The following is a 114437-nucleotide window of genomic DNA, read 5'->3' as shown; positions in this document are numbered from 1 at the left end:
TGTTTGGCCGCGCTTCCTTCTCCCTGTGCGCCGGAACAGCCGGCGATCACAAAGGCGGTGACCAAGAGCGCCGCCCAGACGGCAGTGATCTTCTTCATTCTTTTAACTCCCCCTGATTATGGTAAACGATTGTCTCTTTGACATTCGTATCCTTTTTTCGCAGTAATTATACTATAAGTCTTTAAGGCTTGTATATCCGCCCTTTTTGCATGAAAGCAAATTGTTCGTACACACTAAAATTCATCATGTATACTGTTACACAATGGTGTAAAAAGGAGGATTATCATGGAATTACAGCTTGAACGAAAGCTCGTGTTGATTACAGGATCAACTTCAGGGATCGGAAAAGCCGCGGCAAAAAGCTTTTTAGCCGAAGGCGCCGAGGTGATTGTAAACGGAAGAAAAAAAGAAACTGTGGAACGGACGGTTGAGGAGCTTTCCGCTTACGGAACGGTTCACGGCATCGCTGCGGATTTATCGCGTCAGGATGAGGCGGATGACTTGATCAAGCGCGCCGGCGGAATCGGGGAAGTCGATGTTCTCGTCAATAATCTCGGTTTTTTTGAAGTAAAGGACTTCGCTGAGGTGTCTGATGACGAATGGACTCGGTATTTTGAAGTGAATGTTATGAGCGCCGTGCGCCTGTGCCGGCGTTTTCTGCCGCAAATGCTTGAAAGAAACAGCGGACGGATTTTGAACATCTCCAGTGAAGCCGGTGTCAAACCGCTTGCGCAAATGATTCCGTATTCAATGACGAAAACGGCGTTAATCAGCTTGTCCCGGGGAATGGCGGAAATGACGAAAGGCACAAATGTCACGGTCAACTCCGTGCTGCCGGGACCGACATGGACCGAAGGCGTCGCTTCTTACATGGAAGGAGCCGCAAAGGCTGCCGGAGAAGACACGGACAGCTTCGTCCGGGATTATTTTAAAGTGAATGAACCGACATCTTTGATTCAGCGCTATGCAACCCCGGAAGAAGTCGCCAATACGATTGTATTTCTCGCTTCATCAGCTGCTTCTGCCATTAACGGCACCGCACAGCGGGTTGAAGGCGGCATCATCCGCTCCATTTAACACAAAAAAGCCCGGCACAATGGGAACTTCCCCATATGCCAGGGCTTTTTTTCACATCATGCCTGCAAACGGAACCGGCTCCCAGCCGCCCGTCTCAAGCTCTGCTGAAAACAGGCCGCCCGCATGCGGCTGCTCAAGTCTTTCGGCTTCCGTCAATTTTTCCGTCGCGGTCGTAATGTATAACGTGTTCAATTCTCTGCCTCCGAACGCGCAGCAGGTGACGTATTTCGCCGGAACTTCGATAGATGCAATTTCCTTATGCAAGAACGGGTCAATCCGGACGGCGCGGCCGCCTCCGAACAGAGCCACCCACAGCATTCCGTCACGGTCAATGGTCATTCCGTCGGGAGATCCTTGCGACTCCGGAAAGCGGTAGACCGTTTTCGGATCTGATACGGCTCCGGTTTCAGGATCGTATGCATAACAGACGATTTCCTGCGTCGGAGTATCAATATAGTACATCAGGTTTCGGTCCCGATCCCAATCCAAACCGTTCGAGGTGGAGACCTGGTCTTTTATTTTGGCAAGGCTGCCGTCCGTATTCAGACGGTACAGCGAAGCCTCCTCTTCTTTGCCTTCCATGCTCGTCGTTCCCGCCCATAATCTGCCGGACGGGTCGCATTTTGCGTCATTGAAACGGATATCTTCCCGCATGTCTTTCGGCTGCTTCATCTTCGTCAATGTGTCTTCCCGCAGATTGTACAGGTAAAACCCGTCTTTCATCGTCATCACCAGCTCTTCCTTTGAATACAAGGCCAGAGCCGTGACAAATGATTTGAATTTAACGGAACGGTTGATTCCGTCAGCCGGAGTGAAGATATGGAGCTGGCTGCCCAGTATATCCACCCAGTACAGGCATTCCTTATCCTTGTCCCATAAAGGGCCTTCTCCGATAACTGCTCTCGTATCTGCTCGTAATGCTGCTTCCATGTGTGAACACCTCTTTTGCTTGTCAGTCTTCTATTGTTATTCCCGACAAAGCGGCGTCCAAACTCAATCTTTTTTAAAAAGAATCGTAATCACCGTTCCGGCGCTGATTCTGCTGTTGACATGGATGGTTCCGTTATGAAGGTGAACCAGCTCTTTGGCAATGGCGAGCCCGAGTCCAGTTCCTTCTGACGGCCCCTTCGTATTCGTTCCCCGGTAATAACGGTTAAACAGCTGGTGAATCGTTTCATCGTCCATTCCTCTTCCGTTATCTTTCACCTTCAGAATGAGCTGTTCGGCTGATTCCTCAAGCACGACCCGAATGGCGGTCCCTTTCTTATTATGCTTAACCGCGTTTGCCAGCAGATTCTCCAGAATACGGCGGAACCACGCTTCATCAATGGCGAAAAGAATGTCTTCCTTTTTGGTTTCAAAGGCGATGTCATAGCCTTCCGAGAACGTGTTTTTCGTGAAATCGTTCGTGACGTTTCTGATAAACGGCACGACGTTGATCAGCCGCCGTTCGATCGGGAGGGCCGCGTTTTTGAGGCGGTATGTTAAGTTTAAGTCCTCAATCAGCTTCGACATATATTCTGATTTTTCCCGGACGATCTGCCCCATTTCTTTGACTTCTTCCGGTGTCCAGTCGTATTGCTTCGATTCAAGCATCATGCTGTAGCCGTAAATCGTGCTCAGCGGGGTTTTTAAGTCATGGCTCAGCCCGGCGATCCATTCTTCCCTTGTCGCCTGGATTTTTTCTCTGTTTTTCTTATCCCGCTTCAGCGTGTCGGTCAGCTGATCCATCGATTCGAAAATCTCGGCGAAAAAGCGGAACGGCTGTTTTGTTTTGCCTTTTTTGTTTTTGCTGACCGGCTGTCCTTTGCGGTTCTTCGGCTCTTCAAGCCGGCCCTTTGATAAATTGACAAGCCATTTGATGGTATGAAACAGCGGCCAGCCGAAACGGAAAGAGTACCAAATGGTCAGGATGCAGATCATAAATACCAGGATTCCGATCAAGAGGAAGAGGGTTTTCATCACATTTCTCAAAAATGATTTGTTAAACTCGTGATCGGGGATGTACACGGGGTTCGGCACCGACGCGACCATCCATTTCGTTTTATCGAGTCTTTTAAAAGAAATTTCCCGTTTGTAATTCCACGGCTTGGAACTGTATTTCAGCAATTCAAGCTCATTGACGGTGTTCCGTTCTTTTTTCGTGCTGTTGATATCCCCGAGCAGTCTGCCGCTGTCTTCGAGAAGGTAGATCGCCCCTTTTTCCCGTTTAATATAATCAACCGTGCTTTTTTTATATTGAGAAAGGGAAGCGAGGGATGGTTCCTGTGATTCGATGTAAGTGAGAAGCTGCTCACTGGCGGATTTCCAGCCGAACAGAATCAAATAGGTCTCATCATTTATCGTGACCGTCCAGTAATTCAGCTTGTAGTTGTCAAAATTCCGGTACTGGTAAATGGATAAGAGGTCTTTTCTGCTGTAATGGCTCGGGACGTCTTTCGGCACTCTGTACGCGTAGTCCGTTTTTTCTTTGTCATTAATGATCTGCAGCCAGCCCTTCTGCTTTCTGACCGACATCTTTAAAAATTCATCGACATCCCATGTGCCGTCTTCGTTTTTATCAAGCCACGCTTCAAACGAGTCTGCCGTCGCTTTGGTCAGTCCCGCATTGGCTTCCGCTTCGCTGAAACGCCAATCCAAATAGAAGAAAGAAGCGACGGCCAAAACGGACATCAGCAGGATGACAAGCAGAAGCTGTCCGAAAAAGTGGAGCAGAAATTTTCCGCGCATTCTCATGAGCGGGTTCCTTTTTCTCCTTGATCGGGAATAAACCGATAGCCGAGGCCGCGCACCGTTACAATATAAGACGGATTGCTGGGGTCTTTTTCAATCTTTTCTCTGAGCTTGCGGATATGCACCATGACGGTGTTGTTATCGCCGTAAGACGGATATCCCCACACTTTTTCATAGATCTGATCTTTTGAGAGCACCACATCAGGGTGTTCACAGAAATATTGAAGCAATTGCAGAAGCTGTGCGGAGCAGCTGACGGGCTCGCCCCCGACGATCAGCTCGGCGTTTTGCGGCGAATAGGAAAAATGGCTGTATGAATACGTTTTTACCGCCGCTTTCTCTTCGCGCTTATAGGTTCTCTTTAACGTCGCTCTGATCCGCGCCGCCAATTCGAGCGGATTAAACGGCTTTGTTATATAATCGTCAGCTCCCAATGCAAATCCTGACAGCTTATCCGCATCAGAAGAACGGGCAGTCAGAAAAAAGATCGGAGCGTCGGTATAGTTCCGGATTTCGGTGCATGCTTCAAAACCGGACATGCCTTCCATCATCACATCCAGCACGAGCAGATCCGCGGATTCATGTTTAACAAACTCAATCGCTTCCTCAGCGCTTCCGGCTGTCTTAATGTTGTGATAGCCTTCTTTGACGAGAACGCGTTTGACCATATCAACGATCGCCTTCTCATCGTCTACAATTAAAATTGACGCATTTTCCACCTTGGACGTTCCTTTCTCTTTGTTTTTTTCATCATATCATTATATGGATAAGATTTGGTACTTTTTTAGTGCGGAGGTCTTGCGGGGAAACAGAAAAGAAAAACGAGACCGGACATCTCTTCTCGTTTTTCTCACGTTGTCAGAGCGGAATATCCATCATTCCGCCGCTTTTGTCAGGAGCTTTCATTTATAAGATGAAGTATAAATTCCCAAAAACCCGGCACTTCCTGGCATAACAGCATGTCCGCTTTTTCAACTATTTTAATCTTCAATTCTTGTTCAAGGTCTTCTCTTTCCTGGTATGATGTATTGCTCAGTTTTTTTTTTATCATTGGCGAAAAACGCGAAATCAAAAGTTCCATTTCGTCGGTATCTGTGTTCTCTTTGTTGAAGTCAAATGGCCCGTTCACTGCTTATTTTCCCCCTTTTTTTGCTTGTCCAGCTGCTTTCTGAGATTGTCGAGCCCTTTTTTATGAATATTGGAAATGTTCTGCCGTGATTCACCCAGCGACTCGGCAATCTCTTTCATCGTCGCTCCGTGAAGATAAATATTCGTCAGCACGCTTTTTTGTTTATCGGTTAACGTCTGAAGCGCTTCATATAAATCACGGTTTTGGACATGCTGGCTCAAATCCCCCTGCTTCCGCAGAAACTCTTCATACGCGTCTTTTCCCATTTCATAGGGAAACGCTTCACCTCCCTCCGGCTGATCCACCGTCAGCGGATAGCGCTTCTGATTTTTACGGATGCGCTTGTCAAAATCGATGGAGAAAATCCGGATCATAGAGTTCATATATTTGATGATCCGGATTTCCTTATAAAACTGTTTAAAATGATCGTCCAGTGATTTTGCATCCTTCTCGTCTGAATGTTCCAGCACATTTTTAAATTTCTCGTAATGCTTTGGGTCACTTAAAAAATGTTTAACGATCGGATGTTTCATAATTTCCTTGCATTTTGACCGTAAAAGAACTTGATAGTCCATAAAACCGCCCCCTATTTAAATTAAATGAAAGAAAGCAAAAAAAAGTAAACTACTCCTTTCCGACTAAGATTCCGCACTCCTTATGTCCCGGATTTGCCGGAACAAAAAAAGACCCTCAACCGGGATATCAGGTTTACAGGAGCCGCTCTTTCTTTCACTTATATACATGACTGCAGGTCAAGTCAGGAGGTGGCTGACAATGGATCAGGTTTTTATAGAAGAAGCGGTCAGACAGATCGGCAATCTCGGCTTTCCGGCTCTGATTGCCATGTATCTTCTCACACGGTTTGAGAAGAAGTTTGACGCCCTGATCAAACTGATGACGGAACTGAAAGAGCAGAAAATGAAAAATTAATTTTCACACGAAGTTGACTTTTCATCGGAACGCATCACTTAACAAAGCAGAAGGGAAAACGAAAGGCCTTTCACATTCTCTTTCTGAAAAAACAAAGCTTGAGAGGAGACGATTTACATGTCAAAAGAAAACAACTGCAATATCCCGCAGCCGATCAGAGGAGACAAAGGGGCGACCGTCACGATTCCGCGCAATCTTGAAAGAGACCGCCAAAATCCGGATATGCTGACGCCGCCGGAAACGGATCACGGCACAGTGGATAATATGAAATTCTCTTTCTCAGATGTGCACAACCGGCTGGAAAAGGGCGGGTACGCGCGTGAGGTGACCGTTCGCGAGCTGCCGATTTCTGAAAATCTGGCATCTGTCAACATGCGTTTAAAACCGGGCGCCATCCGTGAGCTGCACTGGCATAAAGAAGCGGAATGGGCATATATGCTGACGGGCAAAGCGCGGGTCACGATCGTTGATGAACAGGGACGCAGTTTTATCGATGACGTGAAGGAAGGAGATCTGTGGTACTTCCCGTCAGGCCTGCCGCACTCCATTCAGGCGCTGAAAGAAGGCTGTGAATTCCTCTTGGTTTTTGATGACGGTTCCTTCTCAGAAAACAGCACATTCCAAGTGACTGACTGGCTTGCCCACACGCCGCTTGATGTCATCGCCAACAATTTCGGGGTTTCAGAAAAAGACCTCGCCGGCCTGCCCGGGAAAGAAAAATACATCTTTGAAGAGCCGGTTCCCGGGAAGCTGAAAGACGACATTGTGGAAGGCCCGAACGGCGAAGTGCCTTATCCGTTCACTTACCGCCTGCTCGATGAAGGTCCGACTGCTGAGACGGACGGCGGCAAAGTATATATCGCGGATTCCACAAACTTCAAAGTGTCCAAAACGATCGCTTCAGCGCTTGTCGTAGTCGAACCGGGCGCAATGAGAGAGCTGCACTGGCATCCGAATACGCATGAATGGCAGTATTATATTTCCGGTAAAGGGCGGATGACGGTTTTTGCATCGGACGGCCATGCAAGAACATTTAACTATCAGGCCGGGGATGTCGGTTACGTTCCGTTCGCAATGGGCCACTATGTGGAGAATTTGGGGGATGAGCCGCTCGTCTTCCTGGAAATCTTCAAGGATGACCACTATGCCGATGTGTCCCTGAACCAATGGCTTGCCATGCTTCCTGAGAAATTCGTCCAGCAGCATCTGGATCTGGGCAAAGACTTTACGGATATTCTTTCGAAAGAGAAACACCCTGTCGTCAAAAAGAAATGCTGAAGATACACACCCGACTTGCAGAGTTCCGTCTCTGCAAGTCTCCTCTGTGTGAAAAGGAGCTGAACAGATGATCAATCAAAACGGGACGAAAATGTTATTTCTTCAGGTGCTCCGGTATGCCCTGGCAGCCGCTGCCGTATTATTCGGGTATTTCATCGTGATGATGGCCGTATTTTCATTAGCCGGGACGAGCTACGGATCGATGGCGTACGTCCTGCTTTTTTCCGTGCTTTTTATTCTTCTCGGTTTATGTTTTGAACCGCTTGAACGGCTGATGATACATAGCTTTACCTTTTTTGGGACGGGCAGGCTGCCTTTTCTCCTTTTAGCCAGCACCGTTCAGCTGCTGTTCCTCTGGATGACCGCGTATACGACGGATAAACTGATTGAAAAGATTTGGCTGTCAACGACGGAGGAGCTGATTGTGGCGGGGGTTTTTTTCGTTTTGGATAAATGCGTCTCCGGACAAAAGCAGCCCCGGACGCAATAAAAAAACGCAGGCCGGAATGGCTCTGCGTTTTTTTTCATCTTACCGTTGCGTTTTCATGCCGGATTAAATCGTAGGTTAAGCAGACAGGTTTGTTCGTGCGCGGATCTTTTACAATCTGTGCGTCAATTTGAAACACGTCTTCCAATATGCCGGGAGTCATGACTTCCTCCGCCGTTCCTTCCTTGATGACGCGCCCTTTTTTCAGGGCGATCATGTAATGGGAAAAACGGGCGGCATGATTCAGATCGTGAATGACCATTAAAATGGTGCGGCCCTGCTCCTTGTTTAATTTGTCCAGCAGCTGCAAAATTTCAAGCTGATGGGCGAGATCTAAATAAGTGGTCGGTTCATCAAGAAGCAGCAGCTCCGTTTCTTGAGCGAGCGCCATGGCGATCCACACACGCTGCCGCTGGCCCCCGGAAAGCGCTTCGATCGGCCGGTCGTAAAATTCGGCCATCCCCGTCTCTTCAAGCGCCCATTTGATCATGTCACGGTCTTTATCACTCAAGCGGCCCATTCCGGACTGATGCGGAAACCTGCCGTAAGAAACAAGTTCGTACACCGTCAGCCCGCTCGGCGCTTCAGGCGTCTGCGGAAGAATTGCCATTTCCTTGGCGATGTCCTTCGTGGATTTTTGCATGATCGCCTGTCCGTTTAAATAGACGGCGCCGGATTTCGGTTTCATGATTCTTGACATCGTTTTGAGAACCGTCGATTTTCCGCAGCCGTTCGGACCGATCAGCGTTGTGATTTTTCCTTTCGGGATGGCGATATCCAATTCTTTCGCTATCAAACGGTCGCCATAACCGACAGTAAGCTGTTCCGCCGATAATGAGTTCATCGCGGCAGTCTCCTTCCTCTATTTCGTTTTCATCAGCAAATATACAAAATACGGCGCTCCGAGCACGGAAATCACCAGGCCGACGGGAACTTCGGACGGTGCAAGCACATTTCTCGCCAGCGTATCGGCAAGCAGAAATAAAAATGCTCCGATCAAAGCTGAAACCGGGATAAGCGTCTGGTGGCGCGGCCCGGTAAGCCTTCTGGCCAAATGCGGCGCAATGAGTCCGAGAAAAGCGATTCCGCCGGCTGCCGCAACACATGACGCGGTCAGGGCAACGGCGGACATCAGCAGAACGCGCCGCTCCTTTTCAACCCGGGTGCCAAGCCCCGCCGCCAGCTGATCACCGAGCTGGAGCACATTTAAATACCTGGCTTTATAGAGGCTGAACGGTAAAAGAACCAGCAGCCACGGCAAAATGGACAGCACCATTTTCCAATTGGCGTTCCAAATCGAACCGGAAATCCATACAAGCGCCTGCATGAAATCCCGCGGGTCCATTTTCAGCTGAAAAATCAAGAGAAGCGCATTAAACCCCGCATTGACGCCGATTCCGACCAAAACGAGCCGGACAGGTGAAACGCCTTTTTTCCAAGCCAGCACATAGATGAGCAGCGCAGCCAGAAAAGCTCCCGCCAAAGCGCTCACTGGAAGCAGCCATGTACTGGCCATGCTTAGATCAACAGCTGACCCTTGGAAAAAGAAGATAAACAGAACGACCGCCAAAGACGCCCCGGCGTTAATGCCGAGAATGCCCGGCTCCGCCAAGTCATTTTGAGACACGCTTTGAAAAATCGCGCCTGAAACCGCGATTCCTGCGCCGACAAGCAATGACAGCACCATGCGCGGCAGTCTGAATTCAAATAAAACGAGCTGATCCCGGGCATCCCCCTGTCCGAAAAAGACACGCATCGTATCAAGTGGCGCAATCCGGATCACACCCATGTTTAAGCTGATAAAAAAGACGATGCATATGAGCACAAACGTAACGGCCATGACCGCCAGCGGTTTTTTCGATTTTACATTCATTACAGCCCTCTCCTTTCCCTGCGCGCCAAATAAAAGAAAAAGGGAACGCCGATAAGGGCGGTTAAAGCGCCGACCGGTGTTTCAAACGGCGCATTGACGAGTCTTGCGGCAATATCACTGAAGACTAACAGAACGGCGCCGAATACCGCCGAACAGGGAATGATCCACCTGTAATCTACCCCGACTAAAAATCGGGTGATATGCGGAATCACCAAGCCGATAAAAGAAATGGCTCCGGCGACTGAGACTGAAGCCCCCGTCAAGAGGACAACGACAAACATTCCGATTACTTTCACAAGCGATGTGTACTGCCCGAGCCCTTTGGCCAGTTCCTCACCCAAGCTCAGCACCGTCACTGAGCGCGCAATCAGAAATGCCAGCAATAGTCCGATAACACCGGCCGCCAACAGCAGCTGCACGCCTTCCCATTTCACGGAAGCAACTCCTCCGGCATACCAGAACTTCACATCCTGGGCGACATCAAAACGGATCGCAATCGCGCTTGAAAGCCCCGTTAAGAAATAGCCGACTGCCGTACCGGCCAGCGCGAGCTTCACCGGTGTCAGCCCGCCTTTTGAAAACAGGCCGATGCCAAACACAATAAGCGCTCCGATTCCCGCTCCCGCAAAGGACCACAAAACAAGTCCCGCCGCAGACAGACCCGGAAAAAAAGCAAATGCCAATGCGATCGCAAACCCTGACCCCGACGTCACGCCCATAATGGAAGGCTCAGCAAGCGGGTTCCGCGTCAGCCCCTGCATAATCGCTCCGGACACAGCTAAAAAAGCCCCGACGAGCGCGGCGGCGGCGGTTCTCGGCAGCCTCAGATCGCGTATGATTTGATGAGATGTATTTTGCGGCTGAAAGTGAAAGAGAGCATCCCACACCGTCCGCAGATGAATATCGGCAGCTCCGATGGAAACAGACAGAGCCGCGCCGATCAATAAAACCGCAATACCGGCACACAGCAGCACAGCCGCTCTGAATGAACGCGCCGTCCACTGGATTTCACTCCCTGATGCCCCTTGAGCCGTCATTGTCTGTTTCTTTTTCAATAGACCCAACACTCGTTCTTCCTTTCTCAAAACAAGAATGGTAATGATAATGATTATCAATGACTTGTTTCAGTATAGCACTTTTATCTTCTCTTTTAATAGACCTAATTTCATATAAAAAAAGAAAGTTTTTCTTAAAAAAGAGCGTGCTTCTCTATGAAAGCAGTGATATAATCACACTGATAATGATTCTCTTTATCACTAATTTTTATGAAAGAAGGAATGTCAGATGTTCCATACATACAAGAAAATCGGCGCAGCGCTGATTGCCATGCTGCTCATCACCGCTTTGGCCGCATGCGGCAATTCTTCAGACACGAAAGGTTCTTCTGAAAAAGAAGAAACCATCACGTATAAAGCCGAAAACGGCAATATTAAAATTCCGAAGCACCCGAAACGGGTCGTCGTCATGGCTGACGGCTACTACGGCGACTTCAAACAGCTCGGCATCAATGTTGTCGGCGCGCCGCAAAACGTATTTAAAAACCCTTATTACAAAGGGAAAACAAAAGGTGTGACAAACATCGGTGACGGCACGTCCGTTGAAAAAATCATTGATTTAAAGCCGGATTTAATCGTTGTCTGGACGACACAAGGCGCCGACATTGAAAAACTGGAAAAAATCGCGCCGACAATCGCCATTAAATATGACAAGCGCAGCAACATTGATCAATTCAAAGAGTTTGCGAAAATGACAGGCACTGAAGATAAAGCAGAAAAATGGCTGGCTGAATGGGATAAGAAAACCGCTGCCGCTAAAACAAAGGTTCAAAAAGCGGTCGGCTCAAAAACCATCTCCATCATGCAGACAAACGGAAAAGACATCTATGTATTCGGTAAAGACTTCGGCCGCGGCGGAAGCATTATTTATGACAAACTCGGGCTGAAGGCCACAAAACTGACGCAGGAAAAAGCCATTAATCAAGGGCCGGGCTACGCCAGCATTTCACTTGAAAAACTGCCTGACTTCGCGGGAGACTATATCTTTATGGGGCCATGGCAGGCCGGCGGTGACGACAAAGGCGTGCTTGACAGCTCAATCTGGAAGAACCTCGATGCCGTCAAACAAAACCATGTCTACCGCATTGATCCGATCGGCTTCTATTTCTCAGACCCGATCTCACTTGAAGGCCAGCTCGACTACATCACAAAAAGCTTAACGAAGTAACCCCGAAGCCGCTGTCACAGCGGCTTTTTATTACGCTTAAAGCTTGACAAAAAAATTTATTTATGCTATAATTTACATTTTTGGATTAAAATGTATAATAAGATTCTCCCGGCCGGAGATTGATGTAAATAACGGAGGATCTTTATATGAAAGAAAACAAGGCGAGTATGACTTCCCTGCTGTCCGCTTTCGGAAGGGCGTACCATAGTAAATACGACACCCCGGTGATATTTGATGATTTTTTGGCACAAGATCTGATTTCTGAAAAAGAGCATTCGGACATCCGCGATCATCTCATTCAAGGTATATCATTTTTCAGCAAAGACATGGCACAGAGGCTTCAAGGCCAACCGGATGACATCTTAAAATGGATGACTCAAGTACAGCTGTCTCCTACACCGTTAGCCCGTGCCGCATATTGTGAAGAAGTGCTTTTGAATGAAGTGAAGCTCGGGGCCAAACAGTATGTCATCCTTGGCGCGGGACTGGATACTTTCTGTTTCAGACATCCTGAGGTGACAAACGCCTTAGACATATTTGAAATCGATCATCCCGCTTCACAGGAAGACAAAATAAACAGATTGAAACATCTGAATCTCGACATTTCCCATCATCTTCATTTTGTACCGATGGACTTCGCCGCTTCGCTTTCTTTCAGCCGTCTGTATCAGGAAGGTTTTTCACGCCAAAAAACCTTTTTCAGCCTGCTCGGTGTGTCATACTACCTTACGAAAGAGCATCTCGCACGCCTGCTCACACAATTATTTGCCGAAGTCCCGCCGGGAAGCTCTATCGTGTTTGATTATGCAGATGAGTCGCTCTTTGAAGAAAGAGGACTGTCAAACAGAGTGGAAAACATGGTGAAAATGGCTGCAGCAGGCGGAGAACCGATGTTATCGTGTTTCAGTTATAAAGAAATCGAAAAAATATTAGAATCATCAGGTCTGCTTATTTATGAACATGTATCTCCGGCGGACGTCAATGACCGTTTTTTCAGCGGACGCACTGACCATTTAACCGCATTTGAGACCATTCATTATATACACGCCGTCAAAAAGTAATCCGCTGCCGCAAACAAAAAAAGACATCTCACAGACGTGAGATGTCTTTTTGTCATACCGATGGTCTGTTGTTTGCAAATTTCTTTGAGACGAAAGGATATAACAGCAAACCGACGAAAAACAGCCCGATACCGAGAATAAAGGTCGTTAAATCGGCCGTTCCGGTAATAATGACGTAAAAAGAATAAATGCAGGCAAGGATGGCGATAATACCGTCTCTTACTCTTGAGCCCTTTATCTCGTCATACGTTTCACCCGTGAAAATGAGCTTCAGGCTGTAAAACGCTGACACGAGATACGGAATCAGATAAGCGAGCGTCGCCGCCGTCGTTAAAAACGTAAACGCGTCACTGATCGTCCGGGAAATAACCGAAAAGATAAAGATCTGTGACATTACGTTCGTTACGATTAACGACACAACCGGGCTTCCCTGTTTATTCGTTTTTGCAAAAGCAGCGGGAAAGTCTCCTGATTTCGCCGCTTGATACGGAACTTCAGAACCGAGAAGAATCCAGCCGAGCATCGTTCCGAACAGACACAAAATCGCCAGAATCGCCATAATGACGCTTCCCGCGCTGCCGACGATCGCGTACAATACGTCAACAAACGGTTTTTCCGAGCCGACAAGCTTACCATGCGGAAGCACGCCCATCGTAATCAATGTCACGATGATATAGATGCCAAGCGCGATCAATAATCCGGTAATGGTGGCGCGTTTCACGTCGCGCTGCGAACGGGCGCGCCCGGATAAAATGACTGCCGATTCAATTCCGACGAACGCCCATAATGTTGAAATCGCCGCATTGTGGATCTGTCCGCCGATTCCCTCAACCGTGTGAGGGCCTGTTTGAACAGGAAAATAAAAATGATCGAAAAACGACGTTTGAAATACAAACAAACCTGCAATGATAAAGAAGATAAATCCTAATACTTTTGAAAACGTCGTGACGAAATTTAATTTACTCGCACCGTTAATGCTGGTGACGAGGATCGTGTGAGTGCCCCATAATAAAACCGTACATACGGCAAACGTCAGCAGCTGGCCGAGCGTAACCGCCTGACCGCCGATCGAAAACATTTCACGCTTATCCGTTAAAATCGGGAAAAATGATGTTAAATATCCGGCAAGGCTCGTGATGATCGCCACGTTGCTGATCCAGCTCGCCACCCAGTAGCCCCACACCATCGTGAAGCCCGCTGCATTCCCTTTTTTCCGATCGCTGAACAGCGCACGCGCATAGCTTTGCGGCCCCGCCGTCAGCTCAGGCTTGCGGATGGATAAGTGGCCGAAGACCAGCGCGATCATTAACACACCGGCTCCCGTTAAAAGCCATGCCGATGTGGCGCCGAACGGGCTCGCGATTTTTGCGAGCGTACTCGGGAGCGAAAAGATGCCCGAGCCTACCATATTTCCTACGACAAACGCCGTTAATAACCAAAAACCCCATTTTTTCGTCTGTTCCATTCCTGTACCTCCTGGTTGTTCATTCGTACGGACCAGACCCCGAGACCATATTTACACGCAAAAAAAGCCTGAACAAAAGTCCATGCTTAAAGAAACACACACACCCTTGATCTCCGGATAGCCCTCCGCGAAAAAGCACGCGGCAGTCCTGCACTTATTCAGATACAGTCCCAGCATAAAGAAGGATCGGCTTTCTTTACACTTCGGCGCTGATGCCTTTAACACATGTTTTGCGGCCCCTTATCAGCCTGGCATGTGCGACTCATCATCAAGCGCAACCTCTACCTCACCGAGAAAGAGTGAGGATTTTTATCATTCAATTCTACTCAGAGGTTATCAGAGATAAAAAGATCTGTCAAAGGGAAATATTAGATGGAAAACGGATAGAGCGTTCGCCCTACCCGTCTTATATGGTCAGCGGTTGTTTTTTTTCTTTTGAACAGCTTCTTGAAGCGGATCGTCTTTCAGAGCTGCACTGGCGTCGTCAAGCGCGCCTTGAATGACGTTTTTGTTTTTATCGCTGTTTTTTCCTTTTTCTTTGTTAAAGAAAGCCATCTGTATCACCTCTTTATCAAATATAGGTACACCTATAATGTGTCTTTTTCCGCGGCAGAATATGCGGAATCCGCGTCTCCTTCCTTTTGGCGGAACAGGTAAAGTTTGTTGATCAAACATGCATTCTCTTGATATATTTGTAATTCAGGGGATTTTGGCAAAAATAAAAAGGAGAAGCGAAAAATGACAGGAAAAACACACATCATGGGAGGCATCGCTTCTTGTTCCGCAATTGCGTATTATTACGGGTATGATCCGGTCCTTATGACCTCAGCGGGTGCCCTCGGGGCGCTGATTCCCGACATATGCCATACGAAAAGCAAAATCGGCAGGACGCTGCCCGTTCTGTCCAAAGTCGTAAGCACGGTGTTCGGGCACAGAACGTTTACACACAGCCTGCTGTTTATGCTTATTATGTTTTTCATTACGGCCTCGTATATTCCGAATCCGAGCATTTCCGCCGGACTGATGATCGGAATGGCAAGCCATCTTGTACTTGACGCATGGACCGTCAACGGCATTAAACTGCTGTTTCCGTCCGCCATCCGCTTCCGTCTTCCCCTTTATATGAGAACGGGGAGCTTTTCGGAGCAGCTTGTGCTGGCCGGCTTAACGATTGTATCCTGCTATTATTTATACGAACTGGTTCACGGCCGCATCTCTTAAACAAAAAGCGTCTTTTCGCTTTTAGGGTGAGGAGTCATACATATGAAGAAAACCTTTTTCAGCAATCATCGGTTTTTATGCCTGTCCATCCTGTTCATGTGGATGAAAACCTATGCCGTGTATAAGCTCGGTTTCGGTCTGCAGAACAATTCGGTTCTTGAGGAATGTCTGCTTCTCATTAATCCGCTGAGCTTCATTGTGCCGCTGTTCGGCATCGCCCTCTTGCTAACGGAAAAAAAACAGCGGATCTTTCTGCTTTCGGCAAATGTGATGCTGACGGGAATTTTAATCGCGAATACGGTGTTTTACGGGTTTTATATTGATTTTATCACCATACCGGTTTTGTTTCAGGCAAGCAATATGGGTGATATGGGAAGTAGCGTCCAAGAGCTGTTTCACCCGCTTTATATCGCTTTATTTTTGGATATTGCGGTTTTGTTTTATCTTGGTAAAAGGCATAAAGCCGATCAAGGAAAAGCGGGCGCCCGTACCGTTAAAGCGTATGCGTGGGCATCAGCCGGCCTCATGCTGTGCAACCTTGCGCTGTCTGAGGCCGAGCAGCCGAAGCTGTTCAAGCACCCTTTTGATCGTGAAGCGCTCGTAAAAGGAATCGGCCTGTTCCACTTTCATTTGTATGACACCATTTCGCAGACGCTGAATGCAGGGGCTAAAGCGTTTGCCGATGAAGACAGCCTTGCGGCGGTCGCGAATTACACTCAAGCCGGCTACAGCAGGCCGTCCGATTCAAAATTCGGGCTTGCAAAGGGGCGCAATGTGATTTTTGTTACGCTCGAATCAACACAGCGTTTTGTAATGGATGAGCGGGTCAACGGACGGGAGATTACCCCGTTTTTAAACAAACTGCGAAAAAAAAGTTATGACTTCACTCATTTTTATCAGCAGACTGAACAGGGAAAAACCTCAGATTCAGAATTCATTACTGCGAATTCGCTGTATCCGTCTTCAAGCGGCGCCGTTTTTTTTACAAAAAGCGGCCACCGGTTCAATACGATGTACCATATGTTAAAAGATCATCAATACTATTCAGCCGTTCTGCATGCCAATCATAAAGCCTTTTGGAACCGGGATGAGATGTACGGGGCATTCGGAATCGACCGTTTTTTCGACGCGGATGAATTTAAGGTGACACAGGAAAATTCAACAGGCTGGGGCCTGAAGGATAAGGAGTTTCTCGAACAGTCAGCGGAAAAATTAAAGAAGCTTCCGCAGCCGTTTTACGCAAGCCTGCTGACTTTGACCAACCATTTTCCTTTTGAAATTGATCAACAGGATCAGCTCATTGAGGAACCGGACACAAGCAGCGAGTTATTAAACCGCTATGTGACGACGGTCCGCTATGAAGATGAGGCTCTGAAACACTTTTTCAAGAAGCTGAAAAAAGAAGGGCTGTATGACAACGCGATGATCGTCCTGATGGGAGATCATTACGGTATATCCGAAGCCCATAATCAAGGACTTGCCGAATTCTTAGGGAAAGAGGAAATCACTCCGTTTGATACGGTTCAGCTTCAACGCGTGCCGTTTATCATTCATATTCCCGGGGTGACCGACCGTGCGCCGGAAACGATTGCTTCCGCCGCGGGACAGGTTGATGTAAGGCCGACGCTGCTTCACCTGCTCGGCATTGAAACGAAAGGCAGCATTCAGTTCGGCAATGATCTGTTTTCCGGAGAGCGGACTCCGTTTGCGGTGCTGAGAAACGGCAGCTTTATCACGGACGATCATATTTATACGAAAAATACGTGTTACAGCCGTAAAACGGGTGAACCGCTTTCTGACCTGAGCGCGTGCAGCGATGAGAAAGAAAAAGCGGAACAAGAGCTGATGCTTTCCGATAAAATATTAAACGGCGACCTGCTGCGGTTTTATAAGCAATAAAAAAATCCCTCCGTTATATGGAGGGATTTTTCATGTTTCATATATGAGCCGTCCTGTCATTTTCGTATCATATCCGGATAATTGAGAAAGCTGAGACTTGAATTCCTCAGAATTAAGAATGTCCCGCACGCTTTGAACAAGCTCCCGGTTTTGTTTTAACACAACCACATCGTACTGCTCACTGATCACCGGGATAAAGTCCGTGCCTGCCATATACGCCGCATGCTGCGACCCGACTCCGATATCCGCCTTGCCGCTTGATACTTGTGAAGCCGCTGACAGATGATCCGTGACAATGTCATGATATCCGGCGACATCAGACGGCGTGATGCCGAATGATCTGAGCTGTTCATCCAGCAGCACCCTCGCGCCTGATCCTTTTTCGCGATTGACGATGCGGACATCCTTTCGGCTCAAGTCCTGAAAGCCCTGAATGTTCAGCGGATTGCCCTTTTTCACATATAATCCGGCCTGACGAAGCACGACATGAAAAAGCGCAAACGGCTCCCCTGAAAGAATGCGCTTCACATACGGGATGTTATACTGCCCCGTCTCCCCATCGTATAAATGCAGACTGACGATGTCACAAGCCCCGCGGTACATCTCGATCAGGCTGTTCAAACTGCCGCTGTACTTGCGGAGCGGAGCCGCCTGTATTGTTTGTTCCAGCTGTTTGCTGAGGAGGTCCATCGACACATCCTGCCCGCTGATGATAACAGACTGCCTTTTTTCCGGCTCCCGCCCGCGTGACGGGTCAGGCGCTTCTGCTGCGGATGGCTTTTTTGACATTCTCATGTTTGCTTTATATTGTTTTAAGTCCTCTTCATCGACCCTCATCTGTCTTCCGACCCTGTACGCCGGAATGAGTCCTTTTTTTATCAAATCATATACTGTCAGTTTGGAGACCTTCAAAAGGCCCGCAACTTCTTCTATTGTATAGGAAGTGGCTTCTGTCATATTATCACGCTCCGTTTTTATTATAACTGTTCAGATATTGAAAAAAAACCGCACCATCACGTACAATTGCGTTATAATTAGTTTGATCTAATGATATTTAGCTATAAGGGGTGCACAATGTTGAAAAAGAAAGCGACACTACTCACAACTGCGGCTATGGCCGTTTTCCTCGCAACTGCGGGCTGCTCATCCGGACAATCGTCCAAAGGCGGACAAAACGAAAAAGTCACGCTGACCGTTTCTGCAGCAGCCAGCGCTCAGGATGCACTTGAAGAAATCCAGACCAACTACGAAAAATCACATTCAAACGTAACCATTCAAGACAACTTCGGATCATCAGGCACATTGCAAAAACAAATTTCACAAGGCGCGGGAGCTGATTTATTCTTCTCGGCAGCCGAAGATAAATTCGAAAAGCTCGTTCATGACGGAGATATCGACAAAAAGGACAGCACGGATCTTTTGAAAAATGATCTCGTCATGATCGTGCCTGAGAAAAACAGCGCACACCTGACACATCTGAATGACCTGAAAAAAGACAGCACGGAAAAAATCGCGCTCGGCACGCCTGAATCCGTTCCGGCCGGACAATACGCCAAACAGTCACTGACGGCATTATCCCTGTGGGACAAGGTAAAAGATAAAGTCGTCTATGCAAAAGACGTCCGCCAGGTGCTTTCTTATGTTGAAACCGGAAATGTCGATGCCGGGCTTGTCTATAAAACAGACGCACTGATTTCGAAAAAGGTGAAAATCACCGATGAAGCACCGGCGAAAACGCACGATCCGATCGTGTATCCTGTCGGCATCGTCAAGGATACAAAGCACCGTAAAGAAGCAGAAGCGTTTTATCAGTATCTGCAGTCAGATGAAGCGATGAAAGTGTTTAAGAAATATGGATTTACTGCCAAGTAACATTACGGCTTCGGAGTTTTTCACTCCCGTCGTACTGTCATTTGAGGTGGCTTTGGCATCGGGCATCGCCGTCATCATTCTCGGAACGCTTGCCGGCGCCTGGATGGCGAAAGCGCGATTTCCCGGAAAAACGGCTGTGGAGACTCTGTTTATGCTCCCGCTCGTTCTTCCGCCTACCGTTGTCGGCTTCATTCTCATTATCATTTTCGGGAAACACAGCTTTATCGGCCGGGCGATTGAGCGGATTTTTCACCAGCCCGTCATTTTCACGTGGTCGGCCGCGGTGATCGCTTCGGCCATTGTCGCCTTCCCGCTTATGTATCAGTCCGCTAAAACCGGCTTCGCCGCGGTTGATGCTGACATCGAGGGAGCGGCGAAAGTAGACGGAGCCGGCAGGTGGCAGGTGTTCACCCGTATTTCCGTCCCGCTTGCCTTTCCCTCCCTCTTGACCGGAAGCATTCTCAGTATTGCAAGGGCGCTAGGTGAATTCGGAGCGACTTTAATGTTTGCGGGAAATATTCCCGGCGTCACCCAAACGCTGCCGACAGCGATTTACGTCGCGATGGACTCCGGCAATGAAACACTCGCCTGGGTGTGGGTGATCTGTATTGTGATCATTTCTTTTCTGATGCTGTTTTTCATCCAATTGAAAAAACCCGCTTGACCGATCCGCCTTCCGCGCACCTTTCGCCGGGAGGCTTTTTGATTTAAAATCGGATGGTATATAATGAAACAAAAACACACAAAGGGTGCGGCTATGAAGATTAATGTCATTATCGCGGATGATAATTCTTTCATCAGAGAAGGAATGAAAATCATTTTGCATACATATGAGGAATTTACTGTATCGGCAACGTTGGAAAACGGACTCGAGGCGGCAGAGTATTGTAAACACACCCCCGTCGATATCGCCTTGCTGGACGTCCGCATGCCGGTGATGAACGGCGTCGAAGCCGCAAAACGGATCGCTGAGGAAACGGATACGAAGCCGATGATCCTGACGACATTTGACGACGATGAGTATATTTTAGAAGCAATTAAAAACGGCGCGAAAGGATATTTATTAAAAAACACCGAACCGGAACGGATCCGCGATGCGATCAAAAGCGTTTTCAACGGGCACAGCATCCTTCAGGACACCGTGCTGGACAAAATAAAAGACAGCCTTTTCCGGCCGGCGGAAGCCGCGCATCAGATTGATGAAAGCCAGTTTACTGAAAGAGAGCTCAGCATCATGTCGCTTATTGCGAAAGGACTGTCGAACAGGGAAATTTCAAAACAGCTTTTCATTTCTGAAGGGACGACGGCCAATTATATTTCATCTATTTTAGGGAAAACGGGGCTTGAGCACAGAACGCAGATCGCCATTTTTTATATCACCGGGAAGGTGGATAACGGGCGTTGAACGGTATGGATTTTTGGATGCTGATGAGCAGACTGATCGCCATTTTTTATACGGCTTTTTTGTTCGTATCGGCTGACCGCCCTTACACGCCGTACGCCGTCTTGTTTCTGCTGCTTTATCTGTCTTTGGGCATCGCGGTCTGCATGATCAGGCCGCCCGTTTGGAGGCGCGGGATCACCCTCATGGCGCTGGCATTGACCGCTTGGCTTTCCGCCTTAGGCCATCCGGCGTTTCTGTTTCTTTTGCCGCCCGCCATTTTTGCGGTTCTTGCCGAATATCCGGTTCACCGCTATGTGTTCTGCCTGCTCGTGTTTTTGCCGTTTTTATTTATCCCGTACGGCGACCTTCCGACTTATATCGTCATGACCTTGTTCTGTCTGGCGATATTCGTTTTGGCCGCCCGGTCCGGCAATCGGCTGAAGAAATATGAAGAACAGTCGGACATCATGCGCTCAAGCATTGAAAAACTGACGAAACAGCTGCACAGCAGCACGGAATATATCAAACAATCGGAGTACACCGGCAAACTCGAGGAAAGAAACAGATTATCCCAAGCCATCCATGATAAAATCGGCCATTCCATGACCGGCGCGCTCATTCAGATGGAAGCGGCGAAGCGGATGCTCGGCTCTCATCCGGACAAAGCGGCTGAACTGCTCCAAAACGCCATTACCATTTCCAAAGAGGGCATAGAGGATATCCGCATAACGCTGAAAAATATGAAACCGCCCGCTGAACAAATGGGCATTCACAGATTAAGAACGTTTATTGATGAATTTTCGGCCAAAAACGGGATGCCGGTTCCGTTTACGCATCAAGGCGATTTGGACAGGCTGACGCAAATGCATTGGAGAGTCATTCAGGAAAACGTAACCGAAGCTTTGACCAATGCGATGAAATACGCCGATGCCACGCAGATTTTCATTGATATCCATGTACTGAATAAAGCCGTGAAAGCGGAAGTGAAAGATAACGGAAACGGCGCCGTCCGCTTTAAAAAAGGCCTCGGCATGCTCGGTATGGAAGAACGGGCGGCCGTCCTGCACGGAACCGTTATTTTTGACGGCACGGCCGGTTTTTCCGTCACGACATTGCTTCCGGTTGAATAAGTGAATGTTTTCATGTGAAAAATATGAAGATTCTCATGTCAAAAGAATGAACAGCTGCACTAACGGCCGTTCATTCTTTTTTTTATAATAAGAGCATCATAAGACATAGAGGTGGAAACATGAACATTTTGGAGCTCAAACAGCTGAGTAAGAAATTCGGTGATTATGCCGCCGTTGACCAGATGTCGCTTGCCGTAAAAGAAGGTGAGATTTTCGGGTTTCTCGGCGCAAACGGAGCCGGAAAAAGCACGACGATCAATATGATCTCAGGTCTTTTAAAACCTTCAGGCGGAGACATTCTGTTTCTCGGAAAAGATATTTTCAAATATAGCAAAGCAACGAAAATGAATATCGGTATCGTCCCTCAGGACCTCGCGATTTACGAAGAATTAAACGCCTATGAAAATGTGAAGTTCTTCGCAGGTCTGTACGGCCTGAGAGGTGCGGCTCTGAAAGAACGGGTCGAGGAAGCCCTGACATTCGTCGGCTTGAGCGATAAACACAAATATCTGCCGAAGCATTTTTCCGGCGGAATGAAGCGCAGGCTTAATATCGCCTGCGCCCTTGCCCACCGGCCGAAACTGATCATCATGGATGAACCGACGGTCGGCATTGACCCGCAATCAAGAAATTATATTCTGCAATCAGTGAAAAAGCTCAATGAAATGGGATGCACGATCATCTACACGAGCCACTACATGGAGGAAGTGGAAGAAATATGCACGCGCATCGCCATCATCGACCACGGAAAAGTCATCGCCGAAGGCACAAAAGAACAGCTGACCTCCATCATTACCGACACGAAGGACGTCGTGATTGAGCTGTCGTCCGGAAACGGCATCAGCCTCGGCGATATTCAGGAGCTGCCCGGCGTCAGAGCCGCCGCACTGGAAGAAAACAGCGTGAAAATCAGCTCTGACACAGGGGTCAACAATTTAAACCGCCTGATCCGGTACTTCATGGACAAAGGCATTGAAATCCGCTCCTTGCAGGAACAGGCCCCTGACTTAGAAACGGTATTTCTCACGCTGACAGGCAGAAGCCTGCGCGACTGACCTAACTGAAAGGAGGATTGCAAATGAATATTCTGCACATCGCCGGGAAAGAAATCAAAATCAGTTTCCGCGACAGACGGACTTTTATTTTCATGCTTGCTTTTCCGATTGTCTTCATGCTGATTTTCACCGCGGCATTATCTAACGCCTTTGATTCAGAGGTGACGGTCGGAAACATCAAGGTGGTATATACGGACCAGTCAAACGGCCCTCTTTCTCATGATTTTACTGAGTTTATGAAAGCCGCCAAAAAAGAGCATGTCTATTTTCAAAAAGCGGACACCGAGGCAAAAGGCAAAAACGAGGTTCGAGAAAATCAGGCGGATGCTTTCGTCACTGTAAAAAACACCGGTTTCCAAGTCTATACAAATGACCGGAGCGGCATCAACGGCACGATCGTCCAAGGCATGCTGACCGCTTTTACCAATCAATACAAAGCAGGCGCCGCCGCTTACAAGGCGCATAAGGCACCTTCCGCCGGACAAATCAAAAGCGATTATATAAAGCAGACGTCTTTACACAAAGCGAAAGAACCGAAGGCGAAAGATTTTTACGCGATATCCATGACGACGATGATCGGGCTGTACGCCTCGATTTTTGCCAGCTCCTTATTCCGCGGGGAAAGAATACGGCACACCGCGGATCGCCTGATCGCCGCCCCGCTCCGGAAAAGCGATATCTTTCTCGGAAAGATGCTCGGCATTTTGGCTGTGAATGTTCTGACGATTCTTGCCGTTGTCGCCTTCAGCAAATTTATCTTGAAAGCGAACTGGGGCAGCCACATGGGACTTGTGCTGTTGATTCTCGTTTCTGAAATTCTTTTGGCCGTCAGCTTCGGGCTCAGCCTGAGCTATTTGACCAGAAAACCCGAAAGCGCCAGATTAATCACCGTCATCATCGTGCAGGTGATGTCCATTATCGGCGGCGCCTATTACAAATATGAAGGAGGGGGGATTTCCGCCCTGTCGCCCTTATCCTGGATCAATAAGGCGATTAACAACATCATTTACGCAAATGATGTATCAGCGGCATGGCCTGCACTCGGATTAAATACAGCATTGGCGGCACTCTTTTTGCTGATCGCCGCATTTACGTTTCAAAGACGGGAGGGACTGTAATATGAAAAACTTCTGGTGGCTGTTTGCACACACTCTCAAAGGAATTACAAAAAGCAAAAAACAGCTCATTCTTTATATCGGGGCTCCGCTGATCGGCGTCTTCCTCTCCTTCATGACCAATGCCAACGGCGGAGCCGAAACGCTCAATATCGGCATTCTCAATCAAGACGGCGGAGAAGTGGCACAGGATACGGTCACGTTTTTAAAAGGACTGGATCATGTGAAGATTTCGGAGGAAACGGCTGCATCCGCCTCATCAAAGATCGCTTCAGGAAAAATGGAGGCGCTCATTACGTTTGAAAAAGGCTTCTCCCAAAGCGTAAAAGACGGGAAACCGTCTCACATCGGCATGACCTCGCTGAAAGGCGCCCAGGTCACCGGATATGTCAGCTCTTATTTGTACAATTATATGAACAGCGCCGCCTCAATCGGCAAATCTTCCGGCGGAGACGCGAAGGCCTTTCAGGCGATGTACGCCGATTTCAAGCATTCTCCGATTCAAACGGAGTCCGCTGTTTTACAAGATACATCGAACCATAAAGAAATGACTTACTCAGTCATCGGGTATCTCATTATCATTATGCTTTATTCCGCCGGCAACCTGACGGAACTGATGATTAAAGAAAGAGAAAACAGGACGTACTACAGGCTTCTGTCAACGCCGATCACGTCAAAGCAGTATGTATTGGCGAACGCGGCGGTGAATATGATCATCATGGCCGTCCAAATTATATTCGCCGTTCTCTTTATGGGCGCCGCTTTTCATATTCATCCGTCATTCCCGCTGTGGCAGCTGTTCGTCCTGATGATGCTGTTTGCATTAAGCGCAATCGGGATCGCCTTTATTGCCGTCGGTTTTTCCAACAGCAGCTCTTCGGCATCGGCGCTTTTGAACTTGATCGTCGTGCCGACAAGCTTGCTCGCCGGCTGCTTTTTTCCGGGCAATATTATGCCGAAAACAGTGCAGACAATCGCCGAATTTTTGCCTCAGCGCTGGGTGCTTGATACGGTCGATCAATTGCAGCACGGCCGCACGCTCCAAAGCCTGACGCTGAACATCATCATTTTGGGAGCCTTCGCCGCCGCCCTGTTATTAATAGCCGCATACAGGTTCAGCGTAAAACGTCAGACACAGACATTTATGTAAAGAAAAACAGCCCCGTAAAGGGCTGTTTTTTCTTAGAACAGAAGCTCGTCCGGATTCGGTCCGACACGCTCGTCTTTGTTCAATGCGCTGATCTTTTCCATTTCTTCCTGTGACAGTTCGAAATCAAAAATATCGGCATTTTCTATGATGCGATGCTCTTTAATCGATTTCGGAATGGTAACGACTTCGTTCTGAAGATCCCAGCGCAAAATCACTTGAGCAACCGATTTGTTATGTTTTTCCGCAATTTGTGACAGCACTTCGTTATCGAGGAGCTGTCCCTGCATCAATGGAGACCACGCTTCCACTTGAATGCCCTGCGCTTTGCAGAAATCTCTTACTTCTTTTTGAGTCAGGCGCGGGTGGAATTCAATCTGGTTGACCATCGGCTTGATTTCAGCATCTTTCAGCAGTTCTTCTAAATGATGCACTTGGAAGTTGCTGACGCCGATGGCGCGGATTTTTCCGTCTTTGTACAGCTTTTCAAGAGCGCGCCATGTGTCTTTATATTTATCCTTGCCCGGCCAGTGAATCAGGTAAAGGTCGAGGTAATCGAGGCCGAGGCGCTCAAGGCTTTTCTCAAACGCGTCAAGTGTCGTTTCGTATCCTTGATCTTCATTCCACACTTTTGACGTGATGAACAGCTCTTCTCTGGCAACGCCCGCAGCTCTGATGCCTTCGCCGACACCCTCTTCATTTTTATAAATAGCCGCCGTATCAATGCTGCGGTAGCCGTTTCTGATTGCCGCTTCGACGGAGTCCGCCGCTACGCTTCCGTTTTCCACCTTGAAGACGCCAAGGCCGAACCACGGCATTTCAACGCCATTATGAAGCTTTACAGTATCTTTTAAGCTTTTTGCCACGTTGAACCATCCTTTCTAGTCATTATGTAAACGGTTATTATTATCTCACATTTCCGCCGTAAGAAACCAATTATACGCTCATCGTTATAACAAAAACCATCTTTAGTGCCCAAGTACCACCAACGTTATTATTTTCCTATTTTTCAAAATTTACGGTTAATCGTGTAACTGTCCGGGTAAATCGCTACTGTAGCCACCACACAATTGAAGGAGGAAATCATATGAAACGTATGCGTATCCCGATGTCCGTTGCCCTTGGCGCCGCTTTGTCTCTGACTCCTCTGTCCTTTGTATCCGCAAAAGAAAACCCGGCCCCTCAAAACTTGGCTCAGCAATCATCAGATGTCTCAGCAAAAGATGTCGGATTAAACATTGACGTTGACCTGCTCGGCATCGGCAATTCGATTGCTGACGCGATTAAGTCGGCGCAAAACCGTGACGGCTTCGTCAAAAACTTAATGGAATCTTCATTCTACGCTTCCGGACAAAAATATAATGTCATGGTGTTTAATTTAAGCCAGGAATATGAAGATCATTTTAACGGCGTTCAGTTTTACGGTTCCGCCGTTTATGACGGCATCACGTACGGCATTTGGGTGTTTGAAGACGGAAGCTTCACCAACAAAGGAGATGGCGGCTGGATCAACTGGGCCTTCAGAGGCTGGTTTGACCGCGACGGCGATCACGTCGAATTCCATCGTCCGTAATCTAAAAAAGTCCGGCGAACAGATGCCGGACTTTTTTTATTCATCTCCGTCAAGCATGGCCGCTTCCACATCATTGATGTATTGGCGAAGCTCATGCGACATGTCGCGGGAAATTTCCCGCTCTTCGAATAATGTTTGGATTTCGTTGCGGATGGCCTGTACGGCCCTCAGTTTGATTTCGAGTTTTTGATTTTCAAAACGGCGGCTCGGATTCTGTTCGTGATACGAGTGCCCCAGCCTGAAAATCAAGTGATTGTAAAAGGAAATGACGGCAAGCGTCACATCTTTATTTTCTTCAGTCATGTGTTTTTTCAGGCTTTCAATGGCCGCTTTTGCCGTTTTAACCCTTGTGGAGCGAATGAGACCTTCTTCATTTAAAATCGACATTTCCGGCTTTTTATGTTCACCGAAAAAGATCCAGTACATCAGGCGTTTCAGCTTTTTCTTAGATAAGCCGACTTTAAACGGATTCGTATACAGCACTTCCAGTTCATCAAACCGTTCCTGAAGGCTGTCAGCCGTTTCTTCCGGTATGTCGCCCCGCTCAATCAGCCGCAGCAATTCTTCCTGTTCTGCCTGTATCCCTTGGGCGCGGACTTTCCGCTCATCTTTTTTCGTGCGGTTTTTGACGGTGAACTGCTGAAACCTGAGATTTTTCATTTTCTCATTGTATTCGGCAATGACCGCAAAAGAAGCCGTTTTGTTTGTCTCATTCATATTTTCTTTAATGGCGGTTAAGGCAGCTTTTATCAGCTTCCGTCTCGCTGTCAGCAATTTGACTTTCTTCTCTTTCACATTGTCTTCCGGCTTATCTGTCAAAATCGGCAGTACGATTGTCGCCAGCACCAATGTGCACAAAATAACGCCCGCGGCTAAAAAGAGAATCAAATTCCGTTCAGGAAACGGTGAGCCGTCAGAGAGCACGTAAGGAATGGAAAAGGAACCCGCAAGCGTGACCGCTCCCCTGACGCCTGAAACCGAAATCAGCAGGGTCGAGCGCAGGCCGGGTTTATAAATGCTCTGATCCTTGTTAAAAAACCACTTGCCGTTCCAAAAAAACAGCACCCACAAAAACCTGAGAATCATTAACGTCAGCGTAATGACGATAATATACCCGATGACCATCATATTGTTAAACGCGGTATCATTAAAGATGACGGAAACCACGTCCGGTATTTGCGCACCTAAAATAACGAAAACAAGACCGTTCAGAATGAACAAAATAATATTCCACGTACTTGAAGAGACGATTTGCAGTTTGACCATCGTTGATTCAAGACGGTCCTGCTCCACCGCATGCGTGATGCCGCCGGCCACAACCGCTAAAATGCCGGAAACGCCGATTTCTTCAGCCGCGAGATAGATGACGAACGGCGTCAGAATTTGAATCAGCATATGCATCGTGACATCCTGCATGCCGAGGCGCCGCATAAACAGCCGGAAACGGATAATCAAAAAAGAAATGACGACACCGCTGAGTAAACCGCCGGCTGAAATCAGAACGAAACTGAAGGCGGCCTGCGCCAGCGAAAATGCGCCCGTCACGGCCGCCGCAATCGCAAATTTAAAAGCGACCAGGCCGGATGCGTCATTCATCAGTCCTTCTCCTTCAAGGAGACGCAGAATGCCTTTTGGCATCTTCACACGCCCTGACAGCGCGCTGACCGCGACGACGTCAGTCGGTGACAGGATCGCCGCCAGCCCGAACGCGGCGGCCAGCGGAATGCTCGGAATCATCCAATGAATCGTGTAACCGCCGACAATCACCGTGGCAAACACGAGCCCGAGCGCAAGCAGCAGAATCGGCGCTCTTAAATTCCAAAGTTCCGCACGCGGCGTCCGTTTTCCATCGTTAAAAAGCAGCGGCGCGATAAACAAAACAAAAAACAATTCAGTATTCAGTTCAAAATGAAGCCCCTGCGGAAATGACGCCGCAATGATACCGAGCGCCACCTGAATCAAAGGCACCGGGATAAAGGGGACAAACCGATTTACGATATTTGAGATCGCGATAATGGTTAAAAGTACGAGTACGACTAAAAATATGTCCAAAGCTGACCTCCTTCATCTGCTGCATCATATCATTATTGTCTGTTCTCTGCCCTTGTCAAAGGCCGGAGCCGATGATCGGGCAGATTCAATATATTTTCCGCACGCAACCATTCTTCTTTTATTTTACCCGTTTTTATTTAAAATTTCTCATAACGCGCTCACGGCGAACTTTTTTTGCCTTCGGCTACATTTTTTCCGGAAAAAGAAAAAGCCTGTTTTCTCTGAAAACAGGCTTTTTCGCAAGCTGCGTCATCTGTTTCATGACGCGGTGCAGCGTTTATGCTGCTTAGCAAAGGATAGAGAACCACCGCCAGTGTGTCTCTATCCTTGGTTTTAAGAGCTCATCTTATTCGTGAAAATTCGTGCCGTCTGTCGTCGCTTTAATGATGCCGGCGCGGATGACGAAATCGCCGAAGTGTTCGCCTTCCTCACGCTCTTTCGCGTAGCGCGGGAGAATAGTGCGAAGCTCACTCAGAATTTCCTCTTCACCGATATTTTCCCGGTACATTTTGCTCAAACGGCTGCCGTCAAACGCCGCTCCTAAATACATATTATATTTTCCGGGCGCCTTTCCGATAAATCCGATTTCGCCGAGTGCATGGCGGGCGCAGCCATTCGGGCACCCGGTCATACGGATGGTGATTTCTTCATCCCGCAGCCCGTTTTCGTCAATAATGTCTTCAATCTTATCAATCAATTTCGGCAGATACCGCTCGGCTTCGGCCATGGCGAGCCCGCATGTCGGAAGCGCGACGCAAGCCATTGAACTGCGGCGGAGGGCGGAATGCTGCCGGCCGTCTGTCAGACCGTATTGTTCGATTAATGCGCTGATTTGTTTCTTTTTCTGGCTCGAGACATTGCCGATAATCAGGTTTTGATTAGAAGTGAGACGGAAATCCCCTGTATGGACTTTGGCGATTTCACGCAATCCCGTCATCAGCTTATAATTCTCATAGTCCGTGACGCGGCCGCCTTCGATAAACATCGTAAAGTGCCATTTCCCTTTTACGCCCTTCACCCATCCGTAACGGTCGCCGTTATGGTCAAAATGATAAGGTTTCGCTTCATCCAGCTGCCAGCCGAGGCGGTTTTCCAGCTCGGCTTTTACGTTTTCCAGCCCGAGACGGTCAACGGTGTACTTGAATCGGGCATTCTTTCTGACGGAACGGTTTCCGTAATCGCGCTGAATTGTAATGGTTTTTTCCGCTACATCATACAGCTGCTCCGGTTTGCAGAAGCCGATGACTTTTGAAAGCTGCGGATAAGTGGCCGTATCGCCGTGCGTCATTCCCATACCGCCGCCGATTGCCACGTTGAATCCGATAAGACGGCCTTCCTCCACGATGGCAATGAAGCCGAGATCTTGAGAAAAGACATCGATATCATTGGACGGAGGCACGGCGATTCCGATTTTGAATTTCCGCGGCAAATACAGCGGCCCGTACATCGGTTCCGTTTCCGTGTCAGGAGTTCCCGCCACACGTTCCTCATCAAGCCAGATTTCATGATAGGCTCTCGTGCGCGGAAGAAGGTCATCGCTCAATTTCTTCGACCATTCGTATACTTCCGCATGAATTTCAGACTGGTGCGGATTTGAAGCGCACATGACGTTTCGGTTGACATCTCCGCAGGCCGCAATGGTATCAAGCAGCGCCGCATTGATTTTCTGAATCGTTTTTTTCATGTTCCATTTTAAAATTCCGTGCATTTGGAACGTTTCACGCGTTGTCAGCTTCAATGTATTGTTTCCGTATTTTTGCGCCAGTTCATCCATGACAAGCCATTGTTCCGGAGTTGACACGCCGCCTGGCATCCGGACGCGCAGCATGAACTGATAAGCCGGTTCAAGCTTTTGTTTTTGACGTTCATTACGGAGATCGCGGTCATCCTGCAAGTAGCTTCCGTGATGCTTCATCAGCCGGTTGTCATCGTCCGGGATGCCGGCTGAAATCCGGTCGAGCATGACTTCTTTCAATGTGCCGCGCAAATAATCACTTTTTTCTTTAATTTCCTCAACATCACTTGGAGGGCCTTCCGGCGCTTTTAAAATGTTGTTCACCATGCTGAATAAGCTCCTTTCAAACCAAAATCAATATACGTCACGCTGATAGCGTTTTTTCTGCTGCATGTCTGCCAGGAAGCTTTCCGCTTTTTCACGGCTCATGCCGCCTTCTTCCTGAATGATATCGAGAAGCGCCTGGTGCACGTCATGCGCCATATGCTGTTCATCACCGCAGATGTATACGGCGGCTCCCTGCTGCAGCCATTCATACAGCTCTTTGCTTTGTTCTTTCATGCGGTGCTGCACATATACTTTTTCCTCCGAATCCCGGGAAAAAGCGACGTCCATTTTTGTGAGAACACCGTTTTGCAGCCATTTTTGCCATTCCGTCTGGTACAGAAAATCAGTGACAAAGTGCTGATCCCCGAAAAACAGCCATGTTTTCCCTTCAGCTCCGGTTTCTTCACGCTCCTGCATAAAGGAACGGAACGGTGCGATGCCTGTCCCCGGCCCGACCATAATGATCGGTGTATCCGGGTTTTCCGGCAGCTTGAAGTTTTGGTTGTGCTGAATGTAAATCGGAAGCGTATCTCCCGGCTGGAGTCTTTCCGCACACAAAATGCTGCACACGCCTTTGCGTTCTCTGCCGTGCGCGTCATATCTGACCGCTCCGATTGTCAGATGCACCTCTTCCGGATTCGCTTCTAAACTGCTTGCGATCGAATAGAGCCGGGCCGGCATTTTACGTAGGATGGAAAGAAAGTCTTCCGCGGAAGCTTCCCACGGACCGAAATCCCGGACGAGATCAAGCAGATCACGGCCGTTGGTGTATGCTTTCAGCTGCTCTTCGTTTCCTTCGGCCAGAAGTTCACTCAGCTTTTGATCAGCCGTAAACTGTGCGGCCTTTTGCAAAAGCGGCTTTGTTAAGACGGTAATTTCAAAATGAGAAGTAAGCGCGTCTTTCAGCGGACGGCGCTCTCCTTGTTTATTCACCGCCACTTCCTGTTCCGGATTCCATTTCAGCTCATTGATCAGCTCATCAACGAGCGCCGGATCATTTTCCGGATAGATGCCGAGGCTGTCTCCGGGCTGATACGCGAGGCCCGATCCTTCAAGCGAAAGCTCAAGATGACGTGTTTCTTTATTCGAACCGCGTCCGTTCAGATTGATGTTCTCAAGAACCTCCGCCCGAAACGGGTTCGTTCTGGAATATACGGATTCACCGAGAGCGGGCGTCTCGGCAGGCGCTTCGGCTGTTTGATTTCCCGCTCCTTCGTTCAAACCGCCGATAACCGCGTCAAGCCATTCCGAAAACGGCTCATCATAATCAAGATCGCAATCAACCCGCGGCGCAAGCTGGGTGCCGCCGAGCTCTTGAAGACGCTCGTCAAACTCTTTGCCGGTCTGGCAGAAAAATTCATACGAGCTGTCCCCGAGCGCCAAAACGGAGTAACGGAGCGCTTCAAGCTTCGGCGCGCGTCTGCCGTGAAGAAATTCATGAAAGGCCAGCGCGTTATCCGGCGGATCGCCTTCTCCGTGCGTGCTCACCACGATCAGTAAATTGTTTACTTTTTTCAGATTATTCGGCTTAAAATCGTTCATCGACGCGACGGTGACCTGGAATCCCCGTTCCTCAAGCGTCTTTACCGTCTGTTTCGCAAGACCTTCCGCATTTCCCGTTTGCGATCCGTATAATACGGTCACTTCTTTCGAGACTGCCGGGCTTTCTGCAGGAGCCGGAGCAGCGGGCGCGGCTGTTTCACCGGATTCGGACCGGGCCGCAGCCAAATAACCGCTCAGCCAGATTTTCTGTGATTCTGTCAAGGTCGGCAGAAGGCGGTTAAGGAGCTCTGCCTGCTCCTGATTAAACGGACTGTTCATGACCTGAAGTTGCAACGATATCCACCTCACAAGGAATTAAACGTAACGTACGTTATTTCTATAGGAATTGTCAAAATAATATTCTAATTGAAACTTTACCGAAAGTTTGTATGTAAGTAAAATATATAATCATGATGACAACGATTAAGATTACTAATGATAAAAAGCCCTTTGCACTCGGCAAAGGGCTTATACGAATAAGCCGGCGGGCACTTCTTTTATAAAAGGAGAGGGTTCTCCCGGAGACAATACGGTCAAATGATGCATCGCCCGCGTACAGGCCGTATATAACAGCTTACGGTCATGTTCGCTATTGTACTGGGCAGCAGAGGCGTCAGCGGCAATGACGGCGTCAAACTCAATGCCTTTTGCCAAATAAACGGGAATGACGCATACCCCTTTTTGAAAAGGCTGGTTTTCTTTATTGATCAAGCGGACACCGCTCTCGGCGCTGACTGCCTGAAACACTTTTTTGGCTTCCGCGGCCGTTTTGCAGATGACGGCGACCGTCTCCCAGCCTTTTTGTCTGAGCTCCCGGATTGTATCCGCCAATTGTTCCCGCCGCGCATTTTCTGTATCCGTCCGCAAAACACGCGGTTTTTCCCCGTTCCGGTTAAAAGGCTCAATGTCATCGCCGTCAGCCAGCAGCGCTTTCGTAAATTCAACAATCTGCCGCGTCGATCTGTAAGTCCGCTTCAGGCTGACATACTTTTCTGCACCATTGCGAAAGCAGCCGGCGAGGGAAGAAGGGCCCGTAATGGTGTGGGCATAAATCGACTGGCTGACATCACCGAGCACCGTCATCTTTGCCGCCGGGAAGATGCTTTGAATATATGTGAGCTGAAATGGGGAATAATCCTGCGCTTCATCAATGAAGACGTGCTTCATTTGTGTGTTTTTTCTTTTTCCTTCTAACAGATCCTGCAAATACAGATACGGAGCGGCATCTTCATACGGAAGCGACCGTTCTGCAAATGCGTTTCTGGTCAAAGCGCCGATGCTCTCCCAATGATCGGGCTTTTCATCAGCTCCCCAGTCTGAAAACAGCCGGAGATACATCCGTTTTATATCGAGAAAGCCGAGCCGTCTGACGGCCTGCTTAATCGGTTTAAAGGCTTTGCCGACAATAATGGCGCCAAGCAGGCGCTGTTCGCGCTGATGGTCGTCAAATGCAGGTTCATCATCTGCCGCCTGCTTCTTGAGTGTTTGATAAACCTCAGCATAGTCTTCCTTATCAAGCAGCTCGCTCTCCTGCAAGACCCATTCCTTCTTACGCTCCTTTTTTTCGAGAGCGCTGATTTCCGCGAGAAGCCATTCCGCCGTCAGCTCCGCTCTGTTCGGAATCGGCAGCTGCTGATCAAGCGAATAAAAATAGGCTTCAATCCGCTCTTTTGAAATCAGGATGTCTCCCCGGAAGCTGATCTGTTTACATATCAGGCCCGAGCCGGAAAGCGAGCCGGCATAGCGGTCAATCAGGGCCTGGAAAGCTGGTGACGCTTTGTAAGCAATGGCTGCGAGCCTTACGGAAAGTGCGTCCTGATTTTGTTCAGTCAGGCAATATTCAAGCTGCTCGTACGGGCTTTCACAATCAAACTTTCGTCCGAGACGGCGGATGATATATTCCTGAAAGGTGGCCTGCTCCATATTCTCTTCTCCCAATTCCGGCAATACGGCGGAAACATAACTGTTAAACAAAATGTTCGGGGAAAACAATACAATCTGACGGGCATCAAGCACCCCGCGCCCGCGGTACAGCAAGTAAGCGGCCCGCTGAAGCGCCGCGGATGTTTTCCCGCTCCCGGCGGCTCCCTGAACGATGAGATATTTGCTTTTTTCATCCCGGATGATTTCGTTCTGTTCTTTTTGGATGGTCGACACGATGTTTTTCATATGCTGTCCGGAATGGCCGCTCAGCACCTCTTGCAGCATTTCGTCACCAATCGTCATATCCGTGTTAAACATCGCTTTAAGCGTCCCGTTTTTAATGATAAACTGCCGCTTCAGTGTGATGTCTCCCTCTATCGTTTCTTCCGGAACTTCATAGCGGGCTTTTCCCGGGGAATATTGATAGTAAAGAGATGAGATGGGCGCGCGCCAATCATAAATGAGAAATTGCTCGTTGTTTTCATCCATCAAAGAAGTCAGCCCGATATAAATCCGCTCGGAAGAGGACTCCCCTTTTTCCGTAAAATCGACACGGCCGAAGTAAGGAGAGGTTTTCAGCTTTTGGATTTTTTGAAGCTGCCGGTATTGAAGCCGATGCGTCCGTTCACGTTCTGAAAGCATTTCCGCCTGCTGTTTAATGCTTGAAAATGTCTCAGCCGCTTCATGGGCGTCATCCATATTCACGGTGACATCATCCCAAAACGTTTTTCTCAGGCCGACAATATCCTGCTTCAATCCGCCCGATGAGGCTTCAAGATGAGTTTGTTTCTGTTCCAGTTCCTTCATGACAAAATTGATTCTTTCCTGCTCTTCTTTCCATTCTTTATCACGTTTTGCCATCAGCGGCACCTCCGACATCAAGCTGACAAATCCGGCTTTCATCATACAAACATATATGCAACATATTATTCAGCATTATGGTCAAATACCCTTTTTCTTATCATATCGGGCGTCTTTTTTTATCAGAAGCCGTTATGCAAAAAAACCGATTTCGTTTGTGAAATCGGTTTTTTTACTGATCTATATGATAGGAACGAATCGGCAGGCGCCACCTGAACACATAACTGCAGATGCGGCATGCCACAAGCACAAGAAACAGCACATACAAACCGGCGGCATCCCCGGCCCAGCCGAGGCCCACGATTAACCCTCCGAGCGCGGCCCAGACTGCATAAATTTCCGCCTTGAGCACAAGCGGCTTTCTGCCCGCGAGCAGATCCCGTATGATGCCGCCCCCGCTGCCGGTCAGGACCGCTGCCGCAATCACCGCACTGAGCGGATGGCCCATTTTCACGGCATATAAAGCGCCTTGGATGGCAAACGCCGATAGCCCGATGGCATCGGATAGGTTGCCCCATTTACTCCAATGTCTTAACAGCAGCTTCGGAAACAAAAAGACAATCGTAACTGATGCGAGAGCGATTTGAAAAAACGCGCCTTGCTCCCACAAGGCGGAGACCGGAACACCGATCAGCAGATTTCGGATGGCTCCTCCGCCGAACGCCGTTACAATCCCCAAGATATACACGCCTAAAATATCATACTCCTCTTCCATCGCAACAATCGCTCCGCTGACCGCAAACGCAATGATGCCGATTACACTAAGCAGCTCCCAGGCCATTCCATATGCTCCTTTTTATTTGTTAAATTTTCTGACGACCATTAGATTTTATAATCGCTTTCTCTTAAAATCAACCTTATTTTTGAAAGATTCTGATTCCTAATCCGGGACAACCTCACCCGCAACCGCTGAGAGCGAGAATATTTTCCTATTTTATACTTTAATGGAAGGTTTATTGGAAGTTTCATTGAATACTTTCTCTAACAAAAAGGGGGTTATGAGATGAAAATCAGTTCACTTGTTTTTCCTGTTTTATTGGCCGCCGGATTAATTCCCGGCCTGCCGTCAGCCGAAAGCCATACGCATTCGCACACTCATGCGGAGCCGGCGAAAACGGTATATACGGACCCGCTTCCGAAAGCCGATCATTTTAAAGATCTGAAGGGCCCGGTCCAAGTTGAACAGACGGTTGACACAAAAATTCTGGATGAGAACGGCAAGCAGGTCGGCACGAAACGATTCAATGCCAATGTCAGTCAGGATAAAGCCTCAACTAAAGCCAGCACGGGCTCCCAGAAGGTCAGAGTGCTGGCGGTGGCGGACGCTGAATACCGCGCCAAATACAGCGACTGGCAAACGCGAATCGTCCAGATCGTGGAGCAGGCGGATGTCGCTTTTAACCGTGATCATAACATTGATTTCGTCGTACAGGCCGTGCAGGCTTGGAATTCTTCCGGCTCAAACAGTTCTCAGATTTTATCGAATCTCCAAAGCAGCTTCAGAAATCAAAATTATCATTTTGTCGTCGGTTTTACCGCAAAATCGAGTTTTGACGCCGGCGGTATCGCGTATGTATATAACGGCAAACCGAGCGGCCCGGCTTTCAGCGTGAACCTTGATCAAGGAACGGCCAACACGGCGAAAGCGGCACAGCACGAGTTTTCCCATAACTTCGGACTTCAGCATGACGCCCAAGGCAGCGGCATCCGCTGCGTCATGAATTATGATTATGCCTATTCCGTGGATATTTGGGACAGCTCCCATAACAGACAGATTGCGACAAACAAAGCTTGGTACAAATAATAGAAAAAGAGCCGCTCCCCATGGAGCAGGCTCTTTATTTTGCCGTGCGTTCCGTTTTGACAAAACACATGCAGATCATAATGAGAATAAATGCCGTCAATGCCAAGAAAGGAATGGTAATGAAACCGAACCAGTTAATATATTCAGATGAGCAAGGCACGCCGTACACACACGGCTTGATGCCGCTGAAACCGGGCACCTTCTGCTCAAGGTAATGCATGATCGATATAAACGCGCCGATGACGGCCATCGGCAGCACATATTTTTTCACGCGCGTGTCACCCTGGAAGGTGGCGATTCCTAAAATCAGGACAAGCGGATACATGAGAATTCTTTGATACCAGCACAGCTCGCACGGTATGAATTTTCTGATCTCGCTGAAATAAAGGCTGCCGAGCATGGCAGCAAGAGCTATCACCCAAGAAGCATATAAAAATACGATTCTATTTTTCATTTTTCAGCTCTTTCTTAATCGTTTTTGAAATTTCCTCATAATTAGAGAATTCTTTAATCACTTTGTCATTTACGTAAATCGTCGGTGTCGCCGTAATGTTTAATTTATCATTCAGGTCAGTGTCAGCTTTCAGCTCTTTTGCGAAGGTTTCTTTATCAAGGTTTTCCTTCAGCTTGTCATGATCAACCTTTTTCGCGGTGCTTTTGACCGTTTTTTCAAGCAATGCAGGCGTGACCCATTCCTGTTCGCTTGACGGCTGCTCTTCAAACAGCTTTTCATGGAAAGCCCAGAATGATGCCGGGTCTTCCTTCCACACCTCTTCTGAAGCAAGTGCCGCCAGACGCGAGCCGCTTCCGTGGTACATGACGTTCACAAATGAAAATTTCACGTCGCCTTTATCGATAAAATCTTTTTTGATTTTCGGAAAGATATCGCTGTTAAATACTTTGCATGACGGACATTTGTAATCTCCGAATTCAACTACCGTAACAGGCGCGCTGTCTTTGCCGAGCACGGGCTGTCCTTTAATGGAAGGCTGTTCGGCGACTGTTTCGCCCGCTTTTTCCGTTTGGTTGTTAATAATTACGATGGCCGCAAATAAAACGACAACGATTAACGTCAGAATCACCGCAAATTTCGCAGACGATTGTTTCTTTTTCACTCAGACACCTCATTGTTTTTAAAATAAAAAAGAAGCGGATGCCGGATGGCCCGCTTCTCTATTTTACCAAGACAACCTTGTTTAAGAAAACCCTGAAAAACGAATTATCTTTGACAATTATTCCGCTTTCACTCTCATGACGCGCATCGCGTTGGCAACGGCGATCAGCGTGACGCCTACATCTGAAAAGACCGCTTCCCACATGGTGGCGAATCCGAATGCGCCAAGCAAGAGAAAAATGATTTTTACGCCTAAAGCAAATCCGATGTTCTGCCAGACGATCCGGCGTGTGCGGCGTGCAATCCGGATGGCTTCGGCTGCTTTTGACGGCTGGTCTGTCATCAGGACGACATCGGCCGCTTCGACGGCGGCATCAGAACCGAGAGCCCCCATGGCAGCTCCGATGTCAGCTCTGGCAAGCACAGGCGTATCATTAATCCCGTCGCCGACAAACATCAGTTTTTCATTCGGTGAAAGCGCGGCTTCAAGTTCTTCGACGCGGTCTACCTTGTCACCAGGCAAAAGCTCTGTGTACACGTCATCAATACCGAGCTCTCGGCCGACAGCTTCTCCGGTCTGCTTTGAATCACCCGTCAGCATCACTGTCCGCTTCACGCCGAGCGCTTTTAACTTGGCAATGGCCTGTTTGGCGTCCTCTTTGATTTCATCTGCGATCACGATCGCCCCCGCATACTGCTGATCAACGGCGACATAAACGACGGTTCCGTTATTTTCAGCTGTGCCGGAAGCGATTTGTTCTTTTGCCATCAATTTTTGATTTCCGGCCAAAATCGTTGATCCGCCGGTTTTCACCCGAATGCCGTGTCCGGGTATTTCTTCATATTCTTCAATCTCCTCAGCCGCTAACGGTTGATTGTAAGCTTCACGGATGGAAGAAGCAATCGGATGATTGGAATGGACTTCTGCAAGCGCGGCTGCATGAAGCAGGCTGTCATTCGTAAATCCTGCCGCCGGTTTGATATCAGTAACGGCGAAATTGCCTTTCGTTAAGGTTCCCGTTTTATCAAACACGGCGTATGCCACCTGATTGAGCGCTTCTAAATAGTTGCTGCCTTTCACGAGCACCCCTGCTTTAGACGCAGCCCCGATACCGCCGAAAAACCCGAGCGGAATGGAGACGACGAGTGCGCACGGACAAGAAATCACAAGGAAAATCAGCGCGCGGTACACCCAGTCGGATAGCGCGGCTGAAGGCACGAGAAGCGGCGGTAAAAAGGCGAGAAGCACCGCAACAATGACAACGGCCGGTGTATAGTACTTGGCAAACTTCGTAATAAAGTTTTCCGTTTTCGCTTTGCGTCCGGCCGCATTTTCGACCAGATTCAATATTTTTGACACGGCAGAGTCTTCATACCCTTTAGAGGTTTCAATATGAAGCACGCCGTTCTGATTCATAAATCCGGCCATCACCTCTTGCCCCGGCTCCGCTTTTCTCGGCACGGATTCGCCCGTTAAAGCGGATGTATCCACCATCGAGGAACCGCTCAGCACCTTTCCGTCCAGCGGAATCCGTTCTCCGGGATTCACGACGATGACCTGTCCGACTTTGACGTCCTGCGGGGGAACGGCAGCCATGCCGTTTTCCGTTTTCACATTGGCGTACTCAGGACGGATGTCCAATAACGCGCTGATCGATTTTCTGGATCGGCTGACGGCCGCTCCCTGAAACAATTCACCGATCTGGTAGAACAGCATGACCGCGACGCCTTCCGGATATTGATGAATGATAAATGCGCCGATTGTGGCAAGCGCCATCAGAAAATGCTCATCAAATACCTGGCCGCGGACAATATTTTTTCCCGCTCTGGCTACGATATCGCCGCCGATGATCAAATATGAAGCAAAAAAGAGCAGAAACTCAAGGACGGCGCCCGTGTGCGCGAAGTAAGCGATGACGGCCAAAACGGCGCCCGCCGCCAATCTCACTAACATCAGCTGCAGCTTTTTGCGGTATTCATCCCCGCCGGGTTTGTCTTCGTGCTTCGAACGAACGGTCACATGAGGATCAATGGACTTTACTTTTTTCGCGACTTCGTCTTTCATCCATTGCTCGTTTTTCCCGCCGGCTGAGACCGTGATGGTGCTTGCCGCAAAATTGACAGCACAGCCGTCTATGCCGTCAATGGCTTTTACGCCGTTTTCTATTTTTTTTGCACAGTTGCTGCAATCAAGTCCGTCTAATACAAATTCACCTTTGGCTGCTTTCATTTTCGACTCACCCTACTTTCCGTAATAGGATTCCCATAACATCAATACAGGTAAACGAATTTATATATATGAACATATACTCATATATGTGTTTTCTCTATTATATGCAGGCTTTGAATAAAGTGTCAATAAAAAAGACAAAACCGGCATCAGCCGATTTTGTCTTTTTTCACCTTCTGTAAACGCAAAGCATTAAGCACGACCGATACTGAGCTGAATGCCATGGCGGCGCCTGCCACCCACGGAGCCAGAAAGCCGGCTGCCGCAATCGGAATGCCGATGCTGTTGTAGCCCAATGCCCAGCCTAAATTCTGCTTGATGTTTCTCATGGTCAGCCTGCTCATGCCGATGGCGTCGGCAATGCCGTTCAGGTCTCCGCGGATCAGCGTAATGTCCGCTGCTTCCATTGCGATATCGGTGCCGGTACCGATGGCCATCCCGATATCGGCCACAGCCAGAGCCGGAGCATCATTGATGCCGTCGCCGACCATTGCCACGCGCCGGCCTTCTTTTTGCAGCCGGGAAATCTCCGCTGCCTTTTGTTCGGGAAGCACTTCGGCAATCACGCGGCTGATGCCCGCGGCTTTAGCAATGGCTTCCGCCGTCTTTTGGTTGTCACCGGTCATCATGATGACGTCAAGGCCCATATCATTCAGGCGTTTCACCGCGGCCGGAGATGTTTCTTTGATGGTATCGGCGACTGCGATAAGCCCCGCCGCTTTGCCGTCTGCCGCAATAAGCATCACCGTTTTTCCTTCCGCCTCCAAGCGGGCCATGTGCGGAAGCAGTGCTTCATGTTCAATGTGCTCTGATTCCATCAGCCGTCTTGATCCGGCAAGAATCGTTCTCCCTTCAGCCTCTGCATAGATTCCGGAACCGATCCGGGCTTGGAACCGGGCGAGTTTCGGGATGGAAATCCCCCGTTTTTCGGCTCCTGACACGATGGCTTCTCCAAGCGGGTGCTCCGATCCCGTTTCGGCGGCCGCCGCCAGCCGCAGGAGCTCCTCTTCGTTCATTCCCGCTGCCGGTACGGCGTCTGTCAGCACCGGTCTGCCGTTTGTCACCGTTCCGGTTTTATCCAGTACGATGGTCGTCAGACGCTGGGTCTTTTCTAGATGCTCCCCGCCTTTAAAGAGAATGCCGAATTCAGCTGCGCGGCCGGAGCCCGCCATAATGCTCGTCGGAGTGGCGAGCCCCAGTGCGCACGGACAGGCAATGACAAGCACGGCGATGAATTTGCCGATCGCTTCAGAAAACTGTCCCGGCGCCGCCCATACATACCAAATGAGAAAAGTCAGCACGGCCAGCCCCAGCACAATCGGGACGAAAATGCCTGAAATGTGATCCGCGAGCCGCTGAATGGGGGCTTTTGATCCTTGGGCTTCTTCCACGATTTTAATAATGTGTGCAAGCGCGGTATCTTTGCCGACATTCACCGCTCTGATTTTGAGAAAGCCGTTTGCATTGATCGTCGCCCCGGTGACGGTGCTTCCGGGAGACTTATCGACAGGCATGCTCTCTCCCGTAATCATCGATTCATCAATCGCGGAATGGCCTTCAATCACTTCGCCATCGACAGGAACGCGTTCTCCAGGTTTCACGTATACGATATCCCCCGCCCGGACCTCGTCAATCGGAATCACCTGTACTTTGCCGTCCCGCTCAACCGCCGCCGTCTTCGCCTGAAGCTTCATTAACTTTTTAATCGCTTCTGATGAGCGGCCTTTTGCTTTCATCTCTAAAAGCTTTCCAAGCAAAATCAAAGTCAGCAAAATGGCGCTCGTTTCATAATAAAGCCCCTCAGCATGTCCGTCTCGTCCGAGAGACGCAATCGTCATGTACAGGCTGTACGCGTAAGCGGCCGTCGTTCCGAGCGCAACGAGAACATCCATATTGGCGCTTTTGTTTCTCAGCGCCTTGTACGCTCCCGTATAAAAAGGCCAGCCGATGACGAGCTGCACCGGGGTGGCAAGCGCGAATTGCAGCCACGGATTCATCAGGATATCCGGCATCCAGATAAAAGAAGTAAAAGAAAAATGGCTGACCATCGACCATAAAAGCGGAAAGGAGAGAACGGCAGAAAATATGAGCCTGATCAGCTGCTTTCGCTGCTCTTTCTCCTTTTGGGATAATCCGCCGTCTCCATCAACCGCTTTCTTCTCGTCTAATCTGTAGCCGAGTTTTGCCACGGTCTCTTTCAACTCTTTCGGTGTCACCTCTTTCGGATTGTATTCAACGGTGACTGTTTCCAGGGCGAAATTCACCGGTGCGCTCACAACGCCCTCTGTTTTGTTCAGGCGCTTTTCAATCCGGTTGGCGCAAGCGGCGCACGTCATGCCTTCAATCTGAAAATCGGCTTTTTCCGTCACGACGTGATAGCCGAGTTTTTCAATTTTATCCTTTATGGCGCCAGCTTCGATTTTGTCAGGCTGATAAGAAATATTTGAGGTCTCAAGCGCAAGATTGACGGAAGCGTCATTGACGCCGTCCATCCGTTTCAGCCCTTTTTCAATTCTTGAAGCGCAGGCGGCGCATGTCATGCCCCCCACTTGAATGGTTATCTCTTTCGGTTCACTCAATGTCCTCATCTCTCTTCATAAACCCCATGGGGGTATAATTATGATAAAAGAAAACCGCGCCCGTTCCCGAAGCGCGATAAACCTTATACGACGTCATACCCTTGATCTTCAATCGCGTCCTTTATATCTGATACGGAGACTTTGTTCTCATCAAACGTCACATCCACCTGTCCGGCTTCCAATTTCACCTGAACCGCCGTCACTCCGTTCAGTTCTCCCACTCCGGTCTCTACTGCTTTTACGCAGTGCTGACAGGACATGCCTTCGACTTGCAGTGTTTTTTGTTCCATGATGATTCCCTCCACGTCTTGTTTTTTCTTTTTTATGTTACCATACCCCTGTAGGGTATTTCAAAACATTTTATTTTACGATTTTGCGATTTTTTTCACAACATCAAGCAGCTCGGCAATCGCCTGCTCCCCGTTTCCGCTCTCAATGGCGCCGGCTACGCAGTGATGGGCGTGATCTTCCAGCAGATGAAACGCGACTTTCTGCATGGCCGCCTGTACGGCTGAAATCTGCACGAGAATATCCACGCAGTATCGTTCGTTTTCCACCATATTCTGAATGCCCCTGACTTGGCCTTCAATCCGTTTCAGCCGGTTCAGAATCTGGTCTTTTTCCTTGGCGCTTTTATGATTTAACGATTGATGCTCGGTATGTTTGTCCATTTTCCACCTCGGTTTTGTTCTTCGTTACCTTCATTATACAGACTTGAAAATCCGGTGTAAAAAATTTTCAACACACAAGTTTTACCAGTACACCCGCGGGGTATATATTGTTATCACATATCATGAGGGGGAAGTTCATTGAAAACGATACAGGTTGGCATATTGGGATATGGTTTGTCCGGGAAAGTCTTTCATGCGCCGCTTTTGGACGTCCTTGATGATTATCAGATCAAAAAAGTCATGACCTCCAGAACGGAGGAGGTCAGACGTGATCTGCCGGGGGCTGAAGCCGTGCGCGCGATTGAAGACATTACCGGTGATCCTGACATTGATCTCGTCATCGTTACGACACCGAGCGGAATGCATTATGAATCAGCGATGAAATGTCTCCTGGCGGGAAAACACACCGTCGTGGAAAAACCGATGACGGCGACTTCAGCAGAAGCGGAGGAGCTGAGAAGAACGGCTGAAGATAAAGGCGTCTTACTGAGCGTGTACCACAACCGGCGCTGGGACAATGACTTTTTAACGATACAAAAGCTGATTCGGGACGGGGCGCTTCAAGACATTCATACATATCAAGTCAACTACGATCTGTACAATCCGGTTGTCCAAGAAAGATGGCGCGAAAAAAGCGGACCCGCCACGGGAACGCTGTATGATCTCGGTTCACATATCATTGACCAGACACTCCTGCTTTTCGGAATGCCGGAATCCGTCACGGCACATGTGATGAAACAGCGGGACAACAGTGAAACCGTCGATTATTTTCTGGCCGCGCTCCATTACGGCAAGCTTCAGGTTATTCTTCAATCCGGCTCCATGAATGCGGCAAGCGGCCCGCGCTATCAGATTCACGGACGGAATGCAAGCTTTATCAAATACGGAAAGGACGGACAGGAAGCTGCGCTTTCAGCCGGCCAAAAGCCGATTGACGAGAACTGGGGCGCCGATGACCCTGACAACTTCGGAGAGCTGACAATCGCAGCGGATGAAAAAAGGCATACAGAAACAATCCCCTCTGAGAACGGCTCTTACCTTACGTACTACAAACTGCTGGCGGACAGCATCTTAAACGGAAAACCGCTTCCCGTTACGGGAAAAGAAGGCATCGATGTCATCCGTGTCATTGAAGCGGCGATGAAAAGCAGCGAGCAAAAACGGACGATTGCCCTTTAATATAAAAAACCTCCCTGCCGACGGCGGGGAGGTTTTTTTTAAGATCAGAATGATTTTCCGGCTTCTTTCGCGCGGGCAATCGCATCTTCTTTAATTTGCTGTGCTTTATTCGGTTCAGCATTATGGCCTTCAACGATTAAACCGTCAAAAGAAGGAACGCCGAAGAAGTTCATCATGATGCCGATGTAACGGTGGCCCATTTCCATGTCAGCCGCCGGGCCTTCAGAGTAATAGCCTCCGCGCGCCTGAATGTGGAGCGCTTTTTTGTCAGTCAACAGACCGATCGGGCCTTGCTCTGTATATTTGAATGATTTTCCGGCTACAGCCACAGAATCAAGGTACGCTTTCATAACAGGCGGGAATGAGAAGTTCCAAAGCGGTGTGACGAATACGTATTTGTCAGCTGACGCGAATTGATCGCTCAGCTCGTTCAGACGGCCAACTTTCGCTTTTTCGTTTTCAGAAAGCTCTTCAAATCCTGTGCCTGATTGAAGTTTTCCCCAGCCGCTGAATACATCCGCGTCGATATGAGGAATGTTCTCTTTGTAAAGGTCGATATGTACAACCTCATCATTCGGGTTTGATTCTTTATAAGAATCGATAAACGCTTTTCCTGTCGCCATGCTGTAAGATGTCTTTTCATCATGAGGATGAGCAGTGATATAAAGTACTTTTGCCATTGTAAACAGCCCTTTCGTTTTCAAATTACACACACATTTATTATGAAATATGAATGTTTTTTTATACTGATCAGTTCTGTAATAATTATAGTTACAAAAAATTCTTTTCGCAACAATAATATCTCGAAATCAGTATATTTTTTAAAAAAGGCTGTAATGACGGGAATGGCAAGCAGCAGAAAAAGCAGAAACATTTAGTTTCTGCTCAAAATCGGATTTGGTTTGCAGACCGGAATATCCAACCCGAGATTCCCCCGCAGTGTATCCGCCGGATAGCTTTTTCGGTACAGCCCCTTTTCCTGAAGGATCGGTATGACTTGATCTACAAAGGCTTCAAGCATGCCCGGGATGTCAGAGTGAATGATAAACCCGTCCGCCGCTTCCCGCTGAAACCATGTTTCAATTAATGATGCCACACGTTCCGGTGTCCCGATAAAGTTGGTTCGCGGAAACGCGGCTTCGCGCGCCACTTGACGCAGCGTAAGATTCCTGGCTTTCGCCTCTCTTTTGATACGGTCTGTCGTGCTTTGAAACGCGTTTTTCCCGACGTCGCCCAAATCAGGAAACGGCTCATCCAGCGGAAAACGGCTCAGATCATAATCGTCAAAAAATCTGGCCACATATTTAACGGCGTTCTCTATCGGAATCAGCTCGGCGAATTCCTGATATTTCGCTTCCGCTTCTTCTTGTGAACCGGCTATAATCGGACTGATTCCCGGAAAGATCCGCAGCTTGGAAGCGTCCCGGCCGTAATCCGCCGCCCGCTTCTTCACATCATCATAAAAAGCTTTCGTTTCCTCAAGTGAATTGGAGTGCGTAAAGACTGCATCTGCATTCCTCGCGGCAAACGACCGGCCGCTTTCTGAAGACCCCGCTTGGAAAACGACCGGCTCTCCCTGTTTGGACCGGCCGATATTCAGCGGGCCCTCCACTTGAAAATACTCGCCTTTGTGATACAGGCGATGCAGTTTGTCAGGGTCAAAAAACTGCCCGGTTTCTTTATTGCGGACGAAGGCATCTTCTTCCCAGGAATTCCACAGACCGCGCACCACGTCCACATGTTCCTGGGCGATGTCGTAGCGCCGGCTGTGGTCGGGCAGGCTTTCTTTGCTGTGATTGCGCGCGGCTCCCGCCTGCGGAGAGGTGACGAGATTCCAGCCCGCCCTGCCGCCGCTGATATGGTCAAGAGACATCAGCTGTCTTGCGATGGTAAACGGCTCAGTGAACGAGGTGGAAAATGTGCCGATTAAACCAAGATGGGTTGTAGAGGCGGCAAGCGCCGATAAAATAGTGATCGGCTCAAACCGATTTAAGAAATGCGGGATGGACTTTTCAGAAATGAACAAGCCGTCCGCAATAAAAGCAAAGCTGAACAGCCCTCTTTCAGCGGTCTGCGCTTTTTGCCTGTAAAACGCCGCATTCGTGCTTGCTGTCGGATCGGCGTCGGGATGACGCCAGCCGTCCGTTGTGCCGCCGACACCGTGAATCATGGCTCCGAATTGAATTAGATCCGTCCGGCTCATTTTCTCATCCCCTTTTTCCCCTCGTAATCGGCAAGCGCCCGTTCTACATGTTCAATGCCGACTTGAGTAACGGCCTGATACACACGGCTGTCACCGCTGCCGATTTCAACGACGGGAACATGACGGATGCCGTACTTCGTCTGCAGCACGTCACGCAATTCGTCACGCTCTGTCACATCAATTGTTTCGTATGCCACGGCTTTTTCCCGCAAATATCCTTTCACTTCATCACAATAGGAGCAGCCCTGTTTGCTCCAGACCACTACGTTTACTTCATGACTCATGTTCATCCCTCCTATAATTGTGGGGCCGGCTGCACCGCTTCGCTTAACAGCCGGTAAGACAATCGTTTTTCCTCAGCGTTTTTGATAGGCGACAAAATCACAAAATCGGTAATGCTGTATTGAACGGATAATCGTCGCAGCTCGGCGGCGGTCTCTTCTTTTGTCCCGGCAATCACACCCGTCTTTTGTGTGATCAGCTTATATGGCTGCGTGACTTGTTCAAGAAACGCTTCCGCTTGTTCCCGGGAACCGACATTCACCTTTTTGCCGTCTTCGAGAATGATTTTGACCGACTCACGCGATACGACGTGTTTTTCCGCTTCTGCTTTTGTATGTGCGGTAAATACCATCGGCGCAAGGTGAAATTCCGCCTTCGATCCTTTCGGCAGATGCTCGTCAAAGGCGTGGCGCGCTTTTTCTAACGCAGCCTCTTCACCGTTTATGAAATAGGCGAAAACGAAGGAAATGCCGAGTTTGGCCGCGGATATCGCGCTTTCCGCGCTGCCGCCGAGTAAAAAGATGTCAGGCGCATACTCAGTATGCGGCGTCGGCCGCAATGACGCGTAGCGGTGCGAGTCCGGAAAATCATTTCGGATGAAATGAGTCAGCTCCTCAAGCTTTTCTTCAAACAAACGGGCGGGCTGGATAAGCTCCCGCTGCAGCGCATCGGTTGACAGCTGAAATCCGCCGGGCGCTTTGCCGACACCGAGCGCCACACGGCCGGGAGCAAGGGCGGACAGAACCCGGAACTGCTCCGCCACCTTATAAGGACTATAATGCTGCAGCATCACCCCGCCGGATGCGAGACGGATTTTTTTCGTGCTTGCGGCAAGATACCCCAGAACAATTTCCGGCGCTGATCCCGCTATCTCTTCATTGTTATGATGCTCCGCCGCCCAGAAACGGTCATATCCGTATTGTTCGGCCTCCTGAGCCAATCTCACCGTTTGCCGCAAGGCTTCTTCTGCGGTTTGGTTTTCCGAGGTGACACTTTGGTCTAAAATGCTTAAACGAATCATACGACAGGCTCCTTTATGCGCTCTTTTATGTCATAACCGTAATCAGGCAGCACGCGGCGGAGGAACTTCTTCGTTCTTTCTTTTTTCGTCTTGTAAAAGACTTCCTCAGGCGTTCCTTGTTCCACGATTGCTCCTTCATCCATAAACACAATTCGGTCGGACACTCTTCTGGCGAATTCCATCTCATGTGTGACAATGATCATGGTGGCGCCGGTCCGCACAATGTTAAGCATCACCTCAAGCACCTCGCCGACAAGCTCCGGATCGAGGGCGGCGGTCGGTTCATCAAACAGCATCACATCAGGATGAATGGCAAGCGCCCTGGCAATCCCTACCCGCTGCTTTTGTCCTCCCGACAGTTGATTCGGATAGGCATGCAATTTATCCTGAAGCCCCACCTTAGCCAGTTCCCGCTCGGCAATGGCGTACGCATCTGATTTTTTCATTTTCCTTGCGACCGTCAGGCCTTCCATGACATTTTGAATTGCCGTTTTATGCGAAAACAAATGATATTGCTGAAAAACCATCGCCGTCTGTTTCCTCAGTCTGAGAATGTCTTTTTTGGCAGGCTTTTTGCAGTTAATGACTTCACCGTGCAGCGAAATGGCGCCCTCATCCGGCCGCTCAAGTAAATTAAGGCAGCGCAGAAAAGTGGTTTTCCCGGAACCGCTCGGGCCGATGATGGTCACGACTTCTCCTTTCCGGACACTTAAATTGATCCCCTTTAACACGTGATGACTGCCAAAATGTTTCTGAATGTTTCGGATTTCGATCATAATGCGCCTCCTTGATATCTGGCCGCTCTTTTTTCCGCCAGACTGTTTACAGCTTCGAGAATCAGCGTTAATCCCCAATAAATGACGGCCGCCCCGATAAATGCTTCCAGAAACGCATAGTTATCGGATGCCGCAATCGTCGCCGTTCCTGTAATTTCAGGCACTGCAACAATTGCCGCGATGGAAGTGGTATGCAAAAAGCCGATGCCTATATTGGTGAAGTTCGGCAGCGATATCATGAACGCCTGCGGCAGAATTACGCGCCGAATCATCTGGCCCCGCGTCAGACCGATTGAATATGCCGCCTCCGCCTGCCCCGTATCGACGGCCATGATCCCGGATCGGAGAATTTCCGTCATATAAGCGCCTGCCGTTAATGACAGTGCCATGATGACAAACACGGCGACCGGAATCTGATTGGCCGACCAGCCGAGATGAAACGCGCGGCTGAATTGTTCGGCAATCAGCGGAACCCCTAAATAAATCAGCATGATATGGAGAATCGCCGGGGTGCTGCGGAAAAAAGACACGTAAAACGCTGAGCAGGCCAGCAGCCATTTGATGCGGAATATACGCACCGTGATATTGCCGAGAGCTATGAAAAATCCGGCAATAATCGGAATGACCGTCATCGCCAATGTAAGCGGAACGGTTTTCAACATTTGTTTTATCGCAGTGCCGATAAATGGAATGTCCAGCTCCACTGTTCTCCCTCCTTTTCAGCCGTGCGCACTCATGTCAAAAACCGTCACAAGGCGCGTCTCATCTTTCTTGATTCGTTTTTCGGCCCATCTGAAGACACATTCAAATAAAAGGGCGGCCGCGTAATACAGAACAGACAGCGAGATATACACTTCAAGAGAATGATTGCTCGATGTAATCAAGGTCTGTCCTCTGCCCGACATATCCATCACCCCGATCGAAAAAGCGAGTGATGTATCTTTTAAGAAACCGATCACCATATTCCCGATGTTGGGAAAGGCCTGCACAAGCGCCTGCGGCAGAATGATGCGCCGGAATGTCTGCCCCCCGTTCAGCCCGATGCTGAACGCCGCCTCCGCCTGCCCGCGGTCGACGCTGTTCACACCTCCCCTGATGATTTCGGCCGCTCTTGCCGCGCTGCTCAGCGCGTACGTGGCGATGGCCGCATACAAAGGGTCCATTTTAGAGGTATCAATTCCGGCGAGCGCCGTGAGCGCCGGAATGCCGTAAAATACAATGAACAGCTGCACCATGATGGGCGTTCCTCTGAAAAATGAGATATACAGCTTCGCAAACTGATTCAAAACGGGAATGCGATAGATGCGGGGCAGCGCCAAAAGCAGCCCCAATAGAAAGCCGAACAGCAAAGACACCGCCAATATATACAGCGTGACGGGCAAATACCCGAGCAATGTCGGCACAAAGGACGCGATCATACTGATATCAAACGCTTTTTCCATTGCCGATCCCTCTCTTTTTCACTTAATATTGCTCCTTTGAATAATCCGCGCCGAGCCACTTTTCACTCAGCTTTTTAAGCGTGCCGTCATCAATGATTTCCTTGAGCGCTTTATCAATGTCATCGCTCAGCGTTTGTTCATTTTTGTTAAACATAAAGAACACTTTGGCATTTGACAGCACTCCGCCGACCGTTTTTTCTTTGATTGCGCTTGTTTTGTTTTGAAAATCGACAGCAAACGGCGTGGAAATCGTTGCATCGGCGCGGCCGGATTTCAGCTGGTTGGCCGCATCGTTTGAACCTTGGCCGGCATAGGCGATTTCAAACGGACTGCCGTGTTTTTCATTCCATTTTTTCAGCACAAGCGCGCCGTTTGACGTCGGACTTGTAATGACCCGCTTTCCTTTCAAGTCATCAATGCCGTGAATGTCCCCGTTATCTTGGAGCACCGTGATTTTCAGCGGGAAGTTGTTATACGCGACTTGATTGAACAGAAATTTTTTCTCCCGTTCGGCGCTTTTCTCCATTTGATGAGCCACGATATCGACTTTATGCTGGCCGAGGCTGACAAGCAGGTTGGAGAAATCCATCGTTTTAAAGGTGAATCGATAGTCCGGCAGGCGCCTGTCAAGCTCTTTCACCAGCTCAACGTCATAGCCCGTCAATTTGCCTTTATCATCAATAAAGCAAATATTCGGAAATTGAGTTCCCGTCCCGACCGTAATGTTCTTCACGTATTTCTGATTGCCTGATGCCGCCTCCCCGCCCGCGCCGCAGGCTGATAACGCCGCCATTGCCGCAATTGTTAATGACATGACCGCCAGTCTTATTTTCATGTGATCGCCCCGTTTTCTGCTTCAATTATTTCGTGAAACTTGATTTTGAATAATCCGCGCCGAGCCATTTTTCACTCAGCCTTTTCAATGTGCCGTCCTTCTCAAGCTTTTGAATCGCCCGATCCGTATCGTCCGCCAGGGTTTGGCTGTTTTTATTGAACATAAAATACACCTCGGTATCGAGCAGCACATCACCGACCGTCTTTTGTTTGAACGCGTGCGTCTTATTTTGAAAATCGACGGCAAACGGCGTGGATACGGTGGCGTCAGCGCGTCCTGTCTCCATTTGGTTCGCTGTATCATTGCCGCCCTGCCCGGCGTATTTCAAGTGTATCGGGCTGCCGTGGGTTTTGTTGTATGCCGTCATATAATCCGCCGCATTTGACGTCGCGCCGACGATGACGGTTTTCCCTTTTAAATCCCGGAGCGTGTGTATCGCGTCATTATCCGCCTTCACCGTAATGTACATCGGCGAGTAGTTATACGGGATTTTGTGATACAAAAAGCGTTTCTCCCGTTCCTTGTTTTTCGCCATATTGTGCGCGATCACGTCAATTTTCCGGTTTCCGAGACTTGTAAGCAGATTCGAAAAATCCATCGTCTTAAAGACAAATTTGTATTGCGGCAGCTGTTCATCAATGGCTTTCATCACTTCAATGTCATAGCCGGTCAGCTCGCCTTTTTCATCCATAAAAGCAATGTTCGGAAAATCAGTTCCCGTGCCGACGATAACGGTCTGCACGCCGCTCCCCGCTTTCGTGCTTTCTCCTTGCCCGCACCCGGCCAGCACGCCGAGCAGCAGAAGCAGACAGCCGGCTCTGATCCATTTTTTTATCATTGCGCCCAGCTCGGTGTGCCTAACAGCGACGCGTCAAACCGCTCCGGTATGAGCACCTTTCTCATCATGACTCCGATGTCTCCGTCTTTCTCCTGCTCAAAATACACTTCATATCCCCTCCGTCTGTACATATCTACAAGCCAGGGATGCTTGCGCGCCGAAGTGCCGAGCGTGATGGCCGGGGCCTTCAGCGTATCCCGCAGCACATGTTCCTCCACATAAGTCAAAAGTTTGCTGCCGATGCCCTGCCCCTTCAGCTCAGGAAGCGTCGCAAACCACCAGACAAACGGATATTTTGACGGAGGCGTGTCACTCTCCCACGGAAAACGGATCGTAATTGTTGAAAGAATCCGTCCGTCCCGTTCGAGCACGACGGCTGAATGATTTTCAATATTTTCCGTTACCATATCGATGTCGGCCCGCGCCGACGGCCAGTCAATCTCCAAATTGCGGATCGGCTGAAACGCGCTGTACAGCAGCTCTAAAAACTCCGGCGCATCCTTTTTCTCAGCCAATCGAAATATGTCTTCACTCATTCCGGTCACTCTCCCCGCAAAATATATATAATTCCAATTTGTTTACTAAGCTTTGATTGTTTATACTATAAAGCAAACTGATTTGTTTGACTAATCAAAAAAAGTAAAGGAAAGGTTCAAGAAAATTAATGAACAGCCGGGAGGGGATTTCGTTGGAATTACGCACCATTAAAACGTTTCATACCATCGTACAGTCAGGCAGCTTTTATAAGGCCGCCGAAATTCTGAACTACTCACAGCCGACGATTTCAATGCGGATTAAACAGCTGGAACAGGATGTAGGCGCGCAGCTGTTTGACCGGGGAAAGAAGCTGAAGCTGACAAGGGCGGGGCGGCTATTTCATGAGCGGGCCGGGCAGCTTCTCGCGCAATACGAGGTGCTTGACCATACTCTGGCCGATATCAGACAGGGCCAGGCCGGCCTTATTCAGATCGGCATATCCGAACCGACGGCAAGCCTGATCTTCCCTGCCGTGCTGCGGGGTTTCTTAAATGATTATCCGGACATGTCGGTCAATGTCAGCGTGGATGATGCCAATACATGCAGCCGCAAACTGCTGGAGGGCGCCATTGATTTTGCGGTATGCGGCGAGCCGGAGCTGATTCTGGAAAATTATTTCGATCCGTTTTTCCACGACTCGCTCAATGTCATCGTGTCAGACAGACATCCCCTTGCCGCCAAAGCAAGCGTTAATCTCGAAGATTTAGAAAATGAATGCCTGATTTTTACGCCCGCCAATTGCCCGATCCGGATTCAAATTGAACAGCACCTGCAGCGGGCCATCGGCAGCCGCTATCGAAAAATGGAGCTGACCAGCAGCATGGCTCACCAATACTATGTCAGGGAAAATATCGGCGTCTCAATCTTTACGGCGACGGCGCATTCAGAGCCGATCGAGGGCACGAAGGTCATTCCGATCCATAACTTAACAATTTCACCGCCGGTCGGGCTGTTGACAAACCAAAAAGAAGAGCATTTTGACTGTGCCACAAAAGATTTAATCAGCAGGATCATCAGCCGGTTTCAGCGTGATCCGCATTAAAAAAACCCCCGCCACTTTGCGGGGGTTTTTGTATATTCATCTTATATAATGCTCCGCACTAAGCCGCCGTCGATCCGCAAAGCAGATCCGTTAATGGCTGACGACAGCGGGCTGCTTAAAAAGGCGACAAAATGAGCGATCTCTTCCGGACGGATCAATCGCTGAATGATCGACGTCGGACGATTTTCCTTCATAAATCGTCTCTCCGCTTCAGCCACTGTCAGGTTTTCACCGGGATAAAGCGACTCCAGCATCGTTTCGACGCCCTCTGTTTTCGTGGAGCCCGGCATGACCGTATTCACCGTCACATTCGTCCCTTCCGTGAGCTCGGCCAGACTGCGTGACAGCGACAGCTGCGTCGTTTTCGTAGCGCTGTAATGAGCCATTTCCTGAGAAGGCATGACGGCCGCTTCACTCGCGATAAAGATCACCCGTCCTTCCTTCCGCTCAATCATCCGCTTTGCATACCGGCGTGTCAGCCGCACGCCGCTCATGATATTCACCTCGAAAAACCGGAGCCACTCTTCGTCAGGAATATCAAAGTATTCCGCAGGTTCAAAGATTCCTAAATTGTTGACGAGAATATCCACATCCGGATACTGCTGAAAAATCGCGCCGCATCCTTCCGCCGTGCCTAAATCAAATGCGGCCGGATAGAGACGGGCATCCGGCGTCTGTTTCTCTAGTTCCCGGATCGTTTCGTTCACCTTTTCTTCACGGCGGCCGTTAATGATCACGGCCGCACCTTCTGCAATCAGCGAAGCCGCAATCGCCTTCCCGATGCCTGACGTAGATCCCGTCACAAGCGCCGTCTTCCCTTTTAACTGCAAGTCCATCATCCATTCCTCCCTATCGTAAGTCTCTTCTTATATATGGACAGAAATCGAAAGCCTGAAACCTTCCGTCCCTATTATCGGATAGAAAAATGGATGAGGGGAAGTACGCACTTTTTAGTGCCTGTCCGTTGTCCCGGCTGACGGCTGATCGATTTGAATGACAAACCGATTCTCTAACTCTTCCTGAGCCTCTTGAAACAGCTCCAAGACATCATCAGCATCCGAACCCAATGCCATTTGACTGGCCTCAAAATTCTTCCACACCAAAGTCAGCGGAAGTTCGATCCAGCCTGTCAGACAATCCCATAAGGCATTCAGATTTTCACCATAATAGTCCGGGAAATCTAATTGATCTTTTAAGATTCGGTGTAATGCTTCTGTGCTTGTAACATCTTTTCCGTCTATGATGACGACTATCATTCACATGGACTCCTTTTTTCTTCGAATTATATTTAGCAGGATACACCTTGATCCATTACCTTCGACCCGTTATTATAACTCACCTCACACTTGTTAAGGAGAAATTAATATTCTAGTTATTTACTGTATTATTTATTATTGGTAGAATTTAATTGAATCTTATGAGGAGGGTTATAGATGAAAAAATCTTTTGTTTTTCTATTATCGCTAGTGCTTTTATTTAGCATTTTTCCTATTAGCACTTTAGCCACCGTGAAAACGTCAGAAGATGACACGATAACTGTACCTGGAAAAGATGTAAAAAACACTGCAGTATTAGTTGATGCTATCAATGAATTAGATGAAAAATTGGATATGAAAAATCTATCATCTAATTCTCCAGAAGATATAAGTCAACTGAGTTTAGCAGCAAAAACGCTGTATGATACTATTGTAAATTATGAAAATCAAACATCTGCTTCTTTGACAGGCACTGACGCGTTGATCATATTCAAAGAGTATATTGACGAGTTAAATAGAAGTGAAGTTATTAAACCTGTTGAACACATTGTAACAACAATGGGAGTTATAAACTATAAAGAATATAAAATTAGCAACTCACAAATAAAACAATTGAGTGCTGCTGTTGGAATTAATAGTGGATTTTGGGGTACAGCTACAGCTATAGCTAAAATTTTTGCTAAAAGCCCAACTGCACTTACATTAATGTTAGGTGCGGTACCGCTTTTAGGTATGGGTACTATAAATGCCTGCAATTCTAAAGGAAAAGGCATTATTATTACAAAAATGGGTTCAGGAGCAACGAATACATATAGTTGCAGGTCTCAATAAAAAAGTGTGAGCTTTCGCTCACACTTTTTTATTTTTTATTTTTCTGATACATTTTGATATAAATTCACTAACAAAAAAAACTATTAAGCCTGATATTAATAACAAAAGTGAATTTATCTTTAAACCCTTGTTAAAAAAATCAAGGATACTATTTATCAATAAAAAACCTGACCAATAGATGAATAAAGAATAGAAAGCTATATTAGTGCTCTTTTCATCCGTATTTCTACTAGTTTTAAAAAACAATGATCTGCCCTCCCTATTCTTGAATCTTTTCAATCCTTACTATAAAATTTTTCAATGCTCATCAAAAATACTTATTGGTGGTTAAGTGCTTAATCTTTCGTTTAGGTTGGTACATTGAGCCTTCTTCATTTTACTCATGTCGTCACCTCCCATAAAACAATGATAACATGAATTAATTCTAGTTTATATTGTATGTAATTCCCGAAATAGCTAATACTCTTCACTAACTTCAAGTATAAACCGAAAAATTTAAACAATTTCATTTAAAATCTAAACAGAAGTCCATGTACGAGACTGAAGAAAATACTCCGCAATTCGATCCCTATCTTTCATTTCATTCTGAAAACAATTAAAACAAAGAGCATAGTAATTCTGTTGGCTTTATCTCTATTCTTTACTGTATTTCCTGGACAGCTTTTTTGCCAAAATTATACAAACGGATAATACAAAATAATAGGATAAAGCAAAAGCAGCACATCTTTTAGATTATCCTTTTTAAGTATTGAATGAGTAGTAAGAGAAATTAAAATGAACAGGCAGGAATTTAGATAGGAGGAGGTATGGCATTAACACGAAAGCCATCTTCCTTTCAGCACAAAGGGAGAAAACGAAGAATTTTAAAAAGTGTTACCAAAATGTTACCGCAGTGCCATCGAAAGCTTTGAAAGCCTTGATAACACTGCGGTTCCTCTGTTATGTATGGAGACGGTGGGAGTCGAACCCACGTCCAGAAACATCGATTACTTAAGCGTCTACGAGCGTAGCCTGCATATTTCGTGTTTCACTCGTCTTCATGCCTGCGGGCGGGCCTTCCGAGAGCTAGTCTGTCAGTCTCTTCTTACGTTCTCAGACGGGAACGCAAGCGTAGCCTACTTGGATGTGCTCTTCACGGACACATAGGCAATGTCAGGAAGAGCTCGCTGCGTTTATTAGGCAGCTAGTGCTAAGTTTTGGTTAAAACTTTTAGTTTTGCCAGTTATATTTAGGTGCGTGTTAACGAGATCGCCTCTCGGCTCGCAGCTCAAGCTCGATCCATCCCTGTCGAATCCGTAACGTCCCCTTGTTAAGGGTATACGGGAGATCTATCAAGCTCTTGCTCAACTGGCTGTACTGTTATTATACCATGATCACAGGCAAATTCAATTGGGAATATCTTCAATAAACAGCCTGTGAATCTGATGTGTGAACAGTATAGCACAGGGTATATCATCACATCAAGGCTCAGGCATCAGAAGCCTTTTTGTCTGTCTCTGAACGCTCTTTCGATTTCTCTTTTGGCGTCTTTTCGTTTTAAATCTTCGCGTTTATCGTATGTTTTCTTCCCTTTTCCGAGGCCGATTAATACTTTGGCGAAGCCGTTTTTCAAGTACAGCTTCAGCGGCACGAGGGAATAGCCTTTCTCTTTCGTCAGGCCGATCAGCTTATTGATTTCTTTCCGGTGCATCAAAAGCTTTCTCGTCCGGAGCGGGTCGTGGTTATAGCGGTTTCCCTGCTCGTACGGGCTGATGTGCATGTTGTGGAGGAACACTTCGCCGCGCTCGATTTTCGCAAAGGAATCCTTCATGTTTACGCGGCCGGCGCGGATGGACTTAATCTCCGTTCCCTGCAGCACGATGCCTGTTTCATAGGTTTCTTCTATAAAGTAGTCATGATTTGCTTTTTTGTTTTGCGATAATACTTTGCCTGATCCTTTTGGCATGCCTTATCCTCCTCTCTCCGCAAAAACCGTTCATGTGTGCGATACGCTTTATTTTAGCAAATGGATCGTTCCGCGACAATGAAAATGCGGCTTGCGAAAGAAAGCAAACAGAGCATTATGCCCCATTTGCTTTTCGCATTTACTTCTTCTTTTTGCGTTTTTGTTTCGGCGCGTTTTGGAAACCGCGTTTTTTCTTTTTCTTCTTCGGTTTTGTAAACCATTCCCCTTTTTCCTCCGATTTCGGCGGTGAAGCCGGGGTATTGCTGTTTAACACGCGTTTCCGCGCCGGTCTGCCTCGTTTTCTGCGGTCGCCTGTTGTTTCTCTCGGACGGCGGGTGCCTTTCATGCCGACAATTTCAAAGTCGATGTTTCTCTCATCTTTATTGACGTCGACGACTTTGACCGTGATTTCGTCTCCGATGCGGTAAACGTTGCCCGTGCGTTCACCGATCATGGCGAAATGCTGCTCGTCAAAACGGTAATAATCATCCGTCATAAAGCTGACGTGCACAAGCCCTTCAATCGTATTCGGCAGCTCGACGAACATTCCGAAATTCGTGACGGAACTGATCATGCCGTCAAATTCCTCGCCGATTTTATCAAGCATATATTCCGCTTTTTTCAGGTCGTCCGTTTCCCGCTCGGCGTCAACGGCGCGCCGTTCCATCGTTGACGTATGATCAGCGATTTCCGGAAGGCGTTCGGCCCACTTTTCCTGAGTTGCTTCGTCCGATTGTCCGTTGATCAAATACGTTCTGATCAGCCTGTGAACGATTAAGTCAGGATAACGGCGGATCGGCGATGTGAAGTGCGTATAAAATTCAGTCGCCAGCCCGAAATGGCCCAGGCTTTGCGGGTCGTATTTCGCCTGCTTCATGGAACGGAGCATAACCGTTGAAATCACCGTTTCTTCCGGACGGTCCCGCACTTCGTCAAGAATGCTTTGCAGCGCGCGCGGATGAATGTCTCCGGCTTTCCCTTTGACGATATAACCGAATGTCGTCACGAACTCCAGAAACTTTTGCAGTTTTTCGGCGTTCGGCTCTTCGTGAATCCGGTAAATAAACGGCACGTTCATCCAATGGAAGTGTTCGGCCACCGTTTCGTTTGCCACAAGCATGAATTCTTCGATCAGCTTTTCCGCTACTGAGCGCTCTCTGATGACGACGTCTTTTACGGCGCCTTCCTCATCGACGAGCACCTTCGCCTCTTTGAAATCAAAATCCACGGCGCCGCGGTCCATCCGTTTCGCCCGGAGAATTTCCGCCAGACGTTCCATGTCTTTAAACATCGGGACGAGCGGCTCATATCTTTCTTTCAGCTCGGCGTCGTCTTCTGTAAGGATCCGGTTGACATCTGAATAGGTCATTCTTTCCGTCGTTTTAATGACGCTTTGGAAGATCTCGTGCTCCGTCACCTGTCCCTGCTGGTTGATTGTCATTTCACAGGAAAGCGTCAGCCGGTCGACCTTCGGATTTAAAGAACAGATTCCGTTAGACAGTCTGTGCGGGATCATCGGAATGACCCGGTCAACCAAGTACACGCTTGTCCCTCTTTCCAGCGCTTCTTTATCAATCGGGGAATTCTCCGTGACGTAATGGCTGACATCGGCAATATGAACGCCGAGCTTGTAGCTGCCGTTATCAAGCTTTGTCACGGTGACGGCGTCATCCAGATCCTTCGCATCGGCGCCGTCAATGGTGACAATGACCTGATCGCGGAGATCACGGCGGTCTTTGATGTCTTTTTCATCGATGGTATCGGGCGTGCTTGTTGCCTGCTCCATCGCTTCAGCCGGAAAATCTCCCGGCAGGCCGTGCTTATGGATGATGGATAAAATATCGATGCCCGGATCATTTTTATGGCCGAGTATTTCAACGATTTCCCCTTCGGCGTTCATTCTGCCTTCAGGATAGCTTGTCAGTTTGACGACGACTTTATGGCCTTCCGCAGCGCCGTTATTGGCATGTTTCGGAATAAAAATATCACTCGTGATTTTCTTATCATCCGGGATGACAAAGCCGAAGCTTTTCGTTTCTGTGTATGTGCCCACGACGCGGTCGATGCTTCTTTCCAGGATGCGGATGACCGTGCCTTCCTGTCTCGATCCGCTTGACTGGGAATTGAGCCGCACCATGACGATATCGCCGTTCATGGCCGTATTCAGCTCGTTCGGCGGAATAAACACGTCGCTTAAAGAGGTATCCTCCGGCAGCAGAAACGCGAAGCCCTTCGCATGCGCGGAAATTTTTCCTTTTACTAAATTCATTTTTTCCGGAAGCCCGTAGCGGTTGCTTCTGGTGCGGACGATCTGTCCCGTCTCCTCGAGCGCCACCAGCGCTTTTACCAGCTCTTTAAATTCATCGGCTTCCGTGATGTTCAGCATCTCCTCGAGTTCCTGAATGGTAAGGGGCTTGTACGCCTCTTCCTTCATAAACGCGAGAAGACGGTCCATAAACGCTTCTTTTTCCATTATTCGACCTCCTGTTTGTTACCAATCGAGTTTCTCTAAAAATTCGTACACATCCTGATGAACGAGGTCCCGTTCTTTATCGAGTGTAATGACATGGCCTGATTCTTCATACCATTTCAGCTGTTTGTCGTCCGTTTCCACCTCGTTGAAAATGATGTTCGCACTTTCTGTATTAATCATATGGTCATGCCGTGCCTGAACCACAAATGTCGGGGAATAGATCATGTCGACGTTTTTGCGCACATCGGCAATCAGCTCCTGGAGCGATTTGAGCGTATTCATCGGCGTTTTTTCAAACTCCTTCATTTCCTTTTCAATCTGCTCCGGCTGTTTTCCTTCGAATTTTTTATAATTGCGCGCGTAGGAGAGAACTCCTTCGTACATAACCTCTTCACTTTTAATGTGCATCGGCGCACACATAGGAACAATTCCCTTTATGGGTACAGTGTAACCCAATTTCAATGAAAAAACCCCGCCAAGCGACAGTCCGCACGCCGCAATGTTTTCATAGCCTTCAGACCGTAAATACTCATAACCGTCCATGACGTCTTTCCACCAATCTTCAGGTCCCGTATGTACCAGCTCTTCCGGCGGAACGCCGTGCCCTTTATATTGAGGCGCGTGACAAGTGTAGCCGCGCTCATTCAAGTAGCGGCCGAGCATTCTGACGTCTGCCGTATTTCCCGTAAATCCGTGCAGCAGAAGCACCGCTTTGTCTCCGCCTTTAAATGTAAATGGTTTTGGTGTCACAATTTTCATGCTCATAACCCCTTTTTTGCACATTCAATTTAGTTTTCCACAGTTTTGCGAGAAACAAACGCCGTCTCTCAACAAGAAAAAGGCCTGATATTAAATCAGACCTTATCCAAACATTGCCTTATACGATATACGCTAGCGAAATCGTCAACACGAAAAACAAGACTGCCAGCACAACGGTTGTGCGGTGAAGAATCAGATCAAGGCCCCTTGCTTTCTGTTTTCCGAAAAGCTGCTCCGCCCCGCCTGAAATTGCACCCGATAAACCGGCGCTTTTGCTGGTTTGAAGCAATACGACAATAATAAGTGCAATACTGACGATAACCAATAAGGTAATCAATAATGTGTGCATCCCATACACCTCCAGACTGACTGGCCTACATTGCTTCTATTTTACATGAAAAACAAAGGCATGTCACGCCGTATCGGTGCACATCATGTCAGAAAAGCGGAAATGCGTTTGAATCTTCCATCATCATTGACTTTTGTCAACAAAGTCGTAGTAAAAAAGATCTTCAAATTTCATGTCAAAGTAATAGAGCATTTTTCCGATGACCAGCTGGCCCGGCCTCCGCTCTCCATTCAGTACACGGCTCAGTGTGGCGGGAGATATTCCGATCTCCAGGGCGAGCTGGTTTAACGAGTAGTCATTATTGACCATATACTGCAGCACATAATCTCTTCTGATCTGTATCTTTTCGACCACTTTCTTCACCTTCCGTTCTGTCAAATACTTTCTTTCTTATACATAAAGATACGGCTTTTGTTAACTTTTGTCAATACTTTTCCAGCCTGGCTATTCCCTTTAGTCAATAAACATACTAGAATATAAATAGACCGCGGGAGGGGGAGAGACTGTGGAAAGCTTCGGGAAACAATTGCGGACATTACGGGAAAAAAGGCATCTGACAGTGAATCAGCTGGCAACGTATTCAGGCGTCAGCGCCGCGGGAATCTCGCGGATTGAAAACGGCAAACGCGGGGTGCCGAAACCTGCGACCATTAAAAAGCTCGCAGATGCGTTAAAAATCCCGTATGAGGAACTGATGCAGACGGCGGGATACATAGAGACCGTCCAGGAAACGAGAGCCCCGTACGACACGGGCTGCACCTTGCTGGAAAAAGCCGAAACGTATGAGCTGCATGATTTATCCCTTTTGGAGCGGGAGAACTGGCGGCACCTGTCGAAAGAAGACTTGGTTCTGCTTGATAAATACTTTGCGTTCTTATCGGCGGAAGCCAAAAAAAGAACAAATGAAGACTCATGACTTTGCACATGTGAGGCGATCTTATTGAACACATTCGGAAAGCAATTAAGAGAGCTGCGCCGCGCCCGGAAGCTTACCGTCAATCAGCTTGCCGTCTATTCCGGCGTCAGCTCGGCGACCATTTCCAGAATTGAAAACGGGCACCGCGGCATTCCTAAACCCGCGACCATCAGAAAATTGGCGGACACATTAAAAATCCCGTACGAGGAGTTAATGGCGCGGGCCGGACACATCAAGGCATTTCAGGAGGAAATCCGTGAAACCTCCGAAAGCTATCAATCCATCTGCGCCATCTATCAGACCGCCGTTGACAGAGGCGCGGAGCATCTGCCGCTGTTTGACAGCAAAAAGTGGCAGCACTTCACAAAAGAAGATATTGAAAGCGTCAGCAAATACTTTGATTTTATTGCGGCTGAAGCGAAAAAACGCTCCCCGGATTCCTCATCCTCTTTTTGATCCTCTCCTCAACTTAACAAGCGCCAGACGTACGTTCCCTCCGATTTTGCGGTATAATAGCAGAAGACGAGGTGAAAAAGCATGAACCAATCAGAAATGTGCCCCAGATTCGAAAAAGCGGTCGACATCCTAAGTAAACGCTGGGTGGCTCTAATCGTCTTTCAGTTATTGAACGGACAGCAGCGATTTAGCGAAATTGAAGCGGCGCTTCCGAATTTAAGCGGAAGAGTCTTGTCAGAACGTCTGAAAGAACTTGAAACAGAAGGTGTCATCAAACGGGATGTTATCCCCGAAACGCCTGTCCGCATTGAGTATTCTTTAACGGAAAAAGGCTGCGCATTAGCCCCTATTTTAGAGGAAATTTCCAAGTGGTCTTCAACATGGATTGATCCTTCCTGATAAACTCTTTTCCGCATAAGCGGCTGATCTCTCAAACGGACAGCCGTTTTTATTTTTGCTTTTCTTAAACAGAAAAACAAGCCCTCAGGCGTGCAGGGCTTGTTTTTGTCTGACGCCTTCCAGCGGAATTCGAATCTCCGCCCGGGCTCCTCCAGACTCCTGATTTTCAAGTATTAATTCGCCGTGATGAAGATGTACGACGTGATGGGCGAATGTAAGCCCCATGCCGTGATGCCCCGCCGAATGTCTGCTTTTATCCTCCGTGTAAAAAAGCTGTGTCGCTCTTTTCAGCGCTTCCGGCGAGAACCCGCTTCCGCTGTCGGATACGGCAAGATGGAGGGCGGAATCGGTGCACAGGACGTCCACACGGATTTCCCCTCCTTCCGGCGTATAGTCGACGGCATTTGCCGCGATATTCATGACCGCCCTGTGGAGCAGCTCATGATCGATCGGCGCTTCTATTCGGTCAATTCCCCGTTCGCTAAGGACGAGATCAATCTGCTTCGGCCCCGCAAGCGCCGCCGCGTCACGATATATGTTTTGAATCCACTCTTTGAGGTCGGTATATTCAACATGAACGGCAACTGCCTCCTCCGCTTTGGAAAGCTGGATCAGCTGTCCGACATAATGCTCTATTTTGTTTCCGGCATCCAGGATATACTGCGCATATTCCGCCTGCTCCTCATCAGGTTCTGTTAACTGAAGCAGCTCGGCATTTCCTTTAATGATCGTTGCCGGAATTTTAATATCATGTGCAAGCGCGCCGATCTGTTCTTTCTTTATCCGCTCCGCCTCCCACTGCGCCGCCAGAGATGCCTGAAGCGCGTCTTTCATTTTCAGCAGAGAGTCAATGACATCGTCAAATTCTTTTATACGCGACCTTTTTGGATTGATATTTAAATTCTGTTTTTGAATGCTTGCCGTAATGGAGCTGAGTGTGCTGAAATGCCGTCTCAGCTGATTGGCGAAACGCGTCGTCACGATAAAAACAGTCAAAAGAAGCAAAGTGATCAGAATCGTAAGACCCGTCCATTCATAATTCGGCAGATAGCGCCTTAACAGCGGCGACTGAAATTCCGACCTGAGTGAATATTGGAGAACGCCGTATTCATCTTTCCGATTTATCACCATGAATCCTTTTTGAGCATAATTAAAATACGGCTGATGCTGAATCTTTTTTCTGGCGTTGGCCGCATCTTGTTCCGTCATCGTTCCTTTTGTCATCCGCTTTGTTTTTTTATCAAAAACGGCGTATGTCATACCGTCGGGAATCATGTCTTCTGTTATCGTTTCCGCTGATTTCAGGCCGGGTTTGATCTGTTCCGCCTCATGTTCGCTGTAGTTTGCGGGCAGGATCGCTCCGGCATTCATGGCAATGGCATTTAAGGCGATACATAATGCCGCCACGCCCATCGTGCTCAGACACAGCGTGATGGTAAATTTGACAAGCTCTTTGCGGATGCTGGATTTTCCTTTTGCTATTCCCATTTGTATCCGACACCCCACACCGTTTTGATCGGATCAGCCCCGTGTTCTTTACATTTTTTCCGGATGGTTCTGATAAACTCCGTAATGGTTGAATAGAGCGCATCGCCGTCCAAGCCGTACACTTCCTCGTAAATCTGCTCCCGTGAGAATGTTCTGTTTTTATGCTGTGCCAGAAATTCAACGATTTTATATTCGTTTTTCGTAAGAGGCAGTTTCCGGTCATCCATCCATACTTCTTTACTGTCAAAATCAAACATGAAGCCTGATATCAGCCGTTTCGTCTGATGCTTTTCCCGCCGTTCCCTTCTGACATGCGCGTTTACCCTTGCCATCAATTCCTGTACGCCGAACGGCTTTGTGATGTAATCATCAGCGCCTGTCATGAGGCCTTTCACAATGGATTCTTCGTCAGACTTTGCCGTTAAAAACAGGATCGGGCTGTCCACCAGCGGCCGAATCCGCCGGCAGAGTTCAATCCCGTCCGTTCCGGGCATCATGACATCAAGAAGAATCAAATCATAGCCTTGAAAAAAATCCAATGACTGATCTTCCGCTTTTTCGAGAATCGTTACTGTATGCTGATCACGCTGTAAAATGTTTCTGATCAGAACGAGAATATCTTTTTCATCATCAATTGCTAAAATGTTTGCCACCGGCCGAATCGCTCCTTGCCTTTATTCATATGAACGCCGCCCTTCCCATCTTCTGCACCAATAGAGGCCGGCCAGACATAATATCACTATAGAAAAATATAACATTATTTCTCCGAATCTCATATCGTATCTTACATAAGGGAGGAACTCTTTTTTGACTTTGTCAAAATGCAGCAGTCCTGCAAGGCCTGAAAGCCGCACGCTCCATGCCCACGGGAAAAAACGCCAGATGATATCGCCAAGTCCCGTATTCATGAGCGCCGCCATTAATAATCCCGCACCCCCTAAAAGCCCGGACGGTCCCATGCCGTACTGTATGCCGACAAAAAAAGACATCATATAAAGCGGAATACTGCCGGCAATCAGCCACGCCCCTCCTTTTAAAAAGAGAAGATACGGGAGATCATTGATGTGAAGAACAAATTTCAACCCCGCCAAATAAAGACAGATGGCGAGACCTGCCGATAACACATTCAATAGGAGCAGCAAAAGCAGCTTGCCCGCAAAACTGACGATTTTCGAATGCGGAACCGCCAGCATCATCTGAAAATAACCCGCCTGTTCCTCGACGGAGGCAGACATGCCGCAGACAATACTGATGATTAAAGGGTATAAAACGGCAATCACGTTGAAGAAGACGCTGTACAGCACATAAGGCTCCTGAATCCTTCCATACATCATATATAACAGGAAAAATCCCGCGCATAAAACCGGCGCCGCAACATGCATCCATATGAACGGCGTGCGCTTCATTTTTAATACATCGGCCCACATATATCGTAAAAGCACGGTCATGACCGGTTTCCCCCTTTTGAAAAAGACACTGCGGAAATCAAACTTATTGCGATAAAAGAAAGGATAGAAAGAATAATAGCCGGAAAGATCACGTTTCCGTTTAATAAGCCGCTGTCTGCGGGAAGCGGAATTCCGTTCGGATGGATCCCGAGAATCGGTGACATCACCCGGACTGACCAGCTCCATGGGCTCAGCCACCACAATGAGCCGGACGCCGGCACAATACCCAAAACAAAGGCGGCGATCATATTCACGAGAATGACTGCCGTAAATCCGAACTGCCTGGCAATCCATAAGCACAATGGAATTTCCCAAAGCGTCGTCAGCCATAAAAGGAAGCCTGCTTCAACGCCTTTCAGCTGCAGCGCAGCAATTGCCGGAAATACAAGGCCAAGTAAAAACATGATGATGAAAAAGACGATTTGCGACAGGAGTGAATACAGCGCGATCAAGCTTATTTTTGAGAGCCATATGCTTTTTAAATCTGCCGGCAATGAGTACACCGCGCGGTCATTCGCAGATTTTTTCTCTTTTTTAACAGATAAACCGCACATTAGAGCAATCATGAGCGGCATGAAAATAACCGCCCACCAATTGAACGTGCCCGTCATAAAATAAGCCGTATTCAGCAGAAAAGAAAAAGCCGTGTTCAGAAGCGGGATAAGAATGATCAGCTTTCTGATAAATGTTCTTTTAGATGTAATGTGTTCCGCCTGCATGTACTGAATCATTTCCCATTCCCCGCTTTCTCGCGTGTTGATTTGACAACCTCCAGAAACAGCCGCTCCAGATCGTCTTCCCGGCTGATTTCTCCCTGATATCCTAAAACGCCGTCACTGATGATTCCGATATGGTCTGCGATCTGCTCGACTTCTGATAACAGGTGGCTTGATAAAATAACCGTCATTCCCTGTCCGGGCAGGGAGCGGATAAATTCCCGCAAATCCTGAATCCCCATTGGGTCCAATCCGTTTGTCGGCTCATCAAGAATTAAGAGCGACGGACGGTTTAATAATGCTAACGCGATGCCGAGACGCTGTTTCATTCCCATGGAAAATTGTCCGGCGCGCTTTTTTCCGGTTCCCGTTAATCCCGTGATTTCCAGCACTTCCGCAATTCTTGAATCAGGCAGTCCGAGCATCACGCAGCGGACTTTCAGATTTTCAGCGGCTGTCAGGTTGCTGTAAAGCGGCGGCGCTTCAATCAGGGAACCGATGCTTTTCAAATCTTCGCGCTTCCATGTATGTCCGTCGAACAGAACCTCGCCGGATGTTTGTTGCAGCATGCCGGTCAATATTTTAAGTGTCGTTGATTTTCCCGCTCCGTTCGGACCGAGCAGGCCGTATATACTGTTGCGTTTAACCGATAGAGACACATCAGCCACTGCCTGTTGTCTGCCGAATGATTTTTGCAGCTGTCTCGTTTCTATGATGTTGCTCATATGATTACCCCTCTGCTTTGTTATTTGATATGTAAGACTTTACAGCGCAGTTATCAAAATTTAATCAAGAAATCAAAAAAAGCATCCTTCACGCGGAAGAATGCTTTTTTTCATGAGGCTGAGCGTACGATCAGCTTTCTTTTTTGTTTTTTCACCGGGCTTAGGGCTCGCTCCAGCCACGCCATCAGCAGGTCTGCGGCCACCGCCATCAGCGCGGTCGGGATGGCGCCCGCCAGAATAATGGCGGTTCCGTTTGTCGCGTTCGATCCTCTGACGATCATATCGCCGAGGCCGCCCGCCCCGACGAAGGTGCCGATCGCCGTGATGCCGATGGCAATGACGAGCGCCGTTCGGAGACCCGCCATAATGACGGAAAGCGCAAGCGGCAGCTCCACCATACGAAGGATTTGGTATTTCGTCATGCCCATCGCTTTTCCCGACTCGAAATAAGCGTGCTCGATATTGATAATGCCCGTGTGCGTATTTCTGAGAATCGGCAGCAGTGAATACAAAAACAAAGCCGTGATGACCGTATTGGCGCCGAGTCCCATGACAAGCATCAGGACGGCGAGCATCGCAAGCGCCGGAACGGTTTGAATCACGTTCGCCACAGCAAACACCCAGCCGGCGAGACGCCCGTGCCTGGCTGTCACAATTCCGGCCGGAATGGCGAAAGCGGCGGCGAAAACGACGCCGTACGCCGACATGAGAAAGTGCCGCCAGCACTCATACAGAACATAGCTGCCGTTTTGAGCGTAATACGTAAACAGCTCTTTCATCGTGTCCATCCGCACATCTCCTTTCCGTTATTCAAAGTAATGATGTTTTTCTAAATATTCCTTGGCCACGACGGACGGCTCTTTTAATCGGCCGTCAACTTCGTAATTCATTTTCTGCATCATCTTCGTATCAATCGCGCCGATCATTTGATTGATCACGTCCTCCAGTTCGGGATGCTCTTTTAATACATGATCCGGAACGACGGGTGAACAGTCATACGGAGGAAAGAACCGCTTATCATCCTTCAGCGTTTTCAGTCCGTAAGCGATGATTCTTCCGTCGGTGGAATAAGCGAGCGCGATATCCATCTTTCTGCTTTTCAGCGCGTCGTATACGAGGCCGATCTGCATTGGATACGTGCCTTCAAATGACATTCCGTATGTTTTCATAAAATCCTGATATCCGTTGCCTCTCAGCTTCATCCAATAGTTATCTACGCCGAATTTCAGATGAGACGCTTCTTTTTTGACATCGGATACCGTTTCTAAATGGTACTTTCTGGCAAGTTGTCCGGAAACGGTAAAGACGTATGTATTATCAAAGCCGTAAGAATCAAACCATTTCATGTCATATCTGTTTTGAAATTCACGCTGAACGAGCCGCAGCGCTTTGTCCGGGTCTTTTTCCGGCTCCATGCGAAGCGTCCCGGTCAGCGCGTCTCCTGTATAGCGCGTCGCGGCGATATCAATATCACCGTTGATCAAGGATTGCTGCTGTACGGCATTGGAGCCGAGATTTTTAATAACCGTTGTTTTCAACCCGCTGTGATGTTCGATCATCTGTCCGAGCATGCTTGCGATGATTTCCGATTCGGTCATGCTTTGCGCGCCGATTTTAATGGTGTCCTCCGATGCGGCGCTCAATCCCGGGAGCGAGCATCCCCCAAGGAGCAGCATGCCGAGACAGGTGATTGCGAGCAGCCGTTTTTTGCATCTATTCCCCATGTGAGACCTCCTCCTTATGAAGCGTCCTTTATGCTTTTCAGCCCGTCAGGCGTGACTTTCCGTTCTGTCATCCCCAGCATGTAATCGACGGCGGCCGCCAGCATCGTGACCGGAACGGCGCCTGCGATAATATACTCCGGCTGATAAAGGTTCAAGCCGATAAAAATGTAATCTCCCAGCCCGCCTCCGCCGATAAAGGAGGCGAGCGTCGCCCAGCCGATTAAATAAATCGAAGACGTTCTGATGCCCGCCATGATGACCGGAGCGGCAAGCGGGAGCTCTACAAGCCTGATCTGCTCCCATGCCGTCATGCCGATTCCTTTTCCCGATTCCAGAAGATGCCGATTGACGCCGAGAATCCCCGTATACGTGTTTCTGAGAATCGGCAGCATGGAATAGAAAAACAGCGCCGCAACGGCCGGGACCTTTCCTACGCCTAAAAGCGGAATAAAAAACGCAAGAATGGCAAGGCTCGGCAAGGTTTGAATGATGTTGACGATGCCGATGACGGCGCCGGCTCCTCTTTTCATTCTCGTCAGCAGGACGCCGAGCGGAACGGCGGCGAGAATGCCCGCCATGACGGCGATTAATGAGATGTACAGATGCTCCCATGTTTTATAAAGCATCTCTCCGCCATTTGCCTGTAAAAATTGCACGGTCTGATTCATATCAACTGAAGCCTCCTCATGACATCACCGCGAGCTGATTCTCTTCTCCCCAGATGGAGTCATAGACGATGTCAACGAGGCTTGCCCTTGTCACGATACCCGTTAGCCGGCCGTCCTCATCAAGGACCGGCACAAATTTCATGCCTCTTTTTAAAATCTTATGGACGGCGTCGCGAAGCAGAGTGCCGCTTCTGACCGTGTACAGATCCCGTTCAAGCACTTCCGCGACGGTTACCGCTTGTCTTCGTTTGCGGTCAATCATCTCCACATCGACATAACCTTGGAGAACGTTCTTTTCATCAATGACGAGCAGCGAATCCACCCGCTCGGCGTGCATCAGCTGAATGGCGGCTGACAGCGTTTTCTCAGCTGTTACCGTCACAGGGGCGGAATTCATGATCTGCTCCACCCGTTCAATATCAGGGCTGGATGATTGAATCAGCCGTTCCTTGCCGATAAACTCCTCAACAAATTCATTCGCCGGAAATCTGAGAATCTCATCAGGCGTTCCGGCCTGGACGATTTCTCCCGCTTTCAGAATGACGATTCTGTCCGCAAGCTTGATGGCTTCGTCCATATCATGGGTAACAAATACGATGGTTTTATGTAAGGTTTTTTGCAGTTTTTTAAATTCTTCCTGAAGGGAATCTCTCGTAATCGGGTCAAGCGCCCCGAACGGTTCATCCATTAAGATAAGCGGCGGCTCTGCGGCAAGTGCCCGTAATACACCTATTCGCTGCTGCTGTCCTCCGCTCAGTTCATGAGGGTAACGGTCTAAATATTCAGGCCCCATATCAACGAGCTTTAAAAGCTCCCGCGCCCGTTTCTTCCGTTTTTCGGCAGGATGCTTTAAAAGCTTCGGAACGAGCGTAATGTTCTGCTGAATGGTCATATGCGGAAACAGCCCGATCTGCTGGATGACATAGCCGATGCTTCTTCTGAGTTCCACCGGGTCTTGTTCCATAATGTTTCGGCCCTCTATCAGGATTCTGCCTTCTGTCGGTTCAATTAAGCGGTTGATCATTTTCATCGTCGTCGTTTTGCCGCAGCCGCTCGGTCCGATAAAACAAATAAATTCGCCTTTGGCGATATTCAGGCTGATGCTGTTGACGGCTTTTTTCCCGCCTTTATACGTTTTCGAGACATTTTCTAATGTCAGCAAACACTCACACCTCCGATATTAAATTTGTTCAAATCGTTAAATTCAAATTTAACTTTTCAGATAATTGAACGTTTCCCATTATAAATTAAACTTTGTAAATTAAAAAGTTTACAATTTGTCCATATTATATATAAAGGTTGTGTAAGCACTGATTTACCCGTATTGACCGGCAAAGTTCTTCTTATTGCTCCGAATTACTGCCAAATTCTCTCGGAAGAGCATTTCCGCCGGTTTAAAAATGTGGTATATTGACATCGGAATTGCTGACTGAAAGGATTGAAACTGTTGGAGAAAGATCCGTTACACGTAATCGAACAAGCTGAAGATCATTTGATAGAACGAATCGCTGAAAATATGCATACATTCGGAATGCCGGCGACGGTGGGGCGCATTTTAGGCATTATTTATATGAACCGCAAGCCGATGACCTTAACTGAATTATCAGAAGCGACCGGCATGAGCAAAACGAGAATGAGCCAGGCGGTCCGTGAAATGCTTGACGTCAATCTGGCGGAAAAAGTGTTTGAAAAAGGCGTCCGCAAAGATTTATACGACGTCGAGCAGGATTATTATCAAACCTTTATTACGCTGTTTACGGCCACATGGAGCAAGGTCGTCAGCAAAAATAAAATGATGCATAAAAAGCTGAACCGCGAACTGACGGCCGTCCTTGAAAACGGCGTGCCGGAAGAAGCTGAGGAAAAAATCAACGAACTGCTGAAAGAATTAAAGGATTGGCTTGATTACTACAACTGGATCAGCCGTCTGATCGAGTTTTTTGAAAGCGAAGAAATTTTCAAGCATGTTCCGAAGCCATAAGAAAAAAACGCCCTGACCCGCAAGGCGTTTTTTTTCATGCCGCATTCGGCGCTTTGGTTCGTTTTTTCTTTCTCACCGGACTTAGCGCCCGCTCCAGCCATGCCATCACAAGATCTGCGATAACGGCCATCAGCGCTGTCGGAATGGCGCCGGCCAAAATAATCGCGGTTCCGTTCGTGGCGTTTGAGCCCCTGACAATGATGTCACCGAGCCCGCCCGCGCCGACAAACGTACCGATTGCCGTAATGCCGATCGCGATGACAAGGGCCGTCCGCAGCCCCGCCATGATGACGGAAAGCGCAAGCGGCAGCTCCACCATGCGGAGCACCTGAAATTTGGTCATGCCCATCGCTTTTCCCGATTCAAGATAAGCATGTTCAATGCTGGCGATTCCGGTGTACGTATTCCGGATGATCGGAAGAAGCGAATATAAAAACAGCGACAAAATCACCGTATTGGCGCCGAGCCCCATGACGAGCATCAGCACCGCAAGCATCGCAAGCGCCGGCACGGTCTGAATCACGTTTGTCACCGCGAATATCCAGCCGCTTAATGTTCTGTATCTGGCAATGAAGATGCCGAGCGGAATCCCAACGATCGCCGCAAATAAAACGCCGTATACCGACATGAGAAAATGGCGGTAAAACTCCTGAAGCACATAGACGCCGTTTTGAGAATAATAAGTGCCGAGCTGCTGCAGCACTTCCATTTGCCCCACCTCATTTCTTATTCAAAATAATGATGTTTCTCCAGAAATTCTTTAGCGACGACGGACGGTTCTTTCAGCTTGCCGTCCACCTCGTAATTCAATTCCTGCATCGTTTCCGTATCGATTTTGCCGATCAGTTTATTCACAATGCCCTTCAGTTCAGGATGCTGCTTCAGCACGCTGTCGGGAATGACCGGCGAACAGTCATACGGCGGGAAAAACTGCTTGTCGTCTTTTAAAATTTTCAGATCGTACGCTTTAATCCGTCCGTCCGTTGAATAAGCGAGGACGGCGTCCATTTTCCCGTTTTTCACGGCATCGTATACAAGTCCGATCTGCATCGGATAGGTTGTGCCGAATTCATAGCCGTACGTGTCGGTGAAGCCCTTATAGCCGTCGCCTTTTCTTTTCAGCCACGCATTGTCTACACCGAGCTTAAATTGATCCGCATACTTCTTAATATCGGATACTTTGTCTAAATGGTCTTTTTCCGCAAGCTCTTTCGTGACGGTAAAAGCGTATGTGTTCTCAAATCCGTAAGAATCAAACCATTTGTAATGGAAGCGTTTCTCAAATTCCTTCTGGACGATAGATAATGCTTTTTTCGGGTCTTTTTCCGCTTCCATGCCGAGGGTGCTCGTTAAATCCGTTCCCGAGTAGCGCGTCGCGGCGATATCGATTTCACCGCCGAGCATCGCCTGCTGCTGGACATAGTTCGATCCGAGGTTTTTAATTAATGCCGTATTCAAGTCTGTATTGTGCTCAATCATCTGTGCAATCATATTGGCGATAATTTCTGATTCCGTCATGCTTTGCGCCCCGATTTTAATCGTATCATCGGAAGCCCCGCTCAGGCCGGGAAGGGAACAGCCGCCTAGAAGCAGAGCAGCCGACAGCGCCAGTGCGCACATCCATCTCTTTTGGTTTCTTTTCAAAACAGCCAACTCCTTATGATACTTCCTTCAGTCCTTTCAGCCCTTTCGGCGTCACCTTCCGTTCCGTCGCCGCCAGCAGATAATCAATGATAATGGCTAAAATGGTGACGGGCACGGCGCCGCCGATAATATATTCAGGCTGATAGAGATTCAGGCCGATAAAAATATAGTCTCCGAGCCCGCCGCCCCCGATAAAGGAAGCAAGCGTCGCCCAGCCGATCAGATAAATGGTGGATGTGCGGATGCCCGCCATGATCACCGGAACCGCAAGCGGCAGTTCCACAAGCCTGATCTGCTCCCAGACCGTCATCCCGATGCCTTTTCCCGATTCCAGCAGATTTTTGTTTACGCCTTGAATGCCGGTATACGTGTTTCGGAGAATCGGCAGCACCGAATAGAAAAACAGTGCGACGATCGCGGGCACCTTTCCCACGCCTAACAGCGGGATAAAAAACGCCAGTATCGCGAGACTCGGCAAGGTCTGCACAATGTTGACGGCGCCGATGACGGCGCCTGCGCCCTTTTTCATTCTCGTCAGCGCCACTCCGAGCGGAACGGCGACGACAATGCCTAATATGACGGCGATGATCGAAATGTATAAATGCTCCCACGTTTTATATAACAGTTCTCCGCCGTTCGTCTGCAAAAACTTGATCATTTCATTCATTGTAAGCGTTCCTCCCCTTGTCAGCCTGTCACCAGCTGGTCTTCCTCGCCCCAGATTGAATCGTAAACGATGTCGACAAGGCTCGCTCGCGTGACAATTCCGACTAAATGCCTTTGTTCATCAACGACGGGTACATATTTCATTCCGCGCTTTAAAATTTTGCGTACGGTATCACGCAGCAGTGTCCCCTGCTCGACCGTATACAGATCAGAGCGGAGCACGTCGCCGACGAGGCTCGCTTTTTTCCGGTTCTGATCAATGATCTCGACATCGACATACCCTTGCAGCACATTCAGGTCATCAACGACAAGCAAGGAATCGACACGGTGCTCCCGCATCACCTGGATCGCCTGCGAAAGCGTTTTGTCCGCCGTAACGGTGACAGGCTTTTTGTTCATCATCTGCTCGACGCGCTCAATGTCCGGTCTTGATTGCAATAACCGTTCTTTGCCGATAAATTCTTCGACAAACTCATTAGCCGGATTCCGGAGAATGTCATCAGGAGTGCCGGCCTGAACGATCTCTCCCGCTTTTAAAATGACGATCCGGTCAGCCAGCTTTATTGCTTCATCCATATCGTGGGTTACAAACACAATCGTTTTATTCAATGTTCTTTGCAGTTTTTTGAATTCTTCCTGAAGGGAATCCCGTGTAATCGGGTCAAGCGCGCCGAACGGTTCATCCATAAGAATAAGAGGCGGTTCCGCTGCAAGGGCGCGCAGCACGCCGATTCTCTGCTGCTGTCCCCCGCTCAGCTCGTGAGGATAGCGGTCTAAATATTCCGGGCCCATATCGACGAGCTTCAAAAGCTCCCGCGCCCGTTCCTTCCGCTTTTGTTCCGGCCATTTCAGCAGTTTCGGCACGAGGGAAATGTTCTGCTGAATGGTCATATGAGGGAAAAGTCCGATCTGCTGAATGACGTAGCCGATTTTCCGTCTCAGCTCCACCGGGTCCTGCTCCATAATGTTTTCGCCATCGATAAAAATCTTTCCGGATGACGGCTCAATCAGTCTGTTAATCATTTTCATCGTCGTCGTTTTTCCGCAGCCGCTCGGCCCGATAAAACAAATAAACTCGCCTTTTTCGATATTTAAATCAATGCTGTTGACAGCTTTTTTTCCGCCTTTATAGACTTTCGATACATTTTCTAATCTCAGCAATCCGTGCACCTCCGAAGGGTTCCGTTATTTTTCTGAAAAGTATAATCTTTATTATAAGATGAAATTTGTAAAATAAAAAGTTTACAATGTGTTGAAATTATATACAATATACGTATTTTTTCATGTTATCCCGCTGACAATGCGGATGTTCTTACAATCGCTCCCGATAGCTCGCATATCCTGCCGCATCATCTTTTTCATCAACTGTAAAAAATATGATATATTGTCAGCATGAAAAGCCAGTGAAGGGATGATCAGCCGTGGAAAAAAACGCTCTTGATATCATCGGGCATGCTGAAGAGCATCTCATTGAGAGAATCGCCGAGAATATGCATACATTCGGAATGCCAGCCACACTTGGCCGTGTGCTCGGTATTATTTATATGAACCGCAAGCCGATGACGTTAAATGAGCTGTCAGAGGCGACCGGGATGAGCAAAACGAGGATGAGCCAGGTGGTCCGTGAAATGACTGATGCCAATCTGGCGGAAAAAGTGTTTGAAAAAGGCGTTCGCAAAGACCTTTACGACGTGGAGCGTGATTATTACCAGACGTTTATCTCCCTGTTTACGGCAAATTGGACAAAGGCGGTCAGCAAAAACAAAATGCTCTATAAAAAGCTGAACCGCGAGCTGACTGAGCTTCTGGAATCGGAAAATCTCAGTCCCGATATTGAAGAAAAAGCCCGTCAGCTTTTGGATGAACTGACGGATTGGCTCCATTATTATGACTGGCTGAGCCGTTTGATAGAATTTTTTGAGAGTGAAGAAGTGTTTCAGCATGTGCCGAAAATAGAAAAAAGCAGCACCCGAAGATAACCGGGCGCTGCTTTTTTAAGTCAGGAAACCAATATCGGGAACATGCCTTTCAGACCGGCGCCGATCATGCCGATCGCCACCACCGCCAAGATCAGCCCCATCAGTCGGGTAATGACGTTCATTTCGGTTTTCCCGAGCTTATTGCTGATGAAAGATGAATAGTGAAAGAAGATGAACGTCATCGCGATGACGGCCGCAATGCCGATAAGCACGCTGATGTAATGGATGATGCCGCCATGGCCGGCCGACAGACTCATCACCGTCGCAATCGTACCGGGACCGGCAATAATCGGAATCGACAAAGGCGTCACGGATATATCGGCTTTCTCCTTGCTCTCCCCTTTCTCTTCATGATGGAGAGACTGTACATGAGATTTCTTCGCGTTCAGAAGATTATAAGCGATGCCGAAAATAAAAATGCCGCCCGCGATACGCAAGGCATGAATGTTAATGCCGAACAGTTTAAAGATCAGATGGCCGAAGATTAAAAAAGCCGCCAAGATGATAAACGACAGCACGGAAGCCTTGCGTGCGATCGCTGTCCGTTCTTTCTCCGGGTATCCTTCCGTCAGTGAAAGAAAAATCGGCACGTTTCCGATGGGATTGGAGACTGCAAACAGTGAAATGAAGACATGAATGATGAATGAAAACATGCGTACCTCCTTATGACTTGCCATTATTGAGTTATGTTTTGTTCTCCGCTGTTTCTTATGCATGATTTTTACCCCGGGGTCTGCTTTTTATAACCTCAGCCGGACGATCCGGAAAACAGAAAAAACCGTCCTTGTAAGGACGGTTTTTTTCTGTTTGCTATCTCCATAAGCCTTTTCCGAATTTCAACAGCCGATAAAGCATTTTCAATTTTTTTAGCATGCGTTAATTTCCTTTTTCACTCTGAATCAATGCGCCGAGAGACATGATATCTGTCAGCTCCAATAAAATTCTACCATATTGGGTACTTTTTCTCTATTATCATTTCATAGAGAAGGTGATTTATATATCTTTAGAAAACTCCGTTACATCCGTCCTATTTTCTTTTATAATGTAAATATTGAACAAAATCCCTATATTACTTGTAAAAGGAGTTTTAGAATGTATTGTTCCCAATGCGGCCATCATACTGATGGCGGAAAATTTTGTGAAAAGTGCGGTGCGCTCCAGCACGGGCAGGGAGGCGCAGGCCAAACACAGGGTCAGGCCGCTCAGGCCGGCGCCGCGGCTAAACAGGCTTCAAAGCAATTTGCCTTATTCGTGCTTGATGTGTTAAAGAGACCGTATCAAACATGTAAAACGACAGGCGGCGAACAGCTTGTCAGCAGCATCATCAACATGGTGCTTTTCTGCCTGCTGACGCCGATTATGTTTTATATTCTCTTATCAGACGGCTTTCGTGATGTCAGTTTTACCGCGGTTGTGATCAAACCGGCGCTTACCTTTGCATTATGCGTATTCTGCCTGTATCTCTTGATTTTTATCGCTTTGAAGGCCGGCGGCGCGCAGGTGTCATTTAAAGATTCGCTGTCCAGATTCGGAGCATTTTTGATTCCGTTTACAGCTATTTTGCTTCTTGCCCTCATTTTTATGCTGCTTCATACAACCGTTTGCTTTACCATTCTGGCTGTCGGTCTTTTAGGAGCGGCGTTTGCCGTGCCTCCGCTCATGCTGGCGAGCTATCAGCATCAGCTCACGGCTAAAGCGGATATCATTTATTCTGTTATCGTCATCTATTTGATCATTTGCGTAACGTTTCAATTCACGATCAAGCATTATATGAAAGAACTCATGAATTATTTCTTCTTTTAAAAACGGAAACCCCGCCGCCTGATTGGCGCGGGGGTTTTTTTATTGAATGGATGTTAAATAAATTCTTCCGTCTTTGACAACGCCGCCATACGTCCAATTGTATGTTCTGAGCTTCGGACTGCCGCCGGCTTTCGTAATATAAAACTCCTCGTACGTATGAATCGTCAGATGAGAGCCTTTCTGTGAAAAGCTTTTGACATTCACTTCATTAAATACTTCGGTCGTCCCCTCGCTGTGCAGTTTTTTGACCAGTTTCTGCTGATCAGCATACAAAGGGCTTCCCTCTTCTAAATTGCCCGCCATGATGGCAAAATTGTTAAGGCTGACGGCGCTTGATTGATTTGTCAGGTAATCAGTCATAAACGATGTGACTTGCTCGTTTGTCACGCTGCCTGAAGCTGTATTTCCTTTGGAAGATGCCCATGCGGATGTATAGGTTTTCGGCTGGTCGTTTTTTATTTTTTTTACATTTGTCCCAGAAGAATCTGAGGCAGGGTCAGCTTTTTCGAAAACCCATTTTTTATGTTTTGTATCATATGAGAGTATATAATGAAAGCTCGGCTCAGCCTCTTCCATATCAGGCTTCGTATTCCCGTCGAAATAAGCAGACTCATGAAGCTCTTTACCTGTAACAGTTGCTTGCCAGCGGCCGTTCTCTTGAGAAATCGCAAATGAATCCAGATCAAAGCTTGTCTCTTTATACTGATCTTTCAAAAAGGTGCCGGAACTCTTCATGCCGGATACCACTTCTTTCGTCTGCTCTTTCCAGGCGGAACCAGCCTCGGTCATCTGATCGGTATTTCCGTCTGCCATCGCTTTTGTATACTGCTTCGTTGTTTTGACAATCGTGTCCATAATTGTTTGTTGTGTATCTTGATCCGGGATAAGCGTTAATTCCATATAAGTACCGTTGATCGGAACATCGGCAGTTTTCATTTTTCCCCAAGGAAAATCAGCCTCCACGGCGGCTGTCATGGAACCGTCAGTTAAGAGCGGACCGTATGTAACGGATTTAAACGGATCTTTATGGACGGACTTGCCGTTTATCAGCAGATCGCCTTTCGCGTTTTTGAAGCTGTCTGCCGGAGTGAACGTCACATCCTCGGCGTCTAACGGCAGATCAAACTCAACATTCCGGCTGCCGGCCGCCTCTGCCTCTTGCTTTTTGACAACGTCAACCGTGTCATTTTTAAGCTTGGCTTCCGCCGTGTAGACACCGGGTGCATACGGGCCGAAGATTTGGGTTTCATCGGCTTTTTTGACCGTACCTGTTTTCTCGCTGTTGATATAAAGATCGGCGCCTTTATAATTGCTGGTGACGCGGAAATAAACCGGATCGACTTTCAGTTCGTAATGGTCAAACAAAAGAAGGGTTTTACCCTCTTTTTTGACGTATACCGCATCTTTTTCTGATGAATTGCCGCGAAGCGTTGCCAGCAGTTCATCGTGTTTCTTTGCGTATGCAAGGAGCGGTTTGACATTGGTCTCATTCAGCTTCAGTTTTTTGTCTGAAGGAGTGAGCAGGGCTGCGAGCTTTTTCGTGTCCCCGTCATGAACTGCCTGTTCGAATTGATCTGTGAGCCTTTTTTCAGATGTCAGCCAGGCTCCGGTTTTATATGCGGCAATCAATAAGATCAGCGCTGCGGCAATGCCGCCCCATATGAAGAGCGTTTTTTTAGGGATCGGCTTTCTCATTTGTGAAGCAGGTTCAGCCGCTCTTACAGCCGCCTGCCGTTCAAGCCGGCTTCCTTTCCCGATCGGTTTTCCGCATTCTTTACAGAAATGCGCCTCTTCGTTGTTCTGTCGGCCGCAATACTTACAAAAAAACATGACTTTCCTCCTATTCAATCTGCAAAACTTGTATAACTTTTCCTATGTTTCATATTTTATAATAAAGTAGAATGATTTTGGAGTTATTTTGAAAAATAGCTGTCGATCATAACGGAGGAGGAGAAACAGACATGCAAAAACTGAGCATCCGAAAAGCCGCGGAGCCGGATGAAGCGCTGTATGAACTATTGCTGCTGGCCGATCCGTCGAAAGAGATTGTCGATGATTATCTTGTAAGAGGAGAATGCTATACGGCTTGGACGTCAGACGAGCTTGCAGGGGTTTACGTCTTATTGCAAACAAGGCCGAAAACGATAGAAATCGTAAACATCGCGGTAAAAGAATCGCTGCAGAACAGGGGATTCGGAAAACAGCTGGTGCGGGATGCCATTGAAAAAGCGAGAGAATCGGGAGCTGACACGATTGAAATCGGCACCGGAAATTCCAGTATTCATCAGCTGTCACTCTATCAAAAATGCGGATTCCGCATTCAGGCTGTCGACCATGATTTTTTTATCAGACATTATGATGATGACATTTTTGAAAACGGCATTCAATGCCGGGATATGATACGGCTTTATTTGGATTTATGATAAAAGGGCGCCGGCTGACATCGGCGCCCCTTCGTTTAACATTCAGACGGATTGATCCGCTTGTTTCTCTGTATTTCTTTGACTCCCTTGTCTGACTGAAAAAACAGCAAAAACGATCGTAAGGGTCAGTCCGACCGCCGCAAAAATATAATCCGCATTCATCAACAGCAGAAGCCCTGTGTAGACAGCGGCCGACAGCGGTTCACCCATTTTGACAATGGAAAAAATCAGTGCAAAGACCCTTCCGAAATATGCGGCCGGAACCGTCTTTTGGAAATACAGCACCGTTTGCACATCAATATACGAGATGATGATGCCGAGCACCAGGAAGATGATGCACTCAAACCCGTGAAGCGGAAAAAACAGCACCAAAATGAGCAGTCCCGCTGCCGTTAACGTCCGCGGGTACAGCCGGTTCAAGCGTTTTGTATTCCATTTGAAAAATACCGCCAGATTGCCCAAAAGCATCCCCGCCTGAAACATTGAATACATGACGGCAAACCATACAGAATAGTTCTGCTGAAAACGCTCCACAGCAAGAATCGGCCCCATTACTGAAATAAGACCGGCAATGACGAGATTTACGACGAAAAAGTATCCGACCGAAGTCAGCCATGCCGCATTTCCTTTCAGCATTCTGTAACCGGCTTTTACATCTTCAGCCCCGTTGCTTTTTTCATTGGGCTGTTCTGAAATACGAATGAACGCGATAAATGCCGCGGAGATAAAAAAAGCAGTTCCGTTTATGGCAAACAGCAGCCCGAACGGAATAGCCGCAATCATGATCCCGCTGATCAATTTTCCGACGATGAGTCCGATCAAGTCACTCGTATTGATCAAAGATGTCGCCTGATCAAGATGCTGTTTGCGGACGAGCAGCGGAATGATCGCAACTTTCGCCGGCGCAAACAGCATCGATTGCAGAGATAGACAAAAAGCGCACACCCCGGCTATCCACACGGTTAATAAATCGTTCGCGCTGAGCACCGCCAAGAGGATCATGATGACGGCCCGGCCCGTATTGCACAAATACAAGATCGACTTTTTTCGGAATAAATCAATCAGCGGTCCCGCCAGCACGCCAAATGTCAACGGCACGAGTTCGATAAAAGAAATAACGCCGACAAGAATTTTGCTGCCGGTCAATTCCAGCACTAACAGCGGCAGTGCAATAAGCCAGATCCCGTCCGCCGCTGAAGAAAACACCTGCGCACACCAAAGCTTTGCATAGTTCGGTGTTCGATATGTCATATCAGGCCCTTTTTTGATCCTCGGCATCAGAAACACCGCCGAACCATTCCAGCGTTCTCCATGATTCCCGTCTTTCCGTATAATCCTCTTCCATCACCTCAAATACAATGCCGGTATCTTGATTCCGATAAAGCTCCTGCAAAGTATCTGCAGCCCGTCTCAGCAGCTCCTCAGCGATCGTCCCTTCACTCGGATGGCGGCCCTCAAAACAGCGGACGCCGCCATGCGGGAACGCAAGCTGGCGAAATGAGCTGAAGTGATAATGTTTAATACTCTCTTTTATCGAGAGAAACTGAAAGAAATCCGGGTATCTCAGCTGGTCATTTCTGAACATAAGCGCGGAAGACAAGTGAGTCTGATAGGTAATCGCCCAATGGCACAGATCCCACGTAATACCGACATGCTTCAGATCCAGCTGAACCAGCTCTGTAAAATCCTCAGGATAAATGAAAATCGGATCAAAATCCTCTCCCAGATTCCCGATGATCGGAAGGTTTTCCACACCGATCCAAATGTCCGTCCCTTTCAGCTGCTCATCAAACTCTGCGAAAAACTCAATGATTTTTTTACGGTTTCCTTCCAGGTCATAGACTTGAAATTCCTCAACCGTCATAAATTGATTCGCATGAACGGTTATGCCTTTGGCGCCGTATTTCACAGCGAGCTCCGCAAAGTGATAAAGCTGTTTTTTGATGTGATCTTCATGCACATAATCGGCATGATCTGTCGGGAAATGCAGCGTCAATAATGAAGGATCAAGCTGTTTTGCATATTCCAGCGTCTGATTGAATGTTTTGAGATAATCCGCTTCACTAAAGGAGCGGCCGTCAAAAATATTCGCTTCCAGACCGTATCCCGCTTCCACCCATTTCTCATCGATTTGCTTCGGATCAAGTCCGAAAAACGGAATTTGAGCAATCATAGGACAGTCACCATGTTCCTCTCACAAGCATAAACGCTTCCGCAGCGGAAAAACCCGATTTTGCTCCCCATACACGGGCATTATGTTCGATTGCCTTCAAAGAGCGGGGATGAGGGAAGTCTCTGAGCTCGGAGCCGTAACACGCCATCGATTTCAATTTCGTTTCAAGCTCGTTTTCAATATTAACGAAGAAGTTGGCATGAAACTGATCCTTCTGACAGTAATTCCATTCCGTCGAAGACAATGTTTCATAGGCAAAAACCCGTTTTACCGTATGGCCGGGAAGCGGACGGGTTGCGGTCATGACCGCTCTGAATACGACGGAGTGGTCAATATTAATGTCACCGCCGTACTGGGTATACACAATGTCAGGCTGAAAACGATTGATTTGTTTCTCCGCTTCCTTCACGACATCCAGCAAATCCATTGAATCCATTCTGTTATCAGGAAGGTTCAGCCTGACAAAATCATGGATGCCCAAAGTGCTGAGCGCTTGTTCCGTTTCTTGAGCAGAATGCTGCATAACGGACTCTTCAGGCTTCTCATAATCCGTTTTTCTTGATGACTTGCCTTCCGCCATAATGACTGCCGACACGCTGTCACCTTGGCGGACATGTTTGGCGAGCGTGCCGCCGACGCCGATAATTTCATCGTCGGGATGCGCTGCAAATACCATTACTTTCATCATATTGCCCTCCTTTAACTAACATTTCAGCTGTATCCGCTCCGCAGTTCATCAGCATATCAAGCATGGAGAGGTGAGGGATATGCTCCTCGAATAATTGAGGATAGTCAAAATGCCGGATCTGCTGATACTCAATGACAATTCCGTTTCTTTCAAAATCGCTTTCTATTAAATAGTCGGAACCCTGACTGCCTGAATAATAACGATCCGCCCCCAGCTCCCGACAAAGCGCTAAAACAAAATCGCTTTTTTTCTCCTTCCGGCATTCGAGCTCAGAGACATAACAGAGCGGCGTTTCGATTCGGAGCTCTTTTCGGAAAAATTCAATGATGTGCATATTCAAATCATGGAGATATTCCCACTCCCGCTGATAGACATCTTGAAAAAAATGCTGGTACCGCTCAAAATAGGGAGCTTTCGCATAGTTCATCTTAATCGCCATCCAATGTTTTTTCCGCCAATCCTGTGTCTGGTCGATTTTCATATGCCGAAGCTCTATGTCTTTATATTGTTTCATCTGCAAAGGCACCGTCAGCCATCTGGGGCCCTGTGGCGTTTTGATTCTGTTGCGGTTCAGAAACCCTTTTTTCTCAAATTGAGCCGTGTCATGAATGGCAAACAGATCCGACTTATACATTTTTTCAAAAAAACCGTACCACGGCAGATAACTGGATTGATGGCCGCTTATTGTTTTCATTCCGGTTTCGTAAAAAGTCGGCATTGTTTTTCTTCAGCTCCCCAATATCGTTTCGGTCTTGCGATTTCTTTACTGTGTGAATAGCCAAAATCAGCCCATTGAAGCTTGCGGCTGATGGCGAATTGCAAAGCGTCACGCATCAACAAGTAAGAGGCCTGCGCTTTTTTTCCCGCCAGGCTGTTTACATTCTGCCAATAATAGAAATGAGAGCGGTCATAGAGAAAAATACTGCTGCTGATCAGCGTCTCATCCTGATATGCTCCGACCCAAAACATCCGGTCCCCAAACGTGTCAAGCAGTTTTTGGAAAAATCCCTGGCTCAGCACATAAGCCGCGCCGATTGCCGCCGTATGCTCCTTGTAGAGGTCGTAAAATGATTCAAGTTCTTGTCGCCCGATCAGCCTGGTGACAATATTCTCTTTTTCAGCGTATCTGACTGCCGTCCGGGCTTTTCCGGAAATGCCCGTCCAAAGTTCGTCAAACGTGTCCGGAAGCGTAAGAATCCGTGTCGCCTTTTCCGTCCACCCTTCCCCGATTTCTTCTGTAAAAGAAGTCTGACCGTACGGCAGCAGCATCCGGGATATGTTCCGGCCGAATATGGCCTCGATTTCACTTTGAAGCCATTCAAATGAGATGGGGCGATCTGAAATAACGCCGCCGTATCCGATCATATTGCCGGATAATACGCCCTTCTGTTCAAAAAGCGGAAGATAGATGACCTGTCCTCCGTCCGTTGTCAGTCTGACAGGGTGAAATGACGTGCCGGGAAGCTCTTCCATGAGAATTCCCCAATCATAGCTTTGAAACAATCCCGCCTGATACATGTCAGCGGCCCGATCCCATACCTGACGGGTCGTGCATACTGCTGTTTTTTGCATAGTTATCACCACTATTCAGTCTTATTCTGTTGCTCACAATATGATAAAACGGATTCGGCTACATATCTGGCTTGCTCCTTTTGAAGAGGAGGTTTAAACGGCAGAGAAAGAACTCTTTTCCAAAGCGGATCTTCCCCTTCTTCCGCCGCATATGTTTCATAAATCGGAATACGTTCGAGGGGAAGATAGTTCCAGCATGTTTGGATGCCTCTTTCGGCTAAATAAACGGAACACCCGTACCGCTCTTCATCCCGGGGGAATACAATCGTTAAATAATTCAGATGTTCTCCTTCCTGAGGCTGGATCATCTTTATGCCGTACGTCTCTTCCGCCTTTATAAAGATTTCTCCCGCCGTCTCTAAGTTTCGAATGGAAGCTGTTACAAGCTGATCCATACGTGAAAGCTGATCTTCAATAATGGCTTCCCTTGCCGGATGCATGCGAAGCACCGGTACAACAGCCGGTTTATCCGGCAGAGCTTCGAGCTTAGTGGCTTTCATGGAAGGCATGACGCCCGCTTTTCTATAAATATATGAAAGGGGATGATGCCGTTTCCGTTTCATAACAGCCTGTATTCTTTGATTTCTGATATAGGATCGATAGTCATTTGCTACTCGGCCGCGCCGTTCCATCGGGGGAGCTGCATTTTGCTTCAGCAATTCTTTCGGCGCGATTAACGCGCCGCCTCCGATACTCGCAAGCGGTTTTGACGGGCCAAAGCTTAAAATGCCGAAATCGCCCAGACCGCCGGCATATGTATCCGCTTGTTTTGTAAACATAGCTTGAGCGGCATCATCAATGACAAAAATACCGTGTTCCTTCGCCCAGTCAATGATGGCGGTATTTTCTCTCCGGCCGTATACATGCGTGAGGATAACCGCACACGTCTGCCGCGTCGCTTTTTTTTTGACATCCTCAAACGATAAAGAAAGATGCTCATCCAGCTGCGCAAAAACAGGCGTTGCACCGGATTGCACTACGGCATCAATGACATTCGGGCAGCTGAAGGATGAGAAAATCACTTCTTTCCCCGGCCCGGCTCCCGAATAAGTTAAGGCGAGCACCAGTGCCGCACTGCCGCTGGAGGTCAGTACAACCCCTTTTCCGTACCGTTTTTCCAGCTTTTCAGTCAGTCCGCTTTGTCCGGCAGTAAGCAAGTGCTTCACCGCGCGCAGACGGCCCCTGACGGAAAGCTGTCCGGGATAAACGGGATATTTAACTACTTCCGGGTTTTTAGGAAAGTGAAAGTTTGTGCTTTTGTCTTTCATCTTTTATGATCTCCAGGCCTTCATGCAGACTTACTTTCGGAGCGTAACCGAGTAAACGTTTCGCCTTCTCGATTGACGGCGCCCGTTTAAAAATCTCGATGTCTTTTCCCCTCACGCCGTCTTCGCCCAGCTTTTTAAACAGATAGTTATCCTTCTCTCTGCCAGAGAGCACATTGACTTTTTCAGCCAGTTCTTTTATCGTGATCGGCTGGTCGTTCCCGATATTAAAGTCTTCAAAGACGGCTCCTTCATGAATGAGCGCGAGATAAGTTCCGGTGACGATATCACTGATGTAGCTGAAGCAGCGTATTTGTCCGCCGTCTCCGTAAAGAGGCAGCTCAGAGCCATTCTCGGCCAGGCTGAAAAACTTGTTGATGACAAAATCCTCGCGCTGTTTCGGCCCGTATACATTAAAGTACCGGACGACCCGAATATGAAGTTCGTCGGAAGCCTGTTCTCTCAAATATTCCTCTGATTGCAGTTTGGCTTTTCCGTAAGCCGATTTCGGAAACTTTCGGCTTGTCTCGGTATAAGGAAAATCCGGTGAATCGCCGAATACTTCTGAGCTCGATGAGAAAAGAAGTGTTCTGATTCCCAATTCACCGCATACCTCGGTGACATTTTTCGTTCCTTCAAAATTGACCCGTATGACGTCTTCTTCATTGCTTCGGCAGCTGTCTACACCGACCATTGCCGCCAAATGGACAACCGCATCCGCTCCCCGCAGTGACTCGCGGAGGGACGTCCGGTCAAGGATATCCGTTTGGCGGTATTCAGTGTCAAAAGCCGGCTCCTTTTGGTCTGCAATAATGGTGTGATAACCTTTAGCCTGTAATAATGCCGCCAATTCGCTTCCGATAAAACCGGCTCCTCCGATAATCGCAATATGTTTCATGATCCTACCTCCTGGCTGATAGTCAAAACTTCTTTTATAGACTTGACAATATAGCTGCAATCCTCATCTGATAACTGGCTGTAAAGAGGCAGTGACACGATCTCCCGGAAAACACGTTCAGTAACCGGAAGCTCGGCAGGAAAATGTTTTTGATAGTAAGGATGCATATGCACGGGAATAAAGTGCACGCTCAGCCCGATCTGTTTTTCTTTCATTTTCTCAATAAACAGATCTCTGTCCATGCCGCCGTTCTCTCGGATCCGCAAAATAAATAAATGCCATGAGTGCGTTATGCCGTTCGGAATGTCAGAAAGCGGAAGCGCTGCTTTGTCAGATTGGCCCGACAGTTCACGCACATAAAATTGAGCGATCTGTGCCCGTTTTTCTTGAATTTTGTTTGCGCGCTTCAATTGAACCAGACCGAGCGCGGCCTGAATATCCGTCATATTATATTTAAAACCCGGCAATAACACGTCGTATCTCCAGCTGCCTTTTTCACCGTACCGGTTCCAGGCATTTTTTGTGATGCCGTGCCAGCCGTACAGCCTCGCTCTTTCTGCGGCCTGTTCGTCTTTCATGACGAGTGCTCCGCCTTCCCCCGTTGTAATATTTTTGGTGGCATAAAAGCTGAAGCACACGGCATCTCCATGAGTGCCGATCATGCTTCCGTTATATTTTGTACCGAGCGCATGAGCGGCGTCTTCAATCAGATACAATCCGTTTTCTTTACAAATGGACTGCAAGTTTTCCAGATCAGCCGGATAGCCGGCAAAATGAACCGCAATTACCGCTTTTGTGCGCGGCGTTATTTTCTTCCTGACATCTTCAGGATCGGCACATAGACTTTTCTCGCATATATCCGCAAACACAGGAACGGCTCCGGCGTGCAGGATGACATTGACGCTGGAACAGAACGTGAAGCTCGGCACGATGACTTCATCGCCTTCTCCCACACCGAGCGCCAATAAAGCCATGTGTAATGCAGCGGTTCCTGAATTACAGCTGATGACGTGTTCGGCTCCAATACATTCTCCCAGCTTTTTTTCAAAATCGATTACCTTCGGGCCTTTCGAAATCCAGCCCGACTGAATCGTTTCGGTTACGCTTGCGATTTCTTCGTTTGTCATATCAGGTCTGTGAAAAGAGATAAATCGATTACTAATGACCGTTCCCTCCTATAAAGTGACAACTCTGCAATTGTCGGCTGATTTTTCCCTGCATACATTTCTTGTGTCAAAGATAATCGGTGAGGCATCCTTCAAAATACTGTAGTCGATTACATCGTGATCTGTATGAATGATGATGACGTCGTACTGATTGATTTGTTCTTTTGTGAAAGGGACAGATTGTTTGCGGCTTCCGTCATTCAAGCGGATCTCGCTGATAAACGGATCATGATAATCAATCGCGCATCCCTTGTCCATCAATTCTTCCATTATCGTAAACACTGAGGATTCACGCGGGTCATTTGTATTTTTTTTATAAGCGGCCCCTATTATTAAGATGCTGCATTTGTCTTTGCCCGCCAGTTTCAAAGCATAGTCAGAGACAGAAATCGGCATGTTAGAATTGATTTCGTCCGCCAGATCAATTAATTTTGTCTGCAGTCCTTTTTCATTCGCAATCCATTTGAAGTAAAAAGGATCAATCGGGATACAATGGCCTCCGACTCCGGGGCCAGGGATAAATTTTTGAAAGCCGAACGGCTTCGTGTCCGCCGCGCAGATGACTTCCCATATATCAATATCAAGTTCACGGCAATTAAGCGCCATTTCATTGATAAGAGCTATATTGACATAACGATAAGTATTCTCTAGGAGTTTAGCTGTTTCAGCTACTTCGGGTGAGGTGACCGGGTGAATGCTTGTAACAATGGTGTTGTAAAACGCTGAGGCAAGTTCTGTGCAAGTCTGTGTGGTTCCGCCGACTACTTTAGGAATATCTGAAACTTCATATTGCCTGTTGCCCGGATCGATTCTTTCCGGAGAATAAGCCGTAAAAAAGTCTGTTCCTATTTTCATGCCGCGGCTTGATGCCATTCTGTCGGCAATCTTTTTTTTCGTTGTTCCGGGATAGGTGGTGCTTTCTAAAATTAAAAGCTGATGCTGCCTTCCATAAGCAATCATGCTGTCAACTGCACTGTCGATGTAGGTTAAATCGGGGATCTTGTCTTTTTTGTTCAGGGGTGTCGGCACACATATCACAATGATGTCGCATTTTTGGATGAGCGACATGTCGGCGCTGATTTGAAAGCGTTTTGTTTGTAAAGCCGAGTTCAGTCTGCCGTCCTCTATATCTTGAATATGGCTGCTTCCGGCGGCTAACAAGGAAACCTTTTCACTGTTTTTGTCGAATCCGATCACATTGTATCCTTTATCGACACATTCCAGCGCAAGAGGAAATCCCACATATCCCATGCCTAACACGCCTACTATCGCCTGCTTCGTTTCAATCAGATGTAACAGCCGTTTTTGACCAAGGTTGCTGGCTTCTTTTGTGACAGTATTCATTTTTCGCCCCCTAATAGATAGAAAAGAGTATTGTTTTTTACAATTTAAAACAAATATCGATCGATATCGCAATTATAACAAAAGTTAAAATTTGATAAATGAGTTTTACATCCTTTTGTGAATTAGGTATTATCTATTTATTTTTCTTTTATTTGTAAAATAAAATCCTGTTAAATGGTATATATCTGGTAACGAGTGAGAAAATCTCCCTTAATTGGTAGAATATACAGAAAATAATATAAAAAACAGGCCGAAGCCTGTTTTTTATTCTTTCATTGCCTCAGTTACTGCCGCGGAAACGAGTGCCCCAGCTTTCTCTAGCCGTTCTTTGCTGATGTGTTTCATATTATCATTTTCGGTGTGGTACCAGGGCCCCGGCTCCTGTGTATCGGGGCTGAGCCAAATCCAGTTAGCCGACGGAATCCCCGCTTCATAAAAAGAGACATGGTCTGAGTAACCGAGCTGAATCAGGTTTGGCTTGACCAACCGGGATTTTTCAGCGGCTTTTTCAGCGTACCGGACACTCGGGTTTTCCCTGCCGTCAGGAGTCGTGACACACATTTGACTCGCTTCTTCCCAGTCAGTCGCAATCATATCGGCATTAAAATTGGCCTGGCTGTGCTTTCTTTCATTGTTCGTGAGTGTACTGACGTAATAAGATGAACCCGCAGACCATAATTCTTCTGCACCGAACAGGATAAAGCGGATCTCTTTGTCTTTCGGTATGTGTGTCAATTGCTTGCTGATTTCCAGAACGGCAGATGTGCCTGAGGCGTTATCATCCGCTCCGGGCGCGCCTTTTACGCTGTCATAATGCGCTGTGACATAAATAATATCAGCATCAGAAGAGTTGGCCTGTGCCGCTTTGCGCGTTCCTATGATATTTTGTGAGGTGCGGTTTTTATAGTTTTTAAATTGAATGACTGCCTGCTTTTCCTGCAGCAATGCTTCACCGTCTTCTTTTTTCATACCCGCCGCCGGTATCGTGATTCCTTTATCGGTCTGCGGACGGACGGCGAGCGGTTTTGTTGTCTGATTATAAATAATGACTGCTTTGGCTCCCGCTTGTTCGGCATGTTTGATCTTTTGAGAAACGGGGATCTTTCCTTCGCGTATCACTGCAATCTTTCCTTTGGCTCCTGTTACGTCATTGCGTGATCCGCAGCCGCCGTCAAAAATCCCGCCTTCTATTTTGAGCTCTTTTTCAACAGCGGATTGATCAGCGGAGCGGAGCGGGAATTCATGATCTCCCGCTGTGACTGAACCTGAAAAGTACTTTTTCAATGGAAATGACTGTACTTTGACACTGGCGCCCTGAGCCCGCAGACGATTCGATATGTATTCAGCCGCTTCCTTTTCTTTCGCGGTTCCGGTTTCCCGCGGCCCGATGGTTTCACTCAGATCATGCATAGTGTCCAATGCCTCATCGGCATCAAAAACCGGCTCGGTCACGGCTGAATAAGCATGGGTTTCGGACAGCGGTCCGGCAGATGCGCCCCATATGACGCTTGCTGCCACCGCGGCTGACATAAATGAAAATTTCATCATAATCCCTCCTCTTATTAACACCTCTTCCCTTTCGATTGAAGAACACTGATTCCTTTAAAAAGGGGAAAAATGAATATTATTGACCAAATGAAGATGGAGAAAAAGGAGGGAAAAGCCCGGGAACATAAAAAAACGCCGGGAGATATTCTCCCGGCGTCCATTACATTACTTATTTAAGTTATAGAAAGAGTTGATACCGTGGTATTGAGCAGTTTCAGCCAACTGATCTTCGATGCGAAGAAGCTGGTTGTATTTCGCAACACGGTCCGTACGGGACGGAGCACCTGTTTTGATTTGTCCTGCATTAGTTGCCACAGCGATGTCAGCGATTGTGCTGTCTTCAGTTTCACCGGAACGGTGAGAGATAACGGCAGTGTAGCCCGCGCGTTTCGCCATTTCGATCGCATCGAATGTTTCAGTCAATGTACCGATTTGGTTTACTTTGATCAGGATAGAGTTGCCTACGCCGTTTTTGATACCTTCAGCAAGCTTTTTCGTGTTTGTAACGAAAAGGTCGTCACCGACAAGCTGAACTTTTTTGCCAAGACGCTCTGTAAGAAGTTTGTGGCCTTCCCAGTCGTTCTCGTCAAGTCCGTCTTCGATAGAGATGATTGGGTATTTAGAAACCATTTCTTCGTACCAGTCAACCATTTCAGCAGATGTTTTCACAACGCCTTCGCCAGACAGATGGTATTTGCCGTCTTCTTTGTTGTAGAACTCAGAAGATGCAGCATCCATAGCAAGCTTCACTTCTTCGCCAGGTTTGAAGCCGGCTTTTTCGATTGCTTCAACGATTGTTTGAAGCGCTTCTTCGTTAGAACCAAGGTTCGGAGCGAAACCGCCTTCGTCACCTACAGCTGTGTTCATTCCTTTAGCAGAAAGAACTGATTTCAGGCTGTGGAAGATTTGAGCGCCCATGCGAAGCGCTTCACGGAAGTTAGGCGCGCCTACAGGCATAATCATGAATTCTTGAATGTCTACGTTGTTGTCAGCATGCTCTCCGCCGTTTACGATGTTCATCATCGGTACAGGAAGCGTTTTTGAGTTGAATCCTCCAAGGTATTGGTAAAGAGGAATCTGTAAGAAATCAGCAGCTGCGCGCGCACAAGCCATAGATACGCCAAGGATTGCGTTCGCACCGAGTTTGCCTTTGTTTTCAGTTCCGTCAAGCTCGATTAAAAGCTGATCGATTGCGTTTTGTTCAGTTACGTCAAAGCCGAGAAGCTCTGGAGAAATGATTTCGTTTACGTTGTTAACAGCAGTTAACACGCCTTTTCCAAGGTAACGGTCTTTGTCGCCGTCACGAAGCTCAACCGCTTCGTATTCACCTGTAGAAGCTCCGCTTGGCACTAATGCGCGGCCGAAAGCTCCTGTTTCTGTATATACTTCAACTTCAACTGTCGGGTTGCCGCGGGAGTCAAGGACTTCGCGTGCATAAACATCAACAATATATGGCATGAGTTTGTCTCTCCTTTTGATTTACGCTTATTTTTGAATTAAAGATGTTCCGGTCATTTCTTTTGGTTTTTCAACACCGAGAAGGTCTAATAACGTTGGTGCGAGGTCGCCTAGGATTCCGCCTTCGCGCAGCGTCACGCCTTCTTTCGTCACAATGACAGGGACTGGGTTTGTCGTATGGGCAGTGTGCGGTTCGCCTGTTTCTGTAATCAGAATGTCCGCATTACCGTGATCAGCGGTAATGATGGCATGTCCGCCTTTAGCGATAATGGCGTCAACCACTTCGCCTAAGCATTCGTCCACTGCTTCAATTGCTTTAATCGTCGGTTCGACCATTCCGGAGTGGCCGACCATGTCAGGGTTTGCAAAGTTCAGGATGATCGCGTCGTGCTTGTCAGCCGCGATTTCTTTTACAAGAGCATCCTTCACTTCATACGCGCTCATTTCAGGCTTCAGGTCATATGTCGCGACCTTCGGCGAGTTAATGAGGATGCGCTCTTCGCCCGGGAATTCTTCTTCGCGGCCGCCGCTCATAAAGAACGTAACGTGCGGATACTTTTCAGTTTCTGCAATGCGAAGCTGTTTTAACCCGTGCTGTGCTAATACTTCACCGACCGTATTGTCAAGGTTTACCGGTTTAAAAGCCACATATCCGTCAACAGATTCACTGAAGTGAGTCAGGCAGACGAAATACAGGTTTTTCGGATGATTTTCACCGCGGTCGAAATCGCGGAAATCTTTGTTGGTAAACGTGTTTGAAATCTGGATGGCGCGGTCTGGTCTGAAATTATAGAAAATCACAGAATCGCCGTCATGAATTTTCGCAACGGGTTCACCGTTTTCTTTTGTGATGACGGACGGAATGACGAATTCATCATGAATGCCGTTCGCATAAGAATCGTCGACTACATCCATCGCGCTGCGGTAAGACGGGCCTTCGCCGTAAGCCATTGCGCGGTACGCTTTTTCCACACGGTCCCAGCGTTTGTCGCGGTCCATGGAGTAGTAGCGTCCGGAAATGCTGGCGATTTCGCCGACACCGATTTCTTCGATCTGCTCATTCAGCTGCTGAATGTAAGTTTTCGCCGTTTGCGGACCTACATCGCGGCCGTCGAGGAAACCGTGAATATACACCTTCGTCAGTCCTTCACTTTTCGCAAGTTTCAGCAGCGCGAATAAATGATTGATGTGACTGTGTACGCCTCCGTCAGAAAGAAGGCCGAACAGGTGCAGCGCTTTGTCGTTGTCTTTCGCGTTTTTGATGGCGTCAAGGAACGTTTGATTGCGTTCGAATTCGCCTTCGCGGATGGCAACGTTCACGCGTGTTAAGCTTTGGTACACAATACGTCCGGCGCCGATATTCAAATGACCGACCTCAGAGTTCCCCATCTGTCCTTCAGGCAGTCCGACTGCTTCGCCTGATGCCGTCAGCGTCTGATGAGGGTATTGGTTCCAATAACGGTCGAAATTCGGTTTTTTCGCTTGTGCGACTGCGTTTCCGACTGTTTCATTGCGTAATCCGAACCCATCAAGAATGATGAGTGCAGCTGGTTTTTTACTCATATTGACCTTCCTCCAATAATTGAACGAATGACTGCGGTTCAAGGCTTGCGCCGCCGACCAAAGCACCGTCAATATCGGACTCTGCCATATATTCTTTAATATTTGCAGGTTTTACGCTGCCGCCGTATTGAATGCGGAGCTTGTCAGCAGTTTCCTGGCTGAAGCTTTCAGCAACGACTTTACGGATATGCGCGCAGACGTCGTTTGCATCTTTCGCTGTAGAAGATTTGCCTGTTCCGATTGCCCAGATTGGCTCGTACGCAATAACGGAAGCGGCAACTTGCTCTTCAGAAAGACCCGCAAGCCCTTTTTTCACTTGATCGGCAACAAGATCATTTGTTTTTCCGGCTTCGCGCTCTTCAAGCGTTTCACCTACGCAAATGATCGGCACAATGCCGTGTTTGAAAGCGGCATGCGCTTTTTTGTTAACTGTTTCATCAGTTTCAGCGAACATTTCACGGCGCTCAGAGTGTCCGATGACGCAGTAATCCACGCCAAGGTCTTTCAGAGCGACCGGGCTGATTTCACCTGTGAACGCACCGTTTTCTTCAAAATGCATGTTTTGGGCGCCGACTTTCAGGTCAGTTCCTTTAACAGCAGAAGTCAGCTTTTCTAAGAAAAGAGCTGGTGCGCAAACAACGGCTTCCGCTTTGTCTGCTGCTGGAATGGAAGATTTCACTTCTTCAACGAAGCTGACAGCCTCGCCGAGTGTTTTGTTCATTTTCCAGTTACCGGCTATAATTGGTTTTCTCATCTGTTCCACTTCCTTATAGCAGTTTTTATTTATCGTTCAGCGCAGCTACACCCGGAAGCTCTTTGCCTTCCATGAATTCAAGGGATGCGCCGCCGCCTGTTGAGATATGGCTCATTTTGTCAGCAAGGCCGAATTTTTCAACGGCTGCCGCAGAGTCTCCTCCGCCGATGACAGAGTATGTATCGTTTGCCTCTGCCAATGCTTCAGCCACTGCTTTTGTGCCTTGAGCGAACAAGTCGATTTCGAATACGCCCATCGGTCCGTTCCATACGACAAGTTTGCTGTTTTTGATAACTTCAGCGTACGTTTCGCGGGTTTTCGTACCGATGTCGATCGCTTCTAAATCACTTGGGATCTCAGAGATCGGCACGATTTGAACGTTTGCATCGTTAGAGAAATCATCAGCAACGAGAACGTCTTCCGGCATATAGAATTTAACGCCTTTTTCTTTCGCGCGGTCCATGAATGATTTTGCAAGTTCGATTTTATCTTCTTCAAGAAGAGATTTACCGACTTCATAGCCAAGCGCTTTTACGAATGTGTAAGCAAGACCTCCGCCGATGATCAGGTTGTCCACTTTATCAAGCAGACTTTCGATTACGCCGATTTTGTCTTTTACTTTCGCGCCGCCGATGATTGCCGTAAACGGGCGCTCAGGATTTGTCACGGCTTTGCCGAGAACGTCAAGCTCTTTTTCCATCAGGAATCCTGCAACCGCCGGCAGATGCTCGGCAATTCCGGCTGTAGATGCGTGAGCACGGTGGGCAGCACCGAATGCGTCATTGACATATACATCCGCAAGCTCAGCAAATGCTTTAGCAAGCTCAGGATCGTTTTTCTCTTCACCAGGGTAGAAACGTACGTTTTCCAATACAAGAACGTCTCCGTCCTTCATATCAGAAATTTGTGCTTTTACAGCATCGCCGTAAGCTTCATCCGCTTTTTTCACTTCTTTTCCGAGCAGTTCGCCTAAGCGTGCAGCGACAGGAGTTAAACGAAGCTCCTCAACCACTTCGCCTTTCGGGCGGCCTAAGTGGCTCGCAAGAAGGACTTTCGCGCCTTGGTCTGCAAGGTGTTTGATTGTTGGAAGCGCAGCTCGGATACGAGTATCGTCTGTTACTTCCCCGTCTTTCATTGGAACGTTAAAGTCAACGCGGCAGAATACGACTTTGCCTTTTACGTCGATGTCTTTTACTGTTTTTTTATTCATGCCTTAGGAGATCCTCCTTCAAAATGGTTTGCATAGCACGAAAAACGTGAAACGTGAAACCGCCTCATGATGCTTCCGCCGCGGGGCAGATTGCAGCTTCCGGGCACGGGGCAGATCGTCTTCTGAGCCAGGGCAGGCGGCCGAAAACGAAAGTGCCGCGGAAACTTCAAAACGCGGACGTTCTGCAGCAATCCGGCGCTTTCTGAAAGCCGGTTCTCATGGAAAAAGGGAAAGGGAGTCCGTCCCCTTCCCTTGTCCGCTTTCATTATAGCGTTTCTGTCCGAAAGAACCAAGTCCGGCCCTTTCCGGGAGCTATGAATTAAAGACCTTGTTTTGCGATGTAAGCTGCAAGGTCAACAACGCGGTTAGAGTAGCCGCTTTCGTTATCGTACCAAGAGATTACTTTTACCATGCTGCCTTCCATAACCATTGTAGAAAGAGCATCGATTGTAGAAGAGTTAGCATTGCCGTTGTAGTCTCCGGATACTAATGGCTCTTCGCTGTATCCAAGGATTCCTTTAAGATCGCCTTCTGCCGCTTCTTTAAGAGCTGCGTTTACGTCTTCAGCCGTTACGTCTTTGTTAAGTTCAGCAACTAGGTCAACAAGAGAAACGTTTGGAGTCGGCACACGCATAGCTCCGCCGTTCAGTTTGCCTTTCAGTTCAGGAAGAACAAGGGAAACTGCTTTAGCAGCACCAGTTGATGTAGGAATGATGTTTTCAGCTGCTGCACGCGCACGACGGTAGTCTTTGTGCGGAAGATCAAGAATTTGCTGATCGTTTGTGTAAGAGTGAACAGTTGTCATCATACCGCGTTTGATGCCGAATTTGTCGTTAAGTACTTTTGCAAACGGCGCAAGGCAGTTTGTTGTGCAAGATGCGTTAGAGATAACATGGTGGTTAGCCGCATCGTATTTGTCTTCGTTAACACCCATAACGATTGTGATATCTTCTTCGTTAGCAGGTGCAGAGATGATAACTTTTTTCGCGCCTGCTTCTAAGTGTTTCGCAGCGTCTGCGCGTTTTGTGAAGAAACCAGTAGATTCAACTACGATTTCAACGCCTTGTTTGCCCCAGCTGAGTTTCGCAGGATCGCGCTCAGCAGAAACTTCGATTGTTTTGCCGTTAACAACAAGGTTGCTGCCGTCAACTTTAACTTCTGCATCTAATTTTCCGTGTACGGAATCATATTGTAAAAGATGAGCAAGCATGTTAGCGTCTGTTAAATCGTTAACTGCTACTACCTCAACTTCAGGATTGTTTAATGCTGCGCGGAATACGTTACGTCCAATACGACCAAAACCGTTAATACCGACTTTTACTGCCATGATTATTTCCTCCTTTAAATAAGTGAGAGATATTTATATTGAGGGACTGTTATCCCTTAATAACTTCTTTGCGGCTCCTTCGTCCGTGACGAGAACCGTGTTTCGCTGCTTTTTAAAATAAGCTTCGATTGCTTCCGCTTTTGATGATCCGCCCGCTACCGCAATAATGTCGGGAATGGCATCGAGGTCATCGAGCTGCATTCCGACTGAATGCACCTTGTGAACGACTTCTCCGTCCGCATTAAAGTAGTAGCCGAATGCCTCTGTCACCGCATGATTGTCATCTATTTTCTTCAAATCTTCCAAAGGCGTGTTTCTTCGCTCCGCCATTGTTCTAGCTTCGCCGATTCCGTGAACGAGCATACTCGCTGATTTAATCGTGTGAAGCACCTCTTTTACGGAAGGTTCTTCAATAATAGATGAGTAGGCGCCTTGTGACAGCTGTCCGGGAACGAACAAAAGCCGGTAAGTGCCTGAAGCCTTTTCCGCCATATGCGCGCATATGGTGTTCGCCTGGTTTTTCACGTCTTCGCCTAAACCGCCTCTTGCGGGCACAAACAGGAGCTCGCGGTTTTTTGAATCCGGCGTCATCATATCGGCGACGGCTTCAATTGTCGTACCGCCGGTTACAGCGACGATATTTTTGCCTGAAAATCTCTTTTTCATACATGCAACGGCCGCTCTCCCTAATTCTTTTTTGACCCAAGGAGATTGGTCGCTGTCTCCGGAAACGATAATGGCGTCTTTCAGATTGAGCCGCTCTTTTAATGTCTTTTCCAAAAGCGTCAATCCTAAAACATCCTTCATCGTATCTTCCAGAATCGAAAGCAGTGAATAGCCCTCTTCCGTCATTGTCATGCCGTTTGTTTTAATATCGATGAGATTCTGTTCTTTCAAGAACTGAACCTCGCTTCTGAGAACGCGCTCGGTCAATCCGAGACTGGCTGCAAGACTTCTGCGGCCGATCGGTTCTGTAAGCCTGATATACTGCAAGATTTCAAATCTTTTCTGCATCACAAGCAAAAGATCAGGCAATAATTTTTTTTGAGCTTGTATTAACTGGTTCATGACTCAAACGTTCCTTCCTATTCATACTGGACAGAAAATGTCCCGCTATGACAAAAAACGTCCCATCATAGCCAAAAAAAATTATGTCTGCTTTCTTTAATTATTTTAACAGGATGACATTGTTAATTCAACTGTTAAAGGTCAATTCCTCGACATTCTTCGCAGGATTTACCAGTATCTCCTTGATACAGTCATTATATACAGAAACGGAATGAAGGTGACAGACAAAAGCCCGCCGGAGCGGACTTTTGTCGTAAAACGCTTTCATTTTATCCAGAGTTTTTCTATTTCTTCTAATGATTTATTTTTCGTCTCAGGGCAGATCGTCACGACAAACAAGAAACAGAGAATATTAATGACGGCGAATATCCAGAAGGTGTACGCGAGCCCCAACCCGCTGATCATCATCGGCACGAACTGGCCGATCGCCCAGTTGGCCCCCCATAAGAATATCGTCGCAATACCGGCGGCGCGTGCGCGGAGGTGGTTCGGAAAGATTTCCGAAATCATGATCCACGTAATCGGCCCGACTGATACGCAGAAAGCTGCGACGAATCCCAATATGATGACGACTAAAGCCGGACCGCTCGCCAGCTGAAAATAAAAGGATGCCCCGATTAAGATCATGAACAGCGCCATAAAGGCAGATCCGACCCCCATCAGCTTTTTCCGGCCTACCTTATCGACTAAAAGAACCGCGATAATGGTGAAAATCACTTCAACGACACCGACGATGCATGTCGTGATAAACCCCGCATTCTGTCCGAAGCCCATCATTTTGAAAATTTCCGGCCCGTAATACGTAATTGCGTTCATGCCGATGACCTGATTGAATAAAGCCAGCAGAATCCCGATCACAAGCGCTTTTCTCAGCCCCGGTTTAAACAGCTGAGACAATGAACCCATTTTTTCTAATTGTAAAGACGTTTCGATTTGTTTGATTTCTTCTTTCGCGGTCTGCTCGCCGTTAATGCGCGTCAGCACGGCGAGGGCTTCATTCCGGCGCCCCGCTTTCGCAAGCCAGCGCGGACTTTCCGGCACGATAAGCAGCACGATAAAAAAGATGACGGACGGAATCATGCCGTAAGCGAGCATCCACCGCCAGCCGGTGTGCACCCCCCATTCATACGAGCCGGACTGCTGGACGGCGAGGTTAATAAAATAAGTGCCGGATATCCCTAATATCGTAAACAGCTGATACAGTGAAGACAGACTGCCGCGTATGGCCGGCGGAGCCGCTTCGGTAATATACGTGACAGAAAGCGAGGAGCCCATGCCGATTCCGAGACCGCCGATGACTCTGGCGATCACTAAGGAAGACACACTTTGAGAAAGCGCAGAGACAACCGCTGACACCGCAAACAACAGAGCCGCTGCCATCAAAATCTTTCTCCGTCCGAACCGGTCACTCAAAAATCCGGAAATTCCGACGCCGAAAACACCGCCGATCATAATGCTTGAAATCACGAGCCCTTCCATAAAAGGACTTAAGCGGTACAAATCTTTCAGGAAACCGATGGCGCCGGAAATCACCGCCGTGTCATAACCGTACAAAAGCCCTCCCAGTCCGGCCGCGCATGAGATGAGAATGACAAACCACTTCGAATGCTGCCGAGTGACAGGTACATTTGAGCCAATTGGTGCCGGGTGATTCTTCATGAATTTTACCCTCCCGCGAATAATAGAATAAAAACGCTTACAAAACAGAGTGCGGCGCTTGATGTTACTTTGTTTTCTTCAGAACCGCCACATTTGTACGTACTTATAAAGAATTTTATCTAAAAATAAGGAAAATTAGTACGTACAAATAAAGAATAAGCAGTTTTTCATAATCTGTCAATTATTTTTACAGCTTGATGAAAGGGCTTACTATGTTATACTGGAATTTGTCCGTATACATTTTGGAGGAATTGATATGCTACCGAAATATGCTCAAGTAAAAGAAGAAATTTGTTCATGGCTGAATCAAGGAAAAGTACAGCCGGACGAAAAGCTGCCTACGGAAAATGAGCTGATGCAGCAGTTCGGGGTCAGCCGCCATACCATCAGAAAGGCGATCGGAGATTTGGTCTCGCAGGGGCTGCTGTACAGCGTTCAGGGCGGAGGCACCTTTGTCGCTTCACGCACGGCGAAATCAGCCATGCATTCAAACAAAACGATCGGTGTCATTACAACGTACATATCAGACTATATTTTCCCGAGCATCATCAGGGGAATTGAATCTTATTTAAGCGAACAGGGCTATTCCATGCTGCTGACGAGCACCAACAACAATACAGAAAGTGAGCGGCGCGGCCTTGAAAACCTGCTGTCCAAAAATATAGACGGGCTGATTGTCGAGCCTACGAAAAGCGCGCTGCAGACGCCCAACATCGGCTACTATCTCAACCTGGAGAAAAACGGCATTCCGTTTGCCATGATTAACGCCTCTTATGCGGAGCTGGCCGCACCGAGCTTTTCCGTCAATGATGTCAAAGGCGGCATGATGGCTTGCGAATACGTCATGTCCCTCGGCCACACGCACATTATGGGTATCTTTAAAGCGGATGACACGCAGGGCGTCAAACGGATGAACGGCTATCTTCAGGCGCACCGGGAGCGCGGGATTTTCCCGTCTCCGGACATGATCGTGACTTATACGACTGAGGAAAAAGAAACCGTGCTTCTGCAAAAAATTAAGCATACCCTTGAGCAAAACAGCGGATCATACCCGACGGCCATTCTTTGTTATAATGATGAAATTGCGCTGAAGACGATTAATCTTCTCAGAGAATTCGGCTTAAAGGTGCCTGATGACGTATCGGTCATGGGCTATGACGATTCACATTTCGCCCAGATTTCCGAGGTGAAGCTCACCTCTGTCAAGCATCCGAAATCCATTATGGGGAAAGCGGCGGCAAAATACGTCATCGACTGCTTAGAGCATAAAAAACCGAAGAAGGATGACGTCGTGTATGAACCGGAACTCGTCATCCGGAATTCAGTCAGGCGGATCGGCGAATGAAAAAAGCAATGTGCGCGGCACATTGCTTTTTTTGCTCAGCTGTTTTTTAATTCGGCAATGATCTCAAATGATCTCATTCTGTCGGCATGCTCAAAGCTTTCTGAATTGACCATGATTTCATCCGCCTGTGTGGTCCGGATGAAGCTTTCCAGCTTTTCCTTCACACGCTCCGGTCCGCCGACGATCGTTGAACTGAGCTGTTCATTGACCATCGCTTTTTCATACGGCGACCAGATTTGATCCATGTCTTCAACAGGAGGCTTCAGCTGGTTCGGCGTGCCGCGGACGAGGTCTAAAAATCTTTGATAATGCGATGTCGCCAGATGCTCCGCCTTTTCATCCGTATCGGCGGCAATGACGGTGACGCCGACCATCGCGTACGGTTGATCCAGTACGTCTGACGGACGGAAGGAGCTTCGGTACAGCTCAAGGGCGGGCACGGTGTTTTTCGGTGAGAAGTGAGCCGCAAAGGCGAACGGAAGCCCGAGCTCTCCCGCAAGACGCGCGCTGAAGCCGCTCGATCCCAAAAGCCAAATCGGCACGTCCAGCCCTTCGCCCGGAATGGCGCGGACTTGATTGCGCACATTGCCTGTCGGTTTGAAGTAATTTCTCAATTCTTCAAGCTGCTCCGGGAAATCCTCCCCGCTGTTTATGTTTCTTCTTAAGGCCCTCGCCGTTAATTGGTCGGTACCCGGCGCACGCCCGAGTCCGAGGTCAATCCGCCCCGGATATAACGTTTCAAGGGTTCCGAATTGCTCCGCGATTATAAGTGACGAATGATTCGGCAGCATAATGCCCCCTGAACCGACGCGGATTTTTTTCGTGCCGCCGGCGATGTGGCCGATCAGCACCGCCGTTGCCGAGCTGGCGACTCCTTCTATATTATGATGCTCCGCAAGCCAATAGCGGTTATAGCCCCACTCCTCGGCGCGGCGCGCTAAATCCATGCTGTTGCGGAACGATTCAGCAACCGTTCCCCCCTGTACGACCGGCGATAAATTCAATACGGAAAACGCAGTATCTTTCAATGTATGTTCAGCCATCGTTTTCTCCTTTATGGTTTAGTGTAAGCAGATCTTAAACAAGGTCTCTACCACACACCTTACCACAGCTTTTCCCGTGAGTTAAACAATTTGATTCGATGATCTTCGAACAATCAGTCAGCGGTCGTCACTAGTGAACTCTGTATGAATGAATCTATTACATTCAGATATGAAGAGCTTTTCATCCTATAAAAGTGAAAATCTCTCGTTGAAAAAACATATCCAATAATGTTAAGATATGTATGATATTGAATAGGAAGGAAGTCATAGTCTATATGCGTAAAAAAATCTTAATGGCACTCACCACAGCTTTACTGGCAGCAATCTTCTTTACCGGAAACACCGATAAGGCATATGCCGCAGACTTTTATTCCGGCACTCAGCAGCATTTAAATGTAAGCGGATTTACCGATGCCTCCTACTACACGAAAAAAGCGAAAAGTGTCGATTTTACTCTCAGTACAGCGTATCCGTCAGATCGAACTTTTAAAGGAAACCTATACTTACAGCGAAAGTCAGGAAAGAAATGGACGACTTGCAAAAAAACAACCTTTTCTTTCTCAGTAAGGGTGACTAAGTCATTCTCTTTAAAAGGATGCAAGACAGGTTATTATCGTGTCAAAGCTACGTTCAGCGGTTCAAAACTTGTCAATACGACAAACTCTTTTAAAATTAACCGATAAGATTCAGGACCCTAAGATTTTTAGGGTCTTTTTATTCATTCTTTGTGAGCTCCTGCGCGATTTGAATAAAAAGTTTTGCAGCTAATGAAGCCTCTTTTACAGACGGAACGGCAAGCAGAACATCACGGTACACCGCCTGATTGAGTTCCCTTGTCACGACATTTTCCGGCAGCGATATTCCGGACATAGACATTTGTGATAATATCGCAATTCCCAGTCCCTCTTTGATCATGCTGATGGACGTATTGACGTTGTAAACAGTGAATGCGGCAGTCAGCACAGACCCTGCCTCCTTAAACATATCAATAAACGGTGATTCGTATCCTCCGTCACAGATGATCATCGGCTGGCGGTCAAGATCTTTCAGAGTGATAGACTCACAGCAGCAAAGCGGATGATCATTTCTAAGCACGACGGCCATTTTATCTTTTTTCAGCGGCAGATATTCCATGTCTTCCGTAGGAAAAAGAGTGATCCCCACGTCTATTACCCGGGAGCGGAGCCATTCCTTTACTTCGTTAACCGTTCCTTCATGAAGTACCAACTCAAGCTTCGGATACCGTTTTTTAAACATGCTGATCAGTTTTGGAATGAAATAAGCGGAAGCGGCCGGAAATGTGCCGATGTGAATCGTTCCCTGTTCAAGCCCTCTTTCCGCGGCCGCCAGCTGCTCGGCTTTTTCTATGCCTTTGAGCACCTCTCTGATATGAACGAGAATTTTTCCGCCCGTGTCCGTGAGCCTTACGCCGTTGCGGCGCTCGCGGATGATCAGCTTGATGCCGAGCTCTGACTCAAGCGCCGAGATGGCATGGCTGACGGCGGGCTGCGTCATATTCAGCGCCTGCCCCGCTTTTGTAAAGCTTCCCGTTTCAGCGATTTGAACAAAAACCCGCAGTTGTGTAATCGTCATAACGTTTTACTTATGCTCCTTATAAAAAAGATTCATTTTATTTATCTTACTGATTACCGTATCATATGATGGAATTGTTCTACAAGGAGTGAACGACGTGAAACAGCTTTCGAAAATACAGACGGCTCTTATGCTGGCGTTTCTAGTCACGGTATGGGGAATTAACTGGCCGCTGACAAAGGCCGCGCTTGCCTATTCGCCGCCTCTTCTGTTTGCCGGAATCCGCACGCTGATCGGCGGACTTCTATTATTAATGGTGGCGCTGCCCCGTTTTAAAAAGCTGCGTTTTAAAGAAACGTGGCCGATCTATCTGATTTCTGCCATTTTAAATATTACTTTATTTTACGGCCTGCAAACGGTCGGATTGAATTACCTGCCTGCCGGCTTATTTTCAGCCATCGTGTTTTTCCAGCCGGTGTTAATGGGCGTTTTTTCTTGGCTGTGGCTCGGGGAAGCGATGTATCCTTTAAAAATAGCCGGTCTTATTCTGGGCTTTGCCGGTGTCGCCGTCATCAGCGCAGCCGGTTTCGGAGGCCATATTTCCATCGCCGGCATTCTTTTGGCTCTAGGCTCCGCAGTCAGCTGGGCGCTCGGCACGGTATATGTGAAAAGAACGGGCGGACGGGCGGACTCTATCTGGATGGTCGCTCTTCAGCTTCTGATCGGCGGCGTGCTGCTTGTCAGCTACGGCCATTTTTCAGAAAGCTTTTCAGCGATTCAATGGAAAGCTCCGTTCATTCTCAGCCTTCTGTTCATTTCGGTATTTGTCATCGCGCTCGGCTGGCTCGCCTTTTTTACGCTTGTCGGTTCAGGGGAAGCAAGCAAGGTTGCCTCTTACACCTTCCTGATCCCCCTCATATCCATTGTCGTCAGCTCGATATTTCTGCATGAGCCGCTGACCGTCAGCCTTTTAGCCGGACTGCTTCTGATCGTCACAAGCATTTGTTTTGTGAATATAACACCGAAGAAACTGAAAACACCTGCTCTGGCCGCAGAAAAAAAGGCCGTTCATTAAAAAAACTCTTGCCGCGGGGCAAGAGTTTTTTTATTTATTGACGTCTCCCTTTCACGAGATACGCAGCCGTAATGAGCAAGTAGATGGCCGCAGTGATGCATGTGATGACGATGGACGTCGTCGCAATTACGCCGATCAGGATGGCCAAAAGCGCAAGCACCGCGAACCATGTCGTGTACGGGAACCATTTGACGTAATAAGCCGGCTGTTCTGTTGAATGTTTTCTTGATTTTAAATGGGCGAATCCGATAATCAGCCAGATGAACAGCACGGTATAGCCGAGGGAACCCATCAAATAATTAAACGTCCGGCTTCCCGCAAATAATGAAATCAGGACGCCTACATATAAAAATGACGTACAAGTCAGAATCGCATAGACAGGAACCTTTTTCTTCGATAGTTTTGAAAAGATTTTCGGCACCCGGCCGTCAGAAGCCTGCGTAAATAAGACGCGGGATGATCCGTACAGTCCCGAGTTCATAGACGAGATAATCGCAAGAAGAATGACGGCATTCATAATATGGTCGGCACCCGGAATTCCGATCATCTTAAATACTATGACAAACGGGCTTTCGGGAACGCTGTTGACTTGATTCCAAGGAATCAGGCTGACGATGATGAAAAACGGCAGCAAGTAAAAAGCGACAATCCGCGTTAACGTGCTTCGGACAGCTTTCGGGATCACCTTTTCGGGATTTTTTGTCTCCGCCAGCGTGACGCCGATGATTTCCGTTCCTCCGTATGAGTAGATCACGACGAGCATCGCCGTAATGACGCCCCCCGCTCCATGCGGGAAAAACCCTCCGTGATCCGTTAAATGAGACAGCCCCGGCGCCGTGTGATTGCCGAATGAGAAAAATAATAGCAGAATTCCGCATAAAATAAAGATGACAATCACCGTAATTTTAATGAGCGCGAGCCAGTACTCCGTCTCGGCAAACAGTTTCACAGAAAGCATGTTTACGACCGTCACCACGATGGAAATGATCAAAGCCAGTATCCATATCGGACATTCCGGCAGCCAATATTGAATGAAAATGGCGGCTACGACCGCCTCCGCGGCAATATTGAGCACCCACATTTTCCAATAGATCCAGTCTAAAAAGTATGCAGCGTACGAACCGAGAGACTGCTGAACCAAATCACGGAACGTCCTTGCATGTTTGTTTCTGACGGCCATTTCGGCCAGCCCCTGCATAATAAACAGCAGAATGATTCCGCCGAGGAGGTAGGCCAGTAACACGGACGGCCCCGCTTCATCAATCGCCGTGCTGCTGCCTTTAAAGAGCCCGGCCCCGATTGCGCCTCCAAGCGCCATCATCATAATGTGTCTGGACGACATCGTCCGTTTTAACGTTTGCTTGTCCTTTTCCATCTATCACACGCCCTCTCGCAAAAAGTGTTCATCACATAAAAAAGCACGCCGCCTCTTTTTAGAAAAGAGACGGCGTGCCTCAGGCAGCCGCGGTACCACTCTTGTTGATCCCGAATATCCGGAATCCAGCTTAAAAACCTTTTAACGAAGGTCAGCCGTTAGGACATAGGGAATATTCCGACAATTCCGTTCCGCCCTGCCACTTCCGGGCGAGTTCAAAGAACAATCAGTCCGCGTTTCACCAACCCGCGGCTCTCTTTTTCTGACTGGATTCTTTTACTGCTCCCGTTCACAGTGTTTTATGTTAAATGAATCTCTTGAGTTTTTATTTTCTGAATATAGTAACATAATATACAGTCTTCTATTTTCAAAGTCAATACTAATTTTTGCCGCTGGTTTTCTTATCACCTATATAAGAAGACATTTTGACTGAACATGTTTATCTTCATATGAGGGTTGAGACGGCTCCTAATATGGCGTAATCGGCATATATGGACTGAGCGGCAAAAAGTTGGCAGAAATATGAAAGGTTACTCTTATTCCGGTACCTCAGCTTAGTAACTGTACACATTTCATTTCTAATAGTTCAACTCCAATGACCCCACAAGGTTCTATACCCGGAAGTCATATTCCATTTATTAAAGCTATTGACATGAAACCAATTCCACAAATTAAACTCGTGGAGAACACTAGTTGGCGTAACACGAAACAGTATAGATGCATTAGTGGCGTTACAGCTAGTGTTTTTGAGTTTTTAAAAGAAATTTACAGGATATAAATGACAATAACGAGAAAATCGGGTGTAGAAAGTTGAATAAAACACCTACTTTTTTACAAAAAATGATAATAAAAGGTTGATATGGTACGGGTTTCATACTTTAAGATGATGATGTGTCTTCACTGAATACTAAATAAACATTTCCAGGAGGCGTTTCCTATGCAGTCCAGCACATCATTTAACAGCCCGGCTTACCTTGAAACAAACGGAGTAATGAAAATCGCTGATATAACCTATAGTAATAATGAATGGCTGAACTTTGACATTGGAGGAGAAGGGATTTTTAAGAAATCAGGTTCTTATTTAGTTCCATCTCTTCCAGTAGAATTTCATTGTCATGGAATCGGTGACTATGATTTTAGCAATTTAGACCAATTAGATATTGAAAAGATCAATACACTAGCTGAAATAGAAGGGATTTTCTGTGTACCCTCTATCTTTCTTCCTCATAATCAATTAGATCAATTTGCAGCCTTTATGAAAGAGTTCCATACACAAAAGAGAAAGGGACGTTACCGTAATATTTTAGGTATTTCACTAGAAGGACCATTATTGGCCAGCTTTGCAGGCACACCGGAAAAAGGGAATTGGGCACCCTTAAAAAAAGAATGGGAAAAGATCGCTTCATGTGGAGAATATGGTCTTATTTATACGGTACTGTCTCCAGATGCTATGACTGAAAACTCCTATCTAAAGAAATATATCACCGAAAAACATCCAAGTTTAGAATGGATTGTAGATACACTTGTGGAGGCTGGAGTAAAACCGGCGCTGGGTCACTTCCAAAAAGCATACCCGGAGGAAACCTCTGAACTTATAATGAAAGTTATAGATACAGCGCAAAAACGCAGCAATTACACTGGATCAGATGCCGTTTTAACAGATCATTTGTTTAATGATATGCCAAACAATTTTAAACACACCTGGAGAACACCCCAAGAAAGAGTACATAGATTAGAGGGGTTAAAAGATGCTCGGCTAGATAAATGGAACATAGATAATATCAACACACTTGTCGGAGAAGTTCCCGGTACTTTGATGAGAGCCGCAAAAGAAGGTTTATTAACCATTTGTATGAATTTTGATAGTGAACATGTAGACTTAGAAGTTGCACGGCGGGTTGTAGAACTTGTTGGCTCTGAGGGTATTATAGCAATGACAGATCGCATTGACACAGATTCCATGTGCGGCCAATCACTGGAGAAAATTGAAGGGAATAATCTGTGGTATCAAGGAAAAGGGTATGTAGCGGCAGGGTCTTACACAATTGATCGGCTTATGCATAATATTCGTGCTATAGGTTTTAATGAGAAAGTTGTATGGAATATGACATCATTTGTGCCATTAAAAGCTTGTCATTTCCTAAATGAACTTGAAAACCTATCCATGAAGCCTTTCAGTTTTATAGATGAAACGAAAAAAAGAGCTCATTTCAAAGCGCCTGCCCCAGAGCTGATTCTGCGCTAAGCAAAAAAGACCACCATAAAGTGGTCTTTTTAAGTTGACTTTCTTTTAATAAGTTTTAGGTTCAATTTATTTATATTGGGGACATCTTTGTTATTCATTAAGTTATATAATAAATTTGCTGCTGTTTGTCCCAACTCTTTAATAGGTTGATGTATCGTTGAAAGTTCTATTACCTTAGATATCGGCTGATTATCAAATCCAATAACCGCCAGTTCTTCAGGTATTCGTATTCCCTGTCTTTTCGCTTCATAAATGATCCCCGCCGCAACATAATCACTTCCTACAACCATTGCCGCAGGACGAGGTGACTTATTTAGTAATAATTTTGCTATTTCTATACCATTCTCAATAGTGTACTGTTCCTCAAAGTACCAATTATCACACCATTTCAATCCGTATTCATTTTGAAAGTGAAAAAATGATTTTTTTCTGCTTATGCCAACACCGCTCTTAGGATTTCCTATACACAGACCAATAGATTGATGTCCTTGATTTCGCAGATGATCAATTGCCATTTTGATTCCTGACTCATGATTAATAAATATATGTGCAACCTGTTTGCTTGCAGAAGCTTCACAGGAAACAATATTACCAAACCCAGATATCTCGTCGAGTACGTGATGGGGGCTTACACAGGATCCCAAAATAAGACCGTCAATAAGTTTGTATTTCAATCTGTTAAAAAACTCCATTTCTTGTTCAGGATCGTTATTTGATTGGTGCACAAGTAAACTGTAATTATGTTTATTACACTCTTCGCCTATTCCGGCAATCAGTTTACTGAAAAACGGATGGTTGATTTTAGGAACAATGACTCCGAATACATTTGTCTTCCCCCTGGATAGGTTAATCGCGTTGAAATTCGGTACATAATTTAATTCCTTCATAGCTTTTAACACAGCGTCCCGCTTCTCAGGTTTTACATAAGGATGATTATTGAGAACTCTAGAAACTGTTGTCCGAGAAACGTTCGCTTTCTTTGCTATCTCTGCAATGTTTGTCATTACTGCTACTCCTTTTTAGACAGCGTTATCAGGATTTCACACTGAACAACACAAGGGAAAATAAGCATTTAATTCATTGTTTTATCATGGCCTGCATGAATATGTGCGCCTTCCTGTCCCACACTATAGATAGAACGTGGCTTCCCCATCTTGTGTAATAGTTTGTCAAATAAACCTACTAATATCCCCAGACACAGCAGCACAATGATGGTTCCAATCCCAATCGGCCCCTGAAGAATGATTGCAAGCACAAAAGCTAAAGCTTCCCCTATCGTCTTTGTAATATGAATACCCCAACCTGTACGTTCAGTAATAGCCAGCATCAATTCATCATTCGGTATCGAAGGAAAAGATGCTCTTAAATAAATAGCGATTCCCATAGCCAATATACACAACCCTATCAAAAATAAACTCCATTGAAGAATTACAGCATCTGTTTTTAAGAACGAAAGAACCTTTAAGTTTAAAAGGTCAACAAAACTTCCAATAATAACAATCGGAATAAAACCGGCTAGATTAGGAAACCGCATTTTTATGAGGCTGTTTATAAAGATAAGAATTCCTCCGACAATGAAAACCCATGACCCGATTGTAAGGCCAATGAGTTCTGATAAAGCCACGTTCAGAGCATCCCAGGGGGCAATCCCGGTATTAGATTTAATCATACATACAACCCCTACGGATAAAATAAACAATCCGACAATATAGATTAAACATCTTTTCACAAAATGGATCATGGCTGTATACTCCGCGGTTTAGGGTCTTCTTCTTTCGTCAGAATGTAGTGATCAAAAGCATAAGATACACCACACTCATCATTCGATAACGTTTTAAAAGCAGCCAATTGAATAAGCTTCTTATCTGCATTTCCCATGGCTATCCCTATTCCTGCTGCACGAAACATAGGCAGATCATTTAGATTATCACCTATTGCAATTGCATTCCGCGCATCCGTTCCATAATGTTCACAAAGTTTATTTAATGACGCTCCTTTATCTACTCCTGAACTTGTGATCTCGAGATTGAATGCTCCTGAACTCGTTACGGCACACTCCTTCAGTTGTGCAAAATATTCTTTTGCTTTTTTTAATTTTCTTCGATTTGGCGAAACGATCATACATTTTATGACATACCGATAATCGATAGGGTCAATTGTACCCGGTATTTCCTCTAAGCCGTATTGATGTATCTGAGCTTTAATAGAATTCCAAAATACTTCTTGATTAAAATGAGGTTCTTCCATTACTGTATTGTAAAGTTCTTTTTCAAGCTGCTGAATTCCTTGATTTGATACGGCAATTTTGTCAGATAAGTAAAGCTGATAATAGATTTCTTCTTTATTTAACCATGTGATGATAGGTTGGATTACATCTGAATCCATAAAATGTTCGAATATGACCTGATTTCCCACATCAATTTGAGCGCCGTTTGAAGCAATGATCGGAAAATCCAAATCATATTTATTGATGATGTGTTTTGCATCAAATAAAGCTCTCCCTGTAGCGATTGTTACAAGATGACCTTGTTTTTGTCCGAGCTTTAAAGCTCTTACATCTTGTTCTTGGATAGTTAAGTTCTCTGATAACAGCGTGCCATCTAAGTCAATTGCAATTACTTTCATGTGAATTTCCTCCTCAGAGTTTAAAAATCATTGAAAGTATAATGTATGGTACGCGTTTCAGAGCAATTAGATTATTATATTAATTTGAAGTTTTTCTGAGAAGCTGATTAGACTCTGCTTCCCAAGTGTTCTCCTGCTTAATAATCCTTCTCTTTTGATCAATCCAGTTAATAAAGAACTGACTGCTAATGGCGGAACACTAATTTGAAGAAATTCATCTGAACTTCAAGCGCCGGCAACTTGGGCACCGGCGCTTTTCAGAGAACGATCACTTTTTGTAAAAATCGGATGTCTGAAGTGTCATTGAGGCGGTTTCCCCGATATACTTTTCTCTTTTCTTTCATTTGCGGTAAAGAAAGCAAAACCTGATTCCCTTATGACAGAACTTGCTTTATCATAAAAGTATGCGTTTACATTCGAGTAGGGAGGTTATAGCATGACCCCTGTGAATTCAAGCAGCATCGGGAAAATTCAGGCGGCCAGCAAAGGTTTGTCGCCAAAATTGAGAGCGATTGCAGACCATATCGTGAAGGAACCGAAAGACGTGGTTCACCTTTCCATCATTCAGCTGGCGGAAAAAACGAAAAGCTCTGAAGCGACGATTTTCAGGCTGTGCAAGCGGCTCGGTTTTTCCGGCTATCAGGATTTAAAAATCGCGCTTGCTCAAGAGATCGTTCAGGAGCCGGTGCAGCACATTCATGAAGAAATGAGCCCCGACGACGATATCGAAGTCATCATCCGGAAAGTTTTCCGCACAAACATTTCCGGTCTGACCGATACCTTTCAATTATTAGATCCGGCCGACGTTGAAAAAGCGGTAGAAATGATCCACCGCGCAGACAGAATCGAATTTTACGGAAACGGCGGTTCCGGGCTGATCGCCACTGACGCGTATCATAAATTTATGCGTACGGGTATAAATTGCATCGCGCACACGGATTCTCACTTTCAGGCGATGTCAGCGGGTCTCCTCGGTCCCGAAAGCGCAGTCATCGGCATTTCTCATTCGGGGAGCAACAAGGACGTGCTCGACGCGGTGAAAACGGCCAAATCGCTCGGCGCCGGCACGATCGGCATTACAAGCTACCAAAAGTCGCCGCTCACCCAGATTTCCGACGTTGTGCTGTATACGTCAACAAGGGAGACGGCTTTCAGAACGGAAGCGATGTCCGCAAGGCTTGCCCAGCTGTCGGTCATTGATACACTGTATTTCGCCACGGCCCGGCTGCGGCAGGAGAAAACGCTCGCCAACTTGCAGCAAATCAGAAAAATGATCGCGCACAAACGTTTGTAATATTTATTTTTCAAAAGAGAGAATGCCGATACAGCGGGAATTGAGGCAATTTTATGAAAAAAATTTTCTTCTTCATCGTTGATTTATAAAAAAATTATTCCTATAATTGACTTTGTAAGGGCATACATTATAAATCTATCTTATTATTCAATCAGATTAGGCGGGATATATTATGAAGGAAACCCAAGCTGTTATCGGTCTGGATATCGGCACGACCAGTACGAAAGCCGTTCTGTTCGGACCAAGAGGCAAAGTGTTAGCCAAGCATTCGGTTCACTATGATTTAATACAGCCAAAGCCGGCATGGGCCGAGCAGGATCCTGAGCACATTTTGGAAGCGGTGATCGGAAGCATCAGGGGCGCCGTCACAAAGGCCGGACTGAGTCCTGACAATCTGCTTGCAATCGGCATCAGCACCGCCATGCACTCATTGATAGCTGTCGATCAAAACGGCGGCCTGCTGACCAAAAGCATCATTTGGGCGGACAACCGCAGCGCCGAGCAATCAAAACGGATTATAAAAGAGATGAACGGTTTTGATATTTATAAAAGAACGGGTACGCCGATTCATCCGATGTCTCCGCTTTCCAAAATTGTGTGGATGAAAGAACAGGACAAGGAGACATTCGCGAAAACCGCCAAATTCATCAGTATTAAAGAATATATTCTGCACGAGTTTTTCGGAACTTATGTCGTCGATTATTCGATCGCTTCGGCAACGGGGCTGTTCCGATTAGATACGCTTTCCTGGGATGAAGAAGCGCTCCGGATTGCCGGAATCCGGGAAGATCAGCTGTCGGACATCGTGCCGACCACTTATCAGCTGCGCGGCCTTGCGCCGGAAATCGCTGCACGGATGGGCATTCATGCGGATACACCGTTTATTATCGGCGCAAATGACGGCGTGCTCGCCAACCTTGGAGTCGGCGCGATCGGCAAAGGCGAAGTGGCCGTTACGATCGGAACAAGCGGAGCCGTGCGTTCGGTGACGGATGCGCCGATTACGGATGAAAAAGCGCGGACATTCTGTTATGCGCTGACTGACAAGCATTGGGTCATCGGAGGCCCGACGAATAACGGAGGCATTATGCTGCGCTGGCTTCGAGACGAATTCGCTTCTCCTGAAGTTGAAACGGCGAAGCGGCTCGGCATTGATCCGTACGATTTAATGATTGATATTGCTGATAAAGTGCCCGCAGGCTCTGAGGGATTGCTGTTTCTGCCGTTTTTATCAGGGGAGCGCGCGCCGTTTTGGAACCCGAATGCCCGCGGAACGTTTTTCGGCATCAGCCTCCGCCATAAACGGGAGCATTTTATCAGAGCGGTGCTGGAAGGCGTCATCATGAGCGTCTTTTCAATCGGTGTCGCACTGAGAGATTTGGCGGGCCCCGCAAAAGACGTGCGGGCTTCGGGAGGATTTGCGAGATCGCCGCTGTGGAGGCAGATTTTGTCCGATACGATGGGACGGGAAGTCCTCGTTCCGGAAAGTTACGAAGCCTCTGCGCTCGGAGCGGCCGTTCTCGCTTTGCACAGCCTTGGCGAAATGGAACGGATCGAGGATGTTCAGGACTGGATCAGAATTTCGCACCGCCATGAACCGAACGTCAAAAACAGCGAAACATATATTGAGCTGTTTTACTTATACGAGCGGCTGTATGACAAGCTCAAAGATGAATTTGACGTCATCAGTGAATTTCAGCTCAAACAAAGCCGTTAATTCTTCTTTGAAAGGGTGAAAAGGTCATGTTACTGTTTATTGTCATTGCCGCTATTATCGTTTTACTCTTATTGATTACGGTCGCTAAGTTAAATCCTTTTATCAGTCTTTTGATTACATCCATCCTTGTCGGTTTCGCAACGGGCATGAATCTGCCGGACATTATCACTTCGATGAAAACCGGGCTCGGCAATACGC

At 47.5% G+C, this 114437-nt stretch carries 114 protein-coding genes, 1 other RNA gene, 1 riboswitch and 1 other annotated feature (2 of these 117 only partly in view); of the genes, 35 read left to right on the top strand and 80 right to left on the bottom strand.

Features of this window, described 5'->3' with window-relative positions; genetic code table 11:
- On the bottom strand, positions 1-98 hold the 5' portion of the coding sequence (locus tag ACWJJ4_RS03985) for an ABC transporter substrate-binding protein (protein WP_017418938.1). The gene continues 847 nt to the left of window position 1, outside the view; 98 of the gene's 945 nt are visible here — the first part of the coding sequence; the start codon lies at positions 96-98; its stop codon lies off the left edge, out of view.
- A 187-nt stretch (positions 99-285) separates the two neighbouring features.
- On the opposite strand from ACWJJ4_RS03985, the gene ACWJJ4_RS03980 reads away from it, so the two are divergent.
- Entirely contained in the window at positions 286-1077 is a 792-nt protein-coding gene (locus ACWJJ4_RS03980; protein WP_017418937.1) for an SDR family NAD(P)-dependent oxidoreductase, read from the top strand.
- A 51-nt stretch (positions 1078-1128) separates the two neighbouring features.
- On the opposite strand, the gene ACWJJ4_RS03975 is transcribed toward ACWJJ4_RS03980, so the two are convergent.
- The 5 genes from ACWJJ4_RS03975 to ACWJJ4_RS03955 all read right to left on the bottom strand — a co-directional run bounded on the left by ACWJJ4_RS03975 (position 1129) and on the right by ACWJJ4_RS03955 (position 5472).
- Positions 1129-2007, bottom strand: a complete 879-nt coding sequence (locus ACWJJ4_RS03975) for an SMP-30/gluconolactonase/LRE family protein (RefSeq protein ID WP_070082350.1) — start codon at positions 2005-2007, stop codon at positions 1129-1131.
- 63 nt (positions 2008-2070) lie between these two features.
- Complete coding sequence (locus tag ACWJJ4_RS03970; protein WP_454021456.1) at positions 2071-3813, bottom strand: sensor histidine kinase; 1743 nt, start codon at positions 3811-3813, stop codon at positions 2071-2073.
- Entirely contained in the window at positions 3810-4529 is a 720-nt protein-coding gene (locus ACWJJ4_RS03965) for a response regulator transcription factor (RefSeq protein ID WP_071392261.1), read from the bottom strand. The genes ACWJJ4_RS03970 and ACWJJ4_RS03965 overlap by 4 nt, the downstream gene beginning before the upstream one ends.
- A 173-nt stretch (positions 4530-4702) precedes the next feature.
- On the bottom strand, positions 4703-4939 hold the full coding sequence (gene rsoA / locus ACWJJ4_RS03960; protein WP_003151778.1) for a sigma-O factor regulator RsoA: 237 nt from the start codon (positions 4937-4939) through the stop codon (positions 4703-4705).
- Positions 4936-5472, bottom strand: a complete 537-nt coding sequence (locus tag ACWJJ4_RS03955; protein ID WP_146277416.1) for a sigma-70 family RNA polymerase sigma factor — start codon at positions 5470-5472, stop codon at positions 4936-4938. The genes rsoA and ACWJJ4_RS03955 overlap by 4 nt, the downstream gene beginning before the upstream one ends.
- Before the next feature lie 241 nt (positions 5473-5713).
- Between ACWJJ4_RS03955 and ACWJJ4_RS03950 the strand changes: the two genes are divergently transcribed.
- The 3 genes from ACWJJ4_RS03950 (at position 5714) to ACWJJ4_RS03940 (ending at position 7637) form a co-directional block, all read left to right on the top strand.
- Positions 5714-5869 (top strand): YvrJ family protein, encoded by a 156-nt coding sequence (locus ACWJJ4_RS03950; protein ID WP_454021455.1) that lies wholly within the window; start codon positions 5714-5716, stop codon positions 5867-5869.
- A 117-nt stretch (positions 5870-5986) separates the two neighbouring features.
- The gene (locus ACWJJ4_RS03945; protein ID WP_007410043.1) at positions 5987-7147 is read left to right on the top strand and encodes an oxalate decarboxylase family bicupin; all 1161 of its coding nucleotides are present in this window, start codon (positions 5987-5989) and stop codon (positions 7145-7147) included.
- A gap of 67 nt (positions 7148-7214) precedes the next feature.
- Positions 7215-7637 carry a regulatory YrvL family protein gene (locus ACWJJ4_RS03940; RefSeq protein ID WP_025853868.1) on the top strand — a complete coding sequence of 141 codons (423 nt, stop codon included), beginning with the start codon at positions 7215-7217 and terminating at the stop codon, positions 7635-7637.
- A gap of 34 nt (positions 7638-7671) precedes the next feature.
- Here the strand turns inward: ACWJJ4_RS03940 and ACWJJ4_RS03935 are convergent, their stop codons facing one another.
- Genes ACWJJ4_RS03935 through ACWJJ4_RS03925 form a run of 3 tightly spaced genes read right to left on the bottom strand, consistent with a single transcriptional unit; the run spans position 7672 to position 10544 of the window.
- On the bottom strand, positions 7672-8478 hold the full coding sequence (locus tag ACWJJ4_RS03935; protein WP_003151771.1) for an ABC transporter ATP-binding protein: 807 nt from the start codon (positions 8476-8478) through the stop codon (positions 7672-7674).
- Positions 8479-8496: 18 nt separating this feature from the next.
- Positions 8497-9507 (bottom strand): FecCD family ABC transporter permease, encoded by a 1011-nt coding sequence (locus ACWJJ4_RS03930; RefSeq protein WP_025853867.1) that lies wholly within the window; start codon positions 9505-9507, stop codon positions 8497-8499.
- A complete protein-coding gene (locus ACWJJ4_RS03925; protein WP_172401312.1) occupies positions 9507-10544 on the bottom strand; it encodes a FecCD family ABC transporter permease in 1038 nt (345 codons plus the stop codon). The genes ACWJJ4_RS03930 and ACWJJ4_RS03925 overlap by 1 nt, the downstream gene beginning before the upstream one ends.
- Before the next feature lie 247 nt (positions 10545-10791).
- Here ACWJJ4_RS03925 and ACWJJ4_RS03920 point away from each other — a divergent pair, with 247 nt between their 5' ends.
- Positions 10792-11730: an iron-hydroxamate ABC transporter substrate-binding protein gene (locus ACWJJ4_RS03920; protein WP_436335209.1), complete on the top strand. Its 939-nt coding sequence runs from the start codon at positions 10792-10794 to the stop codon at positions 11728-11730.
- A 146-nt stretch (positions 11731-11876) separates the two neighbouring features.
- Positions 11877-12791 carry a class I SAM-dependent methyltransferase gene (locus ACWJJ4_RS03915; RefSeq protein ID WP_454021454.1) on the top strand — a complete coding sequence of 305 codons (915 nt, stop codon included), beginning with the start codon at positions 11877-11879 and terminating at the stop codon, positions 12789-12791.
- 52 nt (positions 12792-12843) lie between these two features.
- Here ACWJJ4_RS03915 and ACWJJ4_RS03910 read toward each other — a convergent pair whose 3' ends face one another.
- Positions 12844-14256, bottom strand: a complete 1413-nt coding sequence (locus ACWJJ4_RS03910) for an amino acid permease (RefSeq protein ID WP_014305798.1) — start codon at positions 14254-14256, stop codon at positions 12844-12846.
- Positions 14257-14366: 110 nt separating this feature from the next.
- Positions 14367-14548: riboswitch (Lysine riboswitch) on the bottom strand.
- A 122-nt stretch (positions 14549-14670) separates the two neighbouring features.
- Positions 14671-14811 (bottom strand): small acid-soluble spore protein SspJ, encoded by a 141-nt coding sequence (sspJ, locus tag ACWJJ4_RS03905; protein ID WP_003151760.1) that lies wholly within the window; start codon positions 14809-14811, stop codon positions 14671-14673.
- Between the two features lie 183 nt (positions 14812-14994).
- Here sspJ and ACWJJ4_RS03900 point away from each other — a divergent pair, with 183 nt between their 5' ends.
- Positions 14995-15477: a metal-dependent hydrolase gene (locus tag ACWJJ4_RS03900; protein WP_014305800.1), complete on the top strand. Its 483-nt coding sequence runs from the start codon at positions 14995-14997 to the stop codon at positions 15475-15477.
- A 42-nt stretch (positions 15478-15519) separates the two neighbouring features.
- Positions 15520-17376 (top strand): LTA synthase family protein, encoded by a 1857-nt coding sequence (locus ACWJJ4_RS03895; protein WP_369614411.1) that lies wholly within the window; start codon positions 15520-15522, stop codon positions 17374-17376.
- 30 nt (positions 17377-17406) lie between these two features.
- Here the strand turns inward: ACWJJ4_RS03895 and ACWJJ4_RS03890 are convergent, their stop codons facing one another.
- Positions 17407-18333 carry a substrate-binding domain-containing protein gene (locus ACWJJ4_RS03890; RefSeq protein ID WP_077722829.1) on the bottom strand — a complete coding sequence of 309 codons (927 nt, stop codon included), beginning with the start codon at positions 18331-18333 and terminating at the stop codon, positions 17407-17409.
- 117 nt (positions 18334-18450) lie between these two features.
- Between ACWJJ4_RS03890 and modA the strand changes: the two genes are divergently transcribed.
- The 7 genes from modA to ACWJJ4_RS03855 all read left to right on the top strand — a co-directional run bounded on the left by modA (position 18451) and on the right by ACWJJ4_RS03855 (position 25082).
- A complete protein-coding gene (gene modA / locus ACWJJ4_RS03885; protein WP_102422517.1) occupies positions 18451-19248 on the top strand; it encodes a molybdate ABC transporter substrate-binding protein in 798 nt (265 codons plus the stop codon).
- Positions 19229-19912, top strand: a complete 684-nt coding sequence (gene modB / locus ACWJJ4_RS03880; protein WP_014305804.1) for a molybdate ABC transporter permease subunit — start codon at positions 19229-19231, stop codon at positions 19910-19912. Before modA ends, modB begins: the two co-directional genes overlap by 20 nt.
- 93 nt (positions 19913-20005) lie before the next feature.
- Complete coding sequence (locus ACWJJ4_RS03875; RefSeq protein WP_102422547.1) at positions 20006-20653, top strand: response regulator transcription factor; 648 nt, start codon at positions 20006-20008, stop codon at positions 20651-20653.
- A 5-nt stretch (positions 20654-20658) separates the two neighbouring features.
- On the top strand, positions 20659-21762 hold the full coding sequence (locus ACWJJ4_RS03870; RefSeq protein WP_025649276.1) for a sensor histidine kinase: 1104 nt from the start codon (positions 20659-20661) through the stop codon (positions 21760-21762).
- Positions 21763-21881: 119 nt separating this feature from the next.
- Entirely contained in the window at positions 21882-22817 is a 936-nt protein-coding gene (locus ACWJJ4_RS03865; protein ID WP_015240573.1) for an ABC transporter ATP-binding protein, read from the top strand.
- A 23-nt stretch (positions 22818-22840) separates the two neighbouring features.
- On the top strand, positions 22841-23935 hold the full coding sequence (locus ACWJJ4_RS03860; protein WP_070082362.1) for an ABC transporter permease: 1095 nt from the start codon (positions 22841-22843) through the stop codon (positions 23933-23935).
- A 1-nt stretch (position 23936) separates the two neighbouring features.
- The gene (locus tag ACWJJ4_RS03855) at positions 23937-25082 is read left to right on the top strand and encodes an ABC transporter permease (protein ID WP_094247504.1); all 1146 of its coding nucleotides are present in this window, start codon (positions 23937-23939) and stop codon (positions 25080-25082) included.
- Positions 25083-25114: 32 nt separating this feature from the next.
- Here ACWJJ4_RS03855 and ACWJJ4_RS03850 read toward each other — a convergent pair whose 3' ends face one another.
- Positions 25115-25945, bottom strand: coding sequence for an aldo/keto reductase (locus ACWJJ4_RS03850; protein ID WP_007410023.1), 831 nt, complete (start codon positions 25943-25945; stop codon positions 25115-25117).
- Between the two features lie 221 nt (positions 25946-26166).
- Between ACWJJ4_RS03850 and ACWJJ4_RS03845 the strand changes: the two genes are divergently transcribed.
- Positions 26167-26652 carry a stress protein gene (locus tag ACWJJ4_RS03845; RefSeq protein WP_278071304.1) on the top strand — a complete coding sequence of 162 codons (486 nt, stop codon included), beginning with the start codon at positions 26167-26169 and terminating at the stop codon, positions 26650-26652.
- 36 nt (positions 26653-26688) lie between these two features.
- Here the strand turns inward: ACWJJ4_RS03845 and ACWJJ4_RS03840 are convergent, their stop codons facing one another.
- The 5 genes from ACWJJ4_RS03840 to ACWJJ4_RS03820 form a co-directional block, all read right to left on the bottom strand.
- Complete coding sequence (locus ACWJJ4_RS03840; RefSeq protein WP_015418205.1) at positions 26689-28704, bottom strand: Na+/H+ antiporter; 2016 nt, start codon at positions 28702-28704, stop codon at positions 26689-26691.
- A gap of 346 nt (positions 28705-29050) precedes the next feature.
- The gene (cysI, locus tag ACWJJ4_RS03835) at positions 29051-30766 is read right to left on the bottom strand and encodes an assimilatory sulfite reductase (NADPH) hemoprotein subunit (RefSeq protein ID WP_095324127.1); all 1716 of its coding nucleotides are present in this window, start codon (positions 30764-30766) and stop codon (positions 29051-29053) included.
- Positions 30767-30793: 27 nt separating this feature from the next.
- The gene (locus ACWJJ4_RS03830; RefSeq protein ID WP_015387718.1) at positions 30794-32602 is read right to left on the bottom strand and encodes an assimilatory sulfite reductase (NADPH) flavoprotein subunit; all 1809 of its coding nucleotides are present in this window, start codon (positions 32600-32602) and stop codon (positions 30794-30796) included.
- 174 nt (positions 32603-32776) lie between these two features.
- Entirely contained in the window at positions 32777-35092 is a 2316-nt protein-coding gene (helD, locus tag ACWJJ4_RS03825; protein ID WP_182069531.1) for an RNA polymerase recycling motor HelD, read from the bottom strand.
- Positions 35093-35264: 172 nt separating this feature from the next.
- The gene (locus ACWJJ4_RS03820) at positions 35265-35873 is read right to left on the bottom strand and encodes a trimeric intracellular cation channel family protein (RefSeq protein ID WP_146284074.1); all 609 of its coding nucleotides are present in this window, start codon (positions 35871-35873) and stop codon (positions 35265-35267) included.
- 222 nt (positions 35874-36095) lie between these two features.
- On the opposite strand from ACWJJ4_RS03820, the gene ACWJJ4_RS03815 reads away from it, so the two are divergent.
- The gene (locus ACWJJ4_RS03815; protein WP_025853854.1) at positions 36096-36896 is read left to right on the top strand and encodes a zinc-dependent metalloprotease; all 801 of its coding nucleotides are present in this window, start codon (positions 36096-36098) and stop codon (positions 36894-36896) included.
- Positions 36897-36930: 34 nt separating this feature from the next.
- Here ACWJJ4_RS03815 and ACWJJ4_RS03810 read toward each other — a convergent pair whose 3' ends face one another.
- The 6 genes from ACWJJ4_RS03810 to csoR form a co-directional block, all read right to left on the bottom strand.
- Positions 36931-37350, bottom strand: a complete 420-nt coding sequence (locus tag ACWJJ4_RS03810) for a disulfide oxidoreductase (protein ID WP_014305812.1) — start codon at positions 37348-37350, stop codon at positions 36931-36933.
- Positions 37340-38011, bottom strand: a complete 672-nt coding sequence (locus ACWJJ4_RS03805; protein ID WP_454021453.1) for a DsbA family protein — start codon at positions 38009-38011, stop codon at positions 37340-37342. Before ACWJJ4_RS03805 ends, ACWJJ4_RS03810 begins: the two co-directional genes overlap by 11 nt.
- Before the next feature lie 117 nt (positions 38012-38128).
- Positions 38129-40240 carry a heavy metal translocating P-type ATPase gene (locus tag ACWJJ4_RS03800; RefSeq protein WP_454021452.1) on the bottom strand — a complete coding sequence of 704 codons (2112 nt, stop codon included), beginning with the start codon at positions 40238-40240 and terminating at the stop codon, positions 38129-38131.
- 149 nt (positions 40241-40389) lie between these two features.
- On the bottom strand, positions 40390-42819 hold the full coding sequence (locus ACWJJ4_RS03795; RefSeq protein ID WP_416405823.1) for a heavy metal translocating P-type ATPase: 2430 nt from the start codon (positions 42817-42819) through the stop codon (positions 40390-40392).
- Between the two features lie 83 nt (positions 42820-42902).
- Complete coding sequence (gene copZ, locus ACWJJ4_RS03790) at positions 42903-43109, bottom strand: copper chaperone CopZ (protein ID WP_015240581.1); 207 nt, start codon at positions 43107-43109, stop codon at positions 42903-42905.
- A gap of 75 nt (positions 43110-43184) precedes the next feature.
- The gene (csoR, locus tag ACWJJ4_RS03785; protein ID WP_013353610.1) at positions 43185-43490 is read right to left on the bottom strand and encodes a copper-sensing transcriptional repressor CsoR; all 306 of its coding nucleotides are present in this window, start codon (positions 43488-43490) and stop codon (positions 43185-43187) included.
- Between the two features lie 138 nt (positions 43491-43628).
- On the opposite strand from csoR, the gene ACWJJ4_RS03780 reads away from it, so the two are divergent.
- Positions 43629-44669 (top strand): oxidoreductase, encoded by a 1041-nt coding sequence (locus tag ACWJJ4_RS03780; protein WP_454021451.1) that lies wholly within the window; start codon positions 43629-43631, stop codon positions 44667-44669.
- Between the two features lie 44 nt (positions 44670-44713).
- Here the strand turns inward: ACWJJ4_RS03780 and azoRB are convergent, their stop codons facing one another.
- The 10 genes from azoRB to ACWJJ4_RS03730 all read right to left on the bottom strand — a co-directional run bounded on the left by azoRB (position 44714) and on the right by ACWJJ4_RS03730 (position 52602).
- Positions 44714-45349, bottom strand: coding sequence for an FMN-dependent NADH-azoreductase AzoRB (gene azoRB / locus ACWJJ4_RS03775; protein WP_003151719.1), 636 nt, complete (start codon positions 45347-45349; stop codon positions 44714-44716).
- Positions 45350-45543: 194 nt separating this feature from the next.
- Positions 45544-46872, bottom strand: coding sequence for an LLM class flavin-dependent oxidoreductase (locus ACWJJ4_RS03770; RefSeq protein ID WP_454021450.1), 1329 nt, complete (start codon positions 46870-46872; stop codon positions 45544-45546).
- Complete coding sequence (locus tag ACWJJ4_RS03765; RefSeq protein ID WP_025853848.1) at positions 46869-47156, bottom strand: glutaredoxin family protein; 288 nt, start codon at positions 47154-47156, stop codon at positions 46869-46871. The genes ACWJJ4_RS03770 and ACWJJ4_RS03765 overlap by 4 nt, the downstream gene beginning before the upstream one ends.
- Before the next feature lie 11 nt (positions 47157-47167).
- Positions 47168-48175 carry an LLM class flavin-dependent oxidoreductase gene (locus ACWJJ4_RS03760; protein WP_278071313.1) on the bottom strand — a complete coding sequence of 336 codons (1008 nt, stop codon included), beginning with the start codon at positions 48173-48175 and terminating at the stop codon, positions 47168-47170.
- A complete protein-coding gene (locus ACWJJ4_RS03755; protein WP_171463595.1) occupies positions 48172-48951 on the bottom strand; it encodes an amino acid ABC transporter ATP-binding protein in 780 nt (259 codons plus the stop codon). The genes ACWJJ4_RS03760 and ACWJJ4_RS03755 overlap by 4 nt, the downstream gene beginning before the upstream one ends.
- Complete coding sequence (locus tag ACWJJ4_RS03750) at positions 48948-49655, bottom strand: amino acid ABC transporter permease (protein ID WP_070082373.1); 708 nt, start codon at positions 49653-49655, stop codon at positions 48948-48950. Before ACWJJ4_RS03750 ends, ACWJJ4_RS03755 begins: the two co-directional genes overlap by 4 nt.
- Before the next feature lie 15 nt (positions 49656-49670).
- Positions 49671-50393 (bottom strand): amino acid ABC transporter permease, encoded by a 723-nt coding sequence (locus ACWJJ4_RS03745; RefSeq protein ID WP_007409997.1) that lies wholly within the window; start codon positions 50391-50393, stop codon positions 49671-49673.
- Positions 50394-50415: 22 nt separating this feature from the next.
- On the bottom strand, positions 50416-51228 hold the full coding sequence (locus ACWJJ4_RS03740; protein ID WP_102422507.1) for an amino acid ABC transporter substrate-binding protein: 813 nt from the start codon (positions 51226-51228) through the stop codon (positions 50416-50418).
- Between the two features lie 25 nt (positions 51229-51253).
- Positions 51254-52066 (bottom strand): amino acid ABC transporter substrate-binding protein, encoded by an 813-nt coding sequence (locus ACWJJ4_RS03735; RefSeq protein WP_454021449.1) that lies wholly within the window; start codon positions 52064-52066, stop codon positions 51254-51256.
- Positions 52063-52602 (bottom strand): GNAT family N-acetyltransferase, encoded by a 540-nt coding sequence (locus tag ACWJJ4_RS03730; RefSeq protein ID WP_102422506.1) that lies wholly within the window; start codon positions 52600-52602, stop codon positions 52063-52065. The genes ACWJJ4_RS03735 and ACWJJ4_RS03730 overlap by 4 nt, the downstream gene beginning before the upstream one ends.
- 152 nt (positions 52603-52754) lie before the next feature.
- Between ACWJJ4_RS03730 and ACWJJ4_RS03725 the strand changes: the two genes are divergently transcribed.
- Positions 52755-53645: a LysR family transcriptional regulator gene (locus ACWJJ4_RS03725; RefSeq protein ID WP_454021448.1), complete on the top strand. Its 891-nt coding sequence runs from the start codon at positions 52755-52757 to the stop codon at positions 53643-53645.
- Positions 53646-53686: 41 nt separating this feature from the next.
- Here ACWJJ4_RS03725 and ACWJJ4_RS03720 read toward each other — a convergent pair whose 3' ends face one another.
- A complete protein-coding gene (locus ACWJJ4_RS03720; protein WP_003151697.1) occupies positions 53687-54481 on the bottom strand; it encodes an SDR family NAD(P)-dependent oxidoreductase in 795 nt (264 codons plus the stop codon).
- 114 nt (positions 54482-54595) lie between these two features.
- Positions 54596-54901: a barstar family protein gene (locus ACWJJ4_RS03715; RefSeq protein ID WP_025853841.1), complete on the bottom strand. Its 306-nt coding sequence runs from the start codon at positions 54899-54901 to the stop codon at positions 54596-54598.
- Positions 54902-55078: 177 nt separating this feature from the next.
- On the opposite strand from ACWJJ4_RS03715, the gene ACWJJ4_RS03710 reads away from it, so the two are divergent.
- Positions 55079-55732 (top strand): hypothetical protein, encoded by a 654-nt coding sequence (locus ACWJJ4_RS03710; RefSeq protein WP_101562435.1) that lies wholly within the window; start codon positions 55079-55081, stop codon positions 55730-55732.
- Positions 55733-56675: 943 nt separating this feature from the next.
- Here ACWJJ4_RS03710 and ssrA read toward each other — a convergent pair.
- The 6 genes from ssrA to ACWJJ4_RS03680 all read right to left on the bottom strand — a co-directional run bounded on the left by ssrA (position 56676) and on the right by ACWJJ4_RS03680 (position 61567).
- Positions 56676-57038, bottom strand: a transfer-messenger RNA (tmRNA) gene (gene ssrA / locus ACWJJ4_RS03705).
- A 168-nt stretch (positions 57039-57206) separates the two neighbouring features.
- The gene (gene smpB, locus ACWJJ4_RS03700; protein WP_003151688.1) at positions 57207-57677 is read right to left on the bottom strand and encodes an SsrA-binding protein; all 471 of its coding nucleotides are present in this window, start codon (positions 57675-57677) and stop codon (positions 57207-57209) included.
- Positions 57678-57816: 139 nt separating this feature from the next.
- A complete protein-coding gene (gene rnr, locus ACWJJ4_RS03695; RefSeq protein WP_043867430.1) occupies positions 57817-60150 on the bottom strand; it encodes a ribonuclease R in 2334 nt (777 codons plus the stop codon).
- Positions 60151-60168: 18 nt separating this feature from the next.
- Positions 60169-60909: an alpha/beta hydrolase gene (locus ACWJJ4_RS03690; RefSeq protein WP_014305833.1), complete on the bottom strand. Its 741-nt coding sequence runs from the start codon at positions 60907-60909 to the stop codon at positions 60169-60171.
- 118 nt (positions 60910-61027) lie between these two features.
- Complete coding sequence (gene secG / locus ACWJJ4_RS03685; protein WP_003151681.1) at positions 61028-61258, bottom strand: preprotein translocase subunit SecG; 231 nt, start codon at positions 61256-61258, stop codon at positions 61028-61030.
- A 123-nt stretch (positions 61259-61381) separates the two neighbouring features.
- Positions 61382-61567 (bottom strand): helix-turn-helix domain-containing protein, encoded by a 186-nt coding sequence (locus ACWJJ4_RS03680; RefSeq protein WP_087920807.1) that lies wholly within the window; start codon positions 61565-61567, stop codon positions 61382-61384.
- A 196-nt stretch (positions 61568-61763) separates the two neighbouring features.
- Here ACWJJ4_RS03680 and ACWJJ4_RS03675 point away from each other — a divergent pair, with 196 nt between their 5' ends.
- The 3 genes from ACWJJ4_RS03675 (at position 61764) to ACWJJ4_RS03665 (ending at position 63029) form a co-directional block, all read left to right on the top strand.
- Positions 61764-62174 (top strand): helix-turn-helix domain-containing protein, encoded by a 411-nt coding sequence (locus ACWJJ4_RS03675; protein ID WP_003151677.1) that lies wholly within the window; start codon positions 61764-61766, stop codon positions 62172-62174.
- 24 nt (positions 62175-62198) lie between these two features.
- Positions 62199-62630, top strand: a complete 432-nt coding sequence (locus ACWJJ4_RS03670) for a helix-turn-helix domain-containing protein (RefSeq protein WP_003151674.1) — start codon at positions 62199-62201, stop codon at positions 62628-62630.
- Between the two features lie 81 nt (positions 62631-62711).
- The gene (locus ACWJJ4_RS03665) at positions 62712-63029 is read left to right on the top strand and encodes a winged helix-turn-helix transcriptional regulator (protein ID WP_003151672.1); all 318 of its coding nucleotides are present in this window, start codon (positions 62712-62714) and stop codon (positions 63027-63029) included.
- Positions 63030-63113: 84 nt separating this feature from the next.
- Here the strand turns inward: ACWJJ4_RS03665 and ACWJJ4_RS03660 are convergent, their stop codons facing one another.
- The 9 genes from ACWJJ4_RS03660 to ACWJJ4_RS03620 all read right to left on the bottom strand — a co-directional run bounded on the left by ACWJJ4_RS03660 (position 63114) and on the right by ACWJJ4_RS03620 (position 70960).
- A complete protein-coding gene (locus ACWJJ4_RS03660; RefSeq protein WP_454021447.1) occupies positions 63114-64517 on the bottom strand; it encodes a sensor histidine kinase in 1404 nt (467 codons plus the stop codon).
- On the bottom strand, positions 64508-65170 hold the full coding sequence (locus ACWJJ4_RS03655) for a response regulator transcription factor (RefSeq protein ID WP_102422552.1): 663 nt from the start codon (positions 65168-65170) through the stop codon (positions 64508-64510). The genes ACWJJ4_RS03660 and ACWJJ4_RS03655 overlap by 10 nt, the downstream gene beginning before the upstream one ends.
- A gap of 21 nt (positions 65171-65191) precedes the next feature.
- Positions 65192-65965 (bottom strand): lantibiotic immunity ABC transporter MutG family permease subunit, encoded by a 774-nt coding sequence (locus tag ACWJJ4_RS03650; RefSeq protein ID WP_060387165.1) that lies wholly within the window; start codon positions 65963-65965, stop codon positions 65192-65194.
- Positions 65962-66696, bottom strand: a complete 735-nt coding sequence (locus ACWJJ4_RS03645) for a lantibiotic immunity ABC transporter MutE/EpiE family permease subunit (RefSeq protein WP_454021446.1) — start codon at positions 66694-66696, stop codon at positions 65962-65964. The genes ACWJJ4_RS03650 and ACWJJ4_RS03645 overlap by 4 nt, the downstream gene beginning before the upstream one ends.
- The gene (locus tag ACWJJ4_RS03640) at positions 66693-67406 is read right to left on the bottom strand and encodes a lantibiotic protection ABC transporter ATP-binding protein (protein WP_160249205.1); all 714 of its coding nucleotides are present in this window, start codon (positions 67404-67406) and stop codon (positions 66693-66695) included. The genes ACWJJ4_RS03645 and ACWJJ4_RS03640 overlap by 4 nt, the downstream gene beginning before the upstream one ends.
- Before the next feature lie 110 nt (positions 67407-67516).
- Positions 67517-68194, bottom strand: a complete 678-nt coding sequence (locus ACWJJ4_RS03635) for an ABC transporter permease (protein WP_154303066.1) — start codon at positions 68192-68194, stop codon at positions 67517-67519.
- A gap of 18 nt (positions 68195-68212) precedes the next feature.
- On the bottom strand, positions 68213-69130 hold the full coding sequence (locus tag ACWJJ4_RS03630; RefSeq protein ID WP_454021445.1) for an osmoprotectant ABC transporter substrate-binding protein: 918 nt from the start codon (positions 69128-69130) through the stop codon (positions 68213-68215).
- 14 nt (positions 69131-69144) lie between these two features.
- The gene (locus tag ACWJJ4_RS03625) at positions 69145-69798 is read right to left on the bottom strand and encodes an ABC transporter permease (protein ID WP_014305838.1); all 654 of its coding nucleotides are present in this window, start codon (positions 69796-69798) and stop codon (positions 69145-69147) included.
- A gap of 16 nt (positions 69799-69814) precedes the next feature.
- Positions 69815-70960 carry a betaine/proline/choline family ABC transporter ATP-binding protein gene (locus ACWJJ4_RS03620; RefSeq protein WP_454021444.1) on the bottom strand — a complete coding sequence of 382 codons (1146 nt, stop codon included), beginning with the start codon at positions 70958-70960 and terminating at the stop codon, positions 69815-69817.
- Between the two features lie 285 nt (positions 70961-71245).
- Here ACWJJ4_RS03620 and ACWJJ4_RS03615 point away from each other — a divergent pair, with 285 nt between their 5' ends.
- A complete protein-coding gene (locus ACWJJ4_RS03615; protein WP_003151660.1) occupies positions 71246-71779 on the top strand; it encodes a GbsR/MarR family transcriptional regulator in 534 nt (177 codons plus the stop codon).
- A gap of 34 nt (positions 71780-71813) precedes the next feature.
- On the opposite strand, the gene opuCD is transcribed toward ACWJJ4_RS03615, so the two are convergent.
- The 4 genes from opuCD to opuCA are packed head-to-tail and all read right to left on the bottom strand — an operon-like array spanning position 71814 to position 75250.
- Entirely contained in the window at positions 71814-72488 is a 675-nt protein-coding gene (gene opuCD / locus ACWJJ4_RS03610) for a glycine betaine/carnitine/choline/choline sulfate ABC transporter permease OpuCD (protein WP_017418896.1), read from the bottom strand.
- Between the two features lie 17 nt (positions 72489-72505).
- Positions 72506-73399: an osmoprotectant ABC transporter substrate-binding lipoprotein OpuCC gene (opuCC, locus tag ACWJJ4_RS03605; RefSeq protein WP_102422576.1), complete on the bottom strand. Its 894-nt coding sequence runs from the start codon at positions 73397-73399 to the stop codon at positions 72506-72508.
- A gap of 37 nt (positions 73400-73436) precedes the next feature.
- Positions 73437-74090, bottom strand: coding sequence for an ABC transporter permease (locus tag ACWJJ4_RS03600; RefSeq protein WP_003151654.1), 654 nt, complete (start codon positions 74088-74090; stop codon positions 73437-73439).
- Between the two features lie 20 nt (positions 74091-74110).
- On the bottom strand, positions 74111-75250 hold the full coding sequence (opuCA, locus tag ACWJJ4_RS03595; protein ID WP_003151651.1) for an osmoprotectant ABC transporter ATP-binding protein OpuCA: 1140 nt from the start codon (positions 75248-75250) through the stop codon (positions 74111-74113).
- A 260-nt stretch (positions 75251-75510) separates the two neighbouring features.
- Between opuCA and ACWJJ4_RS03590 the strand changes: the two genes are divergently transcribed.
- Complete coding sequence (locus ACWJJ4_RS03590) at positions 75511-76068, top strand: GbsR/MarR family transcriptional regulator (RefSeq protein WP_014418904.1); 558 nt, start codon at positions 75511-75513, stop codon at positions 76066-76068.
- Positions 76069-76088: 20 nt separating this feature from the next.
- Here the strand turns inward: ACWJJ4_RS03590 and ACWJJ4_RS03585 are convergent, their stop codons facing one another.
- A complete protein-coding gene (locus ACWJJ4_RS03585) occupies positions 76089-76721 on the bottom strand; it encodes an NAAT family transporter (protein ID WP_070082389.1) in 633 nt (210 codons plus the stop codon).
- A 439-nt stretch (positions 76722-77160) separates the two neighbouring features.
- Between ACWJJ4_RS03585 and ACWJJ4_RS03580 the strand changes: the two genes are divergently transcribed.
- Positions 77161-77871, top strand: a complete 711-nt coding sequence (locus ACWJJ4_RS03580; protein WP_191073222.1) for a zinc ribbon domain-containing protein — start codon at positions 77161-77163, stop codon at positions 77869-77871.
- Positions 77872-77910: 39 nt separating this feature from the next.
- On the opposite strand, the gene ACWJJ4_RS03575 is transcribed toward ACWJJ4_RS03580, so the two are convergent.
- Positions 77911-79701 (bottom strand): zinc ribbon domain-containing protein, encoded by a 1791-nt coding sequence (locus tag ACWJJ4_RS03575; RefSeq protein WP_454021443.1) that lies wholly within the window; start codon positions 79699-79701, stop codon positions 77911-77913.
- A gap of 131 nt (positions 79702-79832) precedes the next feature.
- Between ACWJJ4_RS03575 and ACWJJ4_RS03570 the strand changes: the two genes are divergently transcribed.
- Positions 79833-80294, top strand: coding sequence for a GNAT family N-acetyltransferase (locus tag ACWJJ4_RS03570; RefSeq protein WP_102422559.1), 462 nt, complete (start codon positions 79833-79835; stop codon positions 80292-80294).
- A 42-nt stretch (positions 80295-80336) separates the two neighbouring features.
- Here the strand turns inward: ACWJJ4_RS03570 and ACWJJ4_RS03565 are convergent, their stop codons facing one another.
- The 14 genes from ACWJJ4_RS03565 to ACWJJ4_RS03500 all read right to left on the bottom strand — a co-directional run bounded on the left by ACWJJ4_RS03565 (position 80337) and on the right by ACWJJ4_RS03500 (position 95933).
- Entirely contained in the window at positions 80337-81572 is a 1236-nt protein-coding gene (locus tag ACWJJ4_RS03565) for an MFS transporter (RefSeq protein WP_003151636.1), read from the bottom strand.
- A complete protein-coding gene (locus ACWJJ4_RS03560) occupies positions 81547-82467 on the bottom strand; it encodes a TIM barrel protein (RefSeq protein WP_015387694.1) in 921 nt (306 codons plus the stop codon). The genes ACWJJ4_RS03565 and ACWJJ4_RS03560 overlap by 26 nt, the downstream gene beginning before the upstream one ends.
- A 7-nt stretch (positions 82468-82474) precedes the next feature.
- A complete protein-coding gene (locus tag ACWJJ4_RS03555) occupies positions 82475-83152 on the bottom strand; it encodes a PIG-L deacetylase family protein (RefSeq protein WP_454021442.1) in 678 nt (225 codons plus the stop codon).
- Complete coding sequence (locus tag ACWJJ4_RS03550; protein ID WP_454021441.1) at positions 83115-83873, bottom strand: WbqC family protein; 759 nt, start codon at positions 83871-83873, stop codon at positions 83115-83117. The genes ACWJJ4_RS03555 and ACWJJ4_RS03550 overlap by 38 nt, the downstream gene beginning before the upstream one ends.
- Positions 83846-84727 (bottom strand): GNAT family N-acetyltransferase, encoded by an 882-nt coding sequence (locus tag ACWJJ4_RS03545; protein ID WP_454021440.1) that lies wholly within the window; start codon positions 84725-84727, stop codon positions 83846-83848. The genes ACWJJ4_RS03550 and ACWJJ4_RS03545 overlap by 28 nt, the downstream gene beginning before the upstream one ends.
- 11 nt (positions 84728-84738) lie before the next feature.
- On the bottom strand, positions 84739-85995 hold the full coding sequence (locus ACWJJ4_RS03540; RefSeq protein WP_454021439.1) for an aminotransferase class V-fold PLP-dependent enzyme: 1257 nt from the start codon (positions 85993-85995) through the stop codon (positions 84739-84741).
- Positions 85961-86890 carry an NAD-dependent epimerase/dehydratase family protein gene (locus tag ACWJJ4_RS03535; protein WP_454021438.1) on the bottom strand — a complete coding sequence of 310 codons (930 nt, stop codon included), beginning with the start codon at positions 86888-86890 and terminating at the stop codon, positions 85961-85963. The genes ACWJJ4_RS03540 and ACWJJ4_RS03535 overlap by 35 nt, the downstream gene beginning before the upstream one ends.
- Complete coding sequence (locus ACWJJ4_RS03530) at positions 86887-88017, bottom strand: DegT/DnrJ/EryC1/StrS family aminotransferase (RefSeq protein WP_166705811.1); 1131 nt, start codon at positions 88015-88017, stop codon at positions 86887-86889. The genes ACWJJ4_RS03535 and ACWJJ4_RS03530 overlap by 4 nt, the downstream gene beginning before the upstream one ends.
- A gap of 48 nt (positions 88018-88065) precedes the next feature.
- On the bottom strand, positions 88066-89400 hold the full coding sequence (locus ACWJJ4_RS03525) for a nucleotide sugar dehydrogenase (RefSeq protein WP_003151628.1): 1335 nt from the start codon (positions 89398-89400) through the stop codon (positions 88066-88068).
- Between the two features lie 264 nt (positions 89401-89664).
- Entirely contained in the window at positions 89665-90945 is a 1281-nt protein-coding gene (locus tag ACWJJ4_RS03520) for a M28 family peptidase (protein WP_077722864.1), read from the bottom strand.
- Between the two features lie 168 nt (positions 90946-91113).
- The gene (gene eno, locus ACWJJ4_RS03515) at positions 91114-92406 is read right to left on the bottom strand and encodes a phosphopyruvate hydratase (RefSeq protein WP_007409956.1); all 1293 of its coding nucleotides are present in this window, start codon (positions 92404-92406) and stop codon (positions 91114-91116) included.
- A 27-nt stretch (positions 92407-92433) separates the two neighbouring features.
- Positions 92434-93969: a 2,3-bisphosphoglycerate-independent phosphoglycerate mutase gene (gene gpmI, locus ACWJJ4_RS03510; protein ID WP_003151620.1), complete on the bottom strand. Its 1536-nt coding sequence runs from the start codon at positions 93967-93969 to the stop codon at positions 92434-92436.
- On the bottom strand, positions 93962-94723 hold the full coding sequence (gene tpiA / locus ACWJJ4_RS03505) for a triose-phosphate isomerase (RefSeq protein WP_003151618.1): 762 nt from the start codon (positions 94721-94723) through the stop codon (positions 93962-93964). The genes gpmI and tpiA overlap by 8 nt, the downstream gene beginning before the upstream one ends.
- Positions 94724-94748: 25 nt before the next feature.
- Positions 94749-95933: a phosphoglycerate kinase gene (locus ACWJJ4_RS03500; protein ID WP_003151616.1), complete on the bottom strand. Its 1185-nt coding sequence runs from the start codon at positions 95931-95933 to the stop codon at positions 94749-94751.
- A 53-nt stretch (positions 95934-95986) separates the two neighbouring features.
- Here ACWJJ4_RS03500 and ACWJJ4_RS03495 point away from each other — a divergent pair, with 53 nt between their 5' ends.
- Positions 95987-96139 (top strand): hypothetical protein, encoded by a 153-nt coding sequence (locus ACWJJ4_RS03495; protein WP_015387688.1) that lies wholly within the window; start codon positions 95987-95989, stop codon positions 96137-96139.
- Between the two features lie 113 nt (positions 96140-96252).
- On the opposite strand, the gene gap is transcribed toward ACWJJ4_RS03495, so the two are convergent.
- The 3 genes from gap to ACWJJ4_RS03480 form a co-directional block, all read right to left on the bottom strand.
- On the bottom strand, positions 96253-97260 hold the full coding sequence (gap, locus tag ACWJJ4_RS03490) for a type I glyceraldehyde-3-phosphate dehydrogenase (RefSeq protein ID WP_003151611.1): 1008 nt from the start codon (positions 97258-97260) through the stop codon (positions 96253-96255).
- Between the two features lie 33 nt (positions 97261-97293).
- Positions 97294-98328 carry a gapA transcriptional regulator CggR gene (cggR, locus tag ACWJJ4_RS03485; protein ID WP_003151607.1) on the bottom strand — a complete coding sequence of 345 codons (1035 nt, stop codon included), beginning with the start codon at positions 98326-98328 and terminating at the stop codon, positions 97294-97296.
- A gap of 264 nt (positions 98329-98592) precedes the next feature.
- Positions 98593-99987 carry a sugar porter family MFS transporter gene (locus ACWJJ4_RS03480; protein WP_003151605.1) on the bottom strand — a complete coding sequence of 465 codons (1395 nt, stop codon included), beginning with the start codon at positions 99985-99987 and terminating at the stop codon, positions 98593-98595.
- Positions 99988-100243: 256 nt separating this feature from the next.
- On the opposite strand from ACWJJ4_RS03480, the gene ACWJJ4_RS03475 reads away from it, so the two are divergent.
- Positions 100244-101332, top strand: a complete 1089-nt coding sequence (locus ACWJJ4_RS03475; RefSeq protein WP_070082402.1) for a GntR family transcriptional regulator — start codon at positions 100244-100246, stop codon at positions 101330-101332.
- Positions 101333-101367: 35 nt separating this feature from the next.
- Here ACWJJ4_RS03475 and ACWJJ4_RS03470 read toward each other — a convergent pair whose 3' ends face one another.
- On the bottom strand, positions 101368-102375 hold the full coding sequence (locus ACWJJ4_RS03470; RefSeq protein WP_101562442.1) for an LLM class flavin-dependent oxidoreductase: 1008 nt from the start codon (positions 102373-102375) through the stop codon (positions 101368-101370).
- A 275-nt stretch (positions 102376-102650) separates the two neighbouring features.
- Here ACWJJ4_RS03470 and ACWJJ4_RS03465 point away from each other — a divergent pair, with 275 nt between their 5' ends.
- Positions 102651-103058, top strand: coding sequence for a hypothetical protein (locus ACWJJ4_RS03465; RefSeq protein WP_003151600.1), 408 nt, complete (start codon positions 102651-102653; stop codon positions 103056-103058).
- A gap of 31 nt (positions 103059-103089) precedes the next feature.
- Here ACWJJ4_RS03465 and ACWJJ4_RS03460 read toward each other — a convergent pair whose 3' ends face one another.
- The gene (locus ACWJJ4_RS03460; RefSeq protein WP_172614982.1) at positions 103090-103968 is read right to left on the bottom strand and encodes a LysR family transcriptional regulator; all 879 of its coding nucleotides are present in this window, start codon (positions 103966-103968) and stop codon (positions 103090-103092) included.
- A 97-nt stretch (positions 103969-104065) separates the two neighbouring features.
- On the opposite strand from ACWJJ4_RS03460, the gene ACWJJ4_RS03455 reads away from it, so the two are divergent.
- Positions 104066-104983, top strand: a complete 918-nt coding sequence (locus ACWJJ4_RS03455) for a DMT family transporter (RefSeq protein ID WP_454021437.1) — start codon at positions 104066-104068, stop codon at positions 104981-104983.
- A gap of 34 nt (positions 104984-105017) precedes the next feature.
- Here ACWJJ4_RS03455 and ACWJJ4_RS03450 read toward each other — a convergent pair whose 3' ends face one another.
- Complete coding sequence (locus ACWJJ4_RS03450; RefSeq protein WP_003151592.1) at positions 105018-106358, bottom strand: amino acid permease; 1341 nt, start codon at positions 106356-106358, stop codon at positions 105018-105020.
- A 62-nt stretch (positions 106359-106420) separates the two neighbouring features.
- Positions 106421-106660: a binding site (T-box leader), on the bottom strand.
- A gap of 635 nt (positions 106661-107295) precedes the next feature.
- Between ACWJJ4_RS03450 and ACWJJ4_RS03445 the strand changes: the two genes are divergently transcribed.
- Positions 107296-108603: an N-acetylglucosamine-6-phosphate deacetylase gene (locus ACWJJ4_RS03445; protein ID WP_454021436.1), complete on the top strand. Its 1308-nt coding sequence runs from the start codon at positions 107296-107298 to the stop codon at positions 108601-108603.
- A 29-nt stretch (positions 108604-108632) separates the two neighbouring features.
- Here the strand turns inward: ACWJJ4_RS03445 and ACWJJ4_RS03440 are convergent, their stop codons facing one another.
- From ACWJJ4_RS03440 to ACWJJ4_RS03430, 3 genes are all read right to left on the bottom strand, one after another.
- A complete protein-coding gene (locus tag ACWJJ4_RS03440) occupies positions 108633-109607 on the bottom strand; it encodes a LacI family DNA-binding transcriptional regulator (RefSeq protein ID WP_454021435.1) in 975 nt (324 codons plus the stop codon).
- A 68-nt stretch (positions 109608-109675) separates the two neighbouring features.
- Entirely contained in the window at positions 109676-110344 is a 669-nt protein-coding gene (locus tag ACWJJ4_RS03435; protein WP_071392307.1) for a YczE/YyaS/YitT family protein, read from the bottom strand.
- Entirely contained in the window at positions 110341-111228 is an 888-nt protein-coding gene (locus ACWJJ4_RS03430; protein ID WP_454021434.1) for a Cof-type HAD-IIB family hydrolase, read from the bottom strand. Before ACWJJ4_RS03430 ends, ACWJJ4_RS03435 begins: the two co-directional genes overlap by 4 nt.
- A gap of 436 nt (positions 111229-111664) precedes the next feature.
- Here ACWJJ4_RS03430 and ACWJJ4_RS03425 point away from each other — a divergent pair, with 436 nt between their 5' ends.
- The 3 genes from ACWJJ4_RS03425 to ACWJJ4_RS03415 form a co-directional block, all read left to right on the top strand.
- Positions 111665-112522, top strand: a complete 858-nt coding sequence (locus ACWJJ4_RS03425) for a MurR/RpiR family transcriptional regulator (protein ID WP_003151588.1) — start codon at positions 111665-111667, stop codon at positions 112520-112522.
- Positions 112523-112694: 172 nt separating this feature from the next.
- Positions 112695-114239, top strand: a complete 1545-nt coding sequence (gntK, locus tag ACWJJ4_RS03420) for a gluconokinase (protein ID WP_025853461.1) — start codon at positions 112695-112697, stop codon at positions 114237-114239.
- A 26-nt stretch (positions 114240-114265) separates the two neighbouring features.
- Positions 114266-114437, top strand: partial view of a GntP family permease gene (locus tag ACWJJ4_RS03415; RefSeq protein ID WP_454021433.1) — the 5' portion only. 1157 nt of this gene lie beyond the right edge of the window; only the first 172 of its 1329 coding nucleotides appear in the window; it begins with the start codon at positions 114266-114268; its stop codon lies off the right edge, out of view.

The sequence above is a fragment of the Bacillus sp. JK62 genome (assembly GCF_053663455.1).
Note: the sequence above shows the minus strand (reverse complement) of the source record. Positions and strands in the feature narration are given on the sequence as shown.

Excerpts from the sequence above, each read along its gene's own strand:
- ACWJJ4_RS03955 (WP_146277416.1), bottom strand. The coding sequence starts at position 5,472 with ATGAAACATCCGATCGTTAAACATTTTTTAAGTGACCCAAAGCATTAC.
- ACWJJ4_RS03625 (WP_014305838.1), bottom strand. The coding sequence starts at position 69,798 with ATGAATCAGACCGTGCAATTTTTACAGGCAAATGGCGGAGAGATGCTT.
- ACWJJ4_RS03930 (WP_025853867.1), bottom strand. The coding sequence starts at position 9,507 with ATGAATGTAAAATCGAAAAAACCGCTGGCGGTCATGGCCGTTACGTTT.
- ACWJJ4_RS03980 (WP_017418937.1), top strand. The coding sequence starts at position 286 with ATGGAATTACAGCTTGAACGAAAGCTCGTGTTGATTACAGGATCAACT.
- ACWJJ4_RS03520 (WP_077722864.1), bottom strand. The coding sequence starts at position 90,945 with ATGAAATTTTCATTTATGTCAGCCGCGGTGGCAGCAAGCGTCATATGG.
- opuCC (WP_102422576.1), bottom strand. The coding sequence starts at position 73,399 with ATGTGCGCACTGGCGCTGTCGGCTGCTCTGCTTCTAGGCGGCTGTTCC.
- ACWJJ4_RS03720 (WP_003151697.1), bottom strand. The coding sequence starts at position 54,481 with ATGGACTTGCAGTTAAAAGGGAAGACGGCGCTTGTGACGGGATCTACG.
- ACWJJ4_RS03635 (WP_154303066.1), bottom strand. The coding sequence starts at position 68,194 with ATGGACACGATGAAAGAGCTGTTTACGTATTACGCTCAAAACGGCAGC.
- ACWJJ4_RS03865 (WP_015240573.1), top strand. The coding sequence starts at position 21,882 with ATGAACATTTTGGAGCTCAAACAGCTGAGTAAGAAATTCGGTGATTAT.
- ACWJJ4_RS03710 (WP_101562435.1), top strand. The coding sequence starts at position 55,079 with ATGAAAAAATCTTTTGTTTTTCTATTATCGCTAGTGCTTTTATTTAGC.
- ACWJJ4_RS03950 (WP_454021455.1), top strand. The coding sequence starts at position 5,714 with ATGGATCAGGTTTTTATAGAAGAAGCGGTCAGACAGATCGGCAATCTC.
- secG (WP_003151681.1), bottom strand. The coding sequence starts at position 61,258 with ATGCACACATTATTGATTACCTTATTGGTTATCGTCAGTATTGCACTT.
- ACWJJ4_RS03560 (WP_015387694.1), bottom strand. The coding sequence starts at position 82,467 with ATGATTGCTCAAATTCCGTTTTTCGGACTTGATCCGAAGCAAATCGAT.
- ACWJJ4_RS03645 (WP_454021446.1), bottom strand. The coding sequence starts at position 66,696 with ATGATTCAGTACATGCAGGCGGAACACATTACATCTAAAAGAACATTT.
- ACWJJ4_RS03815 (WP_025853854.1), top strand. The coding sequence starts at position 36,096 with ATGAAAATCAGTTCACTTGTTTTTCCTGTTTTATTGGCCGCCGGATTA.
- ACWJJ4_RS03570 (WP_102422559.1), top strand. The coding sequence starts at position 79,833 with ATGCAAAAACTGAGCATCCGAAAAGCCGCGGAGCCGGATGAAGCGCTG.
- azoRB (WP_003151719.1), bottom strand. The coding sequence starts at position 45,349 with ATGGCAAAAGTACTTTATATCACTGCTCATCCTCATGATGAAAAGACA.
- ACWJJ4_RS03900 (WP_014305800.1), top strand. The coding sequence starts at position 14,995 with ATGACAGGAAAAACACACATCATGGGAGGCATCGCTTCTTGTTCCGCA.
- ACWJJ4_RS03525 (WP_003151628.1), bottom strand. The coding sequence starts at position 89,400 with ATGAATACTGTCACAAAAGAAGCCAGCAACCTTGGTCAAAAACGGCTG.
- ACWJJ4_RS03770 (WP_454021450.1), bottom strand. The coding sequence starts at position 46,872 with ATGAGCCGGACGGATCTAATTCAATTCGGAGCCATGATTCACGGTGTC.
- ACWJJ4_RS03445 (WP_454021436.1), top strand. The coding sequence starts at position 107,296 with ATGCAGTCCAGCACATCATTTAACAGCCCGGCTTACCTTGAAACAAAC.
- ACWJJ4_RS03860 (WP_070082362.1), top strand. The coding sequence starts at position 22,841 with ATGAATATTCTGCACATCGCCGGGAAAGAAATCAAAATCAGTTTCCGC.
- ACWJJ4_RS03545 (WP_454021440.1), bottom strand. The coding sequence starts at position 84,727 with ATGCAAAAAACAGCAGTATGCACGACCCGTCAGGTATGGGATCGGGCC.
- ACWJJ4_RS03925 (WP_172401312.1), bottom strand. The coding sequence starts at position 10,544 with ATGACGGCTCAAGGGGCATCAGGGAGTGAAATCCAGTGGACGGCGCGT.
- ACWJJ4_RS03440 (WP_454021435.1), bottom strand. The coding sequence starts at position 109,607 with ATGACAAACATTGCAGAGATAGCAAAGAAAGCGAACGTTTCTCGGACA.
- ACWJJ4_RS03600 (WP_003151654.1), bottom strand. The coding sequence starts at position 74,090 with ATGAATGAAATGATCAAGTTTTTGCAGACGAACGGCGGAGAACTGTTA.
- ACWJJ4_RS03540 (WP_454021439.1), bottom strand. The coding sequence starts at position 85,995 with ATGAAAGACAAAAGCACAAACTTTCACTTTCCTAAAAACCCGGAAGTA.
- cysI (WP_095324127.1), bottom strand. The coding sequence starts at position 30,766 with ATGGTGAACAACATTTTAAAAGCGCCGGAAGGCCCTCCAAGTGATGTT.
- ACWJJ4_RS03940 (WP_025853868.1), top strand. The coding sequence starts at position 7,215 with ATGATCAATCAAAACGGGACGAAAATGTTATTTCTTCAGGTGCTCCGG.
- ACWJJ4_RS03735 (WP_454021449.1), bottom strand. The coding sequence starts at position 52,066 with ATGATAAAAAAATGGATCAGAGCCGGCTGTCTGCTTCTGCTGCTCGGC.
- ACWJJ4_RS03460 (WP_172614982.1), bottom strand. The coding sequence starts at position 103,968 with ATGACGATTACACAACTGCGGGTTTTTGTTCAAATCGCTGAAACGGGA.
- ACWJJ4_RS03550 (WP_454021441.1), bottom strand. The coding sequence starts at position 83,873 with ATGCCGACTTTTTACGAAACCGGAATGAAAACAATAAGCGGCCATCAA.
- sspJ (WP_003151760.1), bottom strand. The coding sequence starts at position 14,811 with ATGGCTTTCTTTAACAAAGAAAAAGGAAAAAACAGCGATAAAAACAAA.
- ACWJJ4_RS03565 (WP_003151636.1), bottom strand. The coding sequence starts at position 81,572 with ATGCCGAGGATCAAAAAAGGGCCTGATATGACATATCGAACACCGAAC.
- ACWJJ4_RS03430 (WP_454021434.1), bottom strand. The coding sequence starts at position 111,228 with ATGAAAGTAATTGCAATTGACTTAGATGGCACGCTGTTATCAGAGAAC.
- ACWJJ4_RS03425 (WP_003151588.1), top strand. The coding sequence starts at position 111,665 with ATGACCCCTGTGAATTCAAGCAGCATCGGGAAAATTCAGGCGGCCAGC.
- ACWJJ4_RS03535 (WP_454021438.1), bottom strand. The coding sequence starts at position 86,890 with ATGAAACATATTGCGATTATCGGAGGAGCCGGTTTTATCGGAAGCGAA.
- tpiA (WP_003151618.1), bottom strand. The coding sequence starts at position 94,723 with ATGAGAAAACCAATTATAGCCGGTAACTGGAAAATGAACAAAACACTC.
- ACWJJ4_RS03740 (WP_102422507.1), bottom strand. The coding sequence starts at position 51,228 with ATGAAAATAAGACTGGCGGTCATGTCATTAACAATTGCGGCAATGGCG.
- opuCD (WP_017418896.1), bottom strand. The coding sequence starts at position 72,488 with ATGGAAGTGCTGCAGCAGCTCGGCACTTATTATTCTCAAAACGGCGTC.
- ACWJJ4_RS03820 (WP_146284074.1), bottom strand. The coding sequence starts at position 35,873 with ATGGCCTGGGAGCTGCTTAGTGTAATCGGCATCATTGCGTTTGCGGTC.
- gap (WP_003151611.1), bottom strand. The coding sequence starts at position 97,260 with ATGGCAGTAAAAGTCGGTATTAACGGTTTTGGTCGTATTGGACGTAAC.
- ACWJJ4_RS03745 (WP_007409997.1), bottom strand. The coding sequence starts at position 50,393 with ATGGAAAAAGCGTTTGATATCAGTATGATCGCGTCCTTTGTGCCGACA.
- ACWJJ4_RS03480 (WP_003151605.1), bottom strand. The coding sequence starts at position 99,987 with ATGAAGAATCACCCGGCACCAATTGGCTCAAATGTACCTGTCACTCGG.
- ACWJJ4_RS03465 (WP_003151600.1), top strand. The coding sequence starts at position 102,651 with ATGCGTAAAAAAATCTTAATGGCACTCACCACAGCTTTACTGGCAGCA.
- smpB (WP_003151688.1), bottom strand. The coding sequence starts at position 57,677 with ATGCCAAAAGGATCAGGCAAAGTATTATCGCAAAACAAAAAAGCAAAT.
- ACWJJ4_RS03575 (WP_454021443.1), bottom strand. The coding sequence starts at position 79,701 with ATGTTTTTTTGTAAGTATTGCGGCCGACAGAACAACGAAGAGGCGCAT.
- modA (WP_102422517.1), top strand. The coding sequence starts at position 18,451 with ATGTTGAAAAAGAAAGCGACACTACTCACAACTGCGGCTATGGCCGTT.
- ACWJJ4_RS03665 (WP_003151672.1), top strand. The coding sequence starts at position 62,712 with ATGAACCAATCAGAAATGTGCCCCAGATTCGAAAAAGCGGTCGACATC.
- copZ (WP_015240581.1), bottom strand. The coding sequence starts at position 43,109 with ATGGAACAAAAAACACTGCAAGTCGAAGGCATGTCCTGTCAGCACTGC.
- ACWJJ4_RS03915 (WP_454021454.1), top strand. The coding sequence starts at position 11,877 with ATGAAAGAAAACAAGGCGAGTATGACTTCCCTGCTGTCCGCTTTCGGA.
- ACWJJ4_RS03500 (WP_003151616.1), bottom strand. The coding sequence starts at position 95,933 with ATGAATAAAAAAACAGTAAAAGACATCGACGTAAAAGGCAAAGTCGTA.
- ACWJJ4_RS03475 (WP_070082402.1), top strand. The coding sequence starts at position 100,244 with ATGCTACCGAAATATGCTCAAGTAAAAGAAGAAATTTGTTCATGGCTG.
- ACWJJ4_RS03810 (WP_014305812.1), bottom strand. The coding sequence starts at position 37,350 with ATGAAAAATAGAATCGTATTTTTATATGCTTCTTGGGTGATAGCTCTT.
- ACWJJ4_RS03760 (WP_278071313.1), bottom strand. The coding sequence starts at position 48,175 with ATGATTCGTTTAAGCATTTTAGACCAAAGTGTCACCTCGGAAAACCAA.
- ACWJJ4_RS03630 (WP_454021445.1), bottom strand. The coding sequence starts at position 69,130 with ATGGGGAATAGATGCAAAAAACGGCTGCTCGCAATCACCTGTCTCGGC.
- ACWJJ4_RS03435 (WP_071392307.1), bottom strand. The coding sequence starts at position 110,344 with ATGATCCATTTTGTGAAAAGATGTTTAATCTATATTGTCGGATTGTTT.
- gpmI (WP_003151620.1), bottom strand. The coding sequence starts at position 93,969 with ATGAGTAAAAAACCAGCTGCACTCATCATTCTTGATGGGTTCGGATTA.
- ACWJJ4_RS03875 (WP_102422547.1), top strand. The coding sequence starts at position 20,006 with ATGAAGATTAATGTCATTATCGCGGATGATAATTCTTTCATCAGAGAA.
- ACWJJ4_RS03975 (WP_070082350.1), bottom strand. The coding sequence starts at position 2,007 with ATGGAAGCAGCATTACGAGCAGATACGAGAGCAGTTATCGGAGAAGGC.
- ACWJJ4_RS03890 (WP_077722829.1), bottom strand. The coding sequence starts at position 18,333 with ATGACAGAAGCCACTTCCTATACAATAGAAGAAGTTGCGGGCCTTTTG.
- ACWJJ4_RS03580 (WP_191073222.1), top strand. The coding sequence starts at position 77,161 with ATGTATTGTTCCCAATGCGGCCATCATACTGATGGCGGAAAATTTTGT.
- rnr (WP_043867430.1), bottom strand. The coding sequence starts at position 60,150 with ATGGAAAAAGAAGCGTTTATGGACCGTCTTCTCGCGTTTATGAAGGAA.
- ACWJJ4_RS03530 (WP_166705811.1), bottom strand. The coding sequence starts at position 88,017 with ATGACAAACGAAGAAATCGCAAGCGTAACCGAAACGATTCAGTCGGGC.
- ACWJJ4_RS03680 (WP_087920807.1), bottom strand. The coding sequence starts at position 61,567 with ATGGTCAATAATGACTACTCGTTAAACCAGCTCGCCCTGGAGATCGGA.
- ACWJJ4_RS03935 (WP_003151771.1), bottom strand. The coding sequence starts at position 8,478 with ATGAACTCATTATCGGCGGAACAGCTTACTGTCGGTTATGGCGACCGT.
- ACWJJ4_RS03765 (WP_025853848.1), bottom strand. The coding sequence starts at position 47,156 with ATGAGTCATGAAGTAAACGTAGTGGTCTGGAGCAAACAGGGCTGCTCC.
- ACWJJ4_RS03910 (WP_014305798.1), bottom strand. The coding sequence starts at position 14,256 with ATGGAACAGACGAAAAAATGGGGTTTTTGGTTATTAACGGCGTTTGTC.
- helD (WP_182069531.1), bottom strand. The coding sequence starts at position 35,092 with ATGGCAAAACGTGATAAAGAATGGAAAGAAGAGCAGGAAAGAATCAAT.
- ACWJJ4_RS03800 (WP_454021452.1), bottom strand. The coding sequence starts at position 40,240 with ATGAAAGCAGCCAAAGGTGAATTTGTATTAGACGGACTTGATTGCAGC.
- ACWJJ4_RS03640 (WP_160249205.1), bottom strand. The coding sequence starts at position 67,406 with ATGAGCAACATCATAGAAACGAGACAGCTGCAAAAATCATTCGGCAGA.
- cggR (WP_003151607.1), bottom strand. The coding sequence starts at position 98,328 with ATGAACCAGTTAATACAAGCTCAAAAAAAATTATTGCCTGATCTTTTG.
- ACWJJ4_RS03970 (WP_454021456.1), bottom strand. The coding sequence starts at position 3,813 with ATGAGAATGCGCGGAAAATTTCTGCTCCACTTTTTCGGACAGCTTCTG.
- ACWJJ4_RS03945 (WP_007410043.1), top strand. The coding sequence starts at position 5,987 with ATGTCAAAAGAAAACAACTGCAATATCCCGCAGCCGATCAGAGGAGAC.
- ACWJJ4_RS03845 (WP_278071304.1), top strand. The coding sequence starts at position 26,167 with ATGAAACGTATGCGTATCCCGATGTCCGTTGCCCTTGGCGCCGCTTTG.
- ACWJJ4_RS03585 (WP_070082389.1), bottom strand. The coding sequence starts at position 76,721 with ATGTTTTCATTCATCATTCATGTCTTCATTTCACTGTTTGCAGTCTCC.
- ACWJJ4_RS03470 (WP_101562442.1), bottom strand. The coding sequence starts at position 102,375 with ATGGCTGAACATACATTGAAAGATACTGCGTTTTCCGTATTGAATTTA.
- eno (WP_007409956.1), bottom strand. The coding sequence starts at position 92,406 with ATGCCATATATTGTTGATGTTTATGCACGCGAAGTCCTTGACTCCCGC.
- ACWJJ4_RS03555 (WP_454021442.1), bottom strand. The coding sequence starts at position 83,152 with ATGAAAGTAATGGTATTTGCAGCGCATCCCGACGATGAAATTATCGGC.
- ACWJJ4_RS03690 (WP_014305833.1), bottom strand. The coding sequence starts at position 60,909 with ATGAAAATTGTGACACCAAAACCATTTACATTTAAAGGCGGAGACAAA.
- csoR (WP_013353610.1), bottom strand. The coding sequence starts at position 43,490 with ATGGACAAACATACCGAGCATCAATCGTTAAATCATAAAAGCGCCAAG.
- ACWJJ4_RS03895 (WP_369614411.1), top strand. The coding sequence starts at position 15,520 with ATGAAGAAAACCTTTTTCAGCAATCATCGGTTTTTATGCCTGTCCATC.
- ACWJJ4_RS03755 (WP_171463595.1), bottom strand. The coding sequence starts at position 48,951 with ATGATCGAAATCCGAAACATTCAGAAACATTTTGGCAGTCATCACGTG.
- ACWJJ4_RS03870 (WP_025649276.1), top strand. The coding sequence starts at position 20,659 with ATGGATTTTTGGATGCTGATGAGCAGACTGATCGCCATTTTTTATACG.
- ACWJJ4_RS03660 (WP_454021447.1), bottom strand. The coding sequence starts at position 64,517 with ATGGGAATAGCAAAAGGAAAATCCAGCATCCGCAAAGAGCTTGTCAAA.
- ACWJJ4_RS03855 (WP_094247504.1), top strand. The coding sequence starts at position 23,937 with ATGAAAAACTTCTGGTGGCTGTTTGCACACACTCTCAAAGGAATTACA.
- ACWJJ4_RS03450 (WP_003151592.1), bottom strand. The coding sequence starts at position 106,358 with ATGGAAAAGGACAAGCAAACGTTAAAACGGACGATGTCGTCCAGACAC.
- modB (WP_014305804.1), top strand. The coding sequence starts at position 19,229 with ATGGATTTACTGCCAAGTAACATTACGGCTTCGGAGTTTTTCACTCCC.
- ACWJJ4_RS03650 (WP_060387165.1), bottom strand. The coding sequence starts at position 65,965 with ATGACCGTGCTTTTACGATATATGTGGGCCGATGTATTAAAAATGAAG.
- ACWJJ4_RS03920 (WP_436335209.1), top strand. The coding sequence starts at position 10,792 with ATGTTCCATACATACAAGAAAATCGGCGCAGCGCTGATTGCCATGCTG.
- ACWJJ4_RS03730 (WP_102422506.1), bottom strand. The coding sequence starts at position 52,602 with ATGAGTGAAGACATATTTCGATTGGCTGAGAAAAAGGATGCGCCGGAG.
- ACWJJ4_RS03715 (WP_025853841.1), bottom strand. The coding sequence starts at position 54,901 with ATGATAGTCGTCATCATAGACGGAAAAGATGTTACAAGCACAGAAGCA.
- gntK (WP_025853461.1), top strand. The coding sequence starts at position 112,695 with ATGAAGGAAACCCAAGCTGTTATCGGTCTGGATATCGGCACGACCAGT.